Genomic DNA, 115,343 nt, shown 5'->3' on the forward strand with positions numbered 1-115,343 from the left:
CTGGCAAAGAAGTACGGCGTGGAGCTTGTCACGATCAAAAGCGGGCCGTACAAAGACATCATGAATCCGGCGCGCAAAATGACCGAAGCGGAACGGGAGATTTTGCAACGGCTGATCAATGATTCGTATGATGCGTTTGTGGATGTGGTAGCCAAAGGGAGAAAGCTGCCGGAAGACACGGTGCGAAAGCTGGCGGACGGCCGCATTTATGACGGGCGACAGGCGAAGGCGCTCCGCCTTGTCGACGAGTTCGGCTACTTGGATGACGCGATCGCTGCGCTCAAAAAAGAGCATCATTTAACCGGCGCTCAAGTCGTAAAATACGTGAACGATGCGCCGTGGAGCTCTCTCTTTGAGGTGGTGTCGAACCGGATGAAGCCGGACAGCGAGGCGGCCGGGCTCATCCGCCTGTTGTCGCGCCCATCCTCGCCGCGGCTTATGTACTTGTACGCCGAATAGGGGGGATCAAGAAATGGAGGACACACAATCGATGGCGCTGCCGGCGTCCATCTGTGATGCGGCGGACCCCGCTCCCCGCTACGGAGGGTTTTGGCTTCGTTTTTGGGCGTATTGCCTTGATGTCATTGTTGTCTCAAGCCTCAACCGGCTTGTCGTTTGGCCGCTTTTCCGCCTATTCGATTGGCCGCTTGAGCGGGACGGGTTGTTCGCGCCAGCCTCGGTCGCGGCCGCCGTCGTCTTTTACGCCTATTTCGTGTTGATGACGAAAGCGTTTGGGCAGACGCTTGGCAAAATGGTGTTCGGCTTAAAAGTGGTCGATGAGCGCGGCGAGCCGCTCACCTGGCTGACCGTGTTGTTTCGCGAAGTCATCGGCAAATTCATCAGCAAAACATTGCTGTTTGTCGGCTTTTTGTTTGTCGCCTTTTCGGAAAAGAAAAAAGGAATGCACGACCAGTTTGCCGATACGATCGTCATCCGCGAGTAGCCGGCTTTTGCGGGGCAAACGGCGTTGTTCACCTGCCATGCGGCAGGTTTATTTTTTTTTCATATGGCGACAATGATATGGTGAAAGGGAGGACGGGCCTTGAAAGTCGTAATCATAGTCGCCATAGCCGTTATGGTGTTGTTCCTTCTTGCCGCCTTCATGAAACTTTCCGTGACGGTTGTGTTTCGCCATCGGCAGGACGATGATGAATACAAAATTGTGGTGCGCACGCTGTTTGGCCTCATCCGCTACACGATTCACATTCCGCTCATCAAGCTGGAAACCGAATCGGAAGCGCCCGGGGTGGCGTTCATCCACAAAAAAGGGATGGGGGAGACGCGCGGCAAGGAAGAAAAGAAAGGAAAATGGACGCCGAAAAAAATCGCCGACTTTTTTCGCAAAGTAAAACAGTTTTGGGAGCACGTCATCGATTTTCATGAAATTATGAAACAATTTTGTCGCCATGTGACGATTACCAAATGGGAATGGAAGACAAACATCGGAACGGGTGATGCGGCATCGACCGGGCTGCTCGTCGGGCTTGGCTGGTCGTTGAAATACGCTATTATCGGAGCGGCGAGGCGGTACATGAACATGAAAACGACCCCGGTGATTGCGATCGTTCCCGTGTACGACCGAGCCGTCTCGGAAACGTCGTTTTTATGTATGTTTCATTTCCGAATCGGGCATGCTATGGTAGCAGGATTGCGCGTCATCACACATTGGCGCAGGCGGCATCCGCCAAAGCGCAGCCTTTCCGCTGCGCGACAGGCAAATGAAGGCTATTAGGAGGAATGATGATGACGAACCATCCGATCCAAGGGCTTATGACAACCGCGATGGAAAATTTAAAACAAATGATCGACGTCAACACGATTATCGGCGATCCGGTCGAGACGCCGGATGGCAGCGTCATTTTAACGGTGTCGAAGGTCGGGTTCGGGTTTGCGGCCGGCGGCAGCGAATTTATGCTTGACGGCCAGACAAACGGTCAAGGGGCGCAAACGAACGGGCAAAACGGGCAGCAACAGGGGAACGGGCACCCGTTTGGCGGCGGCAGCGGCGGCGGCGTGTCGATCACCCCGATCGCGTTTCTCGTCGTCAACTCATCGGGTGTCAAACTTCTCCATCTAGATGAAAGCACGCATTTATACGAAAAAATTCTCGATCTCGCCCCACAAGCCATCGAAAAAATCCAGGCGATGTTGAAGAAAAACAAAAAAGACGGCGCGTCTTCCACCGCGAACGATTTTGACATTTAGCCGGGCTTGGCGCTGGATCGGGTTTCGTCCAGCGCTTTGTTTTGGCGGGCCGCAGGCGAAAGGGGCGATGCGGCGAGTAAAACGATTGCAAACGCCGCCTTTTCGTCTTACTATGGAGATGGTACATATTTTTTCCTAAGGGGGAGAAGCCATGGCTCAAGTGACGTTTAAAGGCAATCCGGTCACGCTCGTCGGCAACGAAGTGAAAGTCGGCGACAAAGCGCCGGACTTCACCGTGTTGAACCAAAATTTGCAGGAAGTGACGCTCGCCGATACGAAGGGGCATGTCCGCCTCATTAGCGTCGTGCCGTCGCTTGACACCGGTGTTTGTGACGCGCAGACGCGCCGGTTTAACGAGGAAGCGTCGAAGCTTGACAACGTGAAAGTGCTGACGATCAGCGTGGATTTGCCGTTTGCGCAAAAACGGTGGTGCGGCGCCGCTGGCATCGAAAACGTTGAAGTGTTGTCCGACCATCGCGACGTCTCATTTGGACAAGCGTACGGCGTCCTGATCAAAGAACTTCGCCTGCTTGCCCGCGCCGTGTTTGTCATCGATAGCAACGACACGGTCACATACGTCGAATACGTGCCGGAAGTGACGAACCATCCGAACTACGAAGCAGCGATTGAAGCGGCGAAAGCGGCGAAATAAGGAAAACGGCTCCGATCCGTTCGGGGCCGTTTCGTTTTGGTCGCTGTTTGCCTTGCGGGGCGGGGCGGACGGACGTACAATATATAGAAGGGACATGGGCAGAAAGGGGGACGCACGTATGATGACACCCGTTGAGCGGCTGTTTGCCGTCTTGGATGAAACGGCCCGCATTTTGCAGGAGGAGCTGCAATGCACGTATTTGGAAGCTGTCGCGGAAACAGGGGAAAATTTGTTTCACGGCGACGTGCTGCAAGATGAGGTGAGCGAGCTGAACGCGAAACGGTTGAAAAAGCAATATCGCGAATTGGGGCTCGAACAGTTTCAGAACGAGCACATCCGCAAGGCGTTTCAGCTTGCCGTCTTAAAAGGGATGCGCCAGCACGTCCAGCCGAACCACCAAATGACGCCGGATGCGGTCAGTGTGTTTTTGGCCTACCTCGTCCGGCAGTTCACGCGCCCGCATTTGGCGCTAACGATTCTGGACCCGGCCGTCGGCACGGCCAATTTGCTTACAGCCGTGTTAAACGGGCTCGGCGGCCGGCAGGCGAAAAGCTACGGCGCCGACGTTGACGATCTGCTCGTCAAACTCGCATATGTCAATGCCAACTTGCAGCAGCACCCGGTGCAGCTGTTTAACCAGGACAGCCTGCGCCCTTTGTTCGTCGAACCGGCCGATGTCGTTGTCTGCGATTTGCCGGTCGGCTACTACCCGGATGACGCCAATGCCAGCCGCTTTGTGTTAAAAGCGAAAGAAGGGCGGTCGTATGCGCATCATTTGTTGATCGAGCAAAGCTTGCGCTATACAAAAGACGGCGGCTATTTGTTTTTCCTCATTCCGAACACGCTGTTTTCCAGCCCTCAGGCGGAACAGCTGAATGAATTTTTAAAAGAAACCGCCATCGTTCAAGGCTTGTTGCAGTTGCCGCTGTCCATGTTTAAACACGAGCAGGCGGCGAAAAGCATATTCATTTTGCAAAAGAAAGGCCCGATGGCGAAAGCGCCGAAACAAGTGCTGCTCGCCGAACTGCCGCGCTTTTCCAACAAGACGGCCATGCAGGCGATGATGGCGAAAATCGATGCCTGGATCGCCGACGAAAAAGGGCGCTGACAGTCTCCAACCTGCTTGAAGGCTGTTTTTATTTTCACAACATAAAAACATTTATTTGCAACCGATTACGAAAGAAAACGCCGCTTGAAAGGAAGAAAAGGGAGGCATACAATGAAAAAAGGCATAGTGAAACAGCGCCCAATCGCGCACACTAACCGTAAGTGCGAACGGATTTTGGCAAAAAGGAGCTGTATGTTCGATGGCAAAAGTGTTAGCCGTTAATGCGGGAAGTTCTTCGTTGAAATTCCAATTGTTTGACATGCCGGCGGAAACGGTGTTAACGAAAGGAATCGTCGAGCGGATCGGCTTTGACGACGCGATTTTTACGATCGTCGTGAACGGGGAGAAACAGCGGGAAGTCACTTCCATCCCGAACCATGCCGTGGCGGTGAAACTGCTGCTTGACAAACTGATTCGCTATGGCATCATCCGGTCATTTGACGAAATTGACGGCATCGGCCACCGCGTCGTCCACGGCGGGGAGAAGTTCAGCGATTCGGTGTTGATCACCGATGAGGTGATAAAACAAATCGAAGAAGTGTCCGAGCTCGCTCCGCTTCATAACCCGGCCAACCTCGTCGGCATCCGCGCGTTTCAGGAAGTGCTGCCGAACGTGCCGGCCGTCGCCGTTTTTGATACGGCGTTTCACCAAACGATGCCGGAACAGTCGTTTTTGTACAGCTTGCCGTATGAGTATTACACGAAATTCGGCATTCGCAAGTACGGCTTCCATGGCACGTCGCACAAATACGTCACCCAGCGGGCGGCGGAGCTTCTCGGCCGGCCGATCGAGCAGCTGCGCCTCATCTCGTGCCATTTAGGCAACGGGGCGAGCATCGCGGCGGTCGAAGGCGGCAAATCGATCGACACGTCGATGGGCTTTACGCCATTAGCGGGCGTCGCGATGGGGACGCGCTCTGGCAACATCGACCCGGCGCTTATCCCATACATTATGGAAAAAACAGGAATGACCGTTAATGAAGTGATTGAAGTGCTGAATAAAAAGAGCGGCATGCTCGGCATCTCCGGCATCTCGAGCGACTTGCGCGACTTGGAAAAAGCGGCCGCCGAAGGAAATGAGCGCGCGGAACTTGCGTTGGAAGTGTTTGCGAACCGCATTCATAAATACATCGGCTCGTATGCGGCGCGCATGTGCGGCGTCGACGCCATCATTTTCACCGCCGGCATCGGCGAAAACAGCGAAGTCGTGCGGGCCAAAGTGCTGCGCGGCCTCGAGTTTATGGGAGTTTACTGGGATCCCATCCTAAACAAAGTGCGCGGCAAAGAAGCGTTCATCAGCTACCCGCACTCGCCGGTCAAAGTGCTCGTCATCCCGACGAACGAAGAGGTCATGATCGCCCGTGATGTCATGCGGCTGGCGAATTTGTAAGCGGATTGTAATAAAAAGAATCGTTGCAGCCATTTTGGCCAAAACGGCTGCCCCAAACAAACGGGGCAGCCATTTTTTTGTTTTGCCGCTTTGGTGCGCTTGATTCTTGTTTCAACAACTCCGGACGGAGCGGAAGACATTGATTTCACGATGGGGTCTTTTCCTTTCGTTTCGCCAGCGAGAAGCAGCCGGCAAGAGTTGGGTAATTTTTGCTATACTATAGCTAACAACACAATGACAAAAGGAGATGAGGGAATGAGCACAGCTGCCCATAAACAAGAAGCTCCCAAAACCGTCCGCTGCAAAGTCATCACCGTCAGCGACACGAGAACGGAGGAAACCGACCGAAGCGGCCGGTTGATGATCGAGCTGCTCACGGAAGCCGGGCATGAGGTCGTCGGCTATGAGATCGTCAAAGACGAAGCGGACGCCATTCGCGAAGCAGTGCTTGACGGCTGCTGCCACGCCGATGTCGATGCGGTGCTCACGAACGGCGGCACCGGCATCGCCAAGCGCGACGTGACGATCGAAACGGTGAAAGCGCTGCTTGAGAAAGAACTCGTCGGCTTTGGCGAGCTGTTCCGCTTCCTAAGCTACACCGAAGACATCGGCCCGGCCGCCATGCTGTCGCGCGCCGTCGCCGGCGTGGCGATGGACACCGCCGTCTTTTGCACCCCCGGCTCCACCGGCGCTGTGCGCCTCGCGATGACGAAGCTCATTTTGCCGGAGTTGAGGCATGTGGTGAGAGAGATTCGGAAGGATAGGGAGAAGCAGCGAAAGACGCTTTGACGAAAGGAGAGGATGAGCGGAAATGGGGGGACTGACCTAAAAGGTTGTTTTTTCTTAAACAAAACACAACACATCGTTTCTTCAAGATTGTTTTACGCCTACATCATAGTTAAGAAAGGGTGTCCCGAGCCTTTTGGGAGGTGGTCGCGAAAGCCGCGGCAAGGGCGGCGGGGGCGACATGGCCGTAGAAAAAAGAGACGGCCGGTTTCGTCAGCGTATTTTGCGTTTTACCGCCGCTTCCTTTTCAAAGGAAACATGGGGACTGACCCGATACCAAATCCATAAATCATTCACGATCGAAGCGAGTTCGGCAATGTCGGCATTGAGCCGGCACGAGCGCGCAAAATCCGCTTCTTGGCCGAGCGCGTCTTGTTTTTCGTTGATTTCCCGCTCCAGTTCTGCGATGCGGTCGGGGATCATGCCGCGGATTGTTTCCCATTCCAGTAAAATCGCCTCTTGTTCGTTTGGGCTGTAGTCCTCCCAAGGCTTGTCCAGATGCGGCACGCGGATGCCGAGCCGCTTGTCGTCGATGAAGATGCCGTTCATTCTTGCCGCCTCCTTTTTTTTCTATTATACGAAACATTTCCGCATATCGGTGAGGAATTTTTATTCTTTTTATTGAATAAGTATTGAAAAATCACGGGAAAGCTGATAAAGTGATAATGTGTTCGATTTGAATATTTATTTATATTTAAGTATATTTATGTGACGGGAGAGGAGAACGACCATGGCAAATCCAAAATTGGTGTTGGCCTACTCGGGCGGTTTAGATACATCGGTGGCGATCAAATGGCTTCAGGAGCGCGGGTATGATGTGATCGCGTGCTGCTTGGACCTTGGGGAAGGAAAAGACCTTGATTTCGTGAAAGAAAAAGCGCTCAAAGTCGGCGCGATCAAATCGTACGTCATCGACGTCAAAGACGAGTTTGCGAACGAGTATGCGCTCATCGCTCTGCAGGCGAACGCCCTGTATGAAGGGAAATATCCGCTCGTCTCGGCGCTGTCGCGTCCGCTCATCGCGAAAAAACTCGTTGAAATCGCCGAGCTCGAAGGCGCGGTGGCGGTCGCCCACGGCTGCACGGGGAAAGGGAACGACCAAGTGCGCTTTGAAGTGTCGATCAACGCGCTCAATCCGGACTTGGACGTCATCGCCCCGGTGCGCGAGTGGAGCTGGTCGCGCGAGGAAGAAATCGAATACGCGAAACAGCACGGCATTCCGATTCCGGTCGACCTGGACAGCCCGTTTTCGATCGACCAAAACTTGTGGGGCCGCAGCAACGAGTGCGGCATTTTGGAAGACCCGTGGGCGGCTCCGCCGGAAGAGGCGTATGAGCTGACGGCTTCGCTTGAGAACGCGCCGGATGTGCCGGATGTCATCGAGATCGGCTTTGAACAAGGCGTGCCGGTGACGTTAAACGGCAAGGCGTATCCGCTCGCGCAATTGATTTTGGAGCTGAACGCGTTGGCCGGCAAGCACGGCGTCGGCCGCATCGACCACGTCGAAAACCGCCTTGTCGGCATTAAGTCGCGCGAAGTGTACGAATGCCCGGGGGCGATCACGCTCATCAAAGCGCATAAAGAGCTCGAAGACTTGACATTGGTGAGAGAAGTCGCCCATTTCAAACCGATCATCGAGCAAAAAATCGCCGAAGTCATTTACAACGGCCTGTGGTTTTCGCCGCTCAAAGACGCGCTTGTCGCGTTTTTGAAAGAAACGCAGAAAAACGTCACCGGCGTCGTGCGCGTGAAGCTGTTTAAAGGCCATGCGATCGTCGAAGGGCGCAAATCGCCGTTCTCGCTTTATGATGAAAAGCTGGCGACGTACACGTCGGAAGACGAGTTTGACCATCAAGCGGCGGTCGGGTTCATCTCGCTGTACGGTCTGCCGACGAAAGTCAACAGCATCGTCAACAAGCAACACAAAGCGTCGGTATCGGCCGGCCAATAAGGAAAAGGAAGGAGGAAGTCGCATTCCTCTGCGGCGAGATTCGTGAAAAAACTTTGGGGCGGACGGTTTACGAAAACAGCGGAAGAATGGGTCGACGAGTTTGGCGCGTCGATCCCGTTCGACCAGGAGCTGGTGGAAGAAGACATTGAAGGCAGCCTTGCCCATGTGACAATGCTTGGCGAGTGCGGCATTTTGCCGGAGGAAGATGTCGAGAAGATCAAGAGCGGACTCCTGCGGCTGCTCGAAAAAGCGAAGCGGGGGGAACTCGAGTTTTCCGTCGCGTATGAAGACATTCATTTAAACATTGAAAAAATGTTGATCGACGACATCGGCCCGGTCGGCGGCAAGTTGCACACCGGACGGAGCCGGAACGACCAAGTGGCGACCGATATGCATTTATACTTGCGCAAGCGCGTTGAAGAGATTCTCAGTCTCATCCGCGGGCTGCAGCGGGCGCTTGTCGCTCAAGCCGACAAACATGTCGACACGATCATGCCCGGGTATACGCATTTGCAGCGGGCGCAGCCGATTTCGTTTGCCCATCATTTGCTTGCGTATTTTTGGATGCTCGAGCGGGACTATGAACGTTTTTCTGAGTCGCTGAAACGGATTAACCGCTCGCCGCTCGGCGCCGGGGCGCTCGCCGGAACGACGTTTCCGATCGACCGGCGGCGGACGGCGGAGCTGTTGGGCTTTGCCGATCTTTACGAAAACAGCTTGGATGCGGTGAGCGACCGCGATTTCATCATCGAGTTTTTAAGCAACAGCTCGATGCTCATGATGCACTTGTCGCGGCTCGCTGAAGAGCTCATCCTTTGGTCGAGCCAAGAGTTTCAGTTCATTGAGCTCGATGATGCGTTTGCGACCGGCAGCAGCATCATGCCGCAAAAGAAAAACCCGGACATGGCCGAGCTCATCCGCGGCAAAACCGGCCGCGTGTACGGCCATTTGATGGCGCTTCTCACGGTGATGAAAGGGCTGCCGCTCGCCTACAACAAGGACATGCAAGAAGATAAAGAAGGCATGCTTGATACAGTAAAGACAATCGTCGGGTCGCTGAAAATTTTCACCGGCATGATTGAAACGATGAACGTGCGCACAGACGTCATGGAGCGGGCGACGAATCAGGACTTTTCCAACGCGACCGAGCTTGCCGATTATTTGGCGGCAAAAGGCATGCCGTTCCGCGAGGCGCATGAGGTCGTCGGCAAGCTCGTGCTGCTTTGCATTGAGAAAGGCGTCTTTTTGGCCGACTTGCCGCTTGACGTGTATAAGGAGGCGTCGCCGCTCTTTGACGCAGACATTTATGACGCCTTGAACCCGCGCACGGCCGTCAACCGCCGCAACAGCGCCGGCGGCACCGGTTTTGCCGAAGTGCGGGCGGCGCTTGAAAAAGCGAAAGAAAAGCTAAACACCCCGTAACGGCGGGGTGTTCTTTTTTGGCATTTGCCGGCGGCACAGGGATGCATTCGTTGGGCGCGGAAGGCTATTCTTTCGGTGTCCTGACCACAAGCACATCGCATTTCGCATAGCGGACGATGTTTTCCGAGACACTGCCAATCAGAAACCGCTCGACCGCGTTCAACCCGGTCGCCCCGCAAATGATGAGGTCGGCTTTGTATTTCGGAGCGACGTCTTTGGCGATTTTCACTTTCGGCGAGCCGAATTCGACCGCGGTGTCCACATCGTCGAGTCCAGCGGCGACGGCTTCGTTTTTATACCGCTCAAGCAATTCGTTCGCATACTGTTCCGAACGTTCGGCGAGGGCATAATCGTGCGCTTCAACGGTCGTAAAGCCGCGCGAGTCGATGATGTGGGTCAAAATGAGTTTCGCCCCGTTTCGCTTGGCGATTTGGATCGCTTTTTTCAACGCCCATTCCGCTTCCTTCGAGCCATCGACGGCGACGACGATCGTTTGGTAGGTCATGGTCATGTTCTCCCCTCCCTTTGGTTAAAAATGCTATCTCTATATATGGTATACCCATCGCCCTTTGACGAGAAACTAGGCCATATATTGAGATTTTGTGAACAGGGGAGGAAGAGCAATGGAAAAGCGGTATAACGACTGGCAGTACGATGAGGAGGAAGTGCGGGCGATCACCGAGCAAATTACCGAGTCGTATGAAAGCGGCATTGTTGACGAGGATGAATCGTATTACGACCCGCGCCGCGAAGTCGGCGAATAGCCATAGCGCCTGCGCGTTATGGTTATTTTTTTGTATTCGCTCCGGTTTGTAGTAAAGTAAAAATGAGACAGCAAATCGCGACGAGGAGGGAGAAGGGTGCGGCACGCCTTGATTACGGCCGGAGCGAAAGGATTGGGGAGAAAAGTGACCGAGTTGCTGCTTGATAAAGGCTACTCGGTGACGGTGAACTACCGGAGCGATGAACAGGCGGTGCGCTCGCTTGCCGAGAAGTACCGCGGCGCCGCTGACCGCCTCCAGTTTGTGCAGGGAGATGTGACGGACAAAAACGATTTAGCGGCGCTTGTGGACGCCGCCATGGAGCGGTTTGGCCGCATTGACTGCCTCATCAACAATGCAGGGCCGTACATTTTTGAGCGGAAAAAGCTGGCCGATTATACGGAAGACGAATGGTACGAAATGATTGAAGGCAATTTGAGCTCGGTCTTCCATTTAGTGAGGCGGACGATCCCGATTATGCGAAAACAACGGTTTGGCCGCATCATTACGTACGGATTTCAAGGAGCGGCGGATGCCCCGGGCTGGGTGCACCGTTCGGCGTTCGGCGCGGCGAAAGTCGGGCTTGTATCGCTAACGAAAACGATCGCCCTGGAAGAGGCGGAATATGGCATTACCGCCAATATGGTGTGCCCAGGCAATATTGTCGGCGCCATGAAAGAGGCGGGGATCGCCGACGCCCGCGCGAGAAGGGATGCGGAAACGCCGGTCGGACGCCCGGGGACTGGTGAAGATATCGCCCGCGTGATCGCGTTTTTATGCGAGGACGACTCGGATTTCATCACCGGCGCCGTCATTGACGTCACCGGCGGAGCGAACGTCATTTACCGCCACCTTTTCCGTTGAGACCAGCGCCTCCTCCTTTTTCGTTTGCTTTTGTGCGAAACGGGGCACAATAAAAGGAAGAAGCGGGAAGGAAAAAGGAGGAAATGTGATGAAGATCGGCATTCCAAAAGAAATCAAAAACAATGAAAACCGCGTCGCCATCACTCCGGCAGGCGTGATGACGCTCGTCAAAGCGGGGCATGACGTGTATGTGGAGACGGAAGCCGGCGCTGGGTCGGGGTTTTCCGATTCCGAGTATGAAAAAGCCGGGGCAGTGATCGTGCCGAACGCGGAAGATGCTTGGACGGCGGAGATGGTGTTGAAAGTGAAAGAACCGCTGCCTGAGGAGTTCCGCTATTTCCGTCCTGGGCTCATTTTATTTACGTATTTGCATTTGGCCGCGGCCGAAGCGCTCACGAAAGCGCTCGTCGAGCAAAAAGTGGTCGGCATCGCTTACGAGACGGTGCAGCTGGCGAACGGTTCGCTGCCGCTGTTGACGCCGATGAGTGAAGTCGCCGGCCGCATGTCGGTGCAAGTCGGCGCCCAGTTTCTCGAGAAGCCGCACGGCGGGAAAGGCATTTTGCTTGGCGGCGTGCCCGGAGTGCGGCGCGGCAAAGTGACGATCATCGGCGGCGGAACGGCGGGGACGAACGCGGCGAAAATCGCGGTCGGTCTCGGGGCAGACGTGACGATTTTGGACATTAACGCCGAGCGGCTGCGCGAGCTCGATGATTTGTTCGGCGACCACGTGACGACGCTCATGTCCAACTCGTACCATATCGCCGAGTGCGTGCGCGAATCGGATTTGGTCGTCGGCGCCGTCTTGATCCCGGGGGCGAAAGCGCCGAAGCTGGTGACGGAAGAGATGGTGCGCTCGATGACGCCGGGATCGGTGTTGGTCGACATCGCCATTGACCAAGGCGGCATTTTCGAAACGACCGACCGCGTCACGACGCACGACGATCCGACATACGTCAAGCACGGCGTCGTCCATTACGCCGTCGCCAACATGCCGGGCGCGGTGCCGCGCACGTCGACATTCGCGCTTACGAACGTCACGATCCCATACGCCTTGCAAATCGCCAACAAAGGATACCGCGCCGCGTGCTTGGATAACCCGGCGCTGTTAAAAGGGATCAACACGCTCGACGGGCACATCGTGTACGAAGCGGTCGCGGCGGCGCACAACATGCCGTATACAGATGTTCATTCGTTGTTGAACGGATGAAATCATGAAGATGGAGCCGCCTTGATGGCGATGAGAAAACAAAGCTGTCCGAATCGGCTTGGGGATCGAGCCGGTGGACAGCTTTGTTCGTGCACTTATTCGCAGAAGCTTTTGCCAATGGTTTTTCTCGTTATACAATGATCAATTCCTTCGAAAACGACGTCAACACCTCAACGCCGTTGTTCGTGACCGCGACATCGTCTTCAATGCGCACGCCGCCGATGGATGGGACGTAAATGCCCGGTTCGATCGTAAACACCATGCCGGGAGCGAGCGGGTCGGGGTTGGCGCCATGAAGCGATGGGTATTCGTGGATTTCGATTCCTAAGCCGTGCCCGACGCGGTGGGTGAAGTACGGGCCGTAGCCGGCTTGTTCGATGACGTTTCGAGCGGAGCGGTCGATCTCCTTCATCGCGGTTTGCGGGCGACAGGCGTCGATCGCCGCCTGCTGGGCGCGCCGAACGGTATCGTATATGAGCCGCTGTTCGTCGCTTGCCGTCTGACAGACGACGGTGCGGGTAATGTCGGAGCAATACCCATCGACGATGACGCCCAAATCGAACAGCACGAAATCGCCCGGTGCGACCGCCGCCGTTCCCGGCACGCCGTGCGGATCGGCTGATTTGGCGCCTGCAAGCACGGTTGTGGGAAACGACATCCCTTCAACGCCGAGTTTTTTCAGCTCATATTCAATGACGGCGACAAGTTCAAGCTCCGTCACGCCCGGGCGAATGGCCGAGACGCCGATTTCGACCGCTTTGTCAGCCAGCTCTGCCGCCTGGCGCAGCGCTTTCATTTCCTGCTCATCTTTGATCAGGCGAAGCTGGCGCAGCTTTTCTTCGGCATCGAGCCATTGGGCGTTCGGAAACAGCGCCGAGAGCCGCTCGAAACGGGCGAACGACAAATCGTTTTTTTCGACGGCAATCGAGACGGCCTTGACACCGCGCGCTTTGAGATGGCGCTCGATCTCTTCCCACGGGTCGGCGCTGTCGTCGTAGCCGATCACCGTATGCCCAAAGCCGCTCCGGCGGGCGCGCGGGACTTCCATTTGCGGGCAGACGAGCGCGGGCTCGCTGTCAGGAAAGACCAAAAGCGCCAGCAACCGTTCGTGCGGGTCGCACCGAAATCCGCTCAAATAAAACACGTTCGCACTTGACGTGACGAAGGCGAATGAACTATGTTGTTGAAGCCAAGAGGAAAATGCTTGCAGCCGTTTGTTCATCGTCCCATTCCTTCCTTTTTTCACTGTTGTCCATTTTGAGCGTACCAAGAAACGGGCCGTTTGTAAATGGACAGGCAGGAAAAGAAGGGAATGGATGGGCGGCGGCGAATCATGTGTAGTGGAAAGGAGATGTGACGATGAAAATCAGCTACCATGGCCATTCGGTTGTCCGCATTGAGACGAACGGAAAAACGATTTTGATCGACCCGTTCATCACTGGCAATGCGACGACCGATTTGAACGCGGCGGATGTGAAAGCGGATGTCATTTTGCTCACGCACGGGCACGGGGATCATGTCGGCGATACGGTGGAAATCGCCAAGCGGAACAACGCCCTTGTCGTGGCCACATTTGAGCTGGCGACGTATTTAAGCTGGCAAGGCGTCGAGACGTTTGGCATGAACATCGGCGGGGCGCGCGAATTTGACTTTGGCACGGTCAAGTTGACGCAGGCGTTCCACAGCTCCGGGTTTGTGACCGAGGACAAGCAAATCATTTATTTAGGCATGCCGACCGGCATTTTGTTCACGGCCGAAGGGAAAACGATCTACCATGCCGGCGACACCGGGCTGTTTTCCGACATGAAGCTGATCGGCGAGCGCCATAACATCGATGTCGCCTTTTTGCCGATTGGGGACAGCTTCACGATGGGGCCGGAAGACGCGGCCGTTGCCGCCGAGTGGCTCGGAGCGAAACTCGTCGTGCCGATCCATTACAACACGTTCCCGCCGATTGTCCAAGACCCCGAACGGTTCGTCTCGCTTCTACCGTCGGGTGTCGGCCGTGCTCTGAAGTCAGGCGAAAGCATCGAGCTGTAACAGCGGCGCCCTTCCCACTTTGGGAAGGGCGCTTTCTGATGGCCGGCGCGATCGTTGAATCCCCGCTGCTGAGCCCTGTATAATGAAAGTAACAATGCGTAAAGGGTGAAGACCGTTGGCGACCAAACATGAACAAATTTTAGAATACATCCACCGGCTGCCGATCGGCGAGAAAATTTCCGTCCGGCAGATCGCCAAGGAAATGGGCGTGAGCGAAGGAACGGCGTACCGAGCGATCAAAGATGCGGAGAACAAAGGATACGTAAGCACGATCGAGCGCGTCGGCACGATTCGGATCGAGAAAAAGCGGAAGGAAAACATTGAGAAGCTCACGTACGCTGAAGTCGTCAACATTGTCGACGGACGAGTGCTCGGTGGGCGGGAAGGGCTGCACAAGACGCTCAACCGCTTCGTCATTGGGGCGATGCAGCTGGAGGCAATGATGCGCTATACGGGTGCAGGGGATTTGCTTATCGTCGGCAACCGGACGAAGGCGCACGAACTGGCGCTTGAAGCCGGGGCGGCCGTGCTCATCACCGGCGGGTTTGACACGGCCGACCACGTGAAAAAGCTCGCCGATGAGCGGCAGCTGCCGATCATTTCGACGAGCTATGACACGTTTACGGTTGCGACGATGATCAACCGGGCGATTTATGACCAGCTGATCAAAAAGGAGATTGTGCTCGTTGAGGACATTGTCACCCCTGTCGAGAAAACAGTCTATTTATATACAGACGATCCCGTCGAGCGCTGGTATGCGCTAAATCGCGAGACGCGCCATACCCGGTTTCCGGTCGTCGACGACCAGTTGAAAGTGCAAGGTATTGTGACGGCAAAAGACGTGCTGGATGTCGACCGGCAGCTGCCGGTCGAAAAGGTGATGACGAAGCAGCCGATTACGGTGAACGGAAAAACATCGGTCGCATTTGCCTCGCACATCATGGTATGGGAAGGAATTGAACTGCTTCCGGTCGTTGATGACCATAACCGGCTGCAAGGGATCATCAGCCGCCAAGACGTGTTAAAAGCGCTGCAAATGGCGCAGCGCCAGCTGCAAGTCGGCGAGACGATCGATGACCTCGTCACCGCCCAGTTCCGCGAGTCAGGCGACAAAGAAACGCTGTTTCGCTGCACGATCACGCCGCAAATGACGAACTATTTAGGGACACTCTCGTACGGCGTGTTTACGACGATCGTCACCGAAGCGGCGGCGCGGATGCTGCGGGCGTACAAACGCGGCGATTTGGTGATGGAAAGCATTACGATTTATTTCATCAAGCCGGTGCAAATCGACACTACAGTCGACGTGCAGGCGAAGCTTTTAGAGCTCGGGCGCAAGTTCGGAAAAGTGGACGTCGAGGTGTACAATGAAGGCGCCATCGTCGGGAAGGCGATGATGATGTGCCAGCTGATCGACCGGTAATCGACAACGAAAAAAGGATGTCCGCCCTTTGTTGCTGGACATCCTTTCCCTTTCGCTGTGAACGGTTATGGTCAGCTTTGTTTCGCCGCTTTTTCCGCCTCTTCGATCGCCTGCGGCAGATAGCAGCGGTAGGCGCGGCAGCCGGCCCAGACGCTGCCGGCGCCTAGGGCGATAAAGATGGAGGAGATGATATAGGTGACAGTTGTCTGATACAAAAACAATTGGTTGACTCCGAACAAGGCGACAAACAGCCCGAGCGCCATGCTCGATTTCGCCGAGAGGAAGCGGCGCTCCATCGGGCGCTGCGAGCGAACGTAGCGAATTTTATAATAGACGTAAAACGAAAAGGAAAATATAATGAAAATAACCAATACGGGCATGCTGGCTCCCTCCGTAGTCCGTTTCTTTTTCCATTGTACATAGAAGCGCGGAAAAATGCCAGCGGTTGAAAATGACAAGCCATAAAAAGGGGACGAAGTGATGAAAGACGTTTGCCGGGACATTCTTGAAACGATTCGCCAATTTGATACGATCATCATCCATCGCCACGTGCGCCCGGACCCGGACGCGTACGGGTCGCAAGGCGGGCTGGCGGCGCTGCTTCGGGCGTCGTTTCCGGAAAAACAAGTGTATGCGGTGGGGACGGATGATCCATCGTTGTCATTTTTACGTCAAATGGATGTCATTGACGATGGCGCCTATGAACAGGCGCTCGTGATTGTCTGTGACACGGCGAACGAAGAGCGGATTTGTGACAGCCGCTACCGGCTCGGGCGGAAGCTGATCAAAATCGACCACCATCCGAACGATACGCCGTACGGCGACATCATGTGGGTTGACACCGACGCCAGCTCGACGAGCGAAATGATTTACGAACTGTATTTGGCCGGCAAAGACGATGGGCTGACGATGACCGCCGAGGCGGCGCGCCTGATTTACGCCGGCATTGTCGGCGACACGGGCCGTTTTTTGTTTCCGCGCACGAGCGAAAAAACGTTTCGCTATGCCGGAGAGCTCATTTCGTACGGCTTTTCGCTGACGGAATTGTATGACGGGCTGTACCGGACGAGCCTGCCGCTCGCCCGTTTGAGCGGTTATGTGCTGTCGAATTTCACGATCGATGAAGGAGTGGCGGCGGTGAAAATGCCGCGGGCGCTGCTTGAAGAATACGGCGTCACCCCGCTTGAAGCGTCGCAGCTTGTTGGGCTGCTCGGCAACATTGATGGCATCATCGCCTGGGTGTTTTTCGTTGAGGAGGAGAAGGAGATTCGCGTGCGTTTTCGTTCGAAAGGGCCGGTCATCAATGTCGTCGCCAAGCGGCATGGCGGCGGCGGCCATCCGCTGGCGGCCGGCGCGTCGATCGCTTCATGGGAAGAAGCCGACCGCATTGTTGAAGAGGTGAGAGCCGTTTGCCGGGCGGAACGGTAACAGAAGGGGGCGAGAAGGGCGTCATGCGGCGCCGCCCCCTCTTTTGCCGCCTGATGCAGTGTCCGGCGCTCTTGTCGGCGTCGGGGTGTCGGTTTGTTTTGGCTTTTCTCGTTTGTCGGCTGCATGGCGTGTTAAGGGAGCGGCTTCAATTTCACTTCCACAGCCAAAAAGGTGAAAATGGTGAGCGTATGAATTTCCAGCCGGTACGCTTTTTCGTGGATCGTATACGTTTTGTTTTCAATTGCCCGCTTGATCAGCTCGCGGCTGTTGTACACCGTTTCAATATCTTTGGTGATTAAATGGGACAAATCTTCTTTCACACTGTCTTCGATGCGGAACGCTGTGTATGAATCAAGCTTGTATTGCTCGGCGTTGACAAGATGGACGGACACGTCCTGCACGGTCAGCTTTTTTTTCATTTCTTTGTTGTAATGGATATAGTCTTCTTGCCAAATGCGAATTTCATTTTGCAAGTCGGCGATCTGCTCGTTCAGCTCATTGACGTGCCGCACCTGCTTTTCCTGCAGGACGCCGAAAATGTACAAAAAGACAAACCAGCTGATGAGCGCCCCAATCGCTACGCCGGCGAAAAAACGCTGCCATGACGGATATTGGTAATACGGAGGAATTCTCATGGCGAAATGTGCTCCTGTGTCAGCCACGTAATGATCGCCACTCCTGTTTGCGCGCCGCCCATGGCGGACAAAATGAGCAAAAACTGCCGCACAATGTCTTTTGTTTCCCCGAGAAACAGCCCTCGCTCGACGACGTAAAACGTATCAAACGTTCCGCCGATGGCGGCGACGACCGCCCAAATGCGCAAGTCGCCGGCAAACCGGTACATGGCCGTCAGCGGCTGGCCGCCGCTCAAAAATGCGCCGAGCGCGCCGATGATGGCGCCGCCAAGCAACACGCCGACCGCGATAAAATAGCTTTGGATCAACGCCGGCAAAAACGCTGCTTTTTCGTCCATCGTTTCCCCGCCCTTTCTTTCTCTTTTACTATGTATATCAACGAATGGGACGGAGCATGCAGCCAATGGAAAAGTTTTCGTCCGCAGACGGATGAATAAGGGAGGGCTGTCTATGACGTTTGTGCACTTGCATGTGTCAAGCGGCTATAGTTTGTTTCAAAGCACGGCCACCGTGGAAGCGCTGGCGGCCAAGGCGAAACAGCTCGGCTGCCCCGCCTTGGCGTTGACCGACCGCAACGTGCTGTATGGCGCTCTGCCCTTTTACAAGGAGTGCAAGCGCCATGGCATCCGTCCGATCATCGGCGTGACGGCTGATATTGCTCTCAGCGGGGACGGCGCCTATCCGCTCGTGCTGTTGGCCGCCAATGAGGAAGGGTACCACCATGTAATCGAAATCAGCACGATGATCCAAATGGGAGAAGAAAAGCAGATCGATGAAGACGCCCTCCGCCGGTTGAGCGGTGGAATTGTCGCCATCACCCCGGGGGCTGAAGGGCGGGTCGAGTCGCTGCTGGCCACCGGGGAATGGCGGCAGGCGAAAGCGGTGCTCGCCCGCTATCAACAGCTGTTTCCTGGCTGTTTGTATGTGGCTGTCCAGCGCGGCGAGCGGACGCGCGCACCATACGAAGGAGCGTTGCGGCAGTTGGCGGAAGAAGCCGGGGTTCCGGTCGTGGCGACGAATGACGTCCGTTATGTTGAGCGCGGCGACGCCGCAGCGTGGCGCTGCCTGCAGGCGATCAGGCTCGGCGTGCCATTTGCTGACGTCCAAGAGGATGGCGGCCGTTATTTGGCGGCGCCGGATGAGATGGCGCGCCGGTTTGCTGACTTGCCAGAAGCGCTTGAGAACAGCGCGGCGATCGCTGATCGGTGCGAACTGCACATCCCGTTTGGCGGCTGGCGGCTGCCGAAATTTCCGGTGCCTGACGGCGAGACGGCGGACGGGTATTTACGCCGTCTGTGCGAACAAGGGCTCGCCCGCCGTGTGCCGGGCGCCGATGAGCGTTACTGGAAGCGTCTGCGGCATGAGCTTGATGTCATTCAGGCAATGCGCTTTAGCGATTATTTTTTGATTGTCGCCGATGTGATTGCCTACGCCCGCCAACGTGGCATTCTCATCGGACCGGGCCGCGGTTCGGCGGCCGGCTCGCTCGTCGCCTATGCTTTGGCTATTACCGATGTCGATCCGATCCAATACGGGCTGTTGTTTGAGCGGTTTTTGAATCCGGAGCGGGTGTCGGTGCCGGATATTGATCTTGATTTTCCCGATGACCGGCGCGAAGAAATGATTCGCTATGCGGCGGACAAATACGGGCGCGACCGCGTCGCGCAAATCATTACGTTTGGGACGTTCGGCGCCAAGTCGGCGCTGCGCGAGACGGCGAAAGCGCTCGGCATTCCCGGGCGCGAGGCGGAGCGGGTTGTGTCGCTTTTGCCGGATAAACAAGGGGTGACGATCCGCCAATGGCGCAGCGAGTCGACCGCGTTCCGCCGCGCCGCCGAAACGGTGCCGGACGGCAAGCAGTGGCTGGATATCGCACAAACGCTCGAAGGGCTGCCGCGCCATACATCGATTCACGCGGCTGGCGTCATCATCAGCCCTGAGCCGCTTGTGCGCCAAGTCCCGTTGCAGCCAAGCCATGGCGAATGGCCGCTCACGCAATACGCCATGGGGTCGCTCGAGGCGCTCGGCCTTCTCAAAATGGATTTTCTCGGCTTGCGCACGTTGACGCTGCTCGGGCAAATGGTGCGTCTCATCGAACGGCAGACAGGAAAGCCGTTTGATGTGCGTCGCGTTCCGCTTGACGACGAAAAAACGTATGCGCTCCTGAGCGCCGGAGAGACAAACGGCATTTTTCAGCTTGAATCAAGCGGAATGAAGCGTTTGCTTGCGGAATTGCGGCCGTCGGAGCTGGAAGACTTGGTCGCTGTCAACGCCTTGTACCGGCCGGGGCCGATGGACATGATTCCTGCTTATATCCGGCGCAAGCGCGGAGACGAGGCGATTTCGTATATCCATCCTGACCTTGAGCCGATTTTGGCGCCGACTTACGGAGTGCTGATCTACCAAGAGCAAATTATGCAAATCGCCGCCCGCATGGCTGGGTTTTCGCTCGGACAAGCGGACGTGCTCCGGCGGGCGGTGGCGAAAAAAGAGAAGGCGCGTCTCGCTGAACAGCGGGAGGCGTTTGTCGCCGGCTGCACGGCGAACGGCTATCCAAAGGAAGTTGCCGAGGAATTGTACCGGCATATCGTCCGCTTCGCCGATTACGGCTTCAACCGGAGCCACGCGGTCAGCTATGCACTGTTGTCGTATGCGATGGCCTACATTAAAGCTCACTATCCGCTTTGTTTTTACGTGGCCATGCTCTCGGGCGCTTCCGGCGACCGGGAAAAAACGGCTCTTTACGCTAGCGAAGCAGCGCAAAAAGGGATTCCGCTGCTGCCGCCATCCGTCAACCGGAGCGGCTATCGGTTTGCGATCGAAGGCAAGGCGATCCGCACCGGGCTGGCGGCGGTGAAACATGTCGGCACAGCGGCGAGGCTCATCATCGAAGAGCGTCGGGAGCGCGGACCGTTTGCCGATTTTTTCGATTTCGCCATCCGCCTGTTGCCGAAAGGATTGCCGCACCCGGCGCTTGAGGCGCTCGTTTTGGCCGGCGCGTTTGATGAAATGGACGGGGAGCGGGCTTCGCTTTTAGCGAGCATTGACGTGGCGGTCGAACACGTGCAATTGGTCGGGCCGTACTTGGACACAGGCGGATTGTCGCTGAAGCCGAAATACATGGATGCCCCCCCGCTGCCGCCGGATGAGCGGCGGAAACGGGAAAAAGAGTTGCTCGGGTTTGCCGTCACCCCGCATCCGGCCGCGGTCTGCCGCCCGCTGTTTCAAGCGGCCCGGGCGGTGCCGATTGCCGAAATGCACGGTTCGGCGGCCGTGGTCGGCGGCTATGTGGCCAAACAGCGGAAAACGAGAACGAAACGGGGGGAGGAAATGGCGTTTGTGACAATTAGCGATGAAAGCGGGGAAGTGGAGGCGGTCGCCTTTCCGTCCATTTATGCCCGCGCCTCCGATGAGCTGGCGGAAGGAAACTTTGTGTTGCTTTTTGGAACGGTCGACCGGCGCGCAGGCAGGCGACAGCTCATCATCCGCCGCGCCGGCCTCCTGCCCGTGTCGGCGCTATACATTAACGCGAGCCGGGCCGATGAGGCCAAATTGTCCAAGCTGAAACAGCTGCTTGAGCAGCAGCGCGGCGCTACGCCGGTCTATTTGTATGACGAAGCGAAGCGGACGCTTCTCCGTCTTCCGGAGCAGTACGCCGTCGCGCTCACAGCGCCGCTTGTCGATGGGCTGCTCGCCTTATTCGGCTTCGGGCGCATTGCTGTGAAATGACTTCCCCTTTACTATTTCGCTATTTTATTATATCGTATAACCACTAGGTGGTCAGACCAGTGCATCTGGCTGCGGTTGAACGGCATGCCGCCCACGCATGGAGTATGGCATGAACCGAAAAGGAGGGGTCTCCGTTCAACGATGAAAAAGTGTACGCCGAGACGTTGAAGCATATCCATCGTCTCGTTGTCGAGGATGGCCTTGTCCCGGGCGACAAGCTGCCGTCAGAACGCGAGCTGGCCGAGCGGCTCGGCGTCGGCCGTTCGTCGGTGCGCGAGGCGCTGCGGGCGCTTGAGTTTCTCGGCCTGATTGAGACGCGGCGCGGCGAAGGGACCTATTTGTGCGAGGTCGGCGGACATCAGCTGATTGAGTTGCTGGCGATGTTTTTGCTTGAAAATGAACGGGCGAAAGCGGATTTGGCGGAAACGAAATGGCTGATCGAACGGCTGCTGCTCGAGCTCGCTTGCCTCCGCTGCAGTGAAGATGCGCTGGAGAGGCTGGAAAAAACCGTTCGCCAAAAACCGACTGATTTCACGCCGTTTTTTCAGGCGGTTGCTGAGGCGGCTGACAACTACTTGCTCATCCGCATTTGGCGGGCGCTGTCTGGGTTTGCCTCGGCCTGTGCGCCCGACCGGCCGCTTGCCGACTCGTTTTATGACCAGCTGTTAGCAGCATTGAAAAAACGCGATCCGGCTGAAGCCGCTGCTGTCTGGGAGAGGAACCGGCCTTCGCCGTTGTCGAAACAGAACTGACACCGTTTGACAAACAACCGCTTGCATTTTCGATAAAGTAGTAGAGAGGCGAAAACGCAAAGGAGGAGCTCCCTCGTGTGGAAAGATTTATTTGCCAAAAAGAAGAAGTATGCGTCGCTTTCTTCCGAGCAAGTGAGGCATGAGGTGCCGGAAGGCGTGATGACGAAATGCCCGCAATGCAAAAAAATTATGTATACAAAAGAGTTGGTGAAAAATTTGCGCGTTTGCCTAAGCTGCGGCTACCATCATCCGATGCCGGCGCGCGAACGGATCGAGAGCGTGCTGGATGACGGCAGCTTTCGCGAATATGATGCCGATATGATTTCTGTCAACCCGATCGGGTTTCCGGGCTACATAGAAAAACTCGAGGAAGACCGGCGCAAGTCGGGATTGAACGAGGCGGTCGTGACCGGCGAAGGGACGCTTGACGGCCATCCGCTCGTCATCGCGGTCATGGATTCCTCGTTTCGCATGGGCAGCATGGGGTCTGTTGTCGGCGAAAAAATCACCCGTGCAGTCGAACAAGCGCACGATAAAGGTGTGCCGTTTCTCATTTTTACCGCTTCCGGCGGCGCCCGCATGCAAGAAGGAGTGCTAAGCCTAATGCAAATGGCGAAAACGAGCGCCGCGCTCAAACGATTCAGCAACGACGGCGGCTTGTTCATCTCCGTCATGACCCACCCGACAACAGGCGGCGTGTCAGCGAGTTTCGCCTCGCTTGGCGATTACAACTTCGCCGAACCAGGTGCGCTCATCGGCTTTGCCGGCCGCCGCGTCATCGAACAGACGGTGCGCGAAGAGCTGCCGGAAGACTTCCAGACGGCGGAGTTTTTATTAAAGCACGGTCAGTTGGATGCCGTCATTCACCGCCATGAGCTGAAAGAGACGCTGGCGACTGTGCTTCGCATTCACACGGGAGGAGGGGAATCAGGATGGTGGCGGAACTAGAATTCGAAAAGCCGCTTGTTGAGCTGCGCCGCAAAATTCAAGAGCTGAGAGAGTTTATGAAAACGGCCGATGTCGATTTGTCGGCGGAAATCGAGAAACTGGAGGCGCGGCTCGCCAAGATGGAAAACGACGTGTATGCCAATTTGACGCCGTGGGATCGCGTGCAAATCGCCCGCCATCCGCAGCGGCCGACGACGCTTGATTATATTGAGCGGCTGTTTACGAACTTTCTCGAATGCCATGGAGACCGTTGTTTTGGCGACGACGAAGCGATCGTTGGGGGCATTGCCGAATACGACGGGCTGCCGGTGACAGTCATTGGCCACCAGCGTGGCAAAGATACGAAAGAAAATTTGCGCCGCAACTTCGGCATGCCACACCCGGAAGGCTACCGGAAGGCGCTGCGGCTCATGAAGCAGGCAGAAAAGTTTTCGCGGCCGATCATCTGCTTTATCGACACGAAAGGCGCCTATCCGGGCAAATCGGCCGAAGAGCGTGGGCAAAGCGAAGCGATCGCCCGCAACTTGTTTGAAATGGCAGGACTCACCGTGCCGGTCGTCTGCATCGTCATCGGCGAAGGCGGAAGCGGCGGGGCGCTCGCCCTTGGCGTCGGCAATCATATTCATATGCTTGAAAATTCCACGTACTCGGTCATTTCGCCGGAAGGGGCGGCTGCCATTTTATGGAATGATGCATCATTGGCGCAACGGGCGGCGGAAACGATGAAAATTACCGCTCACGACTTAAAAGCGCTCGGCGTCATTGACGAAATCATTCCGGAAGTGAAAGGCGGCGCCCACCGCAACGCTGACGAGCAGGCAAAGGAAATGGACCGCGTGTTGCGCCGGTCGTTGAAAGAGTTGTTGGCGCTTGACGGCGAGGCGCTCGTCCGGCAGCGCTATGAAAAATTTAAACAAATCGGCCAAGTGTCGTTTTTGCAGGAAACGATTCGGGCAAGATAAGGAAAAAGCTGTCTCGACTTTCGGGGCAGCTTTGTTCTGTCCATGAAAAAATTTTGTTCATGTAAACCGTTTCAACAAGGCGTCGCTGTTGTGTTCCGCTCATGTTCATGGTACATTAAAGTTGTTCAAGAGCGACAGGTGTATGAGGTCGGACGTGTTGAATTTGATACAAATGAGGTGAAATGAGTGAAACGCATTGGTGTGTTGACAAGCGGCGGCGACTCGCCGGGAATGAATGCGGCCATTCGCTCGGTTGTCCGCAAAGCGATTTACCACGGTGTGGAAGTGTACGGCGTTTATCACGGGTATGCCGGACTGATCGCCGGCAACATTAAAAAGCTGGAAGTCGGCGATGTCGGGGATATTATCCACCGTGGCGGCACGATACTCTATACGGCCCGCTGTCCGGAATTTAAGACGGAAGAAGGTCAGAAAAAAGGGATCGAGCAGCTGAAAAAGCACGGCATTGAAGGGCTGGTCGTCATCGGCGGCGACGGTTCGTACCAAGGGGCGAAAAAACTGACCGAGCACGGCTTTCCGTGCGTCGGCGTGCCGGGGACGATTGACAACGACATTCCGGGCACTGATTTTACGATCGGGTTTGACACGGCACTCAATACGGTCATTGATGCCATCGACAAAATCCGCGACACGGCGACGTCGCACGAGCGGACGTACGTCATCGAAGTGATGGGCCGCCATGCCGGCGACATCGCCTTATGGTCGGGGCTGGCCGGCGGGGCGGAAACGATTTTAATTCCGGAAGCCGATTATGATATGAACGACGTCATCGCCCGCTTAAAGCGCGGCCATGAGCGCGGCAAAAAACATAGCATCATCATCGTGGCGGAAGGGGTTGGAAGCGGCGTCGACTTCGGCCGGCAAATCCAGGAAGCGACCGGCTTTGAGACGCGTGTGACGGTGCTTGGCCACGTGCAGCGCGGCGGGTCGCCCACGGCGTTTGACCGCGTGCTCGCGAGCCGCCTCGGCGCCCGGGCGGTCGAGCTGTTGCTCGAAGGAAAAGGCGGGCGCTGCGTCGGCATCCAAAACAACCAGCTCGTCGACCATGACATCGCGGAGGCGCTAGCCAACAAACATACGATCGATCAGCGGATGTACGCATTGTCGAAAGAATTGTCCATTTAAGTCCCAAGGGGAAAGGAAGAAGACAAGATGAAGCGGAAAACGAAAATCGTCTGCACGATCGGGCCGGCAAGCGAGAGCGTAGAAAAGCTCGTGCAGCTGATGGAAGCGGGAATGAACGTGGCGCGCCTAAACTTTTCGCACGGCGATCATGAAGAGCACGGGCGGCGCATCGCCAACATTCGCGAAGCGGCGAAGCGAACGGGCCGAACGGTCGCCATTTTGCTTGACACGAAAGGGCCGGAAATCCGGACGCACAATATGGAAAACGGCGCCATTGAGCTGAAGGAAGGGGCAAAGCTCGTCATTTCGATGAGCGAAGTGCTCGGCACGCCGGAAAAAATTTCGGTCACCTATCCCAGCTTAATCGATGATGTGTCCGTCGGCGCGAAAATTTTGCTTGATGACGGGCTCATCAGCTTGGAAGTCAATGCGGTCGACAAGCAAGCGGGAGAAATCGTCACGACCGTGTTAAACGGCGGCGTGCTGAAAAACAAAAAAGGAGTCAATGTGCCGGGTGTCAAAGTCAACTTGCCAGGCATCACCGAGAAAGATCGGGCTGACATTTTGTTTGGCATTCGCCAAGGGATCGATTTCATCGCCGCCTCGTTTGTGCGCCGGGCGTCCGATGTGCTGGAGATCCGCGAGCTGCTTGAGGCGCATGACGCCCTCCATATCCAAATTATCGCCAAAATTGAAAATGAAGAAGGCGTCGCCAACATTGACGAAATTTTAGAAGCCGCCGACGGCCTGATGGTGGCGCGCGGCGATTTGGGCGTGGAAATTCCGGCTGAGGAAGTGCCGCTCATTCAAAAACTGCTCATTAAAAAGTGCAACATGCTCGGCAAGCCGGTCATTACGGCGACGCAAATGCTCGATTCGATGCAGCGCAATCCGCGTCCGACGCGGGCGGAGGCGAGCGACGTCGCCAACGCCATTTTTGACGGCACCGACGCCGTCATGCTTTCCGGGGAAACGGCGGCCGGCCAGTATCCGGTCGAAGCGGTGAAAACGATGCACCAAATCGCGCTCCGCACCGAACAGGCGCTTGAGCACCGCGACATTTTGTCCCAACGCACAAAAGAAAGCCAAACGACGATCACCGACGCCATCGGGCAGTCGGTCGCCCACACCGCGCTCAACTTGGATGTGGCGGCGATCGTGACGCCGACCGTGAGCGGAAAAACGCCGCAAATGGTGGCGAAGTATCGCCCGAAAGCGCCGATTATTGCCGTGACGTCAAATGAATCGGTATCGCGCCGGCTGGCGCTTGTGTGGGGCGTGTATACGAAAGAAGCGCCGCATGTGAACACGACGGACGAAATGCTCGATGTCGCCGTCGATGCGGCGGTGCGCTCCGGGTTGGTGAAGCACGGTGACTTGGTCGTCATCACGGCTGGCGTGCCGGTCGGCGAAACGGGTTCGACGAACTTAATGAAGGTGCACGTTATCAGCGATCTTCTCGCCAAAGGGCAAGGCATCGGCCGCAAGTCGGCGTTCGGCAAGGCCGTTGTAGCGAAAACAGCGGAAGAAGCGCGGCAAAAAATGGTCGACGGCGGCATTTTAGTCACTGTCAGCACCGATGCCGACATGATGCCGGCGATCGAAAAAGCGGCAGCCATCATTACTGAAGAGGGCGGGTTGACCAGCCATGCAGCGGTCGTCGGTTTGAGCCTTGGGATTCCAGTGATTGTCGGAGTGGAAAACGCAACAACCTTGTTTAAAGATGGGCAGGAGATTACGGTGGACGGCGGGTTCGGGGCCGTCTATCGCGGCCATGCCAGCGTGTTGTAACGCGGACTGAAACAGCCTTGGCCAGTGGAGCCAAGGCTGTTTTTTACAAAGTCGGCCTGCCGACGATAAAGCGCCAAATGTCGCGGAAGACGTTGGCGCTGTGGAGCGCGCGGATGATGACGAGCGCGACCGGACCGGCGATGAGGCCGAGGAAGCCGAGCAGCTTGAAGCCGACAAACAAGGCGATGAGCGTCGCGAGCGGGTCGAGCCCGATCGAGGAGGAGAGCACTTTCGGCTCCATAATTTGCCGTTGGACGAGAACGACGATATACAAAACGCCGAGCCCGATCGCAAACGGGATGTCGCCGCTGATGGCGGCGTAAATGATCCAAGGCACGAAGACGATGCCGGTCCCGAGGTAGGGCAAAATATCGACAAAGCCGATGATCAACGCGATCGTAATCGCGTAATCGACGCGCAAAATGAGCAAGCCGATCAACACGATGACCGTCGTAATCGAAATGAGCGTCGCTTGCGCTTTAATAAAGCCAAACAACGCCCGCTTCAAATCCAAAAACACCGTTTTCCCGCTCGTGCGGGCTTTCGCCGGCAGCCAACGCTGCGCCATCCGCATTAAGCGGTGCCAGTCTTTGCTGATGAAAAAGGTCGCCAACAGTGAAAAAATAAATACGGTCGCCGCGTTTGGCAGCCAGGCGATGAGCTGGGGAATGTTTTGCAGCACGCGCTGAATGAATTCGCCGACCGTCGTCGCGATTTGCGTTCCGACCGCCTGAATGTTTTGCATGATCGTATCTTGTTGATCGGCGTTCAAGCTTTTAAACAAGACGGCCAAGTCTTGGTAAAGCGGGATAAGCTGATTGGCGGCAAACGATTCGATGTACGCGACGAGCGCCTGGAATTTTTCCGGCACCACATTGGCCAAATATTGCGTTCCCGAAACGATCTCAGCGATCAACAGCGTCACCAGCCCGGCGACAGCGGCGAACAAGACGATGAGCGTGGCGCTGACCGCGAGCCAGCGCGGCATTTTCACCTTTCGTTCCAACAAGTCGACGACCGGGTTGATGAGAAAGGCGATGAAAAAGGCAATGATAAACGGGTACGTCAATGTTGCGGCATAGTAGGCGGCGGCAGCGCCGAACGCAACGATCGCGATGACGATGAGAAAACGCAAAAAGCGGTCAACATATATTCGGGACAATGTTTCACCCCCACTCGTTTTCCATACTGATATATTACATGTTTCTTTACGAAGAAGCAAAAAGACAAGCTTCATAGGAAAGGGCGAACAATCATGAACGAACCCGTCTTGTTTTTGCTCGGGCTGCTTTTGGTCGGCCTATTGGCGAAAAACAAATCATTTATTGCCGCGATTGTCGTGCTGCTTGCCATTAAACTCGCCGGCCTCGATCAGCGGCTGCTCCCGTTGATCCATGCCAAAGGCCTCAACTGGGGCATTACGCTCATTACGATCGCCGTGCTGGCGCCCATTGCCTCCGGGGAGATCGGCCTTAAGCAGCTTGCCGGCTCGCTGCAATCGTTGGCGGCCTGGGTGGCGCTTTTATCCGGCATTCTTGTTGCGTTGATCGCGAAAGGGGGCGTGACGCTTTTGGCGAATGACCCACATATCACCGCGGCGCTTGTGTTTGGCACGGTCATTGCGGTGTCGCTGTTTCACGGGGTGGCGGTCGGCCCGTTGATCGGCGCGGGGATTGCCTATATGGTCATAAAAATGGTAGAATATTTTTGAACTGGGGACGGGGAACGTTATTCTTATGTAATGTCTTTTGCCAGGACGATACATTTCCGTTCACAAAAGTCTGATAATTGTTTATAATATTTATAATAGTAGGCGTAAGCTAGTTTTCGGGTCAAACGGAGCCCCCTCGCCACAGCGCGGCGGCATCCGCACGGTGATGTAAGCACTTTCGATAGCGTGCGCTTGTTTTTTGCGCCTGTTTCGAGCAAGCGCTCACCGGCCGTAAAGCGGCAAGCAGGAACGAGGAACTATAAAGAAAAGGGGAGATTGGCATGACGGTAACTCGCGGTTTGGAAGGAGTTGTAGCGACAACCTCTAGCATCAGCTCAATCATCGACGATACATTGACGTATGTCGGCTATGACATCGACGATTTGGCTGAAAACGCTTCCTTTGAAGAAGTCATTTATTTGCTTTGGCACCGCGAGCTGCCCACGAAAGAACAGCTCGAGGAGCTGAAACAGCAATTGGCGGAAAATGCCGACATCCCGCGTGAGATCATCGAACACTTCAAGCTCTATCCGATTGAGAACGTGCATCCGATGGCCGCGCTGCGCACTGCCGTCTCGCTTCTTGGCCTGTACGACGAAGAAGCGGACGTGATGACGAAAGAAGCGAACTACCGGAAAGCGATCCGCCTGCAGGCGAAAATTCCGACGATTGTCACTGCCTTCGCCCGCGTGCGCAAAGGGTTGGAACCAGTTGCGCCGCGCAAAGATTTGAGCTTTGCCGCCAATTTCTTGTATATGCTGACCGGCAAAGAACCAGACGACATCGCCACGGAAGCGTTCAACAAGACGCTCGTGCTGCACGCCGACCATGAGTTGAACGCGTCGACGTTTACGGCGCGCGTCTGCGTAGCCACGCTGTCCGATATTTATTCCGGCATCACGGCGGCGATCGGCGCGTTGAAAGGACCGCTTCACGGCGGGGCGAACGAAGCGGTGATGAAAATGTTGACGGAAATCGGCACGGTCGACAACGTCGAGCCGTACATCCGCACGAAGCTCGCCAACAAAGAAAAAATTATGGGCTTCGGCCATCGCGTCTATCGGAAAGGCGACCCGCGCGCCAAGCACTTGAAGAAAATGTCGGAAAAACTGACGAAGATCGTCGGCGAACCGCACTGGTACGAAATGTCGGCGAAAATCGAGGAAATTGTCACGTCGGAAAAAGCGTTGCCGCCGAACGTTGACTTTTATTCCGCTTCGATTTACCATTGTTTAGGAATCGATCATGATTTGTTTACGCCGATTTTTGCCGTGAGCCGGACATCGGGATGGTTGGCCCATATTTTGGAACAATATGACAACAACCGTCTCATCCGTCCGCGCGCCGAGTACACCGGCCCGGGCAAGCGGGCGTACGTGCCGATCGACGAGCGCGGCTGAAATAAGTGGACAAGGCGTTGAAGGTGAGCCTTCACGCCTTTTCAATAAAAAACTGGCATTGGGGGTTTTACTCGTGACGCAAGGGGAAAAAATTACTGTCACCAATGGTGTGCTCAATGTTCCAAACAATCCGATCATTCCGTTCATTGAAGGGGACGGAACCGGCCCGGACATTTGGGCGGCCGCTTCGCGCGTGCTGGAAGCAGCGGTGGAAAAAGCGTACAAGGGCGAGAAAAAAATCGTTTGGAAGGAAGTGCTCGCCGGCGAAAAAGCGTACAAGCTGACGGGCAGCTGGCTTCCGGATGAAACGCTTGAGACGATCCGCGAATACATAATCGCCATTAAAGGGCCGTTGACGACGCCGGTCGGCGGCGGCATCCGTTCGCTCAACGTCGCGCTCCGCCAAGAGCTCGACCTGTTTGTCTGCCTGCGTCCGGTCCGCTACTTTCCTGGCGTTCCGTCGCCGGTCAAACGTCCGGAAGACACCGATATGGTCATTTTCCGCGAGAACACGGAAGACATTTACGCCGGCATTGAATACGCCAAAGGAACGCCGGAAGTGAAAAAAGTGATCAACTTCTTGCAAAACGAAATGGGCGTGCGCAAAATCCGTTTCCCGGAAACGTCCGGCATCGGCATTAAGCCGATTTCCGAACAAGGGACGAAACGGCTTGTGCGCGCGGCGATCAACTATGCGATCGAACACGGCCGCAAGTCGGTGACGCTCGTCCATAAAGGGAACATTATGAAGTTCACGGAAGGCGCGTTTAAAAACTGGGGCTATGAGCTTGCCGAACAAGAATTCGGCGATAAAGTGTTCACGTGGGCGCAATACGATCGGATCGTCGAAGCCGAGGGCAAAGAGGCGGCGAACAAAGCGATGGCGGAAGCGGAAGCAGCCGGCAAAATCATCGTCAAAGACGTTATCGCCGACATCTTCCTGCAGCAAATTTTGACGCGTCCGCGCGAATTTGACGTCATTGCGACGATGAACTTAAACGGCGACTACATTTCCGATGCGCTCGCAGCCCAAGTCGGCGGCATCGGCATCGCGCCGGGGGCGAACATCAACTATGAAACCGGCCACGCCATTTTCGAGGCGACGCACGGCACGGCGCCGAAATACGCCGGTCTTGACAAAGTCAATCCGTCGTCCGTCATTTTGTCCGGCGTCATGATGTTTGAGCATCTCGGCTGGAACGAAGCGGCGAAGCTCATCATCCAGGCGATGGAAAAAACGATTGCCGCCAAAATCGTCACGTACGACTTTGCCCGCCTGATGGAAGGGGCAACCGAAGTGAAATGTTCGGAATTTGCCGATGCGCTCATCCGCAATATGGACTAATTTAATGAAATGGTTGGCAAAACGATGGCGATGAAACGGAAGAAGATCTCGGTGATCGGCGCCGGATTCACGGGGGCGACGACAGCGTTCCTGCTGGCGCAAAAAGAGCTTGGCGACATCGTATTGGTCGATATTCCGCAGTTGGAAAATCCGACGAAAGGGAAGGCGCTTGACATGCTCGAGTCGAGCCCGGTGCTCGGCTTTGACGCCAACATTATCGGTACGTCGGATTATGCCGACACGGCCGATTCCGACATCGTCGTCATTACGGCCGGCATCGCCCGCAAACCGGGGATGAGCCGCGACGACTTGGTGACGACGAACCAAAAAATTATGAAACAAGTGACGAAAGAAGTCGTCAAATACTCACCAAACTGCTACATCATCGTCCTGACGAACCCGGTCGATGCGATGACGTACACGGTCTTCAAAGAGTCCGGCTTTCCGAAAAACCGCGTCATCGGTCAGTCGGGGGTGTTGGACACGGCGCGCTTCCGCACGTTCGTCGCCCAAGAGCTGAACATTTCGGTGAAAGATGTCACCGGCTTCGTGCTGGGCGGCCATGGCGATGACATGGTGCCGCTCGTCCGCTACTCGTACGCCGGCGGCATTCCGCTCGAGAAGCTCATTCCGAAAGCCCGTTTGGACGCCATCGTTGAGCGGACGCGCAAAGGCGGCGGCGAGATCGTCAACTTGCTCGGCAACGGCAGCGCCTACTACGCGCCGGCCGCCTCGCTCGTCGAAATGGTCGAAGCGATTTTGAAAGACCAGCGCCGCATTTTGCCGGCGATCGCCTACCTTGAGGGCGAGTACGGCTATGAAGGGATTTACCTGGGAGTGCCGACGATCTTGGGCGGCAACGGCATCGAGAAAGTGATCGAGCTCGAGCTGACCGAAGATGAAAAAGCGGCGCTGGCCAAATCGGTCGAATCGGTCAAAAACGTCATGCGCGTGTTGGAATAACGAAAAGGCGAAAATTCGGGCGCTGTCCCGAATTTTTGCCCGTGATGAATGAAAGCGCTTTCTGGGAGGAGGGGTGGGAACGTGTTGAAAAAACGGAAACCCGGGAGAACGATCAGGGAGATTCAGGTTGGAGAAAAAAATTGTCTTTCAGGCGTCCATTGAGGACAAAGACTTGCTTCTTTACCTTGGACTGACCGATGATGCCAACCCGCTTTACATCCAACATGACTACGCTTTGCAGACGCCGCTCGGCCAGCCGGTTGTGCGCCGATTATGCTGACGGGGATGATTACGTCGGCGGTCTCCAAATATTTGCCCGGTCCGGGAAGCTACATCACCCGGCAGGACATCCGCTTTCTCCGCCCGGTTTACCATTATGAGACGCTCGAATTTTTGCTCGAAGTGACCGGGGTGGATGAGGAAGGCCATTGCGTCACCTTGGCCGTGACCGCGACGCGCGGGACAGAGACGGTGCTGGATGGAACGTTGTCCGTCTGTCCGCCGCACGCCTTGCCGCGCTTTGATGGCCGGGTTTTAGAAAATTTTTGACCGGAATCGTGTTTCGCCGGCGGCCAAAAGCCGGCGACAACGTGCGAGAGACTGTTCCTTGCGGGGCTGCTTGCCCGCCGGGGGAGCAGTCTCTTTATTTTTTTCGTGACAAATCGCGAGTTATGGTATCATAAGGGCAGAAACTATCGGATGAAACGGAGGAGCGGCATGGAAAAAAAAATTTTAGTCGTTGATGACGAACAGCCGATCGTGACATTGTTGGCGTACAACTTGGAGAAAGCCGGCTTTCAAGTTGTGGCTGCCTATGACGGCGAAGAAGCGCTCGCCAAAGTGGCGTCCGAACAGCCGGCGCTCATCATTTTGGACTTGATGCTGCCGAAGCTTGACGGTGTCGAAGTGTGCAAGCGGCTCCGTCAGCAGCAAATCATGACGCCGATTTTAATGCTGACGGCCCGCGATGACGAGTTTGACAAAGTGCTTGGCCTCGAGCTTGGCGCCGACGATTATATGACCAAGCCGTTCAGCCCGCGGGAAGTCGTTGCGCGGGTGAAGGCGATCTTGCGCCGTACGGAGATTGCACAGCCGGCAGCGGAGGAGGGCGAGCGGCTTTCTGTCGGCCGGCTCGAGATTTTTCCAGAGCGATATGAGGCGGCGATCAGCGGCAAGCCGCTCGAGCTGACGCCGAAAGAATTTGAGCTGCTCCTGTATTTGGCGCGGCATAAAGGACGGGTACTGACGCGCGACCAGCTGCTCAGCGCGGTATGGAACTATGATTTTGCCGGCGATACGCGCATTGTCGATGTCCATATCAGCCATTTGCGCGAGAAAATCGAAGAGGACACGAAAAAACCGGCATACATCAAAACGGTGCGCGGCCTCGGCTACAAACTGGAGGAGCCCAAGCAGCATGGATAGCTTGCGCAACCGGCTGTTGTTTTGGCTCATCACGCTCATCGTCACGGTTTTGATCGCCCTCGGTTTGCTGCTTGGACAACTGCTCAAACAGTTTTACGCCGAGACGATGAACAAGCGGATGGAAAAAGAGGCGAAAGCGCTCGCCATTTTGCTTGAAAACGAGTCGCTTGAGCAAATTCGCATCGACTTGCACGACATGGGGAACGAGCTGTCATCGCGCATCACGGTGCTTGACCGAAATGAACAAGTGCTCTTTGACAGTGGGCGCATCGCGGCGATCAGCGATGAAGACCATGAGCGCATCATCCGCACCATTTTGCGCAAACAGCAGTTTCCGCGCTTCTCGGTTATTGAAAAAGCGAATGATGTATACTATTACATCGCTCCATACGGACGCGGCTCGGAGCGGGACGGCTATGTCGTGTTAAGCACGCCGACGAGCTCGCTGAAAAAAGTGAACCAGCAAATTTGGGGCGTGCTCACGAGCAGCCTCGGCATGGCGCTTGTTGTCATAATCGCCCTTGTCTTTAAAATCACCAACCAATATATGCGGCCGATTGAAGCAGCGACGAAGGCGGCGTTTGAACTCGAAAAAGGCAACTATGCCGCCCGTGTGCCTGAAGGCGAATATAAAGAAGCCGGCATGCTCGTCCGCTCGATCAACCGCCTCGCCCGCAACTTGCAGGAGATGAGCCGGGCGCGAGAAATCCAAACCGAACGGCTTCATACGCTCATTGAAAACGTCGGCAGCGCGTTGTTGTTTATTGACCATCGCGGGCATGTTCATTTGCTCAACCGCACGTTCCAAACCTATTTTCATCTTGAGCCATCCGCCTGTTTGTACCGTCCATATGCCGATGTGCTGCCATACCGCGACGTTGTCCGGCTTATTGACGACATTTTTATTACAGAAACGCCTATCCGCCGGCAAATGCGATTGACGGTCGGCATTGAGCGGAAGCATTTCGACGTGTACGGCGCCCCGATTATCGGCACGAACGCCGAATGGAAAGGGATCGTCGTCGTGTTCCACGACATTACCGAGCTCAAGCGGCTCGAGCAAATCCGCAAAGACTTTGTCGCCAACGTGTCGCACGAGTTGAAAACGCCGGTGACGTCGATCCGCGGATTCGCTGAGACGCTGCTTGACGGGGCGATGAAAGACGAAGCGGCGCTTGAGCATTTTTTGACCATCATTTTAAAGGAAAGCGAGCGGCTGCAGACGCTCGTTGAGGAGCTGCTTGATCTGTCAAAAATTGAGCAGCAAGGGTTTCGGTTGAACATGGAGGACGTCGACGTCGCCCAAGTGATGGCGGAGGCGGTGGCCGTGTTTCGCAAGCAGGCAGCGGAAAAAGGAATCGACTTGCGCGCCGAGGCGCCGCCCGGGTTGACGATCCGCGGCGACAGGAACCGGCTGAAGCAAATTTTGCTCAATTTGCTCGCCAATGCGTTGGCGTACACGCCGGAACGGGGGAACGTCGCCGTTTGGGCGGAAGAAACAGATGATGGAGAAGTGCTCATCCATGTGAAAGATACCGGCATCGGCATTGAAGAACACGAAATCCCGCGCATTTTCGAACGCTTTTACCGCGTCGACAAGGCGCGCAGCCGCAACTCAGGAGGGACGGGGCTGGGCCTTTCGATCGTCAAGCACTTGGTCGAGGCGCATCGCGGCTACATTACGGTGGCGAGCGAAGTCGGGCGCGGCACCGAGTTTACGATTCATTTCCCGAAGCCGGAGCGGTAGCCGGCTTCTTTTTATGGCCGCCCGCCGGCGTGGTACAATAGAACAAGGAACGTCCGAGGAGGGATGATGTTGAAAAACAAGCTCGTCTTAATTGACGGCAACAGCGTGGCGTACCGCGCCTTTTTCGCGTTGCCGCTTTTGCATAACGATAAAGGGATTCATACGAACGCAGTCTACGGGTTTACGATGATGTTAAACAAAATTTTGGCGGAAGAGCAGCCGACCCACATTCTCGTGGCGTTTGACGCCGGGAAAACGACGTTCCGCCATGAAACGTTCCAAGACTATAAAGGCGGGCGGCAGCAGACGCCGCCGGAACTGTCGGAACAGTTTCCGCTGCTGCGCGAATTGCTCAAGGCGTACCGCATCCCCGCCTATGAGCTCGACCATTACGAAGCGGACGATATTATCGGAACGATGGCGGCGCGGGCTGAGCGAGAAGGGTTTGCAGTGAAAGTCATTTCCGGCGACCGCGATTTAACCCAGCTTGCTTCCCCGCAAGTGACGGTGGAGATTACGAAAAAAGGGATTACCGACATCGAGTCGTACACGCCGGAGACGGTCGTGGAAAAATACGGCCTCACCCCGGAGCAAATTGTCGACTTGAAAGGATTGATGGGCGACAAATCCGACAACATCCCTGGCGTGCCCGGCATCGGGGAAAAAACAGCCGTCAAGCTGCTCAAGCAATTCGGCACGGTCGAAAACGTACTGGCATCGATCGATGAGATCAAAGGGGAGAAGCTGAAAGAAAATTTGCGCCAATACCGGGATTTGGCGCTTTTAAGCAAACAGCTGGCCGCTATTTGCCGCGACGCCCCGGTTGAGCTGACGCTCGATGACATTGTCTACAAAGGAGAAGACCGGGAAAAAGTGGTCGCCTTGTTTCAGGAGCTCGGATTCCAGTCGTTTCTCGACAAGATGGCCGTCCAAACGGATGAAGGCGAAAAGCCGCTCGCCGGGATGGATTTTGCGATCGCCGACAGCGTCACGGACGAAATGCTCGCCGACAAAGCGGCCCTCGTCGTGGAGGTGGTGGGCGACAACTATCACCATGCCCCGATTGTCGGGATCGCCTTGGCCAACGAACGCGGGCGGTTTTTCCTGCGCCCGGAGACGGCGCTCGCCGATCCGAAATTTCTCGCTTGGCTTGGCGATGAGACGAAGAAAAAAACGATGTTTGATTCAAAGCGGGCGGCCGTCGCGTTAAAATGGAAAGGAATCGAACTGCGCGGCGTCGTGTTCGATCTGTTGCTGGCCGCTTACTTGCTCGATCCGGCGCAGGCGGCGGGCGACGTTGCCGCGGTGGCGAAAATGCATCAGTACGAGGCGGTGCGATCGGATGAGGCGGTCTATGGAAAAGGAGCGAAGCGGACGGTTCCTGATGAACCGATGCTTGCCGAGCATCTCGCCCGCAAGGCGGCGGCCATTTGGGCGCTTGAAGAGCCGTTGATGGACGAACTGCGCCGCAACGAACAAGATCGGCTGCTGACCGAGCTCGAACAGCCGCTGGCTGGCATTTTGGCCAATATGGAATTTACTGGAGTGAAAGTGGACACGAAGCGGCTTGAACAGATGGGGGCGGAGCTCACCGAGCAGCTGCAGGCGGTCGAGCGGCGCATTTACGAACTCGCCGGCCAAGAGTTCAACATTAACTCGCCGAAACAGCTCGGGACGGTTTTATTTGACAAGCTGCAGCTCCCGGTGTTGAAAAAGACAAAAACCGGCTATTCGACTTCAGCCGATGTGCTTGAGAAGCTTGCACCGCACCATGAAATCGTCGAACATATTTTGCATTACCGCCAACTCGGCAAGCTGCAGTCAACGTATATTGAAGGGCTGCTGAAAGTGGTGCACCCCGTGACGGGCAAAGTGCACACGATGTTCAATCAGGCGTTGACGCAAACCGGGCGCCTCAGCTCCGTCGAACCGAATTTGCAAAACATTCCGATTCGGCTTGAGGAAGGGCGGAAAATCCGCCAGGCGTTCGTGCCGTCGGAGCCGGACTGGCTCATCTTTGCGGCCGACTATTCGCAAATTGAGCTGCGCGTCCTCGCCCATATCGCGGAAGATGACAATTTGATTGAAGCGTTCCGGCGCGGGTTGGACATCCATACGAAAACAGCCATGGACATTTTCCATGTGAGCGAAGAAGACGTGACAGCCAACATGCGCCGCCAAGCGAAGGCCGTCAATTTTGGCATCGTGTACGGCATTAGTGATTACGGTCTGGCGCAAAACTTGAACATTACGCGCAAAGAAGCGGCTGAATTTATTGAGCGATATTTTGCTAGTTTTCCAGGTGTAAAGCAATATATGGACAACATTGTGCAAGAAGCGAAACAAAAAGGGTATGTGACGACGCTGCTGCATCGGCGCCGCTATTTGCCCGATATTACAAGCCGCAACTTCAACGTCCGCAGCTTCGCCGAGCGGACGGCGATGAACACACCGATCCAAGGGAGTGCCGCTGATATTATTAAAAAAGCGATGATCGATCTAAGCGTGAGGCTGCGCGAAGAACGGCTGCAGGCGCGCCTGTTGCTGCAAGTGCATGACGAACTCATTTTGGAGGCGCCGAAAGAGGAAATCGAGCGGCTGTGCCGCCTCGTTCCAGAGGTGATGGAGCAAGCCGTCGCACTCCGCGTGCCGCTGAAAGTCGATTACCATTACGGTCCGACGTGGTACGACGCCAAATAAAAGCGGCCTGCCCGCCAGCTGCTCGGTTTTTCACGGGGCCGCGCAATGAGCTGTTGCTTTAAAACAGGTGCACGAACAGGAAAAGGAGGGAGGCGCCATGCCGGAACTGCCGGAAGTGGAAACGATCCGCCGCACGCTGTTGCCGCTTGTCGCTGGCAAAACGATTGAAGAGGTGCGGGTGTTTTGGCCGAATATCATTCGTCATCCGCAAGACCCGGCGGCGTTTGCTGCCAGGCTGGCCGGGCAGACGGTGCGCGGCATCGATCGGCGCGGGAAATTTTTGAAATTTTTGCTTGACCGGGATATGCTCATCTCCCATTTGCGCATGGAGGGGCGCTACGCGGTCGCCCAGTCCGATGAGCCGCTTGAACCGCATACGCACATTGTGTTTCGTTTTACAGACGGCAGTGAGCTTCGTTATCGCGATGTACGCAAATTCGGAACCATGCACGTGTACGCGAAAGAGGAAGCAGACTGCCGGCCGCCGCTCGCTCAATTAGGGCCGGAACCGCTGTCCCCAGCGTTTTCTCCGGCGGTGTTGGCCGCAAAAGCGGCGAAAACAAAGCGGACGGTGAAAGCGTTGTTGCTTGATCAAACGGTCGTGGCCGGGTTTGGCAACATTTATGTCGACGAAGCGCTGTTTCGCGCCGGCATTCTCCCTGGACGGCCGGCTGCTTCGCTGACGGATGAAGAACTTGCACGGTTGCACGAAGAAATGGTAGCGACGATCGGCGAGGCGGTCATGAAAGGGGGAAGCACGGTGCGCACGTATGTGAATACGCAAGGAGAAGCCGGAATGTTCCAGCATCACCTGTTCGTATACGGCCGCAAAGGGGAGCCGTGCAAACGGTGCGGCACCCCGATTGAGAAAATGGTTGTCGCCGGCCGCGGCACGCATTATTGCCCGCGTTGCCAACGCTAGGCAGCAGACAAAAAAGGAGGGGTGCCGAATGGCATTCACGATCGGATTAACCGGTGGAATTGCGAGCGGCAAAAGTACGGTCAGCGCGATGATGCGCGAGCTCGGCCTTCCGGTCATCGATGCGGATGAGGCGGCGCGCGCCGTCGTCCGCCCGGGGGAGGAGGCGTACCGGCAAATCGTCGCTGCATTCGGTCCGGGCATTTTGCGGGCGGACGGCGAAATCGACCGAGCCAAACTCGGGGCGATCGTCTTTAACGACGAACAACAGCGGAAAGTGCTCAACGCCATCGTTCACCCAGCGGTGCGGAAAAAAATGCTGGCTGAAAAAGAAGCGCACATCCGCTCCGGAGCGAAGACCGTCGTCCTAGATATTCCGCTGTTATTTGAAAGCGGGCTGACTCATTGGGTGGATAAAGTGCTTGTTGTGTACGTCGACGATGACGTTCAGCTCCGCCGGCTCATGGCGCGCAACGGTTTCACCGAAGAGGAAGCGCTCGCCCGCATCCGCTCCCAGTGGCCGATGGCGGAAAAAGTGAAACGGGCCGATGCGGTGATTGACAACAACGGGACGATCGAAGAGACACGCCGGCAGTTGCTGGCCATTTTGCATCAATGGGACGCCTTGGGAAAATAGGCGTCTTTTTTGCTGCGTTTTATTGATTTTGCTCTCCGTATTTCACAAAAATATGATATACTATTTATGTGGATTAAAATAAATAGTATAACATATATGAGAAGGGAACAAGGTGAATGAAGGCGAAAGTGGCGATTAACGGATTCGGACGAATTGGACGGATGGTATTCCGGAGAGCCATCAATCCTCCCGACCTTGAAATTGTGGCGGTGAATGCTAGCTATCCGCCGGAAACGTTAGCCCATTTGGTGAAATACGACTCCAACCACGGCAAATTCGACGGCGATGTCGCCGCTTTGGAAGACGGATTGCTTGTCAACGGCAAAAAGGTGGAATTGCTGAACTCGCGCGACCGCAACAATTGCCGTGGAAAGAGCTTGATATTGATATTGTGATTGAAGCGACCGGCAAATTTAACTTCCCTCCGAAAGAAGTCTCCTACTTCTAAACGTGAAGGTGCGCCAGCACCAGTGAAAGTGGGAGATGAATTTCGGTTGGCGTTAGCCAACGAATAGGATAGAATATGGCTAGAACGGACACCTTCGGAACGAAGGGAAGCGTAAAGGGTTCTTGTGTGTGGCTTACCGTTCAGCGAACACACACAAGTCGCTTGAAGCCCCCACCTCTAAGCGAAGTGTAGGTGGTGGGTAGTTCACAAGGAAAGCTTCATGGCATGGCGTTGCGCGTTCCGACGCCGAACGTGTCGCTTGTCGATTTGGTCGTTGACGTCAAGCGGGATGTGACGGTCGAGGAAGTGAACGAAGCTCTTCTCCGCGCAGCCAATGGTCCGCTGAAAGGCATTTTGGATTTCACGATGGAGCCGCTTGTGTCGATCGATTTCAACACGAACCCGCATGAACCCGCATTCGGCGATCATTGACGGTTTGTCGACAATGGTGATTGACGGCCGGAAAGTGAAAGTGCTCGCCTGGTACGACAACGAGTGGGGCTATTCGTGCCGCGTCGTCGACTTGGCCAGCCTTGTCGCCGCCAAAATGAATGAGCGTCTTCATGTGAGCGCTTAAGCAGTTTTTCTTCCAATCTCGCAATCGTGAAAAGATGCGCAAAGCGTCCGATCCGCCCGTGTGGCGGTGTGGGCGCTTTTTCCTTTTGGCATGCGAAAAATTAAAAAAGCCTGTTGCAAAAACCCCCTAAACAAAGTATACTATGTTTCGTGAACTTCTTAACGGCAAAGGTAATGTGACTACTTAAAGGGTTAGGACCTCTTAGGACTAACTTTCCCCCGTGGTAGTTATACATGCCATTTTGCAACCTACAAATCTGTTTTTTATTTGAGAAAATTGGTTAAAAGGGGGACTTTCGCATGGATACGATGGGTCGTCACGTTATCTCGGAACTTTGGGGATGCGACTTTGACAAACTGAACGATATGGACTTTATTGAAAAAACGTTTGTAGACGCCGCATTAAAGTCGGGAGCGGAAATTCGCGAAGTCGCGTTCCATAAATTCGCTCCGCAAGGCGTAAGCGGGGTCGTCATTATTTCCGAATCCCATTTAACGATTCATACGTTTCCGGAACACGGCTATGCCAGCATTGATGTGTATACATGCGGCCATTTAGACCCGACCATCGCCGCGGATTACATCGCCGAAAAGCTTGGCGCGCAAATGCGGGAAACGATTGAGCTGCCGCGCGGCATGCGCCCGATTGAAGTGAAAAAGGCGCACGCGCTGTAATTCCATAACAACGGAAGCAAAAGGAGCGTAAACAGGACGCTCCTTTTTTTACGCTTTCGGCGGGTGCCATGGCGGCCAAAATCATGGTATGATGGTGAAAAAAAGAACGATTAGGGAGACGTGGCTATGAGCATGTGGAAAAAGTTGAAGTATGCGTTGACGAACCATTGCGAAACGCGGGAAAACCATGAGGACGCCGAGCTCCGGAGCCATTACTACAAAGCGGCCCACCGCGCTGTCATCGACGCGGTGAAAGAGCTGCTCGCTTCGCTGCCTGACGCCGAGCTGCTTTCCGTTTCCGAAGAGCGCGGCGAGCTTTGCGCCCAAACGCGGCGCGGCCCCAAGCTGTTTATCGTCGCCACCGTCATTTCCGTCCGCCCGTTTGAAACGGCGGTGGACTTTTCGGTGACGACCGAGACAAAGTTCTTGCCGTTTGATTTTGGCCGCAGCCGGGCGGTCATCCTTGAGTTATACCGGAAGCTTGACGGCCGCCTGCCGTATATCGGTTCTGGCCTCAATAGCTGACTATGGCTTGTCTGCCATCTGCCATTCCGGTATGATAGAAGATAAGAAGAGGAACGGAGTGGATGTTATGCGATGTCCGTCATGCCATCACCAAGGCACGCGCGTGCTTGACTCGCGCCCGGCCGAAGAAGGCCGCTCGATTCGCCGCCGGCGCGAGTGCGAACAATGCCACTATCGATTTACGACGTTTGAGCGGGTCGAGGAACCGCCGCTGATTGTCGTCAAAAAAGAAGGGACGCGCGAGGAGTTCAGCCGGGAAAAAATTTTGCGCGGTTTGATCAAAGCGTGTGAAAAACGGCCGGTGGCGCTTGAGCAATTGGAAAAAGTGACGCAGGAAATCGAGCGCGAGCTGCGCAGCCAAGGCGTATCGGAAGTAAAAAGCGAAACGATCGGCGAAATGGTCATGGAGCGGCTGTCGCGCATCGATGAGGTGGCCTATGTCCGCTTCGCTTCCGTCTATCGGCAGTTTAAAGATATCAACGTATTTATCGAAGAGCTAAAAGAGCTGATTAAAAAAGGACAACGGTAAAAGGGCTCGAGCGGGAATGCGGCAGGCCCTTTTTTCAGCTTATTTTTCGGCCGGGAAGGCGAGAGGTGGATGGAAACGAATATGGCAGAATGGAAGGTCGGAGCGATGCCACACCATTGGAAAGAGTTGTTGGCCGTTGATCGGTATATGGTGCAAAGCCGCACTGCGCTGCACGATGCGGACCGAAAAGTGTTGACTATGCTGTATCAGCCGCTGATCGGCCATCGTGCGCTCGCCTTATATATGACGCTTTGGGGGGAGCTCGAGCTGCTTGGCGGCCGGGAAGCGACCCACCATCGGCTTATGGCGCTCATGCAGTGCGGTCTGCCGGACATTTACAGCGAGCGGCTGAAGCTCGAAGGCATCGGGCTGCTGAATACGTACGTCCACGCCCCCGAGGCGGAAGAGCCGAAGCAGTTTGTGTATGAGCTGCGCCCGCCGCTGGCGCCGGATCAATTTTTCCGCGACGAAATGCTCGGCGTCTTTTTGTACCGGCAAGTCGGCCGTCATATGTTTGCCCAGCTGAATGACTGTTTTGCCTGCCCGGTTGTGGATGAGACAAAGTTCACCCGGGTGACGCGCGCGTTTTCGGACGTATTTTCGTCCGTTCATGCTGAACAAATCGTCGCGGGATTCAATGAAGAGGCCGGGCGCGAGCTCGAGCCGCCGGATGGAAAAGTGCACATGGGGCGGGACGAGGCGTCGTATGCGCTCGATGATGGCGTGTTTGATTTTGAGCTTTTTTTTGCTGGCTTGTCGAAACAGATGGTGCCGCGCCGGGCCGTAACCGCGAAAGTGAAAGAAGCGATCAAAAAGTTGGCATTTTTGTACGGCATCCCGCCGCTGGAAATGCAAAAAATTGTCCTCGGCGTCATCGATCCGGCATACGAGATTGACATTGACGCCCTGCGCCGGGCGGCCCGGGAGTGGTATGAGATCGAGCACGGCGGCGCCGCCCCGCGCCTTGTCGAACGGGTGCAGCCGCTCGCTTACCGGACGATGGAATACATCGAGCCACGCACAAAAGAGGAGGCGTTGATGAAGCAGCTCGAGACGATCTCCCCGCGCCAGCTTCTGAAGGAAATTTCCGGGGGAGCGGAGCCGTCGCTCGCCGATTTGCAATTGATCGAAGATATTATGTTTCAACAGCAGCTTCTTCCGGGCGTCGTCAATGTGCTGATTTATTACGTCATGCTGCGGACGAATATGAAACTATCGAAAAAATATGTCGAGAAAATCGCCAGCCATTGGGCGCGCAAAAAGGTGCGCACCGTCAAAGAGGCGATGGAGCTGGCTAAAGAGGAAGCAAAGACGTACCAAAACTGGGCGAATGAAAAAGAAAAAGGGACGCGGACAGTGCGCAAAGTCGTGCGCACTGAAATCGTCCCCGACTGGCTGAACATGGATTACAGCCAACCGGATGATGACGACTTTGATGTGGAACAGGCGCGCAAAGAGCTCGAGGAACGGCTGAAAAAATACCGTGATGGATCGTAGGTGTAAAGGCGATGGAACGAGTAAATCAACTGTTGCAGCGGCTGTTCGGAAACGAAGGGTTCCGGCGGCGCTATGAACAAATGCGGCGCTATATTTTGACGCATCCGGACGTGCAGCCGTTTTTGCAGGCGCACGAGCAGCAGCTGTCGCGCGATGCGGTGGACCGAAGTTTAATGAAGCTGTACGAATTTATCGAGCAACATGGCCATTGCCGCCAGTGCCCAGGGCTCGAGCAATGCCCAAATATGTTGCCGGGGTATCATCCGAACTTGGTGGTCGCCGGCGGGCGAATTGACGTTGAATACGACCGCTGCCCGAAAAAAGTGCAAGATGATGAACGGAGAAGGCAGGAAGCGCTCATTCAAAGCATGTTCGTGCCGCGGGAAATTTTGCAAGCTTCGCTGTCGGATGTGGATCTTAGCGACGATGGGCGCATTAAAGCCATCCAGTTTGCAGAGAAGTTCGTGACGGAGTACGAGCCGGGGAAAAAAATGAAAGGATTGTACTTGTACGGGTCGTTCGGCGTCGGCAAAACGTATTTGCTCGGGGCGATCGCCAATGAACTGGCGAAACGGAACATTCCGTCGCTCATCGTCTATGTGCCGGAGCTGTTTCGAGAGCTGAAGCATTCATTGCAAGATCAGACGATGAACGAAAAGCTCGATTATGTGAAAAAAGTGCCGGTGCTCATGCTCGATGACCTTGGAGCGGAGGCGATGTCGAGCTGGGTGCGCGACGATGTGCTCGGCCCAATTTTGCAATACCGGATGTTTGAAAATTTGCCGACCTTTTTCACCTCCAACTTTGATATGAAGCAGCTCGCCCACCATTTGACGTATTCGCAGCGCGGCGAGGAAGAAAAAGTGAAAGCCGCCCGCATTATGGAGCGGATCCGCTCACTCGCGCACCCGGTTGAAATTACCGGGCCAAACCGCCGCGAATGATGGATAAGCGGTCAAACGGCGCGCTTACGGCGTCCCCTGACGCAAGGGGGCGCCGTTTTTCTGCGCTGGGGCGGAAAGGATGCATTCTCCGCCAGCCGCCAAGGAGCGGGGCATCTTGGCGAATGAACCCGTTGCGAATGTCTGTGCGCTCCGTCCGCCGCAGCCGCCGAGCGGCGCATCCCTGTAGGCGGGAAACGTTGGACGTTTTGCGCTTTTTTAGTCTAAACAGCTGATTGTCCCCATATATATAAACCAAGTGTTGATCTCGGAGAAGGGGGGACAGCGGGTGATCGAAATCCATTTTGACAAGGCAAGCGAGGCGGAGAAACTGTTTTGGCTGCTGAATGAACGGAAACGGGATGCCTGTCCGCTGTTTCACGCCGCTTACGACGGAAACAAGATCGTGGCGGTTTACATATACGGCGATGAGAAGCACGTGCTCGAGACGTATATCATACCAGCCATGACTGCATTTGTGCAGTCTGTCCTCGAAGACCGGCTGTTGTTGTCGATCATTTCCGGTGTCTTTTATTTTCGCGACCGCGAGGAACAGCAGCAAATTTTGGCGCTCGCCCATTCGTTTTTGGACGGTGAACGGCGCGATTATCAGAAAGGGGCGGAGTTTGCTGCTTCGCGCATGGCGCTGCTGCGCGAGGCGTGCGCTTCGTTTTTTCGCGACGGGCTGTCCTTCTCGTTTTCGTCGTTTGTCACCTTTCGGCTGAAGCCGTACATCGAGCGGCTTGAACATTATGTCGGGCTCGCGATTGACGAGTACAAATTGGAGCAAGAGTATCAAACTTTCGTGCAAATGCTGCGCGAATGCCTGGTTGGCCGGACGCCGCAATGGCCGCGCCTGTATTTGGTGCACGACCCGCCGCACTTCGTGTTTTACGACCGCCACCGCCGCGAGCTGTCGGCGGCGGAAGTGAAACGGCTGATCGACCGCCATCTCGTCGTCAGCCAGCCGATGTATATCGATTCTTCGGTGCTCGCGCCGCTTGTCTCGCTTGCTCCGGCGGAAATTGAGCTGTATACCGACCACCCGGATGACGGCATGGTGCAGACGCTGCAAAACGTGTTTCAAGAGCGGCTTCGCCTCCGCCGCCGCGCTGATTTTTCCCGCTTGTTTGTCGCCAGCGCCGGAAATGGGGAAGAATCTTGATTTTTCTTTTCGGTTCCGCTATAATATCGTACATAAATAACCGCATAGACAAGCGATGACGAGGATATGGGTGCATTTTTACGGTTTCCAGAGAGGGAAGGCGGCGGCTGGAACCTTCCTAACACGAAAAATGCGCTTACCCCCTCAGAGCTGCGGCAGCGAACGGAGCGCCCAGTAGTTGCCGCCGGTGGCTAGCCGTTATTGTTGTTGAGCCATGGCGTTGTGTTGCCATGGGAAGAAGGGTGGAACCACGACGAAAACTCGTCCCTTTTGAGGGAGGAGTTTTTTTCTTTTTTAATTATGACAAAGGAGTGATTGCCGATGCCAGACATGATTCGCATCACGTTCCCGGACGGAGCGCAAAAGGAGTTTGCGAGCGGGACATCGACCGAAGACATCGCCGCGTCGATCAGTCCGGGGCTGAAGAAAAAAGCGATCGCCGGGAAACTGAACGGCCGGTTCGTCGATTTGCGCACGCCGCTTCATGAGGACGGCGAGCTGGTGATTATCACCCAAAATATGCCAGAGGCGCTTGATATTTTGCGCCATAGCACCGCCCATTTAATGGCGCAGGCGATCAAACGGCTGTATCGCAACGTCAAGCTCGGCGTCGGACCCGTTATTGAAAACGGCTTCTACTATGATATCGATATGGAGCATAAGCTGACGTCGGACGATTTGCCGAAAATTGAGGCGGAAATGCGCAACATTGTCAAAGAAAACTTGGATATCGTCCGCAAAGAAGTGAGCCGTGAAGAAGCTATCCGGCTGTATGAAGAAATCGGCGATGAGTTGAAGCTCGAGTTGATCGCTGATATTCCGGAAGGCGAGACGATTTCCATTTACGAGCAAGGCGAGTTTTTCGACCTTTGCCGCGGCGTGCACGTGCCGTCGACCGGCAAGATCAAAGAATTCAAGCTGCTCAGCATCTCGGGGGCCTACTGGCGCGGTGACAGCAACAACAAAATGCTGCAGCGCATTTACGGGACAGCGTTTTTCAAGAAGGAAGATTTGGAGCGCTATCTGCATCTTCTCGAAGAGGCAAAGGAGCGCGACCACCGCAAATTAGGAAAAGAGCTTGAGCTGTTTGCGACGTCGCAAAAAGTCGGGCAAGGCTTGCCGCTTTGGCTGCCGAAGGGGGCGACGATCCGCCGGATCATTGAACGGTATATCGTCGACAAAGAAATCGAGCTTGGCTATGACCATGTGTATACGCCGGTGCTCGGCAGCGTCGAGCTGTACAAAACGTCAGGACACTGGGACCATTACAAAGAAAACATGTTCCCGCCGATGGAAATGGACAATGAACAGCTTGTGCTGCGTCCGATGAACTGCCCGCACCATATGATGATTTACAAAAGCAAGCTGCACAGCTACCGTGAGCTGCCGATTCGCATCGCCGAACTTGGCACGATGCACCGCTACGAAATGTCCGGAGCGCTTACCGGCTTGCAACGCGTCCGCGGCATGACGCTTAATGACGCCCATATTTTCGTGCGCCCTGACCAAATCAAAGACGAGTTTAAACGTGTCGTCAACTTGATTTTAGAAGTATACAAAGATTTCGGGCTTGACGAGTACTCGTTCCGCTTGTCATACCGCGATCCGCATGACAAAGAAAAATATTACGACGACGATGAAATGTGGGAAAAAGCGCAACGAATGCTGCGCGAAGCGATGGACGAGCTTGGTCTCGACTACTATGAGGCTGAAGGGGAAGCGGCGTTTTACGGGCCGAAGCTCGATGTGCAAGTGCGCACGGCGCTCGGCAAAGACGAAACGCTCTCAACGGTGCAGCTCGACTTCCTCTTGCCGGAACGTTTTGACCTTACGTACATCGGCGAAGACGGGAAGCCGCACCGCCCGGTTGTCATCCACCGCGGCGTCGTCTCGACGATGGAGCGGTTTGTCGCGTTCTTGATCGAAGAATACAAAGGCGCGTTCCCGACATGGCTCGCCCCGGTTCAAGTCAAGGTGATCCCGGTGTCGCCGGAGGCGCACCTCGATTACGCCTATGACGTGCAGCGGACGCTGAAAGAACGCGGCTTCCGCGTTGAAGTCGACGAGCGCGACGAAAAAATCGGCTACAAAATCCGCGAAGCGCAAATGCAAAAAATCCCGTACATGCTCGTTGTCGGCGACAAAGAGGCGGCCGAGCGAGCGGTCAACGTCCGACGCTACGGCGAAAAAGAGAGCCGGACGATGGGGCTTGATGAATTTGCTGCCTTGTTAGCGGAAGACGTGCGGGAAAAACGGGCGAAATAAGGAACGACCTATGGCGGTCCGACGCGTTTCGGACCGCTTTTTTTCGCGCGCAGGCGGAGGCTGGAGCGCATTGTTGCGGTCAACTGAAAATTTTCTCTTGCTAACGAAGTGAGAATCCATTATAATAAAGGACGTTGTGTTTATCAAGAGCCGCTCCTTGACATGCCATCGCCAAGGTGGTATAGTGTATAAAGTGGAATGATTGCTTGTTTGTAACGAAAGCAGAAGCGCCCGCTTCTCACCTGACCGACGCTAAGAAGGCTGTTGGCAGGTTGTTACGGTTCGCCAACTTTTTGTCCGAACGTCGTGCGCGGGTGCTTTGTGCATCCGCGCTTTTTCGTTGAGAGCGGGCTCTGCCGGCAAACAAGCCAGTTGGAAAAAACCTTGGAGGTGGCTCATTATTAGCAAAGATTTCATTATCAACGAGCAAATTCGTGCCCGGGAAGTGCGCTTGATCGATCAAAACGGCGACCAACTTGGCATCAAGTCGAAGCAGGAAGCGCTCGAAATTGCGGCGAGACGCAACTTGGACCTCGTGCTTGTGGCGCCGAACGCCAAACCGCCTGTTTGCCGCATCATGGATTACGGGAAATTCCGCTTCGAGCAGCAGAAGAAAGAAAAAGAAGCGCGCAAAAAGCAAAAGGTCATCAATGTGAAAGAAGTGCGCCTCAGCCCAACGATCGAGGAGCATGACTTCAACACGAAACTGCGCAACGCGCGCAAGTTTTTGGAAAAAGGCGATAAAGTGAAAGCGACGATCCGCTTCAAAGGACGGGCGATCACCCATAAAGAAATCGGACAGCGCGTCCTTGACCGCTTATCGGAAGCGTGTGCCGACATCGCGGTCGTCGAAACGGCGCCGAAAATGGACGGGCGCAACATGTTTCTCGTGCTCGCACCGAAAAACGACAACAAGTAAGGAGGAAACTGTGATGCCAAAAATGAAAACTCACCGCGGCTCGGCGAAACGGTTCAAAAAGACGGCGAGCGGCAAATTGAAACGCGGCCATGCGTATACGAGCCACTTGTTTGCCAATAAAACGAAAAAACAAAAGCGTCATCTCCGCAAAGCGACGCTTGTCTCGCCTGGCGATTTCAAACGCATTCGCCAAATGCTCGACAACTTGAAATAACGACCGACTATAGGAGGGAACGATTATGCCACGCGTAAAAGGTGGACCAGTGACGCGCAGACGTCGCAAAAAAGTATTGAAGCTTGCGAAAGGCTATTTCGGCGCGAAACACGCGTTATATAGAGTTGCGAACCAGCAAGTGATGAAATCGCTCATGTATGCGTATCGCGACCGCCGTCAACGGAAGCGCGATTTCCGCAAACTGTGGATTGTCCGCATCAACGCGGCGGCTCGCCAAAATGGCTTGTCCTACAGCCGTTTGATGCACGGCTTGAAGCTGGCCGGCGTGGAAGTGAACCGGAAAATGCTCGCCGACTTGGCGGTGAACGATCAAGCCGCGTTCGCCCAACTCGCCGACTTGGCGAAAGCGAATTTGAATAAATAACAACGATGGCCATCCTTGATCAGGATGGCCATTTTCTTATCAAGGAAAGGGATCGATATGGTACAATACGGAATAGCGATCAATCTTCTTGCCTTTTTTATGATGGGGCTCGACAAACAAAAAGCGAAACGCCGCCGCTTTCGCACCGCTGAGCGGACGCTTTGGCTGCTGGCGTTTGCGGGCGGGGCCATCGGTGCGGCAGCTGGAATGTACACGTTTCGCCATAAAACGCGCCATCGGGCTTTTGGCTATGGCTTGCCGCTGTTGGCAGCGGTGGAGCTGTTTCTCTATTGGCGATGGATGAGGTAGAAAGGGGAGGAAAGAATGAATTGGCCTTTGCTTTACGATATGCAGCGCATGTTGGATCGGCGCATTGAAACGGAGCATGGCTTGATGGAGGAAGATTTGTTTGCCCGCAAGCAGCTCGCCTTTCTTGTGGAGCTGGGTGAACTCGCGAATGAGACGCGTTGCTTTAAATTTTGGAGCATCAAACCGCCCGCGCCAGCCGAGCGAGTGCTTGAGGAATATGTGGACGGCTTGCATTTTTTATTGTCGCTCGGGCTGGAGTGCGGCTTGTTTTATGAAGAAAACGAAGCTCCGTCGGCGGGACGGCCGCTTGTCGAGCAGTTTCTTGCCGTGTTTCGCGCCGCCGAGCGGTTCGGGGAGACGAGAGCGCGAGGGGAATATGATGCGCTGTTTGCGGAGTATTGGCGGCTTGGCGTGGCGCTCGGTTTTTCTTCCGATGACATCGAGGCGGCGTATCGGCGGAAAAATGAAGTGAACCACAAGCGGCAAAACGAGCGCTATTGATCTTTTTTTGGATGGCGAATGATTCATTTTGCCAATCGTCAGCCTTTTCAAGTATAATAAAAAAGTGGACAAAACCGGAAAGGAGTGCCAAGATGGCGAAGTTGGACGAAACGTTGACGATGCTGAAAGCGCTGACCGATGCGAAAGGCGTCCCGGGCAATGAGCGGGAAGCGCGCGATGTGATGAAGACATACATAGCTCCGTATGCGGATGAAGTGACAACGGATGGCCTCGGCAGCTTGATTGCCAAAAAAGAAGGGAAATCGGGCGGGCCGAAAGTGATGATCGCCGGCCATTTGGATGAAGTCGGCTTTATGGTGACGCAAATCGACGACAAAGGCTTCATCCGCTTCCAAACGCTTGGCGGATGGTGGAGCCAAGTGATGCTCGCCCAGCGCGTGACGATCGTGACGAAAAAAGGCGACGTCACCGGCGTCATCGGTTCGAAGCCGCCGCACATTCTGCCGCCGGAGGCGCGCAAAAAACCGGTGGAAATCAAAGATATGTTCATCGACATCGGCGCGACAAGCCGCGAGGAAGCGATGGAGTGGGGCGTCCGCCCGGGCGATATGATCGTGCCGTATTTTGAATTTACGGTATTGAACAATGAAAAAATGCTGCTCGCGAAAGCATGGGACAACCGGATCGGCTGTGCGGTCGCCATCGATGTGCTCAAGCAGCTGAAAGGCGTCGACCATCCAAACACGGTATACGGCGTCGGCACGGTGCAGGAAGAAGTCGGCTTGCGCGGCGCGCGCACGGCCGCCCAATTCATTCAGCCGGATATCGCCTTTGCGGTGGATGTCGGCATTGCCGGCGATACACCGGGCGTGTCGGAAAAAGAAGCGATGGGCAAACTCGGCGCCGGCCCGCACATCGTCCTGTACGACGCGACGATGGTGTCGCACCGCGGCTTGCGCGAATTCGTCATCGAAGTGGCGGAAGAGCTGAACATTCCGTACCGTTTTGATGCCATGCCGGGCGGCGGTACAGATGCGGGAGCGATTCATTTAACGGGCATCGGCGTTCCGTCGCTCACGATCGCCATCCCGACGCGCTACATCCACTCGCACGCCGCCATTTTGCATCGCGACGACTACGAGAACACGGTCAAGCTGCTTGTCGAAGTGATCAAACGGCTTGACGCCGACAAAGTGAAACAACTGACGTTTGACGAATAAAAACACCGGCCAATTCGGCCGGTGTTCGTCATTGTTTAACCGCCTGCTCGAGCGTGGTGAGCATCATGTCTTTTTGCTGTTCATTGGCGTGCGTCCAAATGGCTTCAAAGAGGACGCCGAGGCCGGGCAAATATTTTTCCTCGCCACGCTGGATCGCGTCCTCGATTGTATTCTCGAGCTGTTCTTTCGAGTTGTTGGCGACGTTGTGCATAATGGCTTTCCGCAAGTTCAAATCCATTTGTCTCACCTCATTGGCCGTATTATACACCGTTATCGTTTGCCAATGGCGGCGGATTTATACATGGAGCGGCTCTCGTATATGGTATAAATAGAGGAAAAACTAGACCGAAATGAGTGATGGCGACGATGGACGAGAAACCGAGCGGCCGGCGTGCGGAACGGAACGAGCCTGGCTTTGTGAAGGAACTTGGCTTTGGTCGTGAAAGATGACAACGGCACACATTTTGTTATAATCAAATGAAGAAACTTGACGAATGAGGTGACGACACAATGGAAAAAGCGACATTCGCCGGCGGCTGCTTTTGGTGCATGGTGACGCCGTTTGAGGAGCTTGACGGCATTTACGGCATCGTCTCCGGCTATACGGGCGGGCATGTCGAAAACCCAACATACGAGCAAGTGAAAACCGGCACGACCGGCCATTACGAAGCGGTGCAAATCACGTTTGACCCGGACGTCTTTCCGTATGAGCGGCTGTTGGAGCTGTATTGGTGTCAAATCGACCCGACCGATGACGGCGGCCAGTTTCACGACCGCGGGCCGCAATATCGGACGGCGATTTTTTACCATAACGAAAAACAGCGCCAGCTCGCCGAGCAGTCAAAGCGGGCGCTCGAGGAAAGCGGGCGCTTCTCGAAGCCGATTGTAACGAAAATTTTGCCGGCGACGACGTTTTACCCGGCGGAAGAGTATCATCAAAACTACCATAAGAAAAATCCGGAGCATTACAAGCAAGACCGCGCCGCGTCCGGGCGCGACGAGTTTATCGCCAAACATTGGGGGACGAAACGGTGAAGCGGATCGAATCGCCGAAAAATGCGCGCGTCAAACAATGGAAAAAGCTGCAGACCAAAAAAGGGCGCGATGAGACCGGATTGTTTTTGCTTGAAGGGTTTCATCTTGTCGAAGAGGCTGTAAAAAGCCGAGCGCCGCTTGTTGAGCTGATGGTGGACGAGCGGACAGCCATCCCGCCCGGCTGGGACGTCAGCGTCCCGGTTGTGATCGTGACCGAAGCGGTGATGAAGGCGATCAGCAGCACGGAGACGCCGCAAGGCATCGCCGCGGTGTGCCGACAGCTGCCGGCCGAGCTTGAAGGCGTGAAGACCGCCTTGCTCATTGACGCCGTGCAAGACCCGGGCAATCTCGGGACGATGATTCGCACCGCCGATGCCGCCGGGATCGATGCTGTCATCCTTGGCGAAGGGTGCGCCGATGTGTACAATCCGAAAGTCGTGCGGGCGACGCAAGGGTCGCTGTTTCATCTTCCGGTTGTCAAAGGCGATTTGGCGCAATGGATCGCGCGTTTCAAGGAGCAGGGCATTCCGGTGTACGGAACGGCCTTGGAGAATGCCGTTGATTACCGCACCGTTCCGCCTTCGTCTTCCTTCGCCTTGCTCGTCGGCAATGAAGGAAGCGGCGTCCGGCGCGAATGGCTCGAGATGACGACGGAAACCATCTACATCCCGATTTACGGCCAAGCCGAGTCGCTGAATGTCGCCGTCGCGGCCGGAATTTTGCTTTATTCCTTGCAGGCGGTGCGGTAAACGATGAGCTGCGCAAAGAAATTTCGGCCTGACCTTGCCTTTGCCGTTTTCTTTGCGTATAATAAATAGCGACATTTTCCATACGGACAACAACGATGACGGAGAAAAGTAGCTTGCCGCTCGCCATCCAGGGAGAAAACGCCGGAGACTGGGAGCGTTTTTATGGCCGACGCAAGTGAAGTTCACCTCCCGAGTTGGCACCGGGACCATCCCAAAAGGGGATGTAAAGGTGTTCCGGCTTTCGGCCGTTATCGCAATGAAGCGAACAGCACATTTGTGCTGTTAACAAGGGTGGTACCGCGAGCAACAACTCGTCCCTTACCGGGGGGCGGGTTTTTTATTTTGGATAGAGGAGGGACTCAAGTGAAAGAACGGCTGTACGAGCTGAAGCAAGAAGCGCTTCGCCGAATCGATGAGGCGAAAGACGTCAAAGCACTGAATGACGTGCGCGTCGCTTACTTGGGCAAAAAAGGGCCTATCACCGAAGTGCTGCGCGGCATGGGGGCATTGCCGCCGGAAGAGCGCCCGAAACTCGGCGCGCTGGCCAATGAAGTGAGAGCGGCGATTCAGCAGGCGCTCGAGGCGAAACAAGCGAAACTGGAACAGGAGGAAGTCGAGCGGAAGCTGGCCGCCGAAGCGATCGATGTGACGCTGCCGGGACGACCTGTGAGTCTTGGCAATCCCCATCCGCTGACACGCGTCATTGAAGAAATTGAAGATTTGTTTATCGGCATGGGCTATACGGTCGCCGAAGGGCCGGAAATCGAGACCGACTATTACAACTTTGAGGCGCTCAATTTGCCAAAAGGCCACCCGGCCCGCGATATGCAAGATTCGTTTTACATCACGGAGGAGATTTTGCTTCGCACCCACACATCGCCGATGCAGGCGCGGACGATGGAAAAACACCGCGGGCGCGGCCCGGTGAAAATCATTTGTCCGGGCAAAGTGTACCGCCGCGATACGGACGATGCGACGCATTCGCACCAGTTTACGCAAATTGAAGGATTGGTTGTGGACCGGAACATCCGGATGAGCGATTTGAAAGGGACGCTGCGCGAATTTGCCCGCAAGCTGTTCGGGGAAGGGCGCGACATCCGCTTCCGGCCGAGCTTTTTCCCGTTCACCGAGCCGTCGGTCGAAGTCGATGTGTCCTGCTTCCGATGCGAAGGGCGGGGCTGCGGCGTCTGCAAAGGCACCGGCTGGATCGAAATTTTAGGAGCCGGCATGGTGCATGCGAACGTGCTTGAGATGGCCGGCTTTGATTCGAAAACGTACACCGGCTTTGCGTTCGGCATGGGGCCGGAGCGGATCGCGATGCTGAAGTACGGCATTGACGACATCCGTCATTTCTATCAAAACGATCTACGTTTCTTGCGGCAATTTTTGCGTGTGTAACAGAAAAAGGAGGGGTTTTCCATGCTCGTGTCTTACCGTTGGCTGAGCGAGTACGTCGATTTGACGGGGGTCACCGCCGCGGAACTCGCTGATCGCATCACGAAAAGCGGCATTGAAGTCGAGCGGGTTGAGGCGCTCGACCGCGGGATGAACGGCGTCGTCATCGGCCATGTGCTCGAGTGCGAGCCGCACCCGAACGCGGATAAACTGCGGAAATGCCTCGTTGACCTTGGCGAAGGCGAGCCGGTGCAAATCATTTGCGGCGCCCCGAACGTCGCCAAAGGGCAAAAGGTCGCCGTCGCCAAAGTCGGGGCGGTGCTGCCGGGCAATTTCAAAATCAAACGGGCGAAGCTGCGCGGGGAAGAATCGAACGGAATGATTTGTTCGCTCCAAGAGCTCGGCGTCGAAACGAAAATCGTGCCGAAAGAGTATGCAGACGGCATTTTCGTCTTTCCGAGCGATGCGCCGGTCGGCGCCGATGCACTGGAATGGCTCGGCTTGCACGATGAAGTGCTCGAACTGTCTTTGACGCCCAACCGCGCCGACTGTTTAAGCATGATCGGCGTCGCCTATGAAGTCGCGGCCATTCTCGGACGTGAAGTAAAGCTGCCGAAAGCGGCGGTCAAAGAAACGAACGAAAACGTTCACGACTACATTTCCGTCCGCGTCGAGGCGCCGGAAGACAACCCGCTGTACGCCGGGCGGATCGTGAAAAACGTCCGGATCGGCCCGTCGCCGCTTTGGATGCAAGCGCGCTTGATGGCAGCCGGCATTCGCCCGCACAACAACGTCGTCGACATTACGAACTACATTTTGCTTGAGTATGGCCAACCGCTTCATGCGTTTGACTACGACCGCCTCGGTTCGCAGGAAATTGTCGTCCGCCGCGCAAAGGCAGGCGAAACGATTGTCACGCTCGATGATGTCGAACGGAAGCTGACCGAAGACCACCTTGTCATCACGAACGGCCGCGAGCCGGTCGCCTTAGCCGGGGTGATGGGCGGGGCGAATTCGGAAGTGCGCGATGACACGAAAACCGTGTTTATTGAAGCGGCGTACTTTACAAGCCCGGTCATCCGCCAGGCGGTAAAAGACCACGGGCTGCGCAGCGAAGCGAGCACTCGGTTTGAAAAAGGCATCGATCCGGCGCGGACGAAAGAAGCACTCGAGCGCGCCGCCGCCCTGATGGCCGAATACGCCGGCGGCGAGGTCGTCGGCGGCGTCGTGGAAGCGAGCGTGTGGCGTGAGGAGCCGGTGGCGGTGACGGTCACGCTCGAACGCATCAACGGTGTCCTCGGCACGGCGATGTCGAAAGAGGAAGTGGCCGTGATTCTTTCGAATTTGCAATTTCCGTTCACAGAAGACAACGGAACGTTTACGATCGATGTCCCGTCGCGTCGGCGCGACATTGCGATTGAAGAAGACATCATCGAGGAAGTGGCGCGCCTGTATGGCTACGACCGTCTGCCGGCGACGCTGCCGGTGGCGGAGGCGAAGCCGGGCGGACTCACGCCGCATCAGGCGAAGCGCCGCCGCGTCCGCCGCTATTTGGAAGGGGCGGGCTTGTTCCAAGCCATCACGTATTCGCTCACGAGCCCGGACAAAGCGGCGCGCTTTGCGCTTGAGACGGCCGAATTGGTCCGCTTGGCGCTGCCGATGAGCGAAGAGCGGAGCGTTTTGCGGCAAAGCTTAATTCCGCATCTGCTTGAAGCGGCGAGCTACAACCGCGCCCGCCAAGTCGAGAACGTCGCCTTGTACGAAATCGGCTCTGTCTACTTGTCCAAAGGAAAAGGCGTCCAACCAGCGGAAAAAGAGCGCCTCGCCGGCGTTCTCACCGGCTTATGGCACGCCCATTTATGGCAAGGAGAGAAAAAGGCCGTTGATTTTTACGTTGCCAAAGGCATTTTGGACGGCTTGTTCGACTTGTTTGGACTCGCCGCCCGCATCGAGTACAAGCCGGCCAAGCGCGCCGACTTGCATCCGGGACGGACGGCGGAGATTGCGCTTGACGGCAAGGTGATCGGCTTTGTCGGCCAGCTCCATCCGGCCGTGCAAAAAGAGTACGATTTAAAAGAAACGTACGTGTTCGAGCTCGCCTTGACCGATCTGTTGAACGCCGAAAGCGAAGCGATCCGCTACGAGCCGATTCCGCGCTTCCCGTCGGTCGTGCGCGACATCGCCTTGGTCGTTGACGAAATGGTCGAAGCCGGCGCCTTGAAGCAGGCGATCGCCGAAGCCGGGAAACCGCTGTTGAAAGACGTCTCCCTCTTTGACGTCTACCAAGGCGAGCGCCTGCCGGCCGGGAAAAAATCGCTCGCCTTCTCGCTCCGCTTCTATGATCCGGAGCGGACGCTCACGGATGAAGAAGTCACGGCCGTCTATGAGCGGGTATTGGCGGCGGTCGAGCAGCAATTTGGCGCCGTGTTGCGCGGGTAAAACGAAAAGCTGTTCCGAAAGCGATGGGCTTTTGGAACAGCTTTTTTTGATGAGAGCTCGTTTTCAAACAGATTCAGAAAACGAAAGATGCTAACAAAGGTGGATGCCCTGTCAGCCGCGTTCAGCTATAATGCGCCCGGTTTGCGACACATCGTACCCGCCGAGCGCTTCGAGTTCGGCGTGGAACGAATCGGAGCGGAGCACGTCGAGCACGGAAGCGATGAGCGATTCATTCTCCGGCGTCCGCAGCATGACGACATCATACTGTTCGTTCATTAGCGGAATGAACTCGACGCCGGCCATTCGCGCCACCTTTTCCGTGCCGATGCCGACATCGGCGAGACCTGACGCCACCGCGGAGGCGACGCTCAAATGGCTTGTTTCCTCGCGTTCATAGCCGCGAATGGCGGACGGCGACAATCCATGCAGGCGCAGCTGTTCATCTAACAGGACGCGCGCCCCGGCCCCTTTCTCCCGATTGACGATCACGACGTCGCTCCTTCCTAAGTCGCGCCACGTTTGAATGCTGCGAGGATTGCCTTTTGACACATAAAATCCAATCGGCCGGCGCATGACGTTCACCATGATGTACGCATGGCCTGTCAACAGCTTTTCCACATACGGACGGTTGTACTCGCCTGTCTGCCCGTCAAACAAATGCACGCTGACGATGTCGCATTGCCCTTTATACAGGGCGATCAGCCCATTGAGGCTGCTCGTGTAGGTGCGGAGCGATTGATAAGGGCCGTTTTTTTCCAGATGGACGCCAAGCAAATCGAGCGCCGCATCTTGGCCGCTGATGATGATGGGGCGAACGGCGGCTTCGACCGGCCGTGAAACGGCGGAAGAAACGGGGCTTGTCTCCCCTTTTTGCCCGTCGATGTACCGGCGAAGATCATCCGCGGTAATCCGCATTTGCCGCCCGACGCGAAAGGCGGGCAGCTTCCCTTTTTTCACTAAATCGTACACCGTTAGTTTGGACACTTTTAATAAGGAAGCGATTTCTTCAATCGTGTATGACTGCGGCTCCGTCATCATGCCATCCTCCTTTCTTTCATTGTAGCGCAAAGAACGCATGGGGAAAAAATTTTTCTTTCCTAACTACTTATTATTATTTATAATTAGATATCATTACATATAAAAAGATAAGGGGGAGACAGATGCGAAAAATCGCATGGCTTGCCGTATTGCTCTTGCTGTTCGGCTTGTATGGCTGCGACAGCGGCTCAAAAGAGGGGAAGGGGCAAACGAAATCGGCGGATAAAGTGGAGCTCACCGTCTCCGCCGCCGCTAGTCTGCAAGAAGCGCTGGAAGAAGCGAAAACGGCGTTTGAACGAAAGCATCCGAACATCCGCATCCAATACAATTTCGGTGCGTCGGGCGCGTTGCAAAAGCAAATTTCCGAAGGGGCGCCGGTCGATCTTTTCTTTTCGGCGGCCGCTGAGCCGTTTGAAAAATTGAAAGCAGAAGGGTTGATCGATTCCAAACACGAAAAAACAGTGCTGGCGAACGAACTCGTCCTCATTGCGCCAAAACAAGGGGAAGGAGCGGTTCAGTCGCTCGATGACATCATCCGTGCCAAACGGATCGCCATCGGCATCCCCGAATCGGTGCCGGCCGGCATGTACGCGAAACAAACGTTGGAGAAGGCGGGGCTGTGGGAGAAGGTGGCACCGAAGCTCGTGTACGCGAAAGACGTTCGCCAAGTGTTGACGTATGTGGAAACCGGCAATGTCGACGCCGGATTTGTGTACCGGACGAACGCGCTTGCCTCGGAGAACGTCAATATCGTCGCTGCAGTGCCAAGCGGCATGCACGACCCGATCGTCTATCCGCTTGGTGTCGTCAAGACGAGCAAACATCTCAAGGAGGCGCAACAGTTTTACTCGTATTTGACAAGCGGTCCAGCGCTGCAAATGTTCGAAGAGCACGGATTTCGCCGCGCCCGCTAGAAGACTGGTGGGCGGGTAAAAATACCGCTGAATCCTGTCTTTTCTCAACTAGAGAAGCCTAGCACAATCAGCCTTCTTTTTTGGCAAAATGCCGCCTGTTTGCTGTCCTTCACATGGGAAGGGGACATTATGGTAAAATAACAAACAAGAAAACGTTATAGGCGATGGAGTTCGCCATAACCGCCGGCTTCCGGCTGATGACTCCTGCTACAAATGAAAAGCGGCAGGAGTCTGTTTATTTTACGAAGGAGGGATGGTTATTGGTCTATCTCGCCGTCGGCGCAGCCGGCATGATCGGCGCGCTTGTCCGCTATGTCGTTGGTCTTGTCGTGCCCGCTGCCTGGTTGGGAGGAGTTCCGCTCGGAACGCTTTTGGTGAACTGGACCGGCTCGTTTTTGCTCAGCTGGCTTACGGTGGTGTTCACCCGCCGCCCGTCTTGGCCGCCGTGGCTGAAAACAGCGGCGACGACCGGGTTCATCGGCTCGTATACGACGTTTTCGACGCTCAGCGTCGAATGTGTGGAATGGATGGAACAAGGGCGCTTTGGCATGGCGGCCGTGTATATCGCCGCCAGCCTGTTCGGCGGCCTAGCCGCCGCATGGGCGGGATATGTTGCCGCCCATCCAAAGCGAAAGGAGGAAATAGCATGATGACCGCACCGCTATTGGTGATGATGGGGGGTTTTTTTGGCGCCATCTGCCGTTATGCCGTCAGCCGCTGGGCGGCTCGGCGTTCGCCGCGTTTTCCCATAGGGACGCTCATTGTCAACTTGCTTGGGTCCTTTTTGCTTGGCTGGCTCGCCGGAAGCGGCGCCGCCGATGCGACGAAGCTGCTTGTCGGCACCGGCTTCATGGGCGCGTTCACGACGTTTTCGACGTTGAAATGGGAAAGTGTGCAAATGATGCAGCAGCGCCAATGGGCGAAGGTGGTCGTTTATTTGGCGGCTACGTATTCGTGTGGCGTGTGGCTGGCGTGGCTTGGCTATCGCGTGGGGCGGTGATGAGCGGCAATGAAAAACGGGCTTGATTTCTGATCGGGGGGGGAGAGAAAAGAGATTGCGATTTGTTGAGCCAGGGGAGGAGACTAGAATGGCGAGGGCAAGAGTGGAAGAGAGATTCAAGACATTGCGATACTTTAGCGATGGCTACTATAACCAATCGATCGATGATGAGTTTGATGGTCGGATTCGCGATTTTCGCGATTATGAACCGAAATGTTTGGTCAACGCATTGCGGAGAGAGTTGGTTGATTTGCGAACAGTCGTCGCCCAAGCCGACAAGGAAACCTTTAACTTCCCTCGGAAAGAAGTCTCCTACTTCTAAACGTGAAGGTGCGCCAGCACCAGTGAAAGTGGGAGATGAATTTCGGTTGGCGTTAGCCAACGAATAGGATAGAATATGGCTAGAACGGACACCTTCGGAACGAAGGGAAGCGTAAAGGGTTCTTGTGTGTGGCTTACCGTTCAGCGAACACACACAAGTCGCTTGAAGCCCCCACCTCTAAGCGAAGCGTAGGTGGTGGGTAGTTCACAAGAAAATCCGTATTCGACATCGGCGCTCAGTCGTGTGGATGACATTCACACCGCCGCTGAGCGGGCGGTGAAAGGGACGAAGTGGGAAGACGCGACGATCGCTGTCGGCGGCGTCACCAGCACGTACGCCGATTTGCAGGCGATCTCAAACGCCGACTATAAACGGACGGCCGTGCTGATGTTGATCGGCATCGCCATCGTGCTCGCAGCGCTCCTTCGTTCGCTTATCATGCCGCTCTATTTGATCTTGTCGCTCGTCCTGACGTATTACACATCGATGGCCGTCACCGAACTCATTTTCGTCAACGGCCTCGGCTATGCCGGCTTGAACTGGGCGGTGTCGTTCTTCGCCTTTGTGTTGCTGTTGGCGCTTGGCATCGACTACAGCATCTTCCTCATGGATCGGTTCAACGAATACCGCGGCTGGCCGGTGAAGGAAGCGATGCTGTCGGCGATGGGCCATATGGGGCCGGTCATCATCTCGGCCGCCGTGATTTTAGGCGGAACGTTCGCCGCGATGTATCCGTCCGGTGTCTTGTCGCTCTTGCAAATCGCGACGATTGTGCTGACAGGGCTTCTCCTTTACGCCCTCGTCGTTCTGCCGCTGTTTGTGCCGGTCATGGTCCGCACGTTCGGCCGCGCGAACTGGTGGCCGTTTCGGCAACCAGTGAGCGAAGTGGATGGTCTGGAACAACAAAAAATCAGTTAGGAAGGCGAGTCAACGCCGCTCCCCGCATGCTGGGGGCGGCGTTCTTTTTCAGGAGAGCTGGCACGATGCCGCCTCTTCTCATCAACGAAATATAGGTGCTCGTTGCTTGATCGTCCGCCAGCGATTCATTCCTTTTCCATTTCACAAAGCATATTTTTTCCTCTTTTGCCCAACATAAAGTATGATGAGTAGTAGAGAACATTCCAAAACCTAAAGGAGGGCTGCCGCATGACGAAACGAGTGCTCATGGTGGTGACGAACCATACGACGATCACCGACGACCATAAAACCGGGCTTTGGCTTGAGGAGTTTGCCGTACCGTATTTGGTATTTAAAGAAAAAGGGTATGACGTGAAAGTGGCGAGCATTCAAGGCGGCGAGGTGCCGCTTGACCCGCGCAGCATCAATGAAAAAGACCCGTCTTGGGCGGAGGCGGAAGCAGTGCTGAAGAACACAACACGTTTAAGCAAGGATGATGCACACGGGTTTGACGCCATTTTCCTTCCCGGTGGACACGGGACGATGTTCGATTTTCCCGACAATGAAACGCTGCAATACGTCTTGCAGCAGTTTGCCGAAGACGGGCGCATCATCGCCGCTGTCTGCCACGGTCCGTCAGGGCTGGTGAACGCCACATACAAAGACGGCACGCCGATTGTGAAAGGAAAAACGGTCACGTCATTTACGGATGAAGAAGAGCGTGAAGTCGGGCTTGATGTGCATATGCCGTTTTTGCTCGAGTCGACGCTGCGCCTGCGCGGTGCAAATTTCGTCCACGGCGAGAAATGGACCGATTTCTCGGTGCGCGACGGTAACTTGATCACCGGGCAAAATCCGCAATCAAGCCGAAGCACGGCGGAAAAAGTCGTCGCCGCGCTGGAAGAGCGGGCGTGAGCGATAAAGGCTGAATGTGCGGCAAAGGGGTGTCCCAAGAGAACGGGGCACCCTTTCTTCATGACGGGATGCAGGGACACACATATTACCCGTGGTGCTAGATAAACTCAAACAAACATCATTGTTCATCAATCCCACTCCTTCACTACCGGCGCTTGGCGATGGCAAGCGCCTTTTTCGTATTGGCGAAATGAAGCTTGGCGCACGCCGCGAGCGCTTCTTCCCCCCGCGCGCGGATGATCCGGGCGGCGGCTTCGTCAACGATGGCGCCGGCACCTTTTGGAAGCAGGAGGCCGACGGCGCGGGATAATTGCTCCATCTCCTCTAAAAACACATAGCGGGCGATGATCGAGGCGGCGGCGACTGATACGTGGACACTTTCCGCCTTGGGAAGGCAGTACACCCGCTCGCGGATAATGCGATCTTCATCGGAAAGGTAACGGAAATACGAATCCCGTTTTAAAAATTCGTCGATGATGATTGCTTCTGGTTCGGTGGGCGCGATGGCGTCAACGAGTTTCACGAGCGTCCGGTTGTGAAGGAGCGCCTTCATTTTCGTCTGCGGCATGCCGCTTCGCTGCCAGCGGTTGTATTGGGGGTTATCCAGCACGGTGACCGCATGCGGCACGGTTTCCATGATGGCTGGTGCGATCCGTTTGATCGCTTCATCGTTCAATTGTTTCGAATCTTTCACGCCAAGCGCCGCGATTTTGGCGATATGCGGCCGATCCACGTAGGCGGCGGCGACGACGATCGGGCCGAAATAATCGCCGGTGCCGACTTCATCGGAACCGATGGCGGAAAGAGACCCGAGTTGATGAGCTGCCAAAGCGGACGGCTGGTGGTCAGCTGTTTCGTTTGAGGCGCTCGCCCCTGATATCCATTTCGCTGCTTCTTGCTCCGCCGCTTTCCCTTGAAACAGTACTTTGCCTGAGCGGTAGGCGGTGATCACGACATCCGGGCGTTTGACGGCAAACAACGCTCCAGCCGGAAGCCGGTCGGATAAGGCGCCTTCATAGTGGGCGCGCAAGGCGTCAAGCAGCTGTTGGTCGGCTTGAATCACATAGTTTGACAACGTTCGATCGCTCCTTTAATCTTCTCTATCGTTGCTGTGTGTCGCTTCTTTCCATTATACCAGCGTTCATGATATGATAAACAGTAGGATTTGGCGAAATGGGGGAGAAAGCTTGACAGAACAGCCAAAAACGCGAGTGAGCGTCCGCATCTATGGACAAGACTACACGATCGTCGGCGCGGAAAGCCCGGCCCACATCCGGCTCGTGGCGGCGTTCGTTGATGATAAAATGCATGAATTCAGCGAGAAAAATCCGCTCCTTGATGTGCCGAAGCTGGCCGTGTTGACAGCCGTCAACATCGCCAGTGAGTATCTCAAACTGAAAGAACAATATCAACGGCTGGCGGAACAGCTGAAACAGGAAAAGGACGGGAAACAGGATGATTGATGTCGTACTGCTATTTGTCCTGTTGATGGGGGCGATGATCGGGCTGAAGCGCGGCTTTATCCTTCAATTCATTCATATGGCCGGGTTTCTCATCGCCTTTTTCGTCGCCTATCGCTATTATGAACGGTTTGTGCCGACATTGCGCCTTTGGATTCCGTATCCGACGTTCGGAGACCCGGAGACGATGAAGCTGCTGTTTCAGAGCACGCATTTGGACGATGCCTATTATCGGGCGATTTCCTTTGCGCTTTTGTTTTTTGCTGTGAAAATCGTCCTGCAAATCGGCTCGATGCTTGATTTCGTCGCCCAACTGCCGCTCTTGCGAAGCGTCAACCGCCTGGCGGGGGCGGCGCTCGGGTTTGCGGAAGTGTATTTGCTCGTCTTTTTGCTGTTGTATATCGGGGCGCTCGTGCCGATTGACAGCGTGCAGGAGCAGCTGCAGCGTTCGCTTATGGCGACCGTGATTGTGAAACATACGCCGGTGTTGTCGGACATGCTTAATCATTGGTGGATTCATGGCCGCGTCTGACCGGGCGCGGCCGCGGTTTTGCGGGAAAGGGAGGAAATGGGGATGAGCGTCCATAAAAAAGAGGTCATCCGCCTGCTTGAAACGATCGCACTGTATATGGAGATCAAAGGAGAAAATCCATTTAAGGTCAACGCCTTCCGCAAAGCGGCGAACGCCTTGGAAACGGATGAGCGGAGCCTCGCGGAAATCGGCGACTTCACCGCCATTCCCGGCATCGGCAAAAGCACGGCGGCGATCATCACCGAGTTTGTCGAAACCGGTTCATCATCGGTGCTCGAGGAATTAAAGCGCGATATTCCGGAAACGCTTCTTTCCTTGCTTAAGATCCCGGGGCTTGGCGGCAAAAAAATCGCCAAGCTGCATCAAGAGCTCGGTATTGTCGATATGGATGGATTGAAAGAAGCGTGTCTGGTGGGAAAAGTGCGGGAGCTTCCCGGTTTCGGCGCGAAAACGGAGGAAAAGTTGTTGGCGGCGATTGAGGAGGCGGGCAAACGCCCTGAGCGGCTGCCGCTCGCTCGGGTGCTCGCCGCCGCGGCGGATGTGGAACGCCAGCTTGCTTGTCTTGATGGCGTGATCCGCTTCTCGCGGGCCGGCAGTTTGCGTCGCGTAAACGAAACGGTGAAAGATTTGGATTATGTCATCGCCACCGACCGTCCGGCTGCGGTGCGCGACGGGCTTCTTCGTTTTGAGCGTGTCCGCGAGGTCATCGCTGCTGGGGAAACGAAAGTGTCGCTTCTGCTTCGCTATGACGACGATGTGGCCGTCGACTTCCGGCTGGTCAGCGGGGCGCAGTTTGCGACCGCGCTCCATCATTTCACCGGATCGAAGGAGCATAACGTGCGCATGCGCCAGCTCGCCAAAGAGCGCGGGGAGAAAATCAGCGAATACGGCGTGGAAGACGAAGCGACTGGCAAGGTGAAAACGTTCCCGGATGAAGCGGCGTTTTACGCCCATTTCGGGCTGCCGCACATTCCCCCGGAGCTGCGTGAAGACGGCACGGAAATCGAGCGCTATTCGGATCGATATCCGCTTGTCCGCCTTGAAGACATTCAAGGCGATTTGCATATGCATTCGGCATGGAGCGACGGGGCGTGTTCGCTTGAGGAGCTCGTTGAGGCGTGCCGCCGCCGCGGCTATCGGTATATGGCCATCACCGACCATTCGCAATTTTTGAAAGTCGCCAACGGTTTGACGCCGGATCGATTGCGGCGCCAGCGCGAGGAAATCGAACGGCTGAACGCGCGCTATTCGGATTTTACCATCCTCGCCGGCATTGAGATGGATATTTTGCCGGACGGGACGCTCGATTACGATGATGACGTGCTCAAGGAGCTGGATTTTGTCATCGCCGCCATTCACTCTGCGTTCAAACAGCCGCGCGAGGCGATCATGAAGCGGCTCGAGGCGGCGTTTCGCAATCCGTACGTCGATGTCATCGCCCATCCGACCGGAAGGCTCATCGGCCAGCGCGGCGGTTATGACGTCGATCTCGATCGGCTCATGAAACTCGCGGCCGAGACGAACACGGTGCTTGAGTTAAACGCCAACCCGAGCCGTCTCGATTTGTCGGCAGCTTACGTGAAAAAAGCCGAGGAAGCGGGGGCGTATATTGCCATTAACACGGACGCCCACCATTTGGACATGCTTGATGATATGGCTATTGGCGTGGCGACGGCAAGGAAAGGCTGGATCAAGAACGAAACGGTCATCAACACATGGCCGCTTGACAAGCTGCGGCAGTTTTTGCGCGACAAACGAACGAAATGAATGAGCTGGGGGTCAGATACGTGCAACGAAAAGTGCTTCACACCTTGGAGTTCGATAAAGTGAAAGAGCAGTTGGCTGAGCATGCGTCCTCGCCGCTCGGTTTGGAAAAAATCGAGGCGCTCATGCCGTCATCCGATTTGGAGGAGGTGGCCGCTTGGCTTGAGGAAACGGATGAAGCGGCCGCTGTTTTGCGACTTGCTGGCTATGCGCCGCTTGACGGAGTTGTCAACATTCGCCCTCATTTGAAACGGGCGTCGATCGGCGGCGTGCTCAGTCCGCAAGAACTCGTGGAAACGGCATCCACCTTGACCGCAAGCCGGCAGATGAAACGGCTGATTATGGATCTGCATGAAGAGCAGGGGGGATTGGATCGTCTGTCCATTTATGCCGATGAGCTCGTGGAGGTGCCGGCGCTTGAGCATGACATTCGCCGTTCGATCGACGACCATGGCGAGGTATTGGATGCCGCAAGCGACCGCCTCCGTTCGCTCCGCGGGCAAATTCGGTCAGTGGAAGCGCGCATCCGCGAGAAGCTTGAGAGCATCATTCGCTCGCCGTCGGCGCAAAAGCGGCTGTCGGACGCCATCATTACGATCCGCAACGACCGCTATGTCATTCCGGTGAAACAAGAGTATCGCAGTGCCTATGGCGGCATCGTCCACGACCAGTCGGCGTCCGGGGCGACGCTGTTTATCGAGCCGCAGGCGGTCGTCGAGTTGAACAACGCACTCCGCGAAGCGCGGGCGAAAGAAAAGCAAGAAATCGAACGCATTTTGCGCGAACTGTCGGCAAAAGTCGCTGAGCAGGCTGAACCGCTTGCGCGGGCGGTTGAGTCGCTTGCGGCGCTCGATTTTGCGTTTGCCAAGGCGAAATACGCCCGCCGGCTGCAAGCCGCGAAGCCAGCGGTCAATAACCGAGGCTATCTTCGCTTTGTGCAGGCCCGCCATCCGCTGCTTGATCAAGAAAAGGCGGTGCCGAATGACATTGAACTCGGCGGCGATTATACGACGATCGTCATAACAGGCCCAAACACCGGCGGGAAAACGGTGACGTTAAAAACGGTCGGCTTGTTGACATTAATGGCGCAAGCGGGGCTGTTTATCCCGGCGGCCGACGGATCGGAAGCGGCGGTGTTCCGCGCAGTGTACGCGGATATCGGCGACGAGCAGTCGATCGAACAAAGCTTGAGCACGTTCTCGTCCCATATGGTCAATATTGTCGACATTTTGCGCCATGTCGATGGCCAAAGCCTTGTGCTGTTTGATGAGCTCGGAGCAGGCACCGACCCGCAGGAAGGGGCGGCGCTTGCCATCGCCATCTTGGATGAAGTGCACGGGCGCGGGGCGCGGACGGTGGCGACGACGCATTATCCCGAATTGAAAGCGTACGGCTACAACCGCCCCGGGGTGGTGAACGCGAGCGTTGAATTTGACACCGAAACGCTCCGTCCGACGTATAAACTATTGATCGGCATTCCCGGCCGCAGCAACGCCTTTGACATCTCACGCCGCTTGGGGTTGGATGAGCGGATTATCGAGCGGGCGAAAGCGCAAGTGAGCGCGGAAAGCCATAACGTGGAAAACATGATCGCGTCGCTCGAACGGAGCAAAAAGCAAGCCGAGGAAGACGAAGCACGGGCGCGCGCGGCGTTGGAGGAAGCGGAGCGGCTGCGCGCCGAGTGGGAGCAAAAGCTCGAAGCGCTCGAAGAGGAAAAAGAAGAGCGGCTGGCTGAAGCGGCGAAGCAGGCAACGGACATCATCCGCGCCGCCGAGCGCGAAGCCGAGCGGGTGATCCATGAACTGCGCCGCCTGCAAAAAGAAAAGCAGGCGGAAGTGAAAGAACATGAGCTCGCCGAGGCAAAACAGCGGCTCGCCGCCGCCGTGCCGAAAGTCGAGAAACGGAAAAGAGCAAAAAAACAGGCGCCGCGCCATGTATTCCAGCCGGGTGATGAAGTGAAGGTGACGAGCCTCAACCAAAAAGGCTACTTGATCGAAAAAGTGTCGGACGATGAATGGCAAGTGCAGCTCGGCATTTTGAAAATGAAAATTCACGAGCGTGACTTAGAATACATCGGCAGCGCGCCGGTGAACGACGTGACGCCGATTGCGACCGTGAAAGGCAAGGACGCCCATGTGAGCCTTGAGCTTGATTTGCGCGGCGAACGGTACGAAGATGCGCTCCTTCGGCTTGAGAAATACTTGGATGACGCCGTGCTCGCCGGATATGCGCGCGTCTCCATCATCCACGGCAAAGGGACAGGCGCGCTCCGTCAAGGGGTGCAGCAGTTTTTAAAGCAGCACAGGGCGGTCAAAAGCTTCCGATTTGGTGAGGCGAATGAAGGCGGGACCGGGGTGACGGTCGTGGAACTGAAATGATGGGGGCGAGAATGATGGCGCCGTTTTGGGAGCACGAAATGGTGAGAACCGCTGCCAATTTCAGCGTCGCCGTGCTGTGCATCGTGGTGTTTTTGGCCGTGTTTGAACTCGTCACGAAGTATAAAAACTGGGAAGAAATTCAAAAAGGCAATATGGCAGTGGCGATGGCAACCGGCGGAAAGATTTTTGGCATTGCCAATATTTTTCGTTACGCGCTCGCCCACCATGAGTCGCTGTTGTCGATGGTCGGCTGGGGCGTGTACGGGTTTTTGCTTCTGCTCGCTGCGTATTTTATTTATGAATTTTTGACGCCGAAGTTTAACATCGATGATGAAATCGCCAACGACAACCGGGCGGTCGGCTTTATCTCGATGGTCATTTCCGTCGGTTTGTCGTTTGTCATCGGCGAAGGGATTCAGTAAAGGGGAACAACCGAATGAACGCAGTAGTCAAATGGTTGTTGATTGCGGTCGGGCTGTTTTTGATCGCCGGCATCGCGTATATGGCGGTGCGCAACCGATCGGTCGATGTGCTGGCGAAAATCTTGTTTGTCATTTGCGCGTGCTTTTTCTTCATTGGTTTGGTGTACTGGTTTTGGTGACGTCTCGCTCAGGCGAGGCGTTTTTTTGATGAAAAATTACAAAAAGTGAAATAAAATAGAAACAAGGAGGGATGCATATGGAAAAACCGTGGCTCGCTCATTATCCGCCGTCCATTCCTGCTACGCTCGACTATCCAAAGAAAACGCTTTCCGACTATTTGTGGGAGACGGCGGAACAATATGGCGACAAAGACGCCATCGATTTTTTCGGAAGGCTCTTTTCTAAAAAATTGTTGCTAATAACCTCAATAAATGTTTACCAAATTTTTTTTAAAATAATGGTATAATAAATCTGGGAGTGATGATTATGTTAAGGTTAATATCGGTAATCATAACGATACCCTTAGTAGCCATTCATTTCGCCATTCTATACTTTTGGGTTTTCGATTGGCGAAAATTGGTTACACAAGTGGGCTTAATAAGTTGGATTTTCTCAATTATATTGGGTATTTTCGTCTATTTTGCTTATCGAAAGTTCATTAAAAACCAAAAATTTACTGTTGTCAGTAGAAAAGTATTATTCAGTTCAACTTTAATGACCATCGTTTTAGGTGTTCTTACGTTAGTCATTGAAGTAATTACAAGGTCAATGCCTTAGGAGGGGATTGATTTATGCACTCCTTCTAATTGTTTCAACAGTTGTAAAATTTACTTGTTGGCAAGAGGCAAGGAACATTTCTTTCGCTTGTTCTTTTTTCGGTATCTTCTTATTCAATTCAAGAAAACGATGCCAGAATAAGTAGTTATCAAGGTATTTCGTTGCTACACCTTGAAACCTATCCATCCACTTTTTCAAACGAGTATGATACCCGTTGACGTGTTGAATATGGTAAATTCCTTTCTTTGTATAGACACCTTTGCAAACATTAATGGCTTCGTGTTGTAATTCCTTCATCGTAGCGAATTTTTTATAGTTGGTTGCTGTATCTGTGCATAGCAAAGCAGAGGTGTCAATATGTTTTCCTAACACCTCATCAATTTCCATAGCCGTAACACGACCTCTTCCTACCATTTGGGAAAGGATTTGTCCGTTTCTATCGTGTGCAACTACCACACAAATTTGTTCTTCAGAAATGCCACGTTTTTTGGCTACACCGCCACGTTTACGAGCCTTTCTGTGAGCGATGAACTTTTTGCCTTTTTCACTTTCTAAAAAGTAAGTTTCATCGCTTTCCACGATTCCCTTTAGTGTTGGATGACCAAGAGAACGAATCGCATATAGAATTTTGTGTCGCCAATAAAAGGCAGTTGAAATTTTGCGCCGCCTTGGTGTTCAAAAAAGGAGACCGGGTGGCGGTGATGCTGCCAAACTGCCCGCAGGCGGTGATCAGCTACTACGGGACGCTCCTAGCGGGCGGCATCGTCGTGCAGACGAATCCGCTTTACACCGAGTATGAGCTTGAATACCAGCTGAACGACAGCGGCGCCTCGGTGCTCGTGACGATGGATCTTTTGTATCCAAAGACGGAAAAGGTGAAAGGGAGGACGCCGGTCAAGCATTGGATTGTCACGAGAATGCAAGAGTATTTGCCCACGGTGAAGAAATGGCTGTATCCGCTTGTGCAATGGAAGCAAAACATGCCGATTGTCCGCATCGCGGAAAGCGAAACTGTTCATCTGTTCCGTACGATCATGAGCCGCAAGGAAACCGCTCCGATCGGGGTGGACATCGACCCCGTGGAAGATGTGGCGCTGCTGCAATATACAGGCGGCACGACGGGACATCCGAAAGCGGCCATGTTGACGCATCGCAACTTGATCGCCAATACGCTCATGTGCGCCCATTGGGTGTATAAATGCGAAAAAGGAAAAGAAACGGTGCTCGGTGTGCTTCCGTTTTTCCACGTGTACGGCATGACGACGGTGATGAATTTGTCCGTGATGATGGCGAGCAAAATGGTGCTGTTCCCGCGCTTTGATGTCAAGCAAACATTAAAAGCAATCGAGCGCACCCGGCCGACGATGTTCCCAGGCGCACCGACGATGTACATCGCTTTGTTGAACCATCCGGATTTGCTGAAATATGATTTATCTTCGATCAACGTCTGCATCAGCGGATCCGCTCCGCTACCGGTTGAGGTGCAGGAGCAGTTTGAACAGGTGACGGGCGGAAAATTGATTGAAGGATACGGGTTGACCGAGGCATCCCCTGTCACCCATAGCAACTTTCTTTGGGACGGGGAGCGGGTGAAAGGAAGCATCGGTGTTCCGCGGCCGGATACGGACGCGAAAATTGTTTCCTTGGAAACGGGTGAGGAAGCAAAGCCCGGCGAGCGTGGAGAACTCGTCGTGCGCGGGCCGCAAGTGATGAAAGGCTACTGGAACCAGCCGGAGGAGACTGAGCAAGTGCTGCGCGACGGATGGCTGTACACCGGCGACATTGGCTATATGGATGAGCGTGGGTATTTTTATATCGTCGACCGCAAGAAAGATGTCATTATCGCCGGCGGTTACAACATTTACCCGCGCGAAGTCGAAGAAGCGCTGTATGAGCACCCGAAAGTGCAGGAAGCGGCCGTGATCGGCGTTCCGGATCCGTACCGCGGCGAGACGGTGAAAGCGTTCGTCGTGTTAAAGCCGGGGGAGATGTGCAGCGAACAGGAGCTTGACGTGTTTATGCGCCAGCGCCTGGCTGCTTACAAAGTGCCTCGCCTGTACGAGTTCCGCAGCGAATTGCCGAAGACGGCGGTCGGCAAAATTTTGCGCCGTGTTCTCGCAGAGCAAGAAAAAAATAAGGCTTGACAAATCGTCGGAACAATTCGTAAAATGGGAATATGAATGATGATTCATTCACTTGAAGATGGGGATCGGAAGCAAAGGAGAATGACGATTGCGCAGAGAAAAGCCGAAGTTCAAGCAAATTATTGACGCGGCCGTCGTCGTCATCGCCGAGCACGGCTACCATCAAGCACAGGTGTCGAAAATCGCCAAGCAGGCCGGTGTCGCCGACGGCACGATCTACCTTTATTTTAAAAACAAAGAGGATATTTTAATTTCGCTTTTTCAGGAAAAGATGGGGGCGTTCATCGAGAAAATTGAACAAGAGACAGAAGGAATTTCAAGCCCCCTAGAGAAATTGTATGTGTTGGTGAAAACTCATTTTTCCGCCCTCGCTGCTGATCCGCATATGGCGGTCGTGACGCAGCTTGAGTTGCGTCAGTCGAACAAAGAGCTGCGCCATCGCATTAATGACGTGCTGAAAGGATATTTGCGGCTCATCGACCGCATCATCATGGAGGGGATGGAAAAAGGGGAATTTCGCCAAGATTTAGACGTCCGGCTCACCCGGCAAATGATCTTTGGCACCCTTGATGAAACGGTGACGACGTGGGTGATGAACGAGCAAAAGTACGACCTAGCCGCGCTCGCCGATCCGGTGTACGAACTGCTCATCAAAGGGTGCGCCGCCGGGCGTTAGGAAAGGCAGAAAGGGGAGAGGCTTCATGAATTTTTTTCGCGTAGCGAAAGAGGAGTTCGTCGCCGTCGTGACGTTTTCGCGGTCGCCGGCGAACGCTCTTGTATCCACTGTTTTGAAAGGGCTTTCAAACTTGTTGGACGAGCTTGAGACCGACCCGGACGTGCGCGTCGTGTTGCTTCATGGCGAGGGGCGGTTTTTCTCAGCCGGCGCCGATATTAAAGAATTCACGTCCATCGCTTCCGTCGAGGAGGCATCCGGCTTGTCGCGCAACGGCCAACTCGTGATGGAGCGGATCGAACGCTTTTCCAAACCAGTCATTGCGGCGATTCACGGCGCCGCATTAGGCGGTGGGTTGGAGCTGGCTATGAGCTGCCACATTCGTGTGGTGGCGGAAAACGCCAAACTCAGCCTTCCGGAGCTGCAGCTTGGCCTCATCCCTGGATTTGCTGGAACGCATCGGCTTGTGCGCTACGTCGGCTTTGGCAAAGCGCCGGAAATGATGTGGACGAGCGAGCCGATCACCGGACTCGAAGCGGTTGAATGGGGGCTTGCCAACAAGGCGGTGCCGGAAGAGCGGCTTCTTGATGAAGCCAAAGCGTTGGCGAAAAAGATTGCCGCCAAAAGTCCGCTTTCCGTTCGGGCGGTTATTGAGTTGCTTAACGCCGCCAAGGAAAAAACGTTCGTTGAGGCCGTGCGCGAGGAAGCGGAATGGTTTGGCCGCGTGTTTGGATCCGAGGATGCAAAAGAAGGCGTGCAGGCGTTTTTGGAAAAACGGCCGCCCGTCTTTAAAGGGAAATAATCTTTGTCAATATCTGAATGTTGGAACGTGAAACAATGTTCAATCAAACCGAGGAGGGAACGACATGAACATTTTTGTGTTGATGAAACGCACGTTTGACACGGAATAAAAAATCTCCATCGTCAACGGCAAGATTAACGAGGAAGTGGCAGAATTCAATCCGTACGACGAATACGCTATTGAAGAAGCGATTCAAGTGCGCGACAAACACGGCGGCGAAGTGACGGTCGTCACCGTCGGCAGCGAAGAGGCGGAAAAAGAACTCCGCACAGCGCTCGCCATGGGGTGCGACAAAGCGGTGCTCATCAACATTGACGATGATGTCGAAGAACAAGACCAATATACGACGGCGAAAGTGCTCGCTGAATACTTAAAAGACAAAAACCCGGACTTGATTTTAGCCGGCAACGTCGCCATTGACGGCGGCTCCGGCCAAGTCGGCCCGCGTGTGGCGGAATTGCTCGGCATTCCATATGTAACGACGATCACAAAGCTCGACATTGCCGACGGCGGCAACGTGACGGTCGTGCGCGATGTCGAAGGGGATGAGGAAATCATCGAAACGTCGCTGCCGCTCCTTGTCACCGCTCAACAAGGCTTGAACGAACCGCGCTATCCGTCGCTGCCGGGGATCATGAAAGCGAAAAAGAAACCGCTTGAAGAGCTAGAGCTTGACGATTTGGACCTCGACGAAGACGATGTTGAAGCGAAGACGAAAACGATTGAAGTGTTCTTGCGCCGAAGCGGGCGACGTCATCGCCGTCGAAGAGGCGGGCGGCAACATCGTCTTTACCCGTCCGATCTACTCCGGCAAAGCGTTTGAAAAGAAAAACTGAAAGTGCATTCGTAATGAACAACACGGGCGGCTGCAGCCGTCCGTTTTTTTGACGGATAAATTCCGCGGCAAAAGCGAATAGTAGAAACGAAGCAAAACATTCGCGCCGACATGCATTCCATGGTATACTTTGCTTGTAGCATTCAAGAAGATGGGAGGGAATCCATATGGCGATTGTCAACGCCACTGACCAAACGTTCGCCGCAGAAACGAAAGACGGCCTCACGCTCGTTGACTTTTGGGCGCCATGGTGCGGACCGTGCCGCATGATCGCTCCGGTGCTGGAAGAGCTTGACCGTGAAATGGGCGACAAAGTGAAAATCGTCAAAGTGAATGTCGATGAAAACCAAGAAACAGCGTCGAAGTTCGGCGTCATGAGCATCCCGACGCTGCTTCTGTTCAAAGATGGCCAACTTGTCGACAAAGCGATCGGCTACCAGCCGAAAGAGGCGCTTGTGCAGCTGGTTGGCAAACATGTGTCATAACGGAGAAAGAAGGAAATCCAGAGGGGAAGAAGCCTCTGGATTTCTTTATTTAAGGTGTGATCAGCTAGGAAAAGAGGATTTTCAGCAAGAAGGGAGTCCTCTCTTTTTCATCATGTGTTGACATTGAAATTCATTTTCTCTTATAATCTTATTGTATTGATATTGATTATCATTTTTTGGATGTGTGAACGGGGGATACATAATGTCATTAAAATGGAAGTGGCTGGCCTTGTTGGCCGCCGCGGCGTTGGCGCTTGGCGCGTGCGGCCAGAGCAAACAGACGGCGGGAACAGAAAAAGAAAGCAGCAACCAAACGGCTGTGGAAAAACAAGAAAAGCCGAAAGAGGAAGAGAAGACGGAGAACGAGAAGGAAGAAGCGGAAGTCGATTATGCGGGAGCGTTCAGCGAAGCGCTCGCGGAGCTTGAGAAGGCGAAGCAAGGCGGGGCGGTCGACTTCGGCAAAGTGGAGAGCATCTACAAAGAAAAGCTGCAGCCGCTTGTACAAAAACGTGACGCGGAATTTGAAGATACGCTTGACCAACATATTACCAACGCACTGGCCGCCGGCAAAGACGGGTCGCTTGAGCCGTTGGTTGTCAAGCAAATTTTTGACAAGCTGATGCAAAAAGTGTTTTACACGACGATCAAGCATGAGTTTACCGAAGCAGAAGAACATTGGGCCAATAAGGAAGAAGTAAAGGAAGAGCTTGAGGAAGCCAAAACCTTTTACGCGATTTTGCAGTCGACCGTGGAAAAGCGCGATGCGGCTTACGGAACGAAGTTGGTTAACGCGATCAACGGGGCGTTTGCCCAAATGGAGCAATCGGTCCAAAACGATGATGCGCTCTCATTTGCCCTCGGTAAGCAAGTCGTGGACAAAACATTGATGAAAACATTCTATTTAGCGAGCGGAGCGCTGCCGCACGGCTATGCGGCGAAGGCGGCGGCTGCGGCCAAGGAAAACGCCGAAGAAGCCAAAGTGGAGCAGGCGGAAGGCTGGGCGTTTTATCAGTCCGTCTATCCGTATATGAAACGGCATGCCGCGGAGGAGGCGGACTACATTTTGAAACAGTTTGACCTGCAAACTGATGTCAAAATGCTCGATCCGAAAGCGGTGAACCATGCGTTCGTGCGCGGATGGGCGAAAGTGGCGCTTCATGAATATGAAGAAAGCAAAGAAAATTGGGGGCAAGACAAGTCGGTGATCACCGCCTTAGAAGGCGCGCTCTTTATTAACATGATCGAACAGGATATCAAAACGCTGCTTGGCGACAAAGCATACACCGACTTGAACGAACAGGCGACACGCTACCTAGAGGCGGCAAAGGCAAAAAACAAAGCTGAGGGTGACAAATGGCTGCCGCAAATCGAGGCTGCGCTTCAGCAAGTGATCCAGAAAGCGAACTAAATGATCAGCAAGGGTGTCCGGCGCGGCGCCCTTTTTTGCAGGCGTCCATCCGGAGCGAAGGCAGCGATGGCTGGGCTGCCGCTTGCCTCACCGAGCCAAGGCGGGAAATGAAAACATTTGGTTTTTGCCGATTGGCCACGACGTTCCCCGACGGTTTATGGTAAGATGCTAATGGACAATGGAATTCGATGATGAGGTGAAGGCGATGAAAGTGGTGGTGACCGGGGGAGCCGGATTTATTGGCAGCCATCTAGCCGCCCGGTTAAGCGGACTCGGATATGACGTGGCTGCAGTGGATTGTTTTCATCCATATTATTCTGCTGAACGGAAAGAGCGGCAGTTTCAGACGCTCACCGGCGGCCGGGTGCCGCTTGTCCGCTTGGATTTGCTTGATGGGGAGCGAACGAAAAGGTGGCTGGTCGAGTTTCGCCCCGATGTCGTCTACCATTTGGCGGCGCTGCCGGGCGTGCCGTATTCCCTCGAGGAGCCGCTCGCGTATATCGATTATGACATCAAAGCGACGGTCAATGTGTTGGCGGCGGCGGGGGAAGCGGGTGCGGCGCACGTGCTGTTTGCCTCATCGTCATCGGTGTACGGCGACCGAGGCAATGTGCCGCTCCGGGAAGAGATGGCTGACGGCCGCGTCGTGTCGCCGTATGCGGCGGCGAAATACGGAGCGGAATCGTTTTGTCATGCCTATGCCCATTTGTATAGCTACCAAATGACGATTTTCCGCTATTTCACCGTTTACGGGCCGTGGGGTCGTCCGGATATGGCGATCGGCACGTTTTTGCGCCGATTGCTGGCGGGCGAGGAGATTGTCGTGTATGGCAAGGGGACGGCGCGCGATTATACGTACATCGATGATATTGTGGAGGGCATGATCGCAGCACTTCACCGCAGCGGCGGGCGAAGCGAAGTGTTCAACTTGGGCGCCGGGGCGCCCGTCACCATGGAGCAGCTGCTCGCTGAGTTGCGGAAGCACTTTCCCGATCTGAAAATCGTGCACGCGCCGGAGCGGAAAGGCGATGTGAAAGCGACATGGGCGGACATCACGAAGGCGGAGCGGGCGTTTGGTTACAAGCCGAAGGTGGCGTTTGCCGAAGGGCTCGCCCGCACGGTGGCGTGGGCGCGCGAATATGAGCGGTAAACCGGCGGCTAAAGCGGCGTTGCAAGCAGCTGGGCTCGCGCTTCTTTTCTTTTCCGCTTGGTTGACATACCGCTGCTTTGACGGCCGGCAGATGCTCCATCATCTATCCAGGATAGTCAGCCGCCCGATCGAGATGGCTGCCGCTGCTTTCGTATATGGCTTGTCGTTTTGGCTGCGGGCGTGGGCGTGGAAGCGATATGTCGGAAAGCCAATCGCCTTCTCTGTTTATTGGCGTGCCGTGCTGCTTAGTTTGTTTGTTAACCATCTAGCCCCAGTGAAAATCGGTGATGCTGTGCGTATGGCTTTGCTTGCCCGCCAGCCCGGTGTTTCAGCCAGCGAGGCCATTGAATCGGTGGCGGTGATGCGGCTCCTTGATATGGCGGTGCTTGGTGGATTGACTGTCATTGGGATGTATGCGTATATGCATTACATTCCCCGCATTTCTCTCTTGGCAGCGGCCGTTGCGGCCGGGTTCGTGCTGACCGTGATCGTGTTTCGCCGTCCGCTCCGCCTCGATCGGTTATGGCGGCGATGGCGGAGCGTATTTCACGGCTGGAGCGGCGCGGCGATGGTCGGGGCGGTGGCGGCGAGCTGGCTGTGTGAGGCGGCCGTCATTGGCGTGATCGCGAAAGCAGTCGGCATCCCGCTTTCCTTTGGACAGGCGGTGTGGGCAAACAGCGCGACCGTTTCCGGCCAGATCGCCCAAGTCGCCCCCGGCGGGATCGGAACATACGAGGCGGTGATGGCGTTTGCGTTGACCCGGCTCGGCGCACCGTGGGAGAAAGCATATGCGGCGGCAGTGTTGACCCATGCGTTTAAGTTTTTGTTTTCTTACGCCGCTGGTGCCGCGGTATTGTGGTTTTGGCGGTCCGACTGGCAGATGGTGCGGGGTGTATGGAAAAAGGAAAGGGAGAAGCGATGAAACAAGCATCACGATTCGAAAAAATCGCGGCGCGCTGCTGGAATTTGCTGAATGAAGGAAAGCCGTTTACGCCGATTTTTGTCGCGGGAACGATGACGATCTACCATGCCGCTGATTGGATGGGCGGCTCATGGGGATGGATGCTTGGTCTGGCGGCGGCGCTGCCGCTGTTTGTCATCTACTATGTCTATGATTATCCGCTGTTTTTGCGCAATTATTTATGGATCCCTTATGTCGTGTTTCTCATCGTTTGGTCGTTCGCTGATGCGTCGTTGTTGTTGTTGGCGTCGGGGCTTTACTTTTTCTTTACCGTCTTTTTTTGGGGGACGCTGTATTACCATTTGCGCATCGGCACGTCGTGGTGGAATTTCACCCGCTTTTGGAAGCTGGTGTTGAAAAACAGCGATTCGACGAGCGGCAACGCCCAAGAGCAGCTGCCAAAATGTTTTCTTCTTTTGTCTGTATGGGAATACGCTTCGCAGCAGATCGATCAAGGAGCGGCTTTGGCGCCGCTGTGCGGGGCGCTTTGGCTGTTTGCCGCTGGGGTGTGGCTGTTTTCATGGATTTTGCATCGGAATTTGTTCGACTGGCAGCCGGAGATCATTCCGACTTATACGAACAATGTGCCGAGTCCAACCGTGCCGATCAGTGACAAAGTGTATGTCATCGTGATTGATGGCATGCGCAAAGACCGGTTTGAAGCGGCCAACGCCCCGTTTTTGAAACGGTTGCGCGCTCAAGGGACGGAATTTGCGCAAATGGAAACCGTCTATCCGGCGCGCACGGTCGTTTGCTTCACCTCGATGCTGACGGGGACGTATCCGTTTGAGCACGGCATCCGGTCCAATATGGTATGGAAGCTTGGGGCAAAAGTGGAGACGATTTTCGATTCGCTCCGGAAAATCGGAAAAACCGGCCGCTTGCTTGGCATCGCTCATTTGGTCGATTCGTTCGGCGACGATGTCGAAACGGTGACGGCCGTCATGCCGAACGACCTCGCCGACCGTTATATCATCGAGCGGGCGAAACGCATCGTCGAGGAACAAAACCCGGATTTGCTTGTCGTACAGTTGATCGCCACCGATCAGACCGGCCATAGCCGCGGTGTGCTGTATGACGAGTATATCGAAAAAATTGAAGAAGCCGACGCGTTGATCGCGGAGTTTGTCGGCTGGCTTGAGGAACGGGGCGAGCTCGAGCGCGCGACATTGATTGTCTGCGCCGACCATGGCCAAGCGGATGGCATCGGCGGCCACGGCCACCTCGATGAAGGGGAGCGGTATGTGCCGTTTTTTTTATACGGCCCGGCGATTGAAGCAGGAAAACGAGTCGATGAGAAAAAAAGCCTCGTTTCGCTGGCGCCGACGATCGCCTATTTGCTTGGCGCTCCGTATCCGAGCCATAGCCGCGGTCCGGTTTTGATCGAAGCGATGCGAAAGAAAGGAGGAGAGCGATGAAGAAGCAGCGCGTCATCGTCTTTTTGCCGGCGCACAATGAAGAAGAAGCGATTGGGGAAGTGATTCGCCGCATTCCGCGTCATTTCCATCCCGATGTAGAGGTCAGCGTCTTGGTCATTGATGACGGGTCAACCGACCGGACTGCTGAAGCGGCGCAAGAAGCGGGAGCGGACTACATTTGCCGCTGGCCGGAAAACTGCGGCCTCGGTGCGGCGGTGCGGCGAGGGCTTGAAGAGTGTGTCCGTCTTGGCGCGGATATCGGCGTGATGATCGATGCCGATAACGAATATCCGCCGGAACAAATTCCTGACCTTTTGGCGCCGATTTTCGCCGGTGAGGCCGACTATACGATCGGCTCGCGCTTTCTTGGCACGATTCGCGGCATGAAATGGCACCGCCGCCTCGGCAACTATGCCTTTACGTGGCTGCAGTCGCTCCTGCTCGGCCAGCGGTTGTATGACGGGCAGTCGGGGATGCGTGCGTTTTCCCGCCAAGCGATGGAAGAGGCGGAAATCATCCACGATTACAATTACGCCCAAGTGTTGACGCTCAACTTAGTGCGCAAAGGGTTTCGACTAAAGGAAGTGCCGATCCGCTACCAAGTGCGGACGACCGGCCGTTCGTTCATCAAGTTCACCGCCTATATGACCGCGGTCATCCCGGCCATCTGGAAGGAAATGCGCCGCCCGGTAACAAAAGCGGTCATTGACCGAAAAGCGCATCTGCTTTCTTTGGAGCGGGAGCGCCATTGTTCGTGAGGCGGCCGCCTTGGGCCGCCGGCCATTTTTCCCAATATTGACAATGATGGTGATAATGATTATCATTGATCTTGATGGAGGGGGATCAGAAACGTGAAAACATCCCGTTTCTTTTTTTACATAGCAGTGATCATTATTCTCAATCTCATTCCGCTGAAAGCGTTCGCCTATTCGTATGGAGATCCGAACAAAGAAGCGGTTGCTGAGGCGTATAAAGAGATGAAAGAAAAGTTGAACGAGCAGCCGCCGAACTTTGCCGCAGCGAAGGAAATTTTCGGAACCATAAAAGAAGAAATCGACATGCATATGGGACCTGAGCCGTCCAAGGCCGTGCTTGCAGCCATCGAAGCGAAGGACCGCCAGGCGGTGATCAAAGATATGGAAAAAATTTTAGTGCTCAATATCGCCCGACGTTTGGACAATATTGAGGCGAACTTTGATCAGTACGACACGAGCAAGCGGCTGTTGGCGAAGGCGTTTGCGACGTATGAGGCGCTGTCGCCAATCATCCAAGGGAAAGACCCTGCGCTTGACAAACAGCTGCGCACCGAGTTTGACAAGGCTCTGCAGTCGCTTGGCAACCCGGGGTTATTTGGCGTCGGCGAGAAAAAATCGGACATCAATGCGTTTAAAAAAAGCAAAGAGACTATTTTAACCGTGCTGCAACAACAATTCGGTTTGAAAAGCTTAGAAGTTGGCCATTTTTCGGACAGTGCTACAGAAAAACCGGATGAAGTGAAAAAAAAGGAATGGACGGATTTGTCGAAATCAAAAAACTGGATTCCTCTCATTATCATCGTTGCGATCATCATTGGCACTGCCTTGATTTATGTGCGACGTCGGAAACGGGCTTAGTTTACATGTGAAGGGGAGGCGGGGGCATGGAAGTTCAAGCGCTGCTCATTACGTTTCGCGAAGCACTGGAAGCGCTGCTGATCGTTGGCATCATCACCTCGTATTTGAAACGGGTCGGTCACCGCGAATACACGAAATACGTATGGCTTGGCGCCGCTCTCGCTGTGGCGGCGAGCGTCGGTGTCGCCATGTTGTTTCAGCTTGTCTTTACCGGTTTTGCGGCAATGGGAAGCGAGATATATTTAAAGATCGGCATCATGGTCGTTTCCACGCTGCTGTTGACGCAAATGGTGTTCTGGATGGCCGAACACAGCCGGGACATGAAAAAAAGCTTGGAAGGGAAAATGGATCAGTTTGTCACCGCCGGCAATGTCGTCGGCATGGTCATTCACTCGTTTTTGGTCGTGTTGCGTGAAGGGGTGGAAACGGTCTTCTTCTTCGCTGCGATTACGCACGGCAACATCGGAGCGGCGATGCAAGGATGGGGAGCGGCAACTGGGGTTGCCATTGCTGCTTTCGTCAGCTACTTCTTCTTTAAAGGGACGATGCGCATTCCGTTGAAGACGTTTTTTAAAGTCACCGGCGCGTTTATCGTCCTAATTGCCGCTGGACTGCTCGTGCAAGCCATTTCGATGATGCAAGATATCGGCCTCATCGGCAGCGTCATGCCGCATGTATACGATTTGACGTGGCTGCTTCCGGAACATCCGATCGATTACGAACATTACGTGCGCGACCATGGCGTCGCCCCTGTCTTTTCCGGCGAAGTCGGCGTCTTTTTAAAAGCGTTGTTTGGCTATTCATCAATGCCGTCGCTTGAAGAAGTGTTGGCCTATATCGGCTACTTCGTCGTCGTGTATTTGTTGGTGGCGAGCCGCCGCGGTCAAAAGAAGGCCGTGGTTGAGAAGCCGGCGGTTGCCTCGTTGGAGGAACAAGCCAAAAACGTCATGTAACGTACAAGGACGCTGCGCCTTGTACGTTTTCTTTGGAGGGAAACACGGTGGACAAACGGTTGGGCGATGATCGCTTTTGGATGAGCTTTGGTGTCGGAATGGCTGCTTTGTTGGCCGGCGCCGGTTTGTATGGGGCGAACCCGTATGCGGCCTCGTGGGACGAAGTTGACTTTGCGCGGGCGCTGGAACGCTATGATTTATTGGCCATGCAGCCGCATTTCCCGGGCTATCCGTATTTGATTCTTGGCGGCATGGCAGTGCACGCTCTGGTCGCCAATCCGGCCAAAGCGCTTTCGATCTTGAATGTGCTCGTGTTGTTTTCCGCCGCCTTTTCCATCGTTTGGCTGCTCGCTCGCCATATGCCGCGTTCAGCGGCGCTATGGGCGGCGCTTTCGGTGCTTTCTTCAAGCTACGTGCTCCTTGCCGCCGCCAGACCGATGTCGGACGGCGCGGCGCTTGGCGTGCTTTGGTGGTACATATGGGCGGTGGAATGGGCGCGGCGGCGAACAACATGGATGGCGCAGCTTTGGCCGGCCGCGTTGTTCAGCATCCTCATGGGCATCCGTTTGTCTTATGCCCCGTTTGCCGCTGCGTTGTTGATCCTTTGGCATGAAGACTGGAAAACGCACCGCCGCCTCGGCCGCGTGGCGGCATCGCTGTTGGCGGCGGCCGCCTTTCAATTTGTTTGGGTGGCGGCGGTCGCGGCGACGGAAGGCGGCCTTTGGCCGTTTTTCAAGCTTGGCTGGGCGTTTGTCGTCGGTCATTTCAGCGACTGGGGGGGAACGGCGGCGGCGAGCCCGCTTCCATTTTGGGAGCGGGTGCGCCGCTTTGTCCTTGACAACTTTCTTTGGACCGGCATGGCCAGCCGAAATGCTTGGCTGCTGGCTACCTATGCAGTGGTCGGCGCCATCGCCTGGCGCACGGGGCGGTTTCAGCTGCCGCGTGCGCTTGTCGTTTCCGCGTTGCTGTATGCTGTCTGGGCGCTGTTTGGACAAAATATTGACAAGCCGCGCCACCTTCTTCCGTTGGTTCATTTTGCGCTGTTTTATGTGTGGGGCCGCTTTTTGGCTGCGCCGAAGGCATGGAGATTAGCGCTGGCAGCGGCGGTTGTGCTGCTGCAGTCTGCAATCGGCATCGGGCTGCTGCACGAGCAGGCAAAGACGCCCCCGGCAGTGTATCAGCTTGCCGACGATTTGCGTGACAAGCCGCAGCCGTTTGTGGTATATACGTGGGAAGAGACGCGCGTCCTAGACTATTTGAACGTGCCCTTTCCACATAAAGACGTGCTCCATTTTTCCTTCTTTTTGCAAGACAAAGAAAACTACCGCCATGCTATGATATATATGACCAATCACGTTGTCCAAGGGTTCGAGGCTCAAGGGATCGATATTTCCCGCCATGTGCGCAAAGTGAAAACGTATCGTTCCAGTCCGCTTGCCGACCCGGTGTATGGAACGATTACACTGTATGAATGGGTGGACGGAGAGTGAGGGGATGGCCATGAACGACCGGCTGAAGGAAAAGCTGTCCGTGCTCCCGGAACAGCCGGGCTGCTATTTAATGAAAGACAAACACGGAACGGTCATTTACGTCGGCAAGGCGAAGTCGTTGAAGGCGCGCGTCCGCTCGTATTTTACCGGGACGCATGATGGCAAAACGCAGCGGCTTGTGGAGGAAATCGCCGATTTCGAATACATCGTCACCTCGTCAAACGCCGAGGCGCTCATTTTGGAGATGAATTTGATCAAAAAGCATGATCCGAAATACAACGTCATGCTCAAGGATGATAAAAGCTACCCGTTTATTAAAATCACCGCGGAACAACATCCGCGCCTGCTGATCACCCGCAAAGTGAAAAAAGACGGGGGCAAATATTTCGGCCCGTATCCAAACGTGCAGGCGGCGAACGAAACGAAAAAGCTGCTCGACCGCTTATATCCGCTCCGCAAATGTTCGACGCTGCCTTCGCGCGCCTGTTTGTATTACCATATGGGCCAATGCCTCGCCCCGTGCGTCCACCCGGTGTCGGACGAACAAAATAAGGCGATGGTTGAACAAATCGTCCGCTTTTTAAACGGCGGGTATGAAGACGTGAAGCGGGAGTTGGCCGAGAAAATGCACGAGGCGGCGGAAGCGCTCGAGTTTGAACGGGCGAAAGAATACCGCGATCAAATCGCAGCGATTGAGATGACGATGGAAAAGCAAAAAATGATGCTCAACGACTTCATCGACCGCGATGTATTCGGCTATGCGTACGACAAAGGCTGGATGTGCGTGCAAGTGTTTTTCCTCCGCCAAGGAAAGCTGATCGAGCGCGACGTGTCGATCTTCCCGCTTTACCAAGACCCGGATGAGGAAATGCTTACGTTTTTGGGTCAGTTTTATGCGAAAGCGCATCATTTGAAGCCAAAAGAAGTCGTCCTCCCGTCCGACATTGACGGCGAGCTCGCCCGCGAATTGCTCGGCGTTGCCGTCGTCCAGCCGAAAAAAGGGAAGAAAAAAGAGCTTGTTGAGCTGGCGAGCAAAAACGCGGCCATTGCTCTGAAAGAAAAATTTTATTTCATCGAGCGGGACGAAGAACGGACGATCAAAGCGGTCGAACGTCTCGGAGAGCGTCTTGGCATTCCGGCGCCGCGCCGCATCGAGGCGTTTGACAACTCGAACATTTACGGGGCCGATCCGGTCTCGGCGCTTGTCGTTTTCCTCGATGGCAAGCCGGCGAAAAAAGAATACCGGAAATATAAGGTGAAAACGGTCGCGGGGCCGAACGATTATGAAACGATGCGCGAAGTCGTGCGCCGCCGCTATACGCGCGTGTTGAAAGAAGGATTGCCGCTTCCCGATTTGATCATCATCGACGGCGGCAAAGGACACTTGTCGGCGGTGCGGGATGTGCTCGAAAACGAACTTGGACTGGATGTGCCGCTGGCTGGATTGGCGAAAGACGAAAAACATCGCACATCAGAGCTTTTGGCCGGCGACCCGCCGGATGTCGTGCCGCTTGACCGGCAAAGCCAAGAGTTTTATTTATTGCAGCGCATTCAAGACGAAGTGCACCGGTTTGCGGTCACGTTCCACCGCCAGGCGCGGCAGAAGACGATGTTCCATTCCGTGCTTGATGACATTCCCGGCGTCGGGGAAAAGCGGAAAAAAGCGCTGTTAAACTATTTCGGATCAGTCAAAAAGATGAAAGAGGCGACCGTTGATGAGCTGCAACGGGCGAACATTCCACGGGCGGTGGCGGAGAAAATCTATGAAAAACTGCGTCAACTACCCCCACTTAGCTAACGCTTGAAGTGGGGGCTTGCAACTCCCCAGAAGTGCGAGCGGACTTTGTCCTCCTTCCTTGACTTGGGGTTGCATCAGGGGCAGGTTGACAACTGCCCAACGACACAGGTCATGCCTGCATCGTTACCGATTCTCTCGGTGTGTCTGTTGGCAGTACTTGGCTTCCACACACAACAGACGGACCTACGCTCGATGTTTTACGGTTACAACGTTTCCTGTAACCAACTCCATACATCGAGTAGCCGTGATTGGAGTGCCTTTATTGAACGGTTTTCTCCACGCCTTTATTCTATCATACACAAAAGAAAGGGGGAACGCGCATTCCTCTCCCACTTACTCCCTTTGGTCGTTGAAGTGGGAGTCTCCTGCGCGAAATAGGATGAATAATGGCTGAACGGACGCCCGTTTTGCGAGCGGACGCCCGTTCTTTGCATGTCATTCGATCGCCTGCTTCCGATCCCATTTCACCAAAATGCGCGCTTTGCCGTCCCGCTTTGGCGGCAGTTCGACCGCTTCGGTGACGAACCGCTTTTGTTGTTCGATTTGCTGGGCGAGAAATCCAGCCTCAAGCTGGAACGAGCAGCTGCCGTACAAGGAAAAGCGGGCGGCGATGATGGGGCCCGACAGCTCGATATAGAGTTCGTCGTTTCGCTCCTCGCCGGTTGATAGCTCCCCCCAGCCCGCCCGTTCAAAAAATACGGCGACGTCATCGAGCGTTCCGAGCGGGTAGCGCCGCGCCAGCTGTTTGCCGGCCCAGTACAGCAGCGAAGCGGCATCTTTGCCAAGCAGCTCGGGAAGAAGCGAATGGCGAAGCAGCTCAGCCCCGAAGGCGGAAAGCGCAATCGACCCAAACATTTGATATTGGTCCTCTAATGGTGGCTGTTTCATCGTTTTCCCCTCTTTCTATCCATTTCCCCATTATAGCTGAATTGCTGCCGGAGTGCATCCTCTTTCCTAAGGTGGCGCAACTATGAGAATGTTTGAACATTTTGTGTCAGTGTTTTCTTGACGCTTGTACAATGTGGGAGTACAATGAATGTGACAAGCGAATAGGGGAATGGAAGACGTTTCCGTTTCCGCATGGCGAGCGAGAGGGACATATTTTTTATTCAATTGAAGGGGGTTTACATAATGGCAGGGAATCGCGAGTTTTACTATCGCCGGCTCCATTCGCTGCTGGGGGTTGTTCCCGTCGGCATCTTTTTAGTGCAGCACTTGGTCGTCAACCATTTTGCGACCCGTGGGCCGGAAGCGTTTAACCGGGCGGCGGCGTTTATGGAAAACTTGCCGTTCCGCTATTTTCTTGAAATTTTTGTTATTTTTCTTCCATTGTTGTTCCACGCTGTATACGGCATTTATATCGCGTTTACAGCCAAATTCAACACTCGCCAGTACGGCTATTTCCGCAACTGGATGTTCATGCTTCAGCGGATCACCGGCATCATTACATTGATTTTTGTCGTCTGGCATGTGTATGAAACGCGGGTGCATGCTGCATTCGGCGCCGAAGTGAACTACGACATGATGGCCAACATTGTCGACAATCCGTTTATGCTCGGATTTTATATTGTTGGAATCTTGTCCACGGTCTTTCACTTCGCCAACGGCTTATGGTCGTTCTGCGTCAGCTGGGGGTTGACGGTGTCCCCTCGTTCGCAGCAAGTATTTACGTACATTACGATGATCATTTTCATCGCGCTTTCCATTGTCGGCATTCGCGCCATCTTGGCGTTTGCGTAAGACAAGCGTTCCATTCCTAAGGAATGATTCAACGATGAACTGCTGCGTTGGCTCGTGACAAACGTGCTCTAGCCGTTCGCCGAACGATCGCTTGGTCGATGGCGGGCCGGCAAGGCAAAACGTGCGGCATGCAAGCAAAAGCAGCAATCTATTAGGGAGTGAGTAGCTATGAAAAAAGGGAAAATCATCGTTGTTGGCGGTGGGTTGGCCGGTTTGATGGCCACGATTAAAATCGCCGAAGCAGGAGTGCCTGTCGAACTGTTTTCGCTCGTTCCGGTAAAGCGTTCTCACTCCGTCTGTGCCCAAGGCGGCATTAACGGAGCGGTCAACACGAAAGGGGAAGGCGACTCGCCGTGGGAGCATTTTGACGACACCGTCTATGGCGGGGACTTCTTGGCGAACCAGCCTCCGGTCAAAGCGATGTGTGAAGCGGCGCCGGGGATTATTTACATGCTCGATCGGATGGGCGTCATGTTCAACCGGACGCCGGAAGGGTTGCTTGATTTCCGTCGTTTCGGGGGGACGCAGCATCACCGGACCGCCTATGCTGGAGCCACGACCGGGCAGCAAATTTTGTATGCACTTGATGAACAGGTGCGCCGCCATGAAGTGGCCGGGCTCGTCACGAAGTACGAGCATTGGGAGTTTTTAGGCGTCGTTTTGGATGACGAGCAAATTTGCCGCGGCATCGTCGCACAAGATTTGCGGTCCATGGAAATCAAAGCGTTTCCAGCCGATGCCGTCATTTTGGCGACCGGCGGCCCGGGGATCATTTTTGGGAAATCGACGAACTCGGTCATCAACACTGGTTCAGCGGCTTCGATCGCCTATCAGCAAGGCGTTTACTACGCGAACGGCGAGTTCATCCAAATTCACCCGACCGCGATCCCAGGCGATGACAAGCTTCGGTTGATGAGCGAATCGGCGCGCGGGGAAGGCGGACGCATTTGGACGTATAAGGACGGGAAACCGTGGTACTTCCTTGAGGAAAAATATCCGGCTTACGGAAACTTGGTGCCGCGCGACATCGCCGCCCGGGAAATTTTCCACGTCTGCGTCGATTTGAAGCTCGGCATCAACGGCGAAAACATGGTGTATTTGGATTTGTCACATAAAGATCCGAAAGAGTTGGATGTCAAGCTCGGCGGCATTATCGAAATTTACGAGAAGTTCATGGGCGAAGACCCGCGCAAAGTGCCAATGAAGGTGTTCCCGGCCGTTCACTACTCGATGGGCGGCTTATGGGTCGACTATGACCAAATGACGAACATCAAAGGGTTGTTTGCTGCCGGCGAGTGCGATTATTCGATTCACGGCGCGAACCGCCTCGGGGCAAACTCGCTTCTGTCGGCGATTTACGGCGGAATGGTCGCCGGCCCGAACGCCGTCCGCTACATCCGCGGTCTCGAGAAATCGGCCGATGCGATGCCGTCGACGTTATACGACAGCTATGTGAAACGGGAGCAAGAAAAGTGGGAAAACATTTTGGCGATGGACGGCACGGAAAACGCCTATGTGCTGCATAAAGAGCTCGGTGAATGGATGACGGCAAACGTGACGATCGTCCGCTACAACGACCGGTTGCTGAAGACCGATGAGAAAATTCAAGAGCTGATGGAGCGGTATAAAAACATCAGCGTCACCGATACGTCGAGATGGAGCAACCAAGGAGCGACGTTTATCCGCCAGCTGTACAACATGCTGCAGCTCGCCCGCGTCATTACGCTTGGCGCTTACTATCGCAATGAAAGCCGCGGCGCGCACTACAAGCCGGAGTTTCCGGAGCGCAACGACGAAGAATGGCTGAAAACGACGATGGCCCGCTACACGCCAGACGGTCCGGCGTTCCATTATGAAGACGTTGACGTCTCGTTGATTAAACCGCGCAAGCGCGACTACAGCAAAAAGAAAGAGGAAGTGAAGTAAGATGAGCGAGAACAAAACGGTTCGTTTGATCATCACGCGCCAAGATCGTCCGGATTCCGCGCCGTATGAAGAAGAGTTTGTCATTCCGTACCGCCCGAACATGAACGTCATTTCGGCGCTCATGGAAATTCGCCGCAATCCAGTCAACGCCAAAGGGGAAAAAACGACGCCGGTCGCTTGGGAAATGAACTGTCTGGAAGAAGTATGCGGAGCCTGTTCGATGGTCATTAACGGCAAACCGCGCCAGGCGTGCGCCGCGCTCATTGACAAACTCGAGCAGCCGATCCGCCTTGATCCGATGCGCACATTCCCTGTCATCCGCGACTTGGTCATCGATCGGAGCCGGATGTTTGACGCGTTGAAGCGAGTGAAAGCATGGATTCCGATCGACGGAACGTACGACTTGGGTCCGGGGCCGCGCATGCCAGAGCGGAAGCGGCAATGGGCGTACGAGCTGTCCAAATGCATGACATGCGGCGTCTGCCTCGAAGCGTGCCCGAACGTCAACAGCAAGTCGAACTTTATCGGCCCGGCGCCGCTGTCGCAAGTGCGGCTGTTTAACGCCCATCCGACCGGGGCGATGCATAAAGCCGAACGGTTGCGGGCGATTATGGGCGACGGCGGACTGGCCAACTGCGGCAACTCGCAAAACTGCGTGCAATCGTGCCCGAAGGGCATTCCGTTGACGACATCGATCGCGGCGTTAAACCGCGAAACGACGATTCAAATGTTCCGCGATTTCTTTGGCAGCGACGAAGTGTAGCGGCAGAATCAAAATCCCCTTCATTCGAACAGACATGAGGGGGATTTTTTGTTTTGCTGGACAAGCGGCAGCCAACCGTCTCCGGCGAATCGAAAGATAAAGAAGAAAAGGCTCTTCATCACAAAGTGTACTTGAAAAAGAAAGACGATCATGATAAAGAAAAACCAAAACAGCATTTTTTCCTTTTTATACCACACATCTCTTTGAACAACATTGCTATCATGTTTGTCTTTAAAAGTCAAGTACATCTTTTGGTGATGAACCGAAAAAAAAAAGACCCATTTTTCTATTAGATAAGCAAATTTTCGTCACCGCCGTTCTTGCTCTCACATACGATATGGCGAGGAAATACCCATCCGGCAGTTCGGGCCCATTGAGAGCAAGGAGGGTTACAACCGTTGAAGGACAAATCGTTTCAATCGAAGCCGCTTTTGACAAAAAGAGAAAAAGAAGTCTTCGAATTGCTCGTGCAAGACAAGACGACGAAAGAGATCGCCCAAGAGCTGTTTATCAGCGAGAAAACGGTCCGCAACCATATTTCGAATGCGATGCAAAAGCTTGGGGTCAAGGGGCGCTCGCAAGCTGTCATTGAATTGCTTCGAATGGGCGAACTTGAACTATAAACGATGCCGGCTTTCCTTGTTGGACAGCCGGCTGTTATGTTCCCTTGCGGCCGGACGAGGCTTGGCGCCCGTCCGGCCTTCGTGTGCGCCCGGCATGGGTGCAGTCTATAGGGTGAAAGTCCCGAACTGCGAAGGCAGAAGTAGCAGTTAGCTTAACGCAAGGGTGTCTGCGGCGACGCAGAATCTGAAGGAAGCGGGCGGCAAACTTCCGGTCTGAGGAACACGAACTTCATAGGAGGCTGGGTATCATTGGGTGAGTTTGCACGACAAAACGAAGCCCTTTCTGCCGAAGGTGATACCGAGTAAATGAAGCAGATGGATGGAAGGAAAGACTGCACTCTTACCCGGGGAGGTCTGTCCGGGAAGCCAAGTGTAAACTAGCACATTATTTCAGAATCCCTTTTTCAAATTATTTCAGGCGGATTCGGAAATAATGTGCAAAATTTTTGCGGATTGTTCCGGATTTTGCACATTCTTTCGGAACGTTTGCACGCTCTTTCAGATGAAGATTTCCAGCGCGCCTGATGGACCTATGGAAAAGAGAAAGCACAAAAGAGGCCGATTCGGCCCCTTTCGTGCTAATACCCCATTTCCTCTGCGGCCATGCGCACCACTTCTTCGTCAATGGCGTCCTTTTTCAGCTGATACCCGTATAACAGGCACGTCGTGGCCAACGTGTTGATCACCCGAGGCCATCCCCGCGACTGCAGGGCAATCGCCTCTAACGCCGATGGGGTGAAGATCGGATGCTTCGCCCCGGCCTGTTTCATCCGATGTTCGATGTAGCCCGCCACCTCTTCCTTCTCCAGCGGCCCCATCCGGTATCGCATGATGATCCGCTGGTCGAGAGGGCGGTGCTGATTGAGCCGCAGCTTCCCCTGTAAATGGGGCAGCCCGGCCAAAATCAAGACAAATGGGTTGGTCGAATCCATCTCAAAGTTGAACAAGATCGCGATGTCCTGTAAAAATGCATCCTTCGCTAAATGCATCTCATCCAAAATGAACACCGGCGTGATCCGCCGTTCATGATACAATCGCTCGATCGCCTGCTGGATTTGGCGGAAGAGGTCTACCTTGCGGTACTTCGGTTCCTCTCCTAATCCCAAGGCCAGTCCACGGTAAAAATCCATCACGCCTCCGGTGGATAACGGAAAGTAGACGACATGATACAATGATGGATTCAATGACTCTTTCAGCGCCCGAAGGGCGAACGTCTTGCCCGCCCCCGGCTCTCCGATCAACAGCCCGATCCCCCGGGTTCGTTTCACGTACTCCAGCGCCCGCAACGCTTCCTGAAATGACGCCCCTTGATACGCCTCGGACGGGTCTGTTTCTTTCGCAAACGGCTCCCGCGAAAGGGAGTAAAACGATTTATACACCGTGTTCTCCCTCCTTCGCCGGAATCGCCGCAAACGGGGACCGATGGCGTTTTACATAGGCATTGTCCTCCAAACGCACCCGAATGGCTTCCGCCACCCGTTTGCCCTCTTCGTACACATAGACGCCTCGTTCGTCATAGCGGAGCTCAATCGATTGCCCAATGAACCGAGGCGGCACTTCGTATAGCTGTTTATTCAGGGTGATTGTGCCATCGGCTTTCACCTTGCGGTGCTCCCGTTTCAGAAAAATCGCATCCAGCCAATCGCCATCTTCGATGAACGACACGAGATGCACTTGCGATTGAAACACCTCATGCGGCGTTTTTCCGTCCAGTGAGGCGTGCGGTTTTCGATGATACTCCTCTTCAAGCCACTTCCAAAAACGCTCGTTCAACTCGTCAAGCGATTTCGGCGGATTCAGCTCCAACAGTGGATAAAACCGTGTCTGTACGGTGCGGAAGAACCGTTCGATTTTTCCCTTGCTTTGCGGGTCATACGGCTGGGTGTGGATGAGTGTAATCCCCATCTCGGCGCACGCATACTGCAGCACCTCGGACCGATAAATTTTCCCGTTGTCCGAGTAAATGCGTTTCGGCTTCCCGCAACGAAGCACCGCTTCCTTCGTGACGATCCGCAGCCCGTCAAACTTCTCCGAAGGGAAAAATTGGGCATATGGCACTAACCGCGAGCAGTCATCGATATACGCGATCAAAAACGTTTTCTGGGCTTTCCCATGGACGCGAATCGTGGGTCCATGGGATAAGTCCCCTTGCCAAAGCTCATTGATCTGGTCATACGCAAAGCGCTTTCGCTCCGGCATCGGCAAGATTTCTTTCCCGACAAGGTTGTGTTTTTTCAATAATCGGTATATAGTAAAGTAAGAGATATGGTTTTTTGGGATTTCCCCCTGCTCGATCAGGTGTTCGTAGAACACCGTCACGGGCATGGTGGGATGTTCTTTTCTTAGGGCTAAAATATGATCCTCATCATCGGGCGACAGACGCCTTGAGTGGCCGCGGTCCGAACGGCGCTTCGGCTTTAAGGCGTCAAAGCCCCCTTTTTTGTATCGGGCGCACCAATCCAGAATCGTCTTCGCCGCAATGGGTTTGTCCCCTTGATGAGGAATCGAATGCACTCGCCCGCCCACCTCATTCAAATACGCCTTGGGCTCCACCTGGCCATTCACCAACGGAGCGATCAGCCCGTACCGAAACAGCGCGATGTCGTGTCTCATCGATTCATCCATCCGGATCTCCTCCCTGTCTCCCTGTGATGTTGGACCGTCCCGGTCCCTCTGCCTCCTATCTTACGAAACGGCTCGAGATTCGTCGAGAGGAAGGGTTTGTGGGAACATCAACCATCTCCATTTTTGGTGTTAAGTAGAAAATCAGGAAGCAATTTGATCCGCAAACAGATGCCACCTCTCGTTTGTCCACAGGTCTTGGATGATCGAGCCCACCCCCCGTCCCTCCAAAGTCTGCATCCACCAAACCGCCCGTTCTGTTCTTGCGTTCCCCACAGGGCCGATGATCCCCCACCTTCTCGCCGCCGCGTGATGCAAGCGGGAGAGATTCCGTAAAAATCGTCGGACATAAAATAAGATGACCTCCTTGGTGGGAAAACCAACCTGTTTGGTCTTCGCTCCTCGCCTTGGCGTTTCGAGCCACGTTTTGACCGCTTGCCAAATAACCGATCGTGTATATTGAACATACGGGAGGAGAAAAGAAGGCAGCACACTCACGGTTTTGCGACACTCTTGACAGCGATATCGTGCGATCCAAAGGTGATACTCCCCCTCTGCCGTCAACGCATAACGTTGGTAGTATCCGTGACGATGCAAGGGGCGGCGGGATGAACAGTGGGGGCATTGGTTCACGTCGGGAAAATCGTTCCCTTTCCCACGATCCGTATACGTTTGAATGTCAATGCCAAAGTCGTGAAACTGGATCACACTTCCTCCCCCTCATTGAAACGAATGGAAATCTTTGTCCGAAACAATTCACAAAAAATTTAGCACATTCCTTCAGAAAAGGGGAGAGGGCTTTCTGAAAGAATGTGCAAAAAAATGGGTGTTTTGTGCTGAAATAAAATGATAATTTACAGCCAAGTGCGCTTGGCAACCGTTGGAGCGATCCAACGCTGAACGGACAGAAGTCAGCAGAGGTCATAGTACCCGTCTAGCTTAAGATAGAAGGGGAAGGACCGAACCATGAAGGAGAACGGCCACTAGGCGTTCATCTTCTTTGATGAAGCAGATAACCCGAAAGGGCCTGCTTGAGGGGGAAATGGTGAAGTCCATGGGGAACCTCAAGAGGGTGGAGAAGAAGATGGCACAAATAGAACGGACCGTTCACGTAGAGAGGAAGAATCGGAATGTGGATGAAACAGGTATTGTCACGGGAGAATCTCCTGCGAGCACTCAAACAAGTGGAAAAGAATAAAGGGTCCCATGGAACCGATGGAATGTCCGTCAAAGACCTGCGAAGACACCTCGTGGAACATTGGGACGCGATACGGCACGCTTTAGAAGAAGGGACCTACGAACCTTGCCCGGTCCGACGGGTCGAAATCCCGAAACCGAACGGAGGAGTCAGGTTACTAGGAATCCCGACCGTGACAGACCGGTTCATCCAACAGGCCATCGCCCAAGTGCTCACGCCGATCTTTGACCCATCCTTTTCGGAACACAGCTACGGGTTTCGTCCCGGTCGAAGAGGACACGACGCGGTGAAAAAGGCGAAGCAGTATATTCAGGAAGGATATACATGGGTGGTAGATATCGACTTGGAAAAGTTCTTTGATCGAGTCAACCATGACAAACTGATGGGGATATTAGCGAAACGAATTCCAGACAAAATCCTCCTAAAGTTGATACGGAAGTATCTACAGGCAGGGGTCATGATCAACGGGGTGGTCATGGAAACACAAGAGGGGACTCCACAAGGAGGGCCGCTCAGTCCACTCCTGTCCAACATTCTCCTGGATGAGCTGGACAAAGAATTGGAAAAACGAGGGCACAAGTTTGTACGGTATGCGGATGACTGCAATATCTACGTAAGGACGAAGAAGGCCGGGGAACGGGTGATGAAATCGATCACGGCATTCATCGAAAAGAAACTCCGGCTGAAAGTCAACGAAACCAAATCGGCAGTGGATCGTCCGTGGAGGAGAAAATTCCTCGGTTTTAGCTTCACCCCAAGTAAGGAGCCAAAAATCCGAATTGCAAAGGAAAGCATTCGGCGCATGAAGCAAAGGATACGCACCATGACGAGCCGATCGAAACCGATTCCCATGCCCGAACGAATCGAACAGCTCAATCAATACATTCTGGGATGGTGTGGATACTTTTCGCTAGCAGAGACCCCAAGTGTGTTCAAAGAACTAGATGGATGGATTCGACGAAGGCTGCGCATGTGCCAATGGAAAGAGTGGAAACTTCCGAGAACCAGAGTCCGAAAACTGCAAAGTTTAGGAGTGCCCAAGCAGAAAGCATATGAATGGGGAAACACTCGGAAGAAATATTGGAGAGTGGCCGCCAGTCCCATCCTGCATAAAGCCCTTGGCAACTCCTATTGGGAGAGCCAAGGGCTGAAGAGTCTTTATCAACGATATGAATCTCTGCGTCAGACTTAATGGAACCGCCGTATACCGAACGGTACGTACGGTGGTGTGAGAGGACGAGGGTTAGTCACCCTCTCCTACTCGATCCGCGGCGGCCGCCGCATTTTTTTGTTGATTATCTTTGCCGGTGTTGTAAAATGAAAAGTAAGAATAGCTGTCGACGCAAGCCGCCGTTTGAGGCTGGCCGCGGAAACGATCAAGGAGAGATGGTATGCCGTCTGCGATGAATGAACAAACGGTCGCCGAGTTGGAAAAATTGCTTCGTTATATCGCCGCCAATTTGAAACAGCGCGGCCGTGAAATTTTAACCAACTATCCGATCACCCCACCGCAATTTGTCGCCCTGCAGTGGCTGCTTGAAGAAGGGGACTTGACGGTCGGCGAGTTATCGAACAAAATGTATTTGGCGTGCAGCACGACGACCGACTTGGTCGACCGTATGGAGCGGAACGGACTTGTCGCCAGAGTCCGCGATGAACACGACCGCCGCGTCGTCCGCATTCACTTGTTGGAAAAAGGCGAGCGCATCATTGAGGAAGTGATTGAAAAACGCCAGAGAGATTTAGCTAAAGTGTTGGAAAATTTTTCTGAAGAGGAAATCGTTCTCTTTGAGCGTTGTTTGCGCAAATTGCATCAAGAAATGACGAAAGAATGAGGCGATCACTTGGAAAGAGCAATTGGTGTCATTGACTCAGGAGTCGGCGGTTTGACCGTCGCCAAAGAAATTATGAGGCAGCTGCCGAAAGAACAAATTATTTACTTAGGCGACACCGCCCGTTGCCCGTATGGGCCGCGGCCGGTGGAAGAAGTCCGGCGATTTACGTGGCAAATGATTGATTACTTGCGGCAATATCCCTTGAAAATGCTTGTTATCGCCTGCAACACCGCGACGGCGGTCGCGCTTGACGACGTGCGGGCGAAGCTTGACATTCCTGTGCTTGGCGTTATTCATCCCGGCGCTCGCGCCGCCCTGAAAGCGACTAGGCGCGGGCACATCGGCGTCATCGGCACGATTGGCACGATCCGAAGCCGGGCGTATGAAAAGGCGCTTCAATCCATCAATCCGCGCGTCCAAGTCGAGAGCTTGGCCTGTCCGAAATTCGTTCCGCTTGTGGAAAGCGGCGACTTTGAAGGGCAGGAGGCGATGGCGATCGTCGCCGAATCGCTCGCTCCGCTCCGTCCGCTGCCGATCGATGTGCTGATTTTAGGCTGCACGCATTATCCGTTGCTCGCGCCGCTCATTCGCACGTATATGGGCAAACGCGTGAAGCTCATTTGCTCGGGCGGTGAGACGGCTCGTGAAGTGAGCGCGATTTTGCACCACAGCCAGCTCCTTTACACCGGCGAGCGCGAACCGGAGCATTTGTTTTTCACGACCGGGCCGAAAGAGCTGTTTGAAAAGATTTCCGGGAAGTGGTTTGGCAAGCCGATCGGCACGGTCGAAGCGATTCGGCTGTAACCAACAAATCCTTTAGCGTCCATGCGCTAAAGGATTTTTTTTATTCTATTTTGGAAAACGGCTCGTATACATAGTAGTACAAACTACGAGTAGGAGGGAACGTCAATGAAACGGACGACTCACATATGGGCGGCGCCGCTGCTCGCCTCGCTGTTGTTGCTTGGCGGCTGCGGTTTGTTTGGGCGAGATGAGGCGGTGAAGGAGATCGATCCGCCGCAAGAGACGAGTTATGTCAAAGACGGCCAAGCGCTTCAGGAAGCGACGGAAAGCCAAAAGGAAGGGAAAGAGGAAGCGAAGGCCACCGAGACGGTGAAAAGAGAGCTGTACTTGATTGACAAAAACGGCTTTGTCGTGCCGCAAACAGTGGAATTGCCGAAAACGCAGGCCGTGGCGAAACAAGTACTCGAATATTTGGTTGAAGACGGACCCGTGTCAGAAATGTTACCGAACGGCTTCCGCGCGGTTATTCCGGCCGGAACGACGGTGCTTGGCACAAAATTGGAAAAAGACGGAACGTTGATCGCTGACTTTTCGCCGGAATTTAAAAACTATAAGCCGGAGGACGAAAAACGAATTTTGCAGTCCATTACGTGGACATTGACGCAATTTGACAATATCAAGCGCGTCAAAATCCGCATCAACGGCTACGATCAAAACGTGATGCCGGTCAATAAAACGCCGATCCAAGATGGGGTAAGCCGCGCCGATGGCATCAATATGGAAGCGAACGGCGTGCCAGACATTACGAATACGCATCCGGTCACCGTTTATTTTGTCGCCCAACAAGGGAACAGCACATACTATGTGCCGGTGACACGGCGTGTGTCCAATAAGGAGAAAGATGATATTGCCGCGGCCGTCAACGAACTGATTCAAGGACCAGAGCAAGGGAGCGGGCTTGTCGGCGTCTTTCAGCCGGACGCGAAGCTTGTCGATGCCCCGAAATACGAGGATGGCAAAGTGACGCTCAACTTTAACGAAGGCATTTATGGAAGCAACAAGAAAAATGTCATTTCCGACGTCGTGTTGAATTCTCTCGTTTTGTCGCTCACGGAGCAAAAAGGAGTCGAAAGCGTGGCGATCACCGTCAATGGCAAAGCCAATCTTGTCACGGAAGATGGCAAGCCGCTCACCAAACCGGTCGCTCGGCCGCAAAACGTCAATACCGGGTCGTTTTAACATCTTTCCGAAAGAAGTCTCCCGCTTCTCAGCAAAGTGAAAGTGGGAGATGAATGTCGGTTGGCGTTAGCCAACGAATAGGATAAAATAAGGTTAGAACGGACCCCTTCGGAACGAAGGAAAGTGTAAAGGGTTCTTGTGTGTGGCTTACCGTTCGGCGAACACGCACAAGTCGCTTGAAGCCCCCGCCTCTAAGCGAAGCGTAAGTGGTGGGGTGTTCACCCAAGCTGGAAACGAATAGGCTGTTATGGTATAACAAAGAGGTGGAAGCGTGCTCCGCCTCTTTGTTTTTTGGCAACGGCGGCACGGAGTCGTGATGCAAGGAAGGAGGCAGGACCGACCGGCTCCTGCTGGCAAACGGGAAGGAAAAAGGAGGAAGAGTGAATGAGAGCAGACGGACGACATAACCGTGAGCTGCGCCCTGTACATATACAGCCGCATTATGTGAAACATGCCGAAGGGTCCGTGTTGATTGAAATCGGCGACACGAAAGTGATTTGCACGGCGACGGTGGAAGAAAAAGTGCCGCCGTTTATGCGCGGCGGCGGAAAAGGATGGATCACCGCCGAATATGGGATGTTGCCGCGGGCGACAGAGCAGCGGAATGCGAGGGAGGCAAGCAAAGGGAAAGTGTCGGGGAGGACGATGGAAATTCAACGCCTGATCGGCCGCGCGCTCCGCTCGGTCGTTGAATTGGAGCGGCTTGGCGAACGAACGGTTTGGATCGATTGCGACGTCATTCAGGCGGACGGCGGAACGCGCACCGCCTCGATCACCGGCGGCTACGTGGCGCTCGTGCTGGCGCTTTCCAAGTTCGTTGACGAAGGGAAGCTCGAGGCGCTTCCAATCCGCGATTTTCTTGCCGCTACGTCCGTTGGCATCGATCCGGAGCATGGCGTTGTGCTCGATTTGAATTACGATGAAGACGCGCGGGCAAAAGTCGATATGAACGTCGTCATGACCGGATCCGGCCAGTTTGTTGAAATTCAAGGGACCGGGGAAGAAGCGACTTTTTCTCGCGCCGAGCTCGATGAATTGCTTGAGGCGGCGCACATCGGCATTGAACAGCTGATCGCCGTGCAGCGCCGCGTTTTGGGCGATTGGGCGGCTCGCATCGGGACGAAGCAAGAAGCGAAGCAGGAGGAGGGGACAGAGTGAACAAGATTGTGATCGCGACGAAAAATGCCGGAAAAGTGCGCGAATTTGCCGCTTTGTTTGCGAAGCGGGGCATCGACGTCAAATCGCTGCTTGATTTTCCGGACGTTCCGGACGTCGAGGAGACGGGAAGCACGTTTGCCGAAAACGCCCGGTTAAAAGCGGAAGCCATATCTCACCGTTTCGGCTGCCCGGTGATCGCCGATGATTCGGGGCTGGTGGTCGATGCGCTCGGCGGCCGGCCGGGCGTCTATTCAGCCCGCTATGCCGGTGAAGACAAAAACGATGCGCGCAACATCGCGAAGCTGCTTCACGAGTTGGAAGGCGTGCCGATGGAACAGCGCACCGCCCGGTTTCATTGCGCACTGGCGGTCGCCATCCCCGGGCGGCCGACGGCCGTTGTGGAGGCGGCGTGCGAAGGGTACATCGCCGAAGCGCCGCGGGGAGAAGGCGGTTTTGGCTATGACCCCGTCTTTTATCTTCCGGAAAAGGGGAAGACGATGGCGGAACTCACCCCGGAAGAGAAAAATGAGATCAGCCACCGGGCGAAGGCGCTGGCCAAGCTTGACGAGCAATGGGATGACATCATGGGAGGGGAGGGACGGATGGAATGAAAGCGGTCGTTGTAAGCGACAGCCACGGGCTCAGCGGCGAACTCTCCGCCATTGTCGAGCGCCATCGCCATGAAGCCGATCTGTTTATTCATTGCGGCGATTCCGAGCTGTCGGCTCAAGCGGCCGAACTTGCTCCATTTGTCGTCGTGCGCGGCAACTGCGATTTCGCGGCGTTTCCGAATGAGCGGACCGAGGAGGCGGAAGGCCTTCGCTTTCTCATCACGCACGGCCATTTGTACGGCGTCAAAACGTCGCTGCTGCGCCTCTACTACCGGGCGAAAGAAACGAGCGCCCATGTCGTTTGTTTCGGCCATTCCCACCTGGCTGGGGCCGAGCAAATCGAGGGGGTGCTGTTCATCAATCCCGGCAGCATCGCCTTGCCGCGCGGGAGAAAAGAAAGAACGTACGCGGTGCTGACCGCTGCAAACGGCCGGGCGACAGTGGAATTTTACGACACAGCAGGGAAGCCGGTCCCAGGCTTGCAACAAACGTTTTCCATCTAGGCGGACAAAGCGTCCGTCTTTTTCGTTTTCCGGACGTTTTCAAGAGGCCGGCGGGTTTCTCGAGCCGGAGGCGTTGCGTTGCTTTTGCGAATGGGGAAACATAGCTTCTTCCCTCTTCACTGCTAGGCGAAGAAAAAATTTTTTTAAACGGCAAATCCTTGATTCTATCAAATTGTAAGCGTATACAAGCAGTTCGACGAATCGAAATTTTCAAAAAAAGTTATTGACGGCGCGGTCGTTTCGGATTATTATAATTTTCAAACAAAAGAAACGATTCAAACGCATCGCCGAGCCGTTTAAAGCAACCGTTGACTGATCAAGGAAGAGGGGAACCGAAGTGGGCGAACAATGGATCTTTTTAAACGGAGAATTTGTGACAAAAGAAAACGCCAAAATTTCCGTGTATGACCATGGATTTTTGTATGGGGACGGCGTATTTGAAGGCATTCGCGTCTACAGCGGCAACGTCTTCCGTCTTGAGGAGCACATAGATCGGCTGTACAATTCGGCCAAGTCAATTTTGCTCGACATTCCATATACGAAGGACGAAATGATCGGCCATGTGCTTGAAACTGTCCGCCGCAACGGCTATCAGGATGCATACATTCGCTTAGTCGTTTCGCGCGGGGTCGGCGATTTGGGCCTTGACCCGTACAAATGCAAAACGCCGCAAATCGTGATTATCGTCGAGCCGCTCGCGCTCTTCCCGAAGCATTTATATGAAACCGGCATCGAAGTGGTGACAGTGGCGACGCGCCGCAACCGCTCTGATGTATTGAGCCCGAAAGTCAAATCGCTCAACTACCTAAACAATGTGCTTGTCAAAATCGAGGCGCATTTGGCGAACGTAAGCGAAGCGCTGATCTTAAACGATCAAGGCTATGTCGCGGAAGGTTCGGGAGACAATGTTTTCATCATCAAAAACGGCGTCATTTACACGCCGCCTGGGTATGTCGGGGCGCTGGAAGGCATCACGCGTCAGGCGATTATGGAAATTGCCGTTGATCTCGGCTATACGGTGAAAGAGGAGCCGTTCACCCGCCATGACGTGTATGTGGCAGATGAAGTGTTTTTAACCGGGACGGCAGCCGAAGTCATTTCCGTCATTAAAGTCGATGGCCGGACGATCGGCGACGGGACGCCGGGTCCGCATACGAAGCGGCTGCTTGAAGAATTCCGCCGCCGCGTAGTCGTCGAAGGAGTAAAGGTGTATCCGACGAACGCCAATGTCAGTTGAGCAAGAATGACAACCATATAGCGAGAAAGCGTTGACGAGGATAAGTAGTCAGCGGGGCCAACATCCACAGAGAGCCGGGGGAGCTGCGAACCGGTGATGTTGCCGCTTGATGAACTCACCTCCGAGCGCCGGCTTGAACGCAGATTCGCCAGTAGGGCCGGACGGGTGGGGATGTGCGCTTCACCCGTTACAAAAAACGAGCAGCCGGCTTCGGCTGGCTGCTCCTGAGGCGGCCGTCATGGCTGTGAAGAAGGGTGGTACCGCGGAAAGGAACCTTTTCGCCCCTTTGGCTGGAAATGCCAGTCATGGTGGGTGAAAAGGTTTTTTATATGAATCACAACCAACGGGGAGGATCGACGATGGCAAAGATGAACGTGGAGGAGCAGACGAAGACGAAGATGAGCGGGTCGATGATGTTGATCGAAGCGCTGAAGGCGGAGCAAGTCGAAGTCATTTTCGGCTATCCGGGCGGCGCGGTGCTTCCGCTTTACGATGAGCTGTATAAAGCCGGTGTGTTTCACGTCTTGACGCGGCACGAGCAGGGAGCCATTCATGCGGCGGAAGGGTACGCGCGCATTTCGGGAAAACCGGGGGTCGTCATCGCGACATCGGGGCCGGGAGCGACCAACATCGTCACCGGACTGACCGACGCCATGATGGATTCGTTGCCGCTCGTCGTGTTCACTGGGCAAGTAGCGACGAGCGTCATCGGCTCGGACGCCTTTCAGGAAGCCGATGTCGTCGGGATTACGATGCCGATTACGAAACACAACTACCAAGTGCGCGACATCAGTGAGCTGCCGAAAATCATCAAAGAGGCGTTCCACATCGCAACGACTGGACGACCGGGACCGGTGTTGATCGATATTCCGAAAGACATCACAACGGCCGAAGGGGAATTCGATTACGATGAAGAAGTTTGCTTGCCTGGGTATCAGCCGACGACACAGCCGAACCATTGGCAAATCCGCCGTCTTGTCGAGGCGGTCAGCCAGTCGAAGCGGCCGGTCATTTTAGCCGGCGCCGGCGTCTTGCACGCCGACGCGGCAAACGAATTGCGGCAGTACGCCGAGCAGCAAAACATTCCGGTCGTTCATACGCTTCTTGGCCTTGGCGGCTTCCCAGCAGACCATCCGCTTTTCTTGGGGATGGCGGGCATGCACGGGACGTACACGGCGAACATGGCGCTCTATGAGTGCGATTTGCTTATCAACATCGGCGCCCGTTTTGCCGACCGGGTCACTGGCAACTTGAAATACTTCGCGCCAAAGGCGACTGTCGCTCATATCGACATCGACCCGGCGGAAATCGGCAAAAACGTGCCGACCAAAATTCCGATTGTCAGCGACGCCAAAGCGGCGCTGCAGGAACTGATCGCCCAGCAAGGCAAACCGGCTGACAACGCGGCGTGGCTCGAACAGCTCAATGAGTGGAAGCGGCGCTTCCCGCTCCATTACGAGCCGGAAGCCGGGACGATCAAGCCGCAAAAGCTTATCGAAATGATTTACGAATTGACAAATGGCGAAGCGATCGTCACAACGGACGTCGGCCAGCACCAAATGTGGGCGGCGCAATATTACAAGTTCAATCGACCGAACCGGTGGGTGACGTCCGGGGGGCTCGGCACGATGGGCTTTGGGCTTCCGGCAGCGATCGGCGCCCAGCTGGCGGATCGGAGCGCGACCGTCGTTTCCATCGTCGGCGACGGCGGTTTCCAAATGACGCTTCAAGAGCTGTCGGTCATTCAAGAGCTGGGGTTGCCAATTAAAATCGTCATCGTCAACAACCAGGCGCTCGGCATGGTGCGGCAATGGCAGGAGCTGTTTTACGAAAAACGGTACTCCCATTCGCTCATCCCGAATCATCCGGATTTTGTAAAACTCGCTGAAGCATACGGCATACCGGGGCTGCGGGCGAAGACGGAGGCGGAAGCAGCTGAAGTGTTAAAACAAGCGTTTGCGATGGACGGCCCGGTGCTGTTGGATTTCCACGTCCGCGCCGACGAGAACGTGTATCCGATGGTGTCGCCTGGCAAAGGGCTTCATGAAATGGTGGGGGTGAAAGCGTGCGAAGAATGATCACGATGACGGTCAACAACCGCCCGGGCGTGTTAAACCGCATCACCGGGCTGTTTACGAAGCGGCATTACAATATCGAAAGCATCACCGTCGGGCATACGGAAATCGATGGAGTCTCGCGGATGACATTTGTCGTCAATGTCGACGACGAACGGACCGCGGAACAAATTATCAAACTGCTAAACAAGCAGATCGATGTATTGAAAGTCAATGACATCACGGATCAGGCGATCGTCGCCCGTGAGCTGGCGCTTGTGAAAGTGTCGGCTGCTCCGGCGATCCGCCAAGAAATCTACACGCTCATTGAGCCGTTCCGCGCCTCGATCGTCGACGTCAGCAAAGACAGCCTCGTCATTCAAGTCACCGGCGAGCCGGAAAAAGTCGAGGCGTTGATTGAGCTGTTGCGCCCCTATGGCATCAAAGAAGTGGCGCGCACCGGTACGACCGCGTTCACCCGCGGGGCGCAAAAAGCGGCAGCCAACCAGAAAACGGCGTTTATCATTTAACGGCCGCTGTCTCCGTTGCAACGATCGTTGTCAAAACATTGTCGATACGAATAACCGCGCCTGTGCGCAATGAGGGCGCATGGCGGCCCATTTACACTACACGACAAAGGAGAGGGTAATCATGGCAAAAGTCTACTATAACGGGGATGCAAACGAACAATATTTGCAAGGGAAAACGGTCGCGATCATCGGCTACGGCTCACAAGGCCACGCCCATGCACAAAACTTGCGCGACAGCGGCGTCCGCGTCATTGTCGGGTTGCGCAAAGGGAAATCGTGGGAGCAGGCGGAACAGGACGGCTTTGAAGTATACTCGGTGCGCGAAGCGGCAAAACAAGCGGATATTGTGATGGTGTTGCTGCCGGATGAGAAACAGCCGGCTGTCTACAAGGAAGAGATTGAACCGGGGCTTGAACCGGGCAACGCGCTTGTGTTTGCGCACGGGTTTAACATTCATTTCAGCCAAATCGTCCCGCCGGAGCATGTCGATGTCTTCTTGGTGGCGCCGAAAGGACCAGGCCATCTCGTGCGTCGCACATATGCGGAAGGAGCCGGGGTGCCGGCGCTCATCGCCGTTTATCAAGATGTAACCGGACACGCGAAAGAAACGGCGCTCGCCTATGCGAAAGCGATTGGTGCTGCTCGAGCTGGGGTGTTGGAGACAACGTTCAAAGAAGAGACGGAAACCGACTTGTTCGGTGAACAAGCGGTGCTGTGCGGCGGGCTGACGGCGCTCATCAAGGCCGGGTTTGAAACGCTCGTTGAAGCCGGGTATCAGCCGGAAGTCGCCTATTTCGAGTGTTTGCATGAAATGAAGCTCATCGTTGATCTTCTTTATGAAGGCGGCTTGTCGTGGATGCGCTACTCGATTTCCGATACGGCGCAATGGGGCGACTTTATCACCGGTCCGCGCATCATTAACGACGCCGTGAAAGCGGAAATGAAAAAGGTGCTCGATGACATCCAAACCGGCAAATTCGCGAAAAGCTGGATTTTGGAAAACCAAGCAAACCGTCCGGAGTTCAACGCCATCAACCGGCGCGAGAACGAGCATTTAATCGAAGTCGTCGGACGCGAACTGCGGAGCATGATGCCGTTTGTGAAAGCAAAACAAAAAGAAGCGGTGGTGCCAGGTGCGAAACATTAAGTTTTTTGATACTACATTGCGCGATGGGGAACAGTCGGCCGGCGTCAATTTGAACTTGCAAGAAAAGTTGGAAATTGCCCGTCAGCTTGAACGGCTGCGGGTTGACATCATCGAGGCGGGCTTCCCCGCCTCGTCAAAAGGCGATTTTGAGGCGGTCAAACAAATTGCCGAAACGGTGAGAACATGCTCGGTCACCGGGCTGTCGCGCTCGGTCCGAAGCGACATTGATGCGGCGTGGGAGGCGTTAAAAGGCGGCGCGGAGCCGCGGCTCCACCTATTCATCGCCACCTCGCCGATCCATATGGTGCATAAATTGCGGATGACGCCGGAACAAGTGATTGAAGCGGCGGTTGAGGCAGTGAAATACGCGAAGCGCTTTTTCCCGATCGTCCAATGGTCGGCGGAAGATGCGTGCCGGAGCGAGCTGCCGTTTTTGGCGAAAATCGTCGCCGAAGTGATCAAAGCCGGCGCCTCGGTCATCAACATCCCGGATACGGTCGGCTATATTACGCCGAAAGAATACGGGGAAATTTTCCTCTATTTGCAAAACAATGTTCAGAATATTGAAAATGTTTCGCTCTCCGCTCATTGTCATGATGACTTGGGCATGGCGGTGGTGAACTCGTTGTCGGCCATTGAGCATGGGGCGACGCAGGTCGAGTGCACGATCAACGGCATCGGCGAGCGGGCCGGCAACGCGGCGCTTGAGGAGATCGCCGTCGCCCTTCACATTCGCAAAGATTATTATCAAGTGGAAACGCGCCTCAATTTGCAAGAAATTAAGCGCACAAGCAATCTTGTCAGCAAGCTGACCGGGGTCGTCGTTCCACCCAACAAAGCGGTCGTCGGCAAAAACGCGTTTGCGCATGAATCCGGCATCCATCAAGACGGCGTCTTAAAAGAAAAAACGACGTACGAAATCATTTCACCGGAGCTCGTCGGCGTGCCGTCGAATTCGATGGTGCTCGGCAAACATTCCGGCCGCCATGCGCTTCGCAACCGGGTTGAGGAGCTCGGCTACACGTTGTCCGATGAAGAGATCAATCAGCTGTTTGTCCGTTTTAAAGAACTGGCGGACAAAAAGAAGGATATTACCGACGACGATTTAATCGCGTTGATTTTCGAAGAGAAGTTCGACCACTTCAAAGATTTTTATCAATTGTCTTCCATTCAAGTGCAATACGGGACGAATCAAATTCCGACAGCGGTCGTGGTACTGAAAGACGGGAAGGGGAATGAAATCCAAGAAGCGGCGACCGGCTCCGGCAGCGTCGAGGCGCTGTACAATACGCTCGAGCGCTGCTTCCAAACGGAAGTGACACTGCTTGACTACCGGATTGAGTCGGTCGGCGGCGGCCGCGATGCGCTAGCGCAAGTGTTTGTGAAAGTGCGCGTGCGCGATGTTGAAACGAGCGGGCGCGGAACGGCGCAAGACGTGCTTGAGGCGTCGGCGAAAGCGTACATCAACGCCATGAACCGCGTGTTTATGATCGAAGCGATGCGTGCTGAAAACGAAAAGGTGGCAACATCATAAAACGGAGGGATTCAAACATGGGAAACTATCGGATTGCCGTCTTGCCGGGCGATGGCATCGGCAAGGAAGTGACGTCCGGAGCGGTCGAGGTTTTGAAAGCGGTCGGCATCCGGTTTGGCCACGAGTTTGCGTTTGAGTATGGATTGATTGGCGGAGTCGCGATCGATGAAGCCGGGACGCCGCTCCCAGAAGAGACGCTTCGCCTTTGCCAACAGAGCGATGCGGTGCTGCTCGGGGCGGTCGGCGGTCCGAAGTGGGACGACAACCCTCCGCATTTGCGCCCGGAAAAAGGATTGCTTGCCATTCGCAAGCAGCTCGACTTATATGCCAACTTGCGGCCGGTTGTTTGCTATGACAGTTTGGTTTCCGCTTCGCCGTTAAAACCGGATCTCGTGAAAGGCGTCGATTTTGTCATCGTCCGCGAGCTGACCGGCGGCATTTACTTCGGCCAGCCGAGCGGCCGCGTCGTGGAAAACGGGGAAGAAAGAGCGGTTGACACTCTCTTATATAAAAAGGAAGAAATCGAACGGATCGTGCGCATGGCGTTTATGCTTGCGCGCGGGAGGAAGAAAAAAGTGACGTCGGTCGACAAGGCGAACGTCCTGTCGTCAAGCCGATTATGGCGAGAAGTGGCCGAAGAGGTGGCGAAGGAATTTCCGGACGTCACGCTTGAGCATATGCTTGTTGACAATGCCGCGATGCAGCTCATCCGCGCGCCGAAGCAGTTTGATGTCATTGTGACAGAAAACATGTTTGGCGATATTTTGAGCGACGAGGCCTCGATGCTGTCCGGTTCGCTCGGGATGCTGCCGTCAGCCAGCTTATCCGCTTCCGGTCCGAGCTTGTATGAGCCGGTACACGGTTCAGCGCCTGATATCGCTGGCATGAACAAAGCCAATCCGATTGCGGCGATTTTGTCGGCCGCGATGATGCTTCGACTGTCGTTCGGGCTCACCGCGGAAGCGGAGGCGGTAGAGCACGCGGTGTGGCAGGCGCTCGATCAAGGTTTGCGCACCGCTGACTTGGCGCCAAGCGGCGGCCGCATTGTATCCACGAACGAAATGGTCGAAGAAATCAAAGCGGCGGTGCTGGATTATACGACCATTGCTCAAATTAGGACCGTTTATGCCTAAGACGTGCGAGGTGAAGACCAATGAAGCCGAAAACGATCATCGATAAAATTTGGGAAAACCACGTCGTCTACCGTGAGGAGGGCAAACCGGATTTATTGTACATCGATTTGCACTTAGTGCATGAAGTGACCTCGCCGCAAGCCTTTGAAGGATTGCGGCAAAAAGGGCGGAAGGTGCGGCGGCCGGATTTGACCTTTGCGACGATGGACCATAACGTGCCGACCGTTAACCGATTTGTGATTACCGACGAAGTGGCGCGCAACCAAATCGCTGCGCTTGAGCGCAACTGCCGCGAGTTCGGCATCCCACTGGCAGATTTGCATAGCGAAGAGCAAGGAATCGTGCACGTCATCGGTCCGGAGCTCGGCTTGACCCAACCGGGGAAAACGATCGTTTGCGGCGACAGCCATACGTCGACGCACGGGGCGTTTGGCGCGTTGGCGTTTGGCATCGGCACAAGCGAGGTCGAGCACGTGCTGGCGACGCAAACGCTTTGGCAGCATAAGCCGAAAACGCTGCAAATCTGCATCAACGGCCGCCTCGGCAAAGGGGTGACCGCCAAAGATGTCATCTTGGCCATTATCGGCCGCTATGGCGTTGGCGTCGGCACCGGCTATATTATTGAATTTACCGGTGAGGCGATCCGCCGCATGTCGATGGAAGAACGGATGACGATTTGCAACATGTCGATTGAAGCGGGGGCGAGAGCCGGGCTCATCAGCCCGGATGAAACGACATTCGCCTATTTGCGCGGCCGCAAATATGCGCCAAAAGGCGAAGCGTTTGAGCAAGCGGTCGAACGGTGGCGGGCGCTTGCAAGCGATGAGGGGGCGGAATACGACAAGACGATTGAAATCGACGCGTCGACGATCGCCCCGATGGTGACATGGGGTACAACCCCGGCGATGAGCACATCGGTCGATGGTGTCGTGCCGCATCCCGAGCAGTTTGAAAACAAAACAGAGCAAAACGCGGTGCGCCGGGCGCTTGAGTACATGGGGCTCAAGCCGGGCACGCTGATTGCGGATATTCCGGTGCAGCACGTCTTCATCGGTTCGTGCACCAACTCACGCCTCAGCGATTTGCGCGCGGCGGCGAGCATCGTGAAAGGGAAAAAAGTGGCTCCGGGTGTACGGGCGCTCGTCGTGCCTGGATCGCAGCAAGTGAAAAAACAAGCCGAGGCGGAAGGGTTGGCGCAAATTTTCATCGATGCCGGTTTTGAATGGCGTGATGCTGGATGCAGCGCCTGTTTGGGCATGAACCCGGACATCATTCCGGAAGGCGAGCACTGTGCGTCAACGTCGAACCGCAACTTTGAAGGGCGGCAAGGAAAAGGGGCGCGCACGCATCTCGTCAGCCCGGTGATGGCCGCGGCGGCTGCGATTTACGGACATTTTGTCGATGTGCGCCAGCTTGAAGCTGAGCTGGTCCGATGACGGGTGCTCCTTGATATGGCCGCCCCCGTTTTGGGGCTATCTTCTCAAAAGCGGCATAGAAACGAACGATACACGGGACGGAAGGGGAGAGACGGGATGAAGCCGTTTACGATTCACCGCGGGAAAACCGCCGGCATCGACCGGGCGAATATTGATACCGATCAAATCATTCCAAAGCAGTTTTTGAAACGGATTGAACGCACCGGCTTTGGCCAGTTTCTCTTTTACGATTGGCGGTATTTGAGCGACGGCACGCCAAATCCGGAGTTTGAGCTCAACCGCCCGGAAAACGAAGGGGCGACGATTTTAGTCGCCGATGAAAACTTCGGCTGCGGCTCATCGCGCGAACATGCGCCTTGGGCGCTCCAAGATTACGGATTTCGCGTCATCATTGCCCCATCGTTTGCCGATATTTTTTACAACAACTGCTTAAAAAACGGGCTGTTGCCGATCCGGCTGGATAAAGAGGATGTCCGCTACTTGCTGCGCCAAAGCGAGCGCGCAGACTATGAACTGACGGTTTCGCTTGAAGAACAGCGGGTATTTGACGATGAAGGATTTTCGCGTCCGTTTGACATCGACCCGTATCGAAAACAGCTGTTGCTAAAAGGATGGGACGAAATTGATTTGACGTTTGTGTACGAAGCGCATATCGCCGCCTACGAACGACGGCATTGTCCACGGCCGTAAGCGCCATGTGTTTCGGGAGGCAAGGAGAGATGGGCTGCTCTGCCAATCGGCGGGCGCAGCCTTTTTCGCGTTTGACGGCGCCTGCGTCCAGAGGCCGGCTGCTTTTTGGCAAACAAGCGGTTTGTGTTACCCAGCAAGGCGCGGGTTGTTTCGCTAGGGAAAACTTGTTACACTGATGGTAAATGCAAATGGGAGCGGGCGAAGATGACCGGGAAAAAAGGAAAAATCATCATGTTTCCGCAAACGAAAGAACGACTGATGGAAGAAGCGTTTGCGGCGCTTGAAGCGAAACGCTACAAAGAAGCGCTCCGCTTTTTGCGCGCTGCTGAACAGCTTGGCGACCACAGTTTTCCTGTTCGCCTTGGGCTGGCTGTCTGTTGCTATGAGCTTGGAGACTACGATGAGGCGGAGTGGCGCCTCGCCGCCTTACTTGACGAACAGCCGAACAACAGCGATCTGTTGCAAATGTATCTCGCTGTGCTGTTGCAAACGAATCGATACAGCAAGGCGGAAACGGTGATCCGCGCCGCCTTGCGCCATCCGTCGCTATCCGCTTCGTTGCGCGAACAGCTTCATCAGCTGCTCCGGTTTAGTGAAAAAATGAATGCCCGCACGCTTCCGCCCGCGGAGTGGAAGCGGGTGAGACGGCTGCTTGAGTCCGGGGACATTGCTGAGCAGCTGCAACTGATTAAACAACTGGAAAAAGAAGACATCGAGCCGGTGCTGCCGTTGCTCAAGCAATATTTACGCGCACCGGAAAAAAGCCCGATGGCGAAAACGATGCTCCTTCGCCTGTTGACAGGGAAGCAAGTCAACGAAACGGTGACGGTTGAGAAATTTGGCCGTTGCATGGAGGTCGTCCCGTCAGCGTTGGACGAACAGACGGAAACGGAATTTGCTTCATCGCTGCTGGGTCGGCTTGAACAGCAGCTCGCGGCGGAAAGCCCGAGTTTGTATGAAACGGCGGCGGACATTTGGCTTCGCTATGCATATGTGTTGTACCCGTTTCCGCCAGAGCCGGCGGATGCAGCGGCCTGGCTTGCTGCTCTCCATTGGATGGCGAGCCGGTTTTTAGGCTTGGATGCTGACGCGACCGCCTTGGCCGACCGCTACGGTGTGGAGGCGGCGGAGATGGAAACGCTTTGCCAAAATCTATACGAAATAGAGGAACTTTCCTCCCTCTAATGGCTAGTTCTCTGTTGAAACATGGCTGTTGTATGTTATAATATAGTGGCTGTGCTATGTATCTGTTTTCGCATACTTGTCTACATAATTGGGCATCATAAAAAGATATGGACAAGCGGAGTGCGCTATGGTCCGAGCAATGATTTCAGGTGGAGGGAACAAGGATGTCAGTCAAATGGGAAAAACTTGGAGGGAACGAAGGCGTATTGACCGTTGAGGTCGACGCCGAGCAAGTGAACAAAGGCTTGGATGCCGCATTTAAAAAAGTGGTGAAAAATATTGCGCTGCCGGGCTTCCGCAAAGGGAAAGTGCCGCGTGTCCTGTTTGAAAAACGGTTTGGCGTTGAGGCGCTCTATCAAGACGCGCTCGATATTTTGCTGCCAGAGGCGTATGCCAAAGCCGTCGAAGAGGCAGGCATCGAACCGGTGTCAATGCCGGAGATTGACATTGAGCAAATGGAAAAAGGCAAAAGCTTAATTTTCAAAGCGAAAGTGACCGTAAAGCCGGAAGTGAAGCTCGGTCAATACAAAGGGCTTGAAGTGGAAAAAATGGATACAACCGTGACGGACGAAGATGTCGAAAACGAATTGAAACGTTTGCAAGAAAATTACGCCGAACTTGTCGTGAAAGAAGACGGGACGGTGGAAAACGGCGATACGGTCGTCATCGATTTCGAAGGGGTTGTCGACGGCGAGCCGTTTGAAGGCGGCAAGGCGGAAAACTATTCGCTCGAAATCGGTTCAGGCACCTTTATCCCGGGGTTTGAAGAACAGCTTGTCGGTATGAAAGCCGGCGAAGAAAAAGAAATTCAAGTGACGTTCCCGGAAGAATACCACGCTGAGCAGCTGGCCGGCAAACCGGCGACGTTCAAAGTGAAAGTGCATGAAGTGAAAGCGAAGCAATTGCCGGCTTTGGATGACGAGTTTGCGAAAGACGTCGATGAAGAAGTTGAAACGCTTGACGAACTGAAAGCGAAAATCCGCGCCCGTCTGGAAGAAGCGAAAAAGAATGAAGCGGAAACGGCGTTGCGCAATGCGGTCGTCGAAAAAGCGGCTGCCAATGCGGAAATCGATATTCCGGCTGTCATGGTGCAAAACGAGACGGACCGGATGCTTCGCGAATTTGATCAACGACTGCAAATGCAAGGGCTGAACTTGCAGCTGTACTATCAATTCTCAGGTCAGGATGAAGCGGCGCTGCGTGAGCAAATGAAAGAAGACGCCGAAAAACGGGTGCGTGCGGCCTTGACGCTCGAAGCGATCGCCAAAGCAGAAAACATCGAGGTAACCGATGAAGAGGTGGAGGAAGAACTCCAAAAAATGGCGGAAGCCTACAACTTGAGCGTGGACAAGTTAAAAGAGCTGCTCGGCAGCTTGGATGGCGTCAAAGAAGATTTAAAATGGCGGAAAACGATCGATTTTCTTGTGGAGCACAGCACGGTTGCGGCATAATAATAAAGGTAGAAGGAACAAGGCGCGAGACGTTCGTGCCTTGTTCTTTATCTCAGTCATTGGCGCCTGGAGGTGATTTTTCAAACTTTTCTAATACATCACGGGTTTTTCATTCGCTTTTTTTGACGCATGTATGGTAAAATAGCGAATACATAAGTTTTTTGCAACATGGGATGGCGAGACATGATACATAACGCAGGTGCGATTTTGTTAGCAAGGGGTGAATGACATGTTTAAATTTAATGATGAAAAAGGGCAGCTAAAGTGTTCGTTTTGCGGCAAAACGCAAGACCAAGTGCGCAAGCTCGTCGCCGGCCCGGGCGTTTACATTTGTGATGAATGCATTGAATTGTGCACGGAGATCGTCGAGGAAGAGCTTGGAAACGAGGAAGAATTTGAATTTAAAGACGTGCCGAAGCCGATGGAGATCAGGGAAATTTTAGATGAATACGTCATCGGCCAAGATGACGCGAAAAAATCGCTCGCCGTTGCGGTTTACAACCATTATAAACGGATCAATTCCGGCAGCAAAATCGATGATGTCGAGCTGTCGAAAAGCAACATTTTGATGATCGGACCGACCGGGAGCGGGAAAACGCTGCTGGCGCAAACATTGGCGCGCATTTTAAACGTGCCGTTTGCCATCGCCGATGCGACATCGCTCACGGAGGCAGGCTATGTCGGCGAGGACGTCGAAAACATTTTGTTAAAGCTCATCCAAGCGGCCGATTATGATGTGGAACGGGCAGAAAAAGGCATTATTTATATCGATGAAATCGATAAAATCGCCCGTAAATCGGAAAACCCTTCCATCACCCGCGATGTTTCCGGTGAAGGGGTGCAACAGGCGCTGCTCAAAATTTTGGAGGGAACGATCGCCAGCGTTCCACCGCAGGGCGGCCGCAAACATCCGCATCAGGAGTTCATCCAAATCGACACAACGAACATTTTGTTCATTTGCGGCGGGGCGTTTGATGGCATCGAGCCGATCATTAAGCGCCGCCTCGGCAAAAAAGTGATCGGATTCGGTGCGGAAATGAACCAAGCCGATGTTGATGAGAAAAACTTGCTGTCGAAAGTGCTGCCGGAAGACTTGCTCAAGTTCGGGCTTATTCCGGAGTTCATCGGCCGTCTGCCGGTCATTACGACGCTTGAGCCGCTTGACGAACAGGCGTTGATCGATATTTTGACGAAGCCGAAAAACGCGATCGTGAAACAATACCAAAAAATGCTGGAGCTTGACGGCGTTGAACTCGAGTTTGAAGAAGCGGCGCTCCGGGAAATCGCGAAAAGAGCGATTGAGCGGAAAACGGGCGCGCGCGGCCTTCGCTCGATCATCGAAGGCATTATGCTCGATGTGATGTTTGAGTTGCCGTCGCGCGAAGATGTGCAAAAGTGCATCATCACGCTCGACACGGTGCGCGGCACAAAGCCGCCGACGCTGATCCGTCATGACGGCACCGTCATCGAGCTGGAACGGAAAACATCTGCCTGATGGGAAAACCGCCTTTTTTCGGCGGTTTCTTTTTTTGCCGCCCATGCCCTTGGCGCCGGTCGGCGCTTTTTTTGTTTATTCCCGCCCGTTCGCGGAGATACTATCATACTACATACCATCTAAAGGCAGGAGGATATCGGGGCATGGATTGGACGAACATCGTACTGGTCATCCAGCTGTTTTTCGGGGTCATCATCGGCCTTTATTTTTGGAATTTGCTAAGAGGGCAACGTGTGCAAAAAGTTTCGATTGATAAGGAGTCGCGCAAAGAGATGGAACAGCTCCGCAAGCTGCGTTCGATTTCGCTCACCGAGCCGCTGGCGGAAAAAGTGCGGCCGAAAAGTTTTGACGATATCGTCGGTCAGGAAGACGGCATCAAGGCGTTAAAAGCTGCTTTATGCGGCCCCAACCCGCAGCATGTCATCATTTACGGCCCCCCTGGCGTCGGCAAGACGGCAGCTGCTCGGCTCGTGCTTGAGGAAGCGAAAAAAAATCCGCTCTCCCCGTTTAAGAAAAATGCGGTGTTCGTGGAGCTTGACGCGACG

111 protein-coding genes, 5 pseudogenes, 1 riboswitch and 4 other annotated features (2 of these 121 cut by a window edge) are annotated in these 115,343 nt (G+C 54.7%); of the genes and pseudogenes, 101 read left to right on the plus strand and 15 right to left on the minus strand.

Features of this window, described 5'->3' with window-relative positions:
* The 8 genes from sppA to NSS88_RS12255 all read left to right on the plus strand — a co-directional run.
* Nucleotides 1-459 carry the end of a signal peptide peptidase SppA gene (sppA, locus tag NSS88_RS12220; RefSeq protein ID WP_055358926.1) on the plus strand. It extends 549 nt beyond the left edge of the window, so 459 of the gene's 1,008 nt are visible here — the last part of the coding sequence; its start codon lies beyond the left edge, outside the window; it ends in the stop codon at nucleotides 457-459.
* A gap of 31 nt (nucleotides 460-490) precedes the next feature.
* Entirely contained in the window at nucleotides 491-943 is a 453-nt protein-coding gene (locus NSS88_RS12225) for an RDD family protein (RefSeq protein WP_235599021.1), read from the plus strand.
* Between the two features lie 99 nt (nucleotides 944-1,042).
* Entirely contained in the window at nucleotides 1,043-1,732 is a 690-nt protein-coding gene (locus tag NSS88_RS12230) for a DUF2953 domain-containing protein (protein WP_055358924.1), read from the plus strand.
* A gap of 11 nt (nucleotides 1,733-1,743) precedes the next feature.
* Entirely contained in the window at nucleotides 1,744-2,205 is a 462-nt protein-coding gene (gene ytfJ / locus NSS88_RS12235) for a GerW family sporulation protein (protein ID WP_033014481.1), read from the plus strand.
* Between the two features lie 151 nt (nucleotides 2,206-2,356).
* On the plus strand, nucleotides 2,357-2,857 hold the full coding sequence (gene tpx / locus NSS88_RS12240; protein WP_033014480.1) for a thiol peroxidase: 501 nt from the start codon (nucleotides 2,357-2,359) through the stop codon (nucleotides 2,855-2,857).
* A gap of 118 nt (nucleotides 2,858-2,975) precedes the next feature.
* Nucleotides 2,976-3,965, plus strand: a complete 990-nt coding sequence (locus NSS88_RS12245; protein ID WP_050367691.1) for a class I SAM-dependent methyltransferase — start codon at nucleotides 2,976-2,978, stop codon at nucleotides 3,963-3,965.
* Between the two features lie 199 nt (nucleotides 3,966-4,164).
* Complete coding sequence (locus NSS88_RS12250; protein ID WP_033014474.1) at nucleotides 4,165-5,355, plus strand: acetate kinase; 1,191 nt, start codon at nucleotides 4,165-4,167, stop codon at nucleotides 5,353-5,355.
* Nucleotides 5,356-5,610: 255 nt separating this feature from the next.
* Nucleotides 5,611-6,144, plus strand: a complete 534-nt coding sequence (locus tag NSS88_RS12255; protein WP_033014471.1) for a MogA/MoaB family molybdenum cofactor biosynthesis protein — start codon at nucleotides 5,611-5,613, stop codon at nucleotides 6,142-6,144.
* 210 nt (nucleotides 6,145-6,354) lie between these two features.
* On the opposite strand, the gene NSS88_RS12260 is transcribed toward NSS88_RS12255, so the two are convergent.
* A complete protein-coding gene (locus tag NSS88_RS12260; RefSeq protein WP_055358923.1) occupies nucleotides 6,355-6,690 on the minus strand; it encodes a hypothetical protein in 336 nt (111 codons plus the stop codon).
* A 181-nt stretch (nucleotides 6,691-6,871) separates the two neighbouring features.
* Between NSS88_RS12260 and NSS88_RS12265 the strand changes: the two genes are divergently transcribed.
* Entirely contained in the window at nucleotides 6,872-8,092 is a 1,221-nt protein-coding gene (locus NSS88_RS12265; protein WP_033008582.1) for an argininosuccinate synthase, read from the plus strand.
* A 42-nt stretch (nucleotides 8,093-8,134) separates the two neighbouring features.
* Entirely contained in the window at nucleotides 8,135-9,514 is a 1,380-nt protein-coding gene (gene argH, locus NSS88_RS12270) for an argininosuccinate lyase (RefSeq protein WP_061580680.1), read from the plus strand.
* A gap of 64 nt (nucleotides 9,515-9,578) precedes the next feature.
* Here the strand turns inward: argH and NSS88_RS12275 are convergent, their stop codons facing one another.
* Nucleotides 9,579-10,025, minus strand: coding sequence for a universal stress protein (locus tag NSS88_RS12275; protein WP_341084821.1), 447 nt, complete (start codon nucleotides 10,023-10,025; stop codon nucleotides 9,579-9,581).
* A gap of 112 nt (nucleotides 10,026-10,137) precedes the next feature.
* Here NSS88_RS12275 and NSS88_RS12280 point away from each other — a divergent pair, with 112 nt between their 5' ends.
* The 3 genes from NSS88_RS12280 to ald all read left to right on the plus strand — a co-directional run bounded on the left by NSS88_RS12280 (nucleotide 10,138) and on the right by ald (nucleotide 12,346).
* Entirely contained in the window at nucleotides 10,138-10,278 is a 141-nt protein-coding gene (locus tag NSS88_RS12280) for a hypothetical protein (protein WP_341084824.1), read from the plus strand.
* Nucleotides 10,279-10,374: 96 nt separating this feature from the next.
* Nucleotides 10,375-11,139, plus strand: coding sequence for an SDR family oxidoreductase (locus NSS88_RS12285; protein ID WP_013144502.1), 765 nt, complete (start codon nucleotides 10,375-10,377; stop codon nucleotides 11,137-11,139).
* Nucleotides 11,140-11,227: 88 nt separating this feature from the next.
* A complete protein-coding gene (gene ald / locus NSS88_RS12290; protein ID WP_061580679.1) occupies nucleotides 11,228-12,346 on the plus strand; it encodes an alanine dehydrogenase in 1,119 nt (372 codons plus the stop codon).
* Nucleotides 12,347-12,476: 130 nt separating this feature from the next.
* Here the strand turns inward: ald and NSS88_RS12295 are convergent, their stop codons facing one another.
* Nucleotides 12,477-13,568, minus strand: coding sequence for a M24 family metallopeptidase (locus NSS88_RS12295; protein WP_033014463.1), 1,092 nt, complete (start codon nucleotides 13,566-13,568; stop codon nucleotides 12,477-12,479).
* A gap of 137 nt (nucleotides 13,569-13,705) precedes the next feature.
* Between NSS88_RS12295 and NSS88_RS12300 the strand changes: the two genes are divergently transcribed.
* Both NSS88_RS12300 and NSS88_RS12305 read left to right on the plus strand, forming a co-directional pair.
* Nucleotides 13,706-14,386, plus strand: coding sequence for a metal-dependent hydrolase (locus NSS88_RS12300; RefSeq protein ID WP_033014462.1), 681 nt, complete (start codon nucleotides 13,706-13,708; stop codon nucleotides 14,384-14,386).
* Between the two features lie 115 nt (nucleotides 14,387-14,501).
* Nucleotides 14,502-15,809, plus strand: a complete 1,308-nt coding sequence (locus NSS88_RS12305; protein WP_033014460.1) for a CBS domain-containing protein — start codon at nucleotides 14,502-14,504, stop codon at nucleotides 15,807-15,809.
* A 71-nt stretch (nucleotides 15,810-15,880) separates the two neighbouring features.
* On the opposite strand, the gene NSS88_RS12310 is transcribed toward NSS88_RS12305, so the two are convergent.
* Nucleotides 15,881-16,189 carry a YtpI family protein gene (locus NSS88_RS12310; RefSeq protein ID WP_033014458.1) on the minus strand — a complete coding sequence of 103 codons (309 nt, stop codon included), beginning with the start codon at nucleotides 16,187-16,189 and terminating at the stop codon, nucleotides 15,881-15,883.
* 100 nt (nucleotides 16,190-16,289) lie between these two features.
* Between NSS88_RS12310 and NSS88_RS12315 the strand changes: the two genes are divergently transcribed.
* Nucleotides 16,290-17,237: a DHH family phosphoesterase gene (locus tag NSS88_RS12315; protein ID WP_033008569.1), complete on the plus strand. Its 948-nt coding sequence runs from the start codon at nucleotides 16,290-16,292 to the stop codon at nucleotides 17,235-17,237.
* A 131-nt stretch (nucleotides 17,238-17,368) separates the two neighbouring features.
* On the opposite strand, the gene ytrI is transcribed toward NSS88_RS12315, so the two are convergent.
* On the minus strand, nucleotides 17,369-17,872 hold the full coding sequence (ytrI, locus tag NSS88_RS12320; RefSeq protein ID WP_050367668.1) for a sporulation membrane protein YtrI: 504 nt from the start codon (nucleotides 17,870-17,872) through the stop codon (nucleotides 17,369-17,371).
* Nucleotides 17,869-18,210, minus strand: coding sequence for a YtrH family sporulation protein (locus tag NSS88_RS12325; protein ID WP_033008565.1), 342 nt, complete (start codon nucleotides 18,208-18,210; stop codon nucleotides 17,869-17,871). The genes ytrI and NSS88_RS12325 overlap by 4 nt, the downstream gene beginning before the upstream one ends.
* A 112-nt stretch (nucleotides 18,211-18,322) precedes the next feature.
* Here NSS88_RS12325 and dnaE point away from each other — a divergent pair, with 112 nt between their 5' ends.
* From dnaE to pyk, 6 genes are all read left to right on the plus strand, one after another.
* The gene (gene dnaE, locus NSS88_RS12330; RefSeq protein ID WP_341084836.1) at nucleotides 18,323-21,601 is read left to right on the plus strand and encodes a DNA polymerase III subunit alpha; all 3,279 of its coding nucleotides are present in this window, start codon (nucleotides 18,323-18,325) and stop codon (nucleotides 21,599-21,601) included.
* A gap of 149 nt (nucleotides 21,602-21,750) precedes the next feature.
* A complete protein-coding gene (locus NSS88_RS12335; RefSeq protein WP_061580677.1) occupies nucleotides 21,751-22,353 on the plus strand; it encodes a FadR/GntR family transcriptional regulator in 603 nt (200 codons plus the stop codon).
* A 75-nt stretch (nucleotides 22,354-22,428) separates the two neighbouring features.
* Complete coding sequence (accD, locus tag NSS88_RS12340) at nucleotides 22,429-23,301, plus strand: acetyl-CoA carboxylase, carboxyltransferase subunit beta (RefSeq protein WP_033014454.1); 873 nt, start codon at nucleotides 22,429-22,431, stop codon at nucleotides 23,299-23,301.
* Nucleotides 23,286-24,263, plus strand: a complete 978-nt coding sequence (accA, locus tag NSS88_RS12345; RefSeq protein ID WP_033014453.1) for an acetyl-CoA carboxylase carboxyl transferase subunit alpha — start codon at nucleotides 23,286-23,288, stop codon at nucleotides 24,261-24,263. Before accD ends, accA begins: the two co-directional genes overlap by 16 nt.
* A 186-nt stretch (nucleotides 24,264-24,449) precedes the next feature.
* Nucleotides 24,450-25,409, plus strand: a complete 960-nt coding sequence (pfkA, locus tag NSS88_RS12350; protein WP_033014452.1) for a 6-phosphofructokinase — start codon at nucleotides 24,450-24,452, stop codon at nucleotides 25,407-25,409.
* Between the two features lie 27 nt (nucleotides 25,410-25,436).
* The gene (gene pyk / locus NSS88_RS12355) at nucleotides 25,437-27,200 is read left to right on the plus strand and encodes a pyruvate kinase (protein ID WP_055358664.1); all 1,764 of its coding nucleotides are present in this window, start codon (nucleotides 25,437-25,439) and stop codon (nucleotides 27,198-27,200) included.
* Nucleotides 27,201-27,243: 43 nt separating this feature from the next.
* On the opposite strand, the gene ytvI is transcribed toward pyk, so the two are convergent.
* Nucleotides 27,244-28,362: a sporulation integral membrane protein YtvI gene (ytvI, locus tag NSS88_RS12360; protein ID WP_033014434.1), complete on the minus strand. Its 1,119-nt coding sequence runs from the start codon at nucleotides 28,360-28,362 to the stop codon at nucleotides 27,244-27,246.
* A 93-nt stretch (nucleotides 28,363-28,455) separates the two neighbouring features.
* On the opposite strand from ytvI, the gene NSS88_RS12365 reads away from it, so the two are divergent.
* The 24 genes and pseudogenes from NSS88_RS12365 to NSS88_RS12485 all read left to right on the plus strand — a co-directional run bounded on the left by NSS88_RS12365 (nucleotide 28,456) and on the right by NSS88_RS12485 (nucleotide 52,177).
* Nucleotides 28,456-28,911, plus strand: a complete 456-nt coding sequence (locus NSS88_RS12365) for a DUF441 domain-containing protein (RefSeq protein ID WP_044743525.1) — start codon at nucleotides 28,456-28,458, stop codon at nucleotides 28,909-28,911.
* A 281-nt stretch (nucleotides 28,912-29,192) separates the two neighbouring features.
* Complete coding sequence (gene citZ / locus NSS88_RS12370; protein WP_049624513.1) at nucleotides 29,193-30,311, plus strand: citrate synthase; 1,119 nt, start codon at nucleotides 29,193-29,195, stop codon at nucleotides 30,309-30,311.
* A gap of 73 nt (nucleotides 30,312-30,384) precedes the next feature.
* Nucleotides 30,385-31,656 (plus strand): NADP-dependent isocitrate dehydrogenase, encoded by a 1,272-nt coding sequence (gene icd / locus NSS88_RS12375; protein ID WP_339239376.1) that lies wholly within the window; start codon nucleotides 30,385-30,387, stop codon nucleotides 31,654-31,656.
* 24 nt (nucleotides 31,657-31,680) lie between these two features.
* The gene (mdh, locus tag NSS88_RS12380) at nucleotides 31,681-32,619 is read left to right on the plus strand and encodes a malate dehydrogenase (RefSeq protein ID WP_049624515.1); all 939 of its coding nucleotides are present in this window, start codon (nucleotides 31,681-31,683) and stop codon (nucleotides 32,617-32,619) included.
* An 81-nt stretch (nucleotides 32,620-32,700) separates the two neighbouring features.
* Nucleotides 32,701-33,168 (plus strand): annotated as a pseudogene (locus tag NSS88_RS12385) (MaoC family dehydratase).
* Between the two features lie 168 nt (nucleotides 33,169-33,336).
* Nucleotides 33,337-34,044 carry a response regulator transcription factor gene (locus NSS88_RS12390; RefSeq protein ID WP_049624516.1) on the plus strand — a complete coding sequence of 236 codons (708 nt, stop codon included), beginning with the start codon at nucleotides 33,337-33,339 and terminating at the stop codon, nucleotides 34,042-34,044.
* Entirely contained in the window at nucleotides 34,037-35,791 is a 1,755-nt protein-coding gene (gene pnpS, locus NSS88_RS12395) for a two-component system histidine kinase PnpS (protein WP_339239373.1), read from the plus strand. Before NSS88_RS12390 ends, pnpS begins: the two co-directional genes overlap by 8 nt.
* 63 nt (nucleotides 35,792-35,854) lie before the next feature.
* Complete coding sequence (gene polA, locus NSS88_RS12400; protein WP_341084846.1) at nucleotides 35,855-38,491, plus strand: DNA polymerase I; 2,637 nt, start codon at nucleotides 35,855-35,857, stop codon at nucleotides 38,489-38,491.
* Between the two features lie 97 nt (nucleotides 38,492-38,588).
* On the plus strand, nucleotides 38,589-39,413 hold the full coding sequence (gene mutM, locus NSS88_RS12405; RefSeq protein WP_033014418.1) for a DNA-formamidopyrimidine glycosylase: 825 nt from the start codon (nucleotides 38,589-38,591) through the stop codon (nucleotides 39,411-39,413).
* A gap of 28 nt (nucleotides 39,414-39,441) precedes the next feature.
* Nucleotides 39,442-40,047: a dephospho-CoA kinase gene (gene coaE / locus NSS88_RS12410; protein ID WP_033008536.1), complete on the plus strand. Its 606-nt coding sequence runs from the start codon at nucleotides 39,442-39,444 to the stop codon at nucleotides 40,045-40,047.
* A 116-nt stretch (nucleotides 40,048-40,163) separates the two neighbouring features.
* Nucleotides 40,164-41,072, plus strand: a pseudogene (locus NSS88_RS16770) (glyceraldehyde 3-phosphate dehydrogenase NAD-binding domain-containing protein).
* Between the two features lie 299 nt (nucleotides 41,073-41,371).
* Nucleotides 41,372-41,746 carry an adenosylmethionine decarboxylase gene (speD, locus tag NSS88_RS12425; protein ID WP_033014401.1) on the plus strand — a complete coding sequence of 125 codons (375 nt, stop codon included), beginning with the start codon at nucleotides 41,372-41,374 and terminating at the stop codon, nucleotides 41,744-41,746.
* Nucleotides 41,747-41,872: 126 nt separating this feature from the next.
* Nucleotides 41,873-42,271 carry a hypothetical protein gene (locus NSS88_RS12430; RefSeq protein WP_033008532.1) on the plus strand — a complete coding sequence of 133 codons (399 nt, stop codon included), beginning with the start codon at nucleotides 41,873-41,875 and terminating at the stop codon, nucleotides 42,269-42,271.
* Between the two features lie 67 nt (nucleotides 42,272-42,338).
* Nucleotides 42,339-42,800, plus strand: a complete 462-nt coding sequence (nrdR, locus tag NSS88_RS12435; protein WP_033008531.1) for a transcriptional regulator NrdR — start codon at nucleotides 42,339-42,341, stop codon at nucleotides 42,798-42,800.
* A 105-nt stretch (nucleotides 42,801-42,905) separates the two neighbouring features.
* Complete coding sequence (locus NSS88_RS12440; protein WP_033014406.1) at nucleotides 42,906-44,297, plus strand: replication initiation and membrane attachment family protein; 1,392 nt, start codon at nucleotides 42,906-42,908, stop codon at nucleotides 44,295-44,297.
* Between the two features lie 11 nt (nucleotides 44,298-44,308).
* Nucleotides 44,309-45,241 carry a primosomal protein DnaI gene (dnaI, locus tag NSS88_RS12445; protein WP_033010808.1) on the plus strand — a complete coding sequence of 311 codons (933 nt, stop codon included), beginning with the start codon at nucleotides 44,309-44,311 and terminating at the stop codon, nucleotides 45,239-45,241.
* A 286-nt stretch (nucleotides 45,242-45,527) separates the two neighbouring features.
* The gene (gene ytxC / locus NSS88_RS12450; protein WP_049624980.1) at nucleotides 45,528-46,403 is read left to right on the plus strand and encodes a putative sporulation protein YtxC; all 876 of its coding nucleotides are present in this window, start codon (nucleotides 45,528-45,530) and stop codon (nucleotides 46,401-46,403) included.
* 46 nt (nucleotides 46,404-46,449) lie between these two features.
* Nucleotides 46,450-46,675: a binding site (T-box leader), on the plus strand.
* Nucleotides 46,676-46,724: 49 nt separating this feature from the next.
* Nucleotides 46,725-48,668: a threonine--tRNA ligase gene (gene thrS, locus NSS88_RS12455; protein WP_341084850.1), complete on the plus strand. Its 1,944-nt coding sequence runs from the start codon at nucleotides 46,725-46,727 to the stop codon at nucleotides 48,666-48,668.
* Nucleotides 48,669-48,881: 213 nt separating this feature from the next.
* Nucleotides 48,882-49,013, plus strand: a sequence feature (ribosomal protein L20 leader region).
* Entirely contained in the window at nucleotides 49,009-49,587 is a 579-nt protein-coding gene (gene infC / locus NSS88_RS12460; protein WP_080706499.1) for a translation initiation factor IF-3, read from the plus strand. (Overlaps the previous feature by 5 nt.)
* A 13-nt stretch (nucleotides 49,588-49,600) precedes the next feature.
* Nucleotides 49,601-49,801, plus strand: a complete 201-nt coding sequence (rpmI, locus tag NSS88_RS12465) for a 50S ribosomal protein L35 (protein WP_011232191.1) — start codon at nucleotides 49,601-49,603, stop codon at nucleotides 49,799-49,801.
* A gap of 25 nt (nucleotides 49,802-49,826) precedes the next feature.
* The gene (gene rplT, locus NSS88_RS12470) at nucleotides 49,827-50,186 is read left to right on the plus strand and encodes a 50S ribosomal protein L20 (RefSeq protein ID WP_011232190.1); all 360 of its coding nucleotides are present in this window, start codon (nucleotides 49,827-49,829) and stop codon (nucleotides 50,184-50,186) included.
* Nucleotides 50,187-50,243: 57 nt separating this feature from the next.
* The gene (locus NSS88_RS12475) at nucleotides 50,244-50,495 is read left to right on the plus strand and encodes a DUF1294 domain-containing protein (RefSeq protein ID WP_033014398.1); all 252 of its coding nucleotides are present in this window, start codon (nucleotides 50,244-50,246) and stop codon (nucleotides 50,493-50,495) included.
* Between the two features lie 15 nt (nucleotides 50,496-50,510).
* Complete coding sequence (locus tag NSS88_RS12480; RefSeq protein ID WP_011232188.1) at nucleotides 50,511-50,996, plus strand: dUTP diphosphatase; 486 nt, start codon at nucleotides 50,511-50,513, stop codon at nucleotides 50,994-50,996.
* Nucleotides 50,997-51,088: 92 nt separating this feature from the next.
* Nucleotides 51,089-52,177, plus strand: coding sequence for a M42 family metallopeptidase (locus NSS88_RS12485; protein ID WP_049626575.1), 1,089 nt, complete (start codon nucleotides 51,089-51,091; stop codon nucleotides 52,175-52,177).
* Nucleotides 52,178-52,205: 28 nt separating this feature from the next.
* On the opposite strand, the gene sspI is transcribed toward NSS88_RS12485, so the two are convergent.
* Nucleotides 52,206-52,415, minus strand: coding sequence for a small acid-soluble spore protein SspI (gene sspI, locus NSS88_RS12490; RefSeq protein ID WP_015375579.1), 210 nt, complete (start codon nucleotides 52,413-52,415; stop codon nucleotides 52,206-52,208).
* Between the two features lie 272 nt (nucleotides 52,416-52,687).
* Here sspI and msrA point away from each other — a divergent pair, with 272 nt between their 5' ends.
* The 4 genes from msrA to pheT all read left to right on the plus strand — a co-directional run bounded on the left by msrA (nucleotide 52,688) and on the right by pheT (nucleotide 57,795).
* Entirely contained in the window at nucleotides 52,688-53,212 is a 525-nt protein-coding gene (msrA, locus tag NSS88_RS12495) for a peptide-methionine (S)-S-oxide reductase MsrA (protein ID WP_013144533.1), read from the plus strand.
* Nucleotides 53,209-53,961, plus strand: coding sequence for a TrmH family RNA methyltransferase (locus tag NSS88_RS12500; protein WP_049624977.1), 753 nt, complete (start codon nucleotides 53,209-53,211; stop codon nucleotides 53,959-53,961). Before msrA ends, NSS88_RS12500 begins: the two co-directional genes overlap by 4 nt.
* Before the next feature lie 86 nt (nucleotides 53,962-54,047).
* Nucleotides 54,048-54,283: a binding site (T-box leader), on the plus strand.
* Nucleotides 54,284-54,324: 41 nt separating this feature from the next.
* Nucleotides 54,325-55,359, plus strand: coding sequence for a phenylalanine--tRNA ligase subunit alpha (pheS, locus tag NSS88_RS12505; protein WP_049626574.1), 1,035 nt, complete (start codon nucleotides 54,325-54,327; stop codon nucleotides 55,357-55,359).
* 21 nt (nucleotides 55,360-55,380) lie between these two features.
* On the plus strand, nucleotides 55,381-57,795 hold the full coding sequence (gene pheT / locus NSS88_RS12510; RefSeq protein WP_049626573.1) for a phenylalanine--tRNA ligase subunit beta: 2,415 nt from the start codon (nucleotides 55,381-55,383) through the stop codon (nucleotides 57,793-57,795).
* Nucleotides 57,796-57,906: 111 nt separating this feature from the next.
* Here pheT and NSS88_RS12515 read toward each other — a convergent pair whose 3' ends face one another.
* The gene (locus NSS88_RS12515; RefSeq protein ID WP_033014389.1) at nucleotides 57,907-58,830 is read right to left on the minus strand and encodes a helix-turn-helix transcriptional regulator; all 924 of its coding nucleotides are present in this window, start codon (nucleotides 58,828-58,830) and stop codon (nucleotides 57,907-57,909) included.
* 125 nt (nucleotides 58,831-58,955) lie between these two features.
* Here NSS88_RS12515 and modA point away from each other — a divergent pair, with 125 nt between their 5' ends.
* From modA to NSS88_RS12545, 6 genes and pseudogenes are all read left to right on the plus strand, one after another.
* A complete protein-coding gene (modA, locus tag NSS88_RS12520) occupies nucleotides 58,956-59,747 on the plus strand; it encodes a molybdate ABC transporter substrate-binding protein (RefSeq protein WP_049626572.1) in 792 nt (263 codons plus the stop codon).
* A 151-nt stretch (nucleotides 59,748-59,898) separates the two neighbouring features.
* Nucleotides 59,899-59,961, plus strand: a riboswitch (Fluoride riboswitch).
* 46 nt (nucleotides 59,962-60,007) lie between these two features.
* The gene (locus NSS88_RS12525; protein WP_033006426.1) at nucleotides 60,008-60,397 is read left to right on the plus strand and encodes a fluoride efflux transporter FluC; all 390 of its coding nucleotides are present in this window, start codon (nucleotides 60,008-60,010) and stop codon (nucleotides 60,395-60,397) included.
* Nucleotides 60,397-60,747, plus strand: a complete 351-nt coding sequence (gene crcB / locus NSS88_RS12530) for a fluoride efflux transporter CrcB (RefSeq protein ID WP_033006429.1) — start codon at nucleotides 60,397-60,399, stop codon at nucleotides 60,745-60,747. The genes NSS88_RS12525 and crcB overlap by 1 nt, the downstream gene beginning before the upstream one ends.
* A gap of 88 nt (nucleotides 60,748-60,835) precedes the next feature.
* The gene (locus tag NSS88_RS12535) at nucleotides 60,836-61,069 is read left to right on the plus strand and encodes a contact-dependent growth inhibition system immunity protein (RefSeq protein ID WP_233434055.1); all 234 of its coding nucleotides are present in this window, start codon (nucleotides 60,836-60,838) and stop codon (nucleotides 61,067-61,069) included.
* A gap of 210 nt (nucleotides 61,070-61,279) precedes the next feature.
* A pseudogene (locus NSS88_RS12540) lies at nucleotides 61,280-61,987 on the plus strand (MMPL family transporter); the annotation flags it as partial.
* Nucleotides 61,988-62,215: 228 nt separating this feature from the next.
* Nucleotides 62,216-62,881 carry a type 1 glutamine amidotransferase domain-containing protein gene (locus NSS88_RS12545; protein WP_015375566.1) on the plus strand — a complete coding sequence of 222 codons (666 nt, stop codon included), beginning with the start codon at nucleotides 62,216-62,218 and terminating at the stop codon, nucleotides 62,879-62,881.
* A gap of 145 nt (nucleotides 62,882-63,026) precedes the next feature.
* Here the strand turns inward: NSS88_RS12545 and rnhC are convergent, their stop codons facing one another.
* The gene (rnhC, locus tag NSS88_RS12550) at nucleotides 63,027-63,956 is read right to left on the minus strand and encodes a ribonuclease HIII (protein WP_121678355.1); all 930 of its coding nucleotides are present in this window, start codon (nucleotides 63,954-63,956) and stop codon (nucleotides 63,027-63,029) included.
* 112 nt (nucleotides 63,957-64,068) lie between these two features.
* Between rnhC and zapA the strand changes: the two genes are divergently transcribed.
* The 7 genes from zapA (at nucleotide 64,069) to NSS88_RS12585 (ending at nucleotide 69,903) form a co-directional block, all read left to right on the plus strand.
* Nucleotides 64,069-64,344, plus strand: coding sequence for a cell division protein ZapA (gene zapA / locus NSS88_RS12555; RefSeq protein WP_014196491.1), 276 nt, complete (start codon nucleotides 64,069-64,071; stop codon nucleotides 64,342-64,344).
* Nucleotides 64,337-64,873 carry a CvpA family protein gene (locus NSS88_RS12560; protein ID WP_053532755.1) on the plus strand — a complete coding sequence of 179 codons (537 nt, stop codon included), beginning with the start codon at nucleotides 64,337-64,339 and terminating at the stop codon, nucleotides 64,871-64,873. The genes zapA and NSS88_RS12560 overlap by 8 nt, the downstream gene beginning before the upstream one ends.
* Nucleotides 64,874-64,915: 42 nt before the next feature.
* Nucleotides 64,916-66,640, plus strand: a complete 1,725-nt coding sequence (gene polX, locus NSS88_RS12565) for a DNA polymerase/3'-5' exonuclease PolX (protein WP_049625691.1) — start codon at nucleotides 64,916-64,918, stop codon at nucleotides 66,638-66,640.
* A gap of 20 nt (nucleotides 66,641-66,660) precedes the next feature.
* Nucleotides 66,661-69,015, plus strand: a complete 2,355-nt coding sequence (locus tag NSS88_RS12570) for an endonuclease MutS2 (protein ID WP_310794014.1) — start codon at nucleotides 66,661-66,663, stop codon at nucleotides 69,013-69,015.
* A gap of 14 nt (nucleotides 69,016-69,029) precedes the next feature.
* Nucleotides 69,030-69,437, plus strand: coding sequence for a DUF350 domain-containing protein (locus NSS88_RS12575; RefSeq protein ID WP_033010786.1), 408 nt, complete (start codon nucleotides 69,030-69,032; stop codon nucleotides 69,435-69,437).
* A gap of 14 nt (nucleotides 69,438-69,451) precedes the next feature.
* Complete coding sequence (locus NSS88_RS12580) at nucleotides 69,452-69,616, plus strand: hypothetical protein (RefSeq protein WP_162839634.1); 165 nt, start codon at nucleotides 69,452-69,454, stop codon at nucleotides 69,614-69,616.
* Nucleotides 69,617-69,693: 77 nt separating this feature from the next.
* Complete coding sequence (locus tag NSS88_RS12585) at nucleotides 69,694-69,903, plus strand: hypothetical protein (protein ID WP_341084874.1); 210 nt, start codon at nucleotides 69,694-69,696, stop codon at nucleotides 69,901-69,903.
* 323 nt (nucleotides 69,904-70,226) lie between these two features.
* Here NSS88_RS12585 and NSS88_RS12590 read toward each other — a convergent pair.
* Nucleotides 70,227-70,871 (minus strand): annotated as a pseudogene (locus NSS88_RS12590) (IS1595-like element ISBsm2 family transposase); the annotation flags it as partial.
* 20 nt (nucleotides 70,872-70,891) lie between these two features.
* Here NSS88_RS12590 and NSS88_RS12595 point away from each other — a divergent pair.
* From NSS88_RS12595 to uvrC, 14 genes and pseudogenes are all read left to right on the plus strand, one after another.
* Nucleotides 70,892-72,398: pseudogene (locus NSS88_RS12595) on the plus strand (AMP-binding protein); the annotation flags it as partial.
* A gap of 48 nt (nucleotides 72,399-72,446) precedes the next feature.
* A complete protein-coding gene (locus NSS88_RS12600) occupies nucleotides 72,447-73,034 on the plus strand; it encodes a TetR/AcrR family transcriptional regulator (protein WP_033010670.1) in 588 nt (195 codons plus the stop codon).
* Nucleotides 73,035-73,059: 25 nt separating this feature from the next.
* On the plus strand, nucleotides 73,060-73,833 hold the full coding sequence (locus NSS88_RS12605; protein ID WP_049626566.1) for an enoyl-CoA hydratase: 774 nt from the start codon (nucleotides 73,060-73,062) through the stop codon (nucleotides 73,831-73,833).
* A gap of 112 nt (nucleotides 73,834-73,945) precedes the next feature.
* Nucleotides 73,946-74,656 (plus strand): electron transfer flavoprotein subunit beta/FixA family protein, encoded by a 711-nt coding sequence (locus NSS88_RS12610; protein WP_375153657.1) that lies wholly within the window; start codon nucleotides 73,946-73,948, stop codon nucleotides 74,654-74,656.
* A gap of 179 nt (nucleotides 74,657-74,835) precedes the next feature.
* Nucleotides 74,836-75,153 carry a thioredoxin gene (gene trxA / locus NSS88_RS12615; RefSeq protein ID WP_033014362.1) on the plus strand — a complete coding sequence of 106 codons (318 nt, stop codon included), beginning with the start codon at nucleotides 74,836-74,838 and terminating at the stop codon, nucleotides 75,151-75,153.
* A gap of 202 nt (nucleotides 75,154-75,355) precedes the next feature.
* Nucleotides 75,356-76,561, plus strand: a complete 1,206-nt coding sequence (locus tag NSS88_RS12620; protein ID WP_049626565.1) for a hypothetical protein — start codon at nucleotides 75,356-75,358, stop codon at nucleotides 76,559-76,561.
* Nucleotides 76,562-76,766: 205 nt separating this feature from the next.
* Complete coding sequence (locus NSS88_RS12625; RefSeq protein WP_033014381.1) at nucleotides 76,767-77,711, plus strand: NAD-dependent epimerase/dehydratase family protein; 945 nt, start codon at nucleotides 76,767-76,769, stop codon at nucleotides 77,709-77,711.
* A complete protein-coding gene (locus NSS88_RS12630; RefSeq protein ID WP_033014359.1) occupies nucleotides 77,701-78,633 on the plus strand; it encodes a lysylphosphatidylglycerol synthase transmembrane domain-containing protein in 933 nt (310 codons plus the stop codon). The genes NSS88_RS12625 and NSS88_RS12630 overlap by 11 nt, the downstream gene beginning before the upstream one ends.
* Nucleotides 78,630-80,090 (plus strand): alkaline phosphatase family protein, encoded by a 1,461-nt coding sequence (locus tag NSS88_RS12635; protein ID WP_152968876.1) that lies wholly within the window; start codon nucleotides 78,630-78,632, stop codon nucleotides 80,088-80,090. The genes NSS88_RS12630 and NSS88_RS12635 overlap by 4 nt, the downstream gene beginning before the upstream one ends.
* Nucleotides 80,087-80,848, plus strand: coding sequence for a glycosyltransferase family 2 protein (locus NSS88_RS12640; protein WP_049626564.1), 762 nt, complete (start codon nucleotides 80,087-80,089; stop codon nucleotides 80,846-80,848). Before NSS88_RS12635 ends, NSS88_RS12640 begins: the two co-directional genes overlap by 4 nt.
* Nucleotides 80,849-80,941: 93 nt before the next feature.
* The gene (locus tag NSS88_RS12645) at nucleotides 80,942-81,703 is read left to right on the plus strand and encodes a hypothetical protein (RefSeq protein ID WP_049624958.1); all 762 of its coding nucleotides are present in this window, start codon (nucleotides 80,942-80,944) and stop codon (nucleotides 81,701-81,703) included.
* Nucleotides 81,704-81,729: 26 nt separating this feature from the next.
* A complete protein-coding gene (locus tag NSS88_RS12650) occupies nucleotides 81,730-82,656 on the plus strand; it encodes an FTR1 family iron permease (RefSeq protein WP_049626563.1) in 927 nt (308 codons plus the stop codon).
* Nucleotides 82,657-82,703: 47 nt separating this feature from the next.
* Nucleotides 82,704-84,146 carry a hypothetical protein gene (locus NSS88_RS12655; RefSeq protein ID WP_049626562.1) on the plus strand — a complete coding sequence of 481 codons (1,443 nt, stop codon included), beginning with the start codon at nucleotides 82,704-82,706 and terminating at the stop codon, nucleotides 84,144-84,146.
* A gap of 10 nt (nucleotides 84,147-84,156) precedes the next feature.
* Nucleotides 84,157-85,944, plus strand: a complete 1,788-nt coding sequence (gene uvrC / locus NSS88_RS12660; protein ID WP_049626576.1) for an excinuclease ABC subunit UvrC — start codon at nucleotides 84,157-84,159, stop codon at nucleotides 85,942-85,944.
* Between the two features lie 435 nt (nucleotides 85,945-86,379).
* On the opposite strand, the gene NSS88_RS12665 is transcribed toward uvrC, so the two are convergent.
* Complete coding sequence (locus tag NSS88_RS12665; RefSeq protein WP_013144566.1) at nucleotides 86,380-86,832, minus strand: YslB family protein; 453 nt, start codon at nucleotides 86,830-86,832, stop codon at nucleotides 86,380-86,382.
* Nucleotides 86,833-87,075: 243 nt separating this feature from the next.
* On the opposite strand from NSS88_RS12665, the gene NSS88_RS12670 reads away from it, so the two are divergent.
* From NSS88_RS12670 to NSS88_RS12690, 5 genes are all read left to right on the plus strand, one after another.
* On the plus strand, nucleotides 87,076-87,684 hold the full coding sequence (locus NSS88_RS12670; RefSeq protein WP_049626561.1) for a succinate dehydrogenase cytochrome b558 subunit: 609 nt from the start codon (nucleotides 87,076-87,078) through the stop codon (nucleotides 87,682-87,684).
* Between the two features lie 168 nt (nucleotides 87,685-87,852).
* Nucleotides 87,853-89,610 carry a succinate dehydrogenase flavoprotein subunit gene (sdhA, locus tag NSS88_RS12675; RefSeq protein ID WP_015375539.1) on the plus strand — a complete coding sequence of 586 codons (1,758 nt, stop codon included), beginning with the start codon at nucleotides 87,853-87,855 and terminating at the stop codon, nucleotides 89,608-89,610.
* Between the two features lies 1 nt (nucleotide 89,611).
* Entirely contained in the window at nucleotides 89,612-90,373 is a 762-nt protein-coding gene (sdhB, locus tag NSS88_RS12680; protein WP_049626560.1) for a succinate dehydrogenase iron-sulfur subunit, read from the plus strand.
* A 53-nt stretch (nucleotides 90,374-90,426) separates the two neighbouring features.
* Nucleotides 90,427-90,666, plus strand: coding sequence for a hypothetical protein (locus tag NSS88_RS12685; RefSeq protein WP_049626559.1), 240 nt, complete (start codon nucleotides 90,427-90,429; stop codon nucleotides 90,664-90,666).
* 105 nt (nucleotides 90,667-90,771) lie between these two features.
* Nucleotides 90,772-90,996 carry a helix-turn-helix domain-containing protein gene (locus NSS88_RS12690; protein ID WP_020754265.1) on the plus strand — a complete coding sequence of 75 codons (225 nt, stop codon included), beginning with the start codon at nucleotides 90,772-90,774 and terminating at the stop codon, nucleotides 90,994-90,996.
* Between the two features lie 578 nt (nucleotides 90,997-91,574).
* Here NSS88_RS12690 and NSS88_RS12695 read toward each other — a convergent pair.
* The 3 genes from NSS88_RS12695 to NSS88_RS12705 all read right to left on the minus strand — a co-directional run bounded on the left by NSS88_RS12695 (nucleotide 91,575) and on the right by NSS88_RS12705 (nucleotide 94,326).
* Nucleotides 91,575-92,375, minus strand: coding sequence for an ExeA family protein (locus NSS88_RS12695; RefSeq protein WP_064213564.1), 801 nt, complete (start codon nucleotides 92,373-92,375; stop codon nucleotides 91,575-91,577).
* Entirely contained in the window at nucleotides 92,368-93,621 is a 1,254-nt protein-coding gene (locus NSS88_RS12700) for an IS481 family transposase (RefSeq protein WP_341084188.1), read from the minus strand. The genes NSS88_RS12695 and NSS88_RS12700 overlap by 8 nt, the downstream gene beginning before the upstream one ends.
* A 141-nt stretch (nucleotides 93,622-93,762) precedes the next feature.
* Entirely contained in the window at nucleotides 93,763-94,326 is a 564-nt protein-coding gene (locus NSS88_RS12705) for a DUF6431 domain-containing protein (RefSeq protein ID WP_033011559.1), read from the minus strand.
* Between the two features lie 422 nt (nucleotides 94,327-94,748).
* Between NSS88_RS12705 and ltrA the strand changes: the two genes are divergently transcribed.
* The 19 genes from ltrA to lonB all read left to right on the plus strand — a co-directional run.
* Entirely contained in the window at nucleotides 94,749-96,008 is a 1,260-nt protein-coding gene (gene ltrA / locus NSS88_RS12710; protein WP_020754699.1) for a group II intron reverse transcriptase/maturase, read from the plus strand.
* Between the two features lie 199 nt (nucleotides 96,009-96,207).
* Nucleotides 96,208-96,651: a MarR family winged helix-turn-helix transcriptional regulator gene (locus NSS88_RS12715; RefSeq protein WP_015375537.1), complete on the plus strand. Its 444-nt coding sequence runs from the start codon at nucleotides 96,208-96,210 to the stop codon at nucleotides 96,649-96,651.
* A 9-nt stretch (nucleotides 96,652-96,660) separates the two neighbouring features.
* Nucleotides 96,661-97,455 (plus strand): glutamate racemase, encoded by a 795-nt coding sequence (racE, locus tag NSS88_RS12720; protein WP_011232143.1) that lies wholly within the window; start codon nucleotides 96,661-96,663, stop codon nucleotides 97,453-97,455.
* Nucleotides 97,456-97,560: 105 nt separating this feature from the next.
* Nucleotides 97,561-98,634 (plus strand): GerMN domain-containing protein, encoded by a 1,074-nt coding sequence (locus NSS88_RS12725; RefSeq protein WP_049626412.1) that lies wholly within the window; start codon nucleotides 97,561-97,563, stop codon nucleotides 98,632-98,634.
* 384 nt (nucleotides 98,635-99,018) lie between these two features.
* Nucleotides 99,019-99,792 carry a ribonuclease PH gene (gene rph / locus NSS88_RS12730; RefSeq protein WP_033010643.1) on the plus strand — a complete coding sequence of 258 codons (774 nt, stop codon included), beginning with the start codon at nucleotides 99,019-99,021 and terminating at the stop codon, nucleotides 99,790-99,792.
* A complete protein-coding gene (locus tag NSS88_RS12735) occupies nucleotides 99,789-100,403 on the plus strand; it encodes an XTP/dITP diphosphatase (RefSeq protein ID WP_033014340.1) in 615 nt (204 codons plus the stop codon). Before rph ends, NSS88_RS12735 begins: the two co-directional genes overlap by 4 nt.
* On the plus strand, nucleotides 100,400-100,906 hold the full coding sequence (locus tag NSS88_RS12740; RefSeq protein ID WP_033014339.1) for a metallophosphoesterase family protein: 507 nt from the start codon (nucleotides 100,400-100,402) through the stop codon (nucleotides 100,904-100,906). The genes NSS88_RS12735 and NSS88_RS12740 overlap by 4 nt, the downstream gene beginning before the upstream one ends.
* Before the next feature lie 337 nt (nucleotides 100,907-101,243).
* Nucleotides 101,244-102,143 carry a branched-chain-amino-acid transaminase gene (gene ilvE, locus NSS88_RS12745; protein WP_033010640.1) on the plus strand — a complete coding sequence of 300 codons (900 nt, stop codon included), beginning with the start codon at nucleotides 101,244-101,246 and terminating at the stop codon, nucleotides 102,141-102,143.
* Between the two features lie 22 nt (nucleotides 102,144-102,165).
* Nucleotides 102,166-102,432 (plus strand) — a binding site (T-box leader).
* 70 nt (nucleotides 102,433-102,502) lie between these two features.
* Nucleotides 102,503-104,221, plus strand: coding sequence for an acetolactate synthase large subunit (gene ilvB, locus NSS88_RS12750; protein WP_033014347.1), 1,719 nt, complete (start codon nucleotides 102,503-102,505; stop codon nucleotides 104,219-104,221).
* Nucleotides 104,209-104,727 carry an acetolactate synthase small subunit gene (gene ilvN, locus NSS88_RS12755; protein ID WP_033014338.1) on the plus strand — a complete coding sequence of 173 codons (519 nt, stop codon included), beginning with the start codon at nucleotides 104,209-104,211 and terminating at the stop codon, nucleotides 104,725-104,727. Before ilvB ends, ilvN begins: the two co-directional genes overlap by 13 nt.
* Before the next feature lie 121 nt (nucleotides 104,728-104,848).
* On the plus strand, nucleotides 104,849-105,874 hold the full coding sequence (ilvC, locus tag NSS88_RS12760; RefSeq protein WP_033014337.1) for a ketol-acid reductoisomerase: 1,026 nt from the start codon (nucleotides 104,849-104,851) through the stop codon (nucleotides 105,872-105,874).
* Nucleotides 105,861-107,408, plus strand: coding sequence for a 2-isopropylmalate synthase (locus tag NSS88_RS12765; protein ID WP_033014336.1), 1,548 nt, complete (start codon nucleotides 105,861-105,863; stop codon nucleotides 107,406-107,408). Before ilvC ends, NSS88_RS12765 begins: the two co-directional genes overlap by 14 nt.
* Nucleotides 107,409-107,425: 17 nt before the next feature.
* Entirely contained in the window at nucleotides 107,426-108,541 is a 1,116-nt protein-coding gene (leuB, locus tag NSS88_RS12770; RefSeq protein WP_049626413.1) for a 3-isopropylmalate dehydrogenase, read from the plus strand.
* A gap of 20 nt (nucleotides 108,542-108,561) precedes the next feature.
* On the plus strand, nucleotides 108,562-109,977 hold the full coding sequence (gene leuC / locus NSS88_RS12775) for a 3-isopropylmalate dehydratase large subunit (protein ID WP_033014333.1): 1,416 nt from the start codon (nucleotides 108,562-108,564) through the stop codon (nucleotides 109,975-109,977).
* 96 nt (nucleotides 109,978-110,073) lie between these two features.
* Entirely contained in the window at nucleotides 110,074-110,667 is a 594-nt protein-coding gene (gene leuD, locus NSS88_RS12780) for a 3-isopropylmalate dehydratase small subunit (protein ID WP_011232131.1), read from the plus strand.
* 204 nt (nucleotides 110,668-110,871) lie between these two features.
* Nucleotides 110,872-111,852 carry a tetratricopeptide repeat protein gene (locus NSS88_RS12785; RefSeq protein WP_033014331.1) on the plus strand — a complete coding sequence of 327 codons (981 nt, stop codon included), beginning with the start codon at nucleotides 110,872-110,874 and terminating at the stop codon, nucleotides 111,850-111,852.
* A 164-nt stretch (nucleotides 111,853-112,016) separates the two neighbouring features.
* On the plus strand, nucleotides 112,017-113,303 hold the full coding sequence (gene tig, locus NSS88_RS12790; protein ID WP_033014329.1) for a trigger factor: 1,287 nt from the start codon (nucleotides 112,017-112,019) through the stop codon (nucleotides 113,301-113,303).
* Between the two features lie 229 nt (nucleotides 113,304-113,532).
* On the plus strand, nucleotides 113,533-114,798 hold the full coding sequence (gene clpX / locus NSS88_RS12795) for an ATP-dependent protease ATP-binding subunit ClpX (RefSeq protein WP_033014328.1): 1,266 nt from the start codon (nucleotides 113,533-113,535) through the stop codon (nucleotides 114,796-114,798).
* 143 nt (nucleotides 114,799-114,941) lie between these two features.
* Nucleotides 114,942-115,343 carry the start of an ATP-dependent protease LonB gene (lonB, locus tag NSS88_RS12800; protein ID WP_033014327.1) on the plus strand. It continues 1,272 nt past the right edge of the window, so only the first 402 of its 1,674 coding nucleotides appear in the window; the start codon lies at nucleotides 114,942-114,944; the stop codon falls past the right edge of the window.

Origin of the sequence: Geobacillus sp. FSL W8-1251, assembly GCF_038005945.1 — a bacterium.
GTDB classification, from domain to species: domain Bacteria; phylum Bacillota; class Bacilli; order Bacillales; family Anoxybacillaceae; genus Geobacillus; species Geobacillus stearothermophilus.

Bases quoted from the DNA above. Each gene is read 5' to 3' on its own strand.
- NSS88_RS12225 (WP_235599021.1), top strand. From the start codon at position 491: ATGGCGCTGCCGGCGTCCATCTGTGATGCGGCGGACCCCGCTCCCCGC.
- ytfJ (WP_033014481.1), top strand. From the start codon at position 1,744: ATGACGAACCATCCGATCCAAGGGCTTATGACAACCGCGATGGAAAAT.
- tpx (WP_033014480.1), top strand. From the start codon at position 2,357: ATGGCTCAAGTGACGTTTAAAGGCAATCCGGTCACGCTCGTCGGCAAC.
- NSS88_RS12245 (WP_050367691.1), top strand. From the start codon at position 2,976: ATGATGACACCCGTTGAGCGGCTGTTTGCCGTCTTGGATGAAACGGCC.
- NSS88_RS12250 (WP_033014474.1), top strand. From the start codon at position 4,165: ATGGCAAAAGTGTTAGCCGTTAATGCGGGAAGTTCTTCGTTGAAATTC.
- NSS88_RS12255 (WP_033014471.1), top strand. From the start codon at position 5,611: ATGAGCACAGCTGCCCATAAACAAGAAGCTCCCAAAACCGTCCGCTGC.
- NSS88_RS12260 (WP_055358923.1), bottom strand. From the start codon at position 6,690: ATGAACGGCATCTTCATCGACGACAAGCGGCTCGGCATCCGCGTGCCG.
- NSS88_RS12265 (WP_033008582.1), top strand. From the start codon at position 6,872: ATGGCAAATCCAAAATTGGTGTTGGCCTACTCGGGCGGTTTAGATACA.
- NSS88_RS12275 (WP_341084821.1), bottom strand. From the start codon at position 10,025: ATGACCATGACCTACCAAACGATCGTCGTCGCCGTCGATGGCTCGAAG.
- NSS88_RS12280 (WP_341084824.1), top strand. From the start codon at position 10,138: ATGGAAAAGCGGTATAACGACTGGCAGTACGATGAGGAGGAAGTGCGG.
- ald (WP_061580679.1), top strand. From the start codon at position 11,228: ATGAAGATCGGCATTCCAAAAGAAATCAAAAACAATGAAAACCGCGTC.
- NSS88_RS12295 (WP_033014463.1), bottom strand. From the start codon at position 13,568: ATGAACAAACGGCTGCAAGCATTTTCCTCTTGGCTTCAACAACATAGT.
- NSS88_RS12300 (WP_033014462.1), top strand. From the start codon at position 13,706: ATGAAAATCAGCTACCATGGCCATTCGGTTGTCCGCATTGAGACGAAC.
- NSS88_RS12310 (WP_033014458.1), bottom strand. From the start codon at position 16,189: ATGCCCGTATTGGTTATTTTCATTATATTTTCCTTTTCGTTTTACGTC.
- NSS88_RS12315 (WP_033008569.1), top strand. From the start codon at position 16,290: ATGAAAGACGTTTGCCGGGACATTCTTGAAACGATTCGCCAATTTGAT.
- ytrI (WP_050367668.1), bottom strand. From the start codon at position 17,872: ATGAGAATTCCTCCGTATTACCAATATCCGTCATGGCAGCGTTTTTTC.
- NSS88_RS12325 (WP_033008565.1), bottom strand. From the start codon at position 18,210: ATGGACGAAAAAGCAGCGTTTTTGCCGGCGTTGATCCAAAGCTATTTT.
- dnaE (WP_341084836.1), top strand. From the start codon at position 18,323: ATGACGTTTGTGCACTTGCATGTGTCAAGCGGCTATAGTTTGTTTCAA.
- accA (WP_033014453.1), top strand. From the start codon at position 23,286: ATGGTGGCGGAACTAGAATTCGAAAAGCCGCTTGTTGAGCTGCGCCGC.
- pyk (WP_055358664.1), top strand. From the start codon at position 25,437: ATGAAGCGGAAAACGAAAATCGTCTGCACGATCGGGCCGGCAAGCGAG.
- NSS88_RS12365 (WP_044743525.1), top strand. From the start codon at position 28,456: ATGAACGAACCCGTCTTGTTTTTGCTCGGGCTGCTTTTGGTCGGCCTA.
- citZ (WP_049624513.1), top strand. From the start codon at position 29,193: ATGACGGTAACTCGCGGTTTGGAAGGAGTTGTAGCGACAACCTCTAGC.
- mdh (WP_049624515.1), top strand. From the start codon at position 31,681: ATGGCGATGAAACGGAAGAAGATCTCGGTGATCGGCGCCGGATTCACG.
- NSS88_RS12390 (WP_049624516.1), top strand. From the start codon at position 33,337: ATGGAAAAAAAAATTTTAGTCGTTGATGACGAACAGCCGATCGTGACA.
- pnpS (WP_339239373.1), top strand. From the start codon at position 34,037: ATGGATAGCTTGCGCAACCGGCTGTTGTTTTGGCTCATCACGCTCATC.
- polA (WP_341084846.1), top strand. From the start codon at position 35,855: ATGATGTTGAAAAACAAGCTCGTCTTAATTGACGGCAACAGCGTGGCG.
- mutM (WP_033014418.1), top strand. From the start codon at position 38,589: ATGCCGGAACTGCCGGAAGTGGAAACGATCCGCCGCACGCTGTTGCCG.
- coaE (WP_033008536.1), top strand. From the start codon at position 39,442: ATGGCATTCACGATCGGATTAACCGGTGGAATTGCGAGCGGCAAAAGT.
- speD (WP_033014401.1), top strand. From the start codon at position 41,372: ATGGATACGATGGGTCGTCACGTTATCTCGGAACTTTGGGGATGCGAC.
- NSS88_RS12430 (WP_033008532.1), top strand. From the start codon at position 41,873: ATGAGCATGTGGAAAAAGTTGAAGTATGCGTTGACGAACCATTGCGAA.
- nrdR (WP_033008531.1), top strand. From the start codon at position 42,339: ATGCGATGTCCGTCATGCCATCACCAAGGCACGCGCGTGCTTGACTCG.
- NSS88_RS12440 (WP_033014406.1), top strand. From the start codon at position 42,906: ATGCCACACCATTGGAAAGAGTTGTTGGCCGTTGATCGGTATATGGTG.
- dnaI (WP_033010808.1), top strand. From the start codon at position 44,309: ATGGAACGAGTAAATCAACTGTTGCAGCGGCTGTTCGGAAACGAAGGG.
- thrS (WP_341084850.1), top strand. From the start codon at position 46,725: ATGCCAGACATGATTCGCATCACGTTCCCGGACGGAGCGCAAAAGGAG.
- rpmI (WP_011232191.1), top strand. From the start codon at position 49,601: ATGCCAAAAATGAAAACTCACCGCGGCTCGGCGAAACGGTTCAAAAAG.
- rplT (WP_011232190.1), top strand. From the start codon at position 49,827: ATGCCACGCGTAAAAGGTGGACCAGTGACGCGCAGACGTCGCAAAAAA.
- NSS88_RS12475 (WP_033014398.1), top strand. From the start codon at position 50,244: ATGGTACAATACGGAATAGCGATCAATCTTCTTGCCTTTTTTATGATG.
- NSS88_RS12480 (WP_011232188.1), top strand. From the start codon at position 50,511: ATGAATTGGCCTTTGCTTTACGATATGCAGCGCATGTTGGATCGGCGC.
- NSS88_RS12485 (WP_049626575.1), top strand. From the start codon at position 51,089: ATGGCGAAGTTGGACGAAACGTTGACGATGCTGAAAGCGCTGACCGAT.
- sspI (WP_015375579.1), bottom strand. From the start codon at position 52,415: ATGGATTTGAACTTGCGGAAAGCCATTATGCACAACGTCGCCAACAAC.
- msrA (WP_013144533.1), top strand. From the start codon at position 52,688: ATGGAAAAAGCGACATTCGCCGGCGGCTGCTTTTGGTGCATGGTGACG.
- pheT (WP_049626573.1), top strand. From the start codon at position 55,381: ATGCTCGTGTCTTACCGTTGGCTGAGCGAGTACGTCGATTTGACGGGG.
- NSS88_RS12515 (WP_033014389.1), bottom strand. From the start codon at position 58,830: ATGACGGAGCCGCAGTCATACACGATTGAAGAAATCGCTTCCTTATTA.
- modA (WP_049626572.1), top strand. From the start codon at position 58,956: ATGCGAAAAATCGCATGGCTTGCCGTATTGCTCTTGCTGTTCGGCTTG.
- crcB (WP_033006429.1), top strand. From the start codon at position 60,397: ATGACCGCACCGCTATTGGTGATGATGGGGGGTTTTTTTGGCGCCATC.
- NSS88_RS12535 (WP_233434055.1), top strand. From the start codon at position 60,836: ATGGCGAGGGCAAGAGTGGAAGAGAGATTCAAGACATTGCGATACTTT.
- NSS88_RS12545 (WP_015375566.1), top strand. From the start codon at position 62,216: ATGACGAAACGAGTGCTCATGGTGGTGACGAACCATACGACGATCACC.
- NSS88_RS12560 (WP_053532755.1), top strand. From the start codon at position 64,337: ATGATTGATGTCGTACTGCTATTTGTCCTGTTGATGGGGGCGATGATC.
- polX (WP_049625691.1), top strand. From the start codon at position 64,916: ATGAGCGTCCATAAAAAAGAGGTCATCCGCCTGCTTGAAACGATCGCA.
- NSS88_RS12575 (WP_033010786.1), top strand. From the start codon at position 69,030: ATGGCGCCGTTTTGGGAGCACGAAATGGTGAGAACCGCTGCCAATTTC.
- NSS88_RS12580 (WP_162839634.1), top strand. From the start codon at position 69,452: ATGAACGCAGTAGTCAAATGGTTGTTGATTGCGGTCGGGCTGTTTTTG.
- NSS88_RS12585 (WP_341084874.1), top strand. From the start codon at position 69,694: ATGGAAAAACCGTGGCTCGCTCATTATCCGCCGTCCATTCCTGCTACG.
- NSS88_RS12605 (WP_049626566.1), top strand. From the start codon at position 73,060: ATGAATTTTTTTCGCGTAGCGAAAGAGGAGTTCGTCGCCGTCGTGACG.
- trxA (WP_033014362.1), top strand. From the start codon at position 74,836: ATGGCGATTGTCAACGCCACTGACCAAACGTTCGCCGCAGAAACGAAA.
- NSS88_RS12620 (WP_049626565.1), top strand. From the start codon at position 75,356: ATGTCATTAAAATGGAAGTGGCTGGCCTTGTTGGCCGCCGCGGCGTTG.
- NSS88_RS12625 (WP_033014381.1), top strand. From the start codon at position 76,767: ATGAAAGTGGTGGTGACCGGGGGAGCCGGATTTATTGGCAGCCATCTA.
- NSS88_RS12630 (WP_033014359.1), top strand. From the start codon at position 77,701: ATGAGCGGTAAACCGGCGGCTAAAGCGGCGTTGCAAGCAGCTGGGCTC.
- NSS88_RS12635 (WP_152968876.1), top strand. From the start codon at position 78,630: ATGAAACAAGCATCACGATTCGAAAAAATCGCGGCGCGCTGCTGGAAT.
- NSS88_RS12640 (WP_049626564.1), top strand. From the start codon at position 80,087: ATGAAGAAGCAGCGCGTCATCGTCTTTTTGCCGGCGCACAATGAAGAA.
- NSS88_RS12650 (WP_049626563.1), top strand. From the start codon at position 81,730: ATGGAAGTTCAAGCGCTGCTCATTACGTTTCGCGAAGCACTGGAAGCG.
- uvrC (WP_049626576.1), top strand. From the start codon at position 84,157: ATGAACGACCGGCTGAAGGAAAAGCTGTCCGTGCTCCCGGAACAGCCG.
- NSS88_RS12665 (WP_013144566.1), bottom strand. From the start codon at position 86,832: ATGAAACAGCCACCATTAGAGGACCAATATCAAATGTTTGGGTCGATT.
- NSS88_RS12670 (WP_049626561.1), top strand. From the start codon at position 87,076: ATGGCAGGGAATCGCGAGTTTTACTATCGCCGGCTCCATTCGCTGCTG.
- sdhA (WP_015375539.1), top strand. From the start codon at position 87,853: ATGAAAAAAGGGAAAATCATCGTTGTTGGCGGTGGGTTGGCCGGTTTG.
- sdhB (WP_049626560.1), top strand. From the start codon at position 89,612: ATGAGCGAGAACAAAACGGTTCGTTTGATCATCACGCGCCAAGATCGT.
- NSS88_RS12700 (WP_341084188.1), bottom strand. From the start codon at position 93,621: ATGGATGAATCGATGAGACACGACATCGCGCTGTTTCGGTACGGGCTG.
- ltrA (WP_020754699.1), top strand. From the start codon at position 94,749: ATGTGGATGAAACAGGTATTGTCACGGGAGAATCTCCTGCGAGCACTC.
- NSS88_RS12715 (WP_015375537.1), top strand. From the start codon at position 96,208: ATGCCGTCTGCGATGAATGAACAAACGGTCGCCGAGTTGGAAAAATTG.
- NSS88_RS12725 (WP_049626412.1), top strand. From the start codon at position 97,561: ATGAAACGGACGACTCACATATGGGCGGCGCCGCTGCTCGCCTCGCTG.
- rph (WP_033010643.1), top strand. From the start codon at position 99,019: ATGAGAGCAGACGGACGACATAACCGTGAGCTGCGCCCTGTACATATA.
- NSS88_RS12740 (WP_033014339.1), top strand. From the start codon at position 100,400: ATGAAAGCGGTCGTTGTAAGCGACAGCCACGGGCTCAGCGGCGAACTC.
- ilvB (WP_033014347.1), top strand. From the start codon at position 102,503: ATGGCAAAGATGAACGTGGAGGAGCAGACGAAGACGAAGATGAGCGGG.
- ilvC (WP_033014337.1), top strand. From the start codon at position 104,849: ATGGCAAAAGTCTACTATAACGGGGATGCAAACGAACAATATTTGCAA.
- leuB (WP_049626413.1), top strand. From the start codon at position 107,426: ATGGGAAACTATCGGATTGCCGTCTTGCCGGGCGATGGCATCGGCAAG.
- leuC (WP_033014333.1), top strand. From the start codon at position 108,562: ATGAAGCCGAAAACGATCATCGATAAAATTTGGGAAAACCACGTCGTC.
- leuD (WP_011232131.1), top strand. From the start codon at position 110,074: ATGAAGCCGTTTACGATTCACCGCGGGAAAACCGCCGGCATCGACCGG.
- NSS88_RS12785 (WP_033014331.1), top strand. From the start codon at position 110,872: ATGACCGGGAAAAAAGGAAAAATCATCATGTTTCCGCAAACGAAAGAA.
- tig (WP_033014329.1), top strand. From the start codon at position 112,017: ATGTCAGTCAAATGGGAAAAACTTGGAGGGAACGAAGGCGTATTGACC.
- clpX (WP_033014328.1), top strand. From the start codon at position 113,533: ATGTTTAAATTTAATGATGAAAAAGGGCAGCTAAAGTGTTCGTTTTGC.